Annotated in this window: 111 protein-coding genes and 5 tRNA genes (1 of these 116 running past the window's edge); 73 read left to right on the top strand and 43 right to left on the bottom strand. The window is 39.7% G+C overall.

The genetic code is table 11. The features are described from left to right. The 11 genes from AC1M89_RS06650 to AC1M89_RS06700 form a co-directional block, all read left to right on the top strand. Nucleotides 1-836 (top strand): elongation factor Tu (locus AC1M89_RS06650; protein WP_481611912.1); only part of this gene is annotated, 836 nt, incomplete at its 5' end. A gap of 47 nt (nt 837-883) precedes the next feature. Further along, nucleotides 884-959: transfer RNA gene (locus tag AC1M89_RS06655), tRNA-Trp, on the top strand. Nucleotides 960-1,036: 77 nt separating this feature from the next. Next, the gene (gene secE, locus AC1M89_RS06660; protein WP_035265936.1) at nt 1,037-1,477 is read left to right on the top strand and encodes a preprotein translocase subunit SecE; all 441 of its coding nucleotides are present in this window, start codon (nt 1,037-1,039) and stop codon (nt 1,475-1,477) included. A 7-nt stretch (nt 1,478-1,484) separates the two neighbouring features. Beyond that, nucleotides 1,485-2,018 carry a transcription termination/antitermination protein NusG gene (gene nusG / locus AC1M89_RS06665; RefSeq protein ID WP_035265938.1) on the top strand — a complete coding sequence of 178 codons (534 nt, stop codon included), beginning with the start codon at nt 1,485-1,487 and terminating at the stop codon, nt 2,016-2,018. A 115-nt stretch (nt 2,019-2,133) separates the two neighbouring features. Further along, complete coding sequence (rplK, locus tag AC1M89_RS06670; protein WP_004813566.1) at nt 2,134-2,562, top strand: 50S ribosomal protein L11; 429 nt, start codon at nt 2,134-2,136, stop codon at nt 2,560-2,562. Between the two features lie 3 nt (nt 2,563-2,565). Continuing rightward, nucleotides 2,566-3,261, top strand: a complete 696-nt coding sequence (gene rplA / locus AC1M89_RS06675) for a 50S ribosomal protein L1 (protein ID WP_035265940.1) — start codon at nt 2,566-2,568, stop codon at nt 3,259-3,261. Between the two features lie 301 nt (nt 3,262-3,562). Continuing rightward, on the top strand, nt 3,563-4,069 hold the full coding sequence (gene rplJ, locus AC1M89_RS06680) for a 50S ribosomal protein L10 (protein ID WP_035265941.1): 507 nt from the start codon (nt 3,563-3,565) through the stop codon (nt 4,067-4,069). A gap of 51 nt (nt 4,070-4,120) precedes the next feature. Beyond that, nucleotides 4,121-4,492, top strand: a complete 372-nt coding sequence (gene rplL / locus AC1M89_RS06685; protein WP_035265942.1) for a 50S ribosomal protein L7/L12 — start codon at nt 4,121-4,123, stop codon at nt 4,490-4,492. A gap of 305 nt (nt 4,493-4,797) precedes the next feature. Next, nucleotides 4,798-8,886, top strand: coding sequence for a DNA-directed RNA polymerase subunit beta (gene rpoB / locus AC1M89_RS06690; RefSeq protein WP_481590119.1), 4,089 nt, complete (start codon nt 4,798-4,800; stop codon nt 8,884-8,886). Between the two features lie 144 nt (nt 8,887-9,030). Beyond that, entirely contained in the window at nt 9,031-13,224 is a 4,194-nt protein-coding gene (gene rpoC / locus AC1M89_RS06695; protein WP_035265945.1) for a DNA-directed RNA polymerase subunit beta', read from the top strand. Nucleotides 13,225-13,421: 197 nt separating this feature from the next. Next, nucleotides 13,422-13,778, top strand: coding sequence for a DNA transfer protein p32 (locus AC1M89_RS06700; protein ID WP_481592362.1), 357 nt, complete (start codon nt 13,422-13,424; stop codon nt 13,776-13,778). 62 nt (nt 13,779-13,840) lie between these two features. Here the strand turns inward: AC1M89_RS06700 and AC1M89_RS06705 are convergent, their stop codons facing one another. Then, on the bottom strand, nt 13,841-14,329 hold the full coding sequence (locus AC1M89_RS06705) for a DUF4442 domain-containing protein (RefSeq protein WP_481592361.1): 489 nt from the start codon (nt 14,327-14,329) through the stop codon (nt 13,841-13,843). Between the two features lie 124 nt (nt 14,330-14,453). Here AC1M89_RS06705 and AC1M89_RS06710 point away from each other — a divergent pair, with 124 nt between their 5' ends. From AC1M89_RS06710 to AC1M89_RS06735, 6 genes are all read left to right on the top strand, one after another. Continuing rightward, nucleotides 14,454-15,332: an alpha/beta fold hydrolase gene (locus AC1M89_RS06710; RefSeq protein WP_481592360.1), complete on the top strand. Its 879-nt coding sequence runs from the start codon at nt 14,454-14,456 to the stop codon at nt 15,330-15,332. Nucleotides 15,333-15,424: 92 nt separating this feature from the next. Further along, nucleotides 15,425-16,795 (top strand): Na+/H+ antiporter family protein, encoded by a 1,371-nt coding sequence (locus AC1M89_RS06715; protein ID WP_179998816.1) that lies wholly within the window; start codon nt 15,425-15,427, stop codon nt 16,793-16,795. 309 nt (nt 16,796-17,104) lie between these two features. Further along, complete coding sequence (locus tag AC1M89_RS06720) at nt 17,105-17,689, top strand: OmpW/AlkL family protein (protein ID WP_481597494.1); 585 nt, start codon at nt 17,105-17,107, stop codon at nt 17,687-17,689. 131 nt (nt 17,690-17,820) lie between these two features. Further along, nucleotides 17,821-18,168, top strand: a complete 348-nt coding sequence (locus AC1M89_RS06725) for a lysozyme inhibitor LprI family protein (protein ID WP_481587405.1) — start codon at nt 17,821-17,823, stop codon at nt 18,166-18,168. 92 nt (nt 18,169-18,260) lie between these two features. Further along, nucleotides 18,261-20,180 carry a molecular chaperone HtpG gene (gene htpG / locus AC1M89_RS06730; RefSeq protein WP_180028982.1) on the top strand — a complete coding sequence of 640 codons (1,920 nt, stop codon included), beginning with the start codon at nt 18,261-18,263 and terminating at the stop codon, nt 20,178-20,180. A 220-nt stretch (nt 20,181-20,400) separates the two neighbouring features. Further along, a complete protein-coding gene (locus tag AC1M89_RS06735; RefSeq protein ID WP_481614053.1) occupies nt 20,401-20,682 on the top strand; it encodes a hypothetical protein in 282 nt (93 codons plus the stop codon). 61 nt (nt 20,683-20,743) lie between these two features. Here AC1M89_RS06735 and AC1M89_RS06740 read toward each other — a convergent pair whose 3' ends face one another. Both AC1M89_RS06740 and AC1M89_RS06745 read right to left on the bottom strand, forming a co-directional pair. Further along, nucleotides 20,744-21,940: a hypothetical protein gene (locus AC1M89_RS06740; RefSeq protein WP_481592357.1), complete on the bottom strand. Its 1,197-nt coding sequence runs from the start codon at nt 21,938-21,940 to the stop codon at nt 20,744-20,746. A 428-nt stretch (nt 21,941-22,368) separates the two neighbouring features. Then, on the bottom strand, nt 22,369-23,082 hold the full coding sequence (locus AC1M89_RS06745; protein WP_035265969.1) for a DsbA family oxidoreductase: 714 nt from the start codon (nt 23,080-23,082) through the stop codon (nt 22,369-22,371). 299 nt (nt 23,083-23,381) lie between these two features. Here AC1M89_RS06745 and AC1M89_RS06750 point away from each other — a divergent pair, with 299 nt between their 5' ends. Further along, nucleotides 23,382-24,176, top strand: a complete 795-nt coding sequence (locus AC1M89_RS06750) for a hypothetical protein (RefSeq protein ID WP_481592356.1) — start codon at nt 23,382-23,384, stop codon at nt 24,174-24,176. Nucleotides 24,177-24,230: 54 nt separating this feature from the next. Here the strand turns inward: AC1M89_RS06750 and AC1M89_RS06755 are convergent, their stop codons facing one another. After that, on the bottom strand, nt 24,231-25,226 hold the full coding sequence (locus tag AC1M89_RS06755) for an Lnb N-terminal periplasmic domain-containing protein (RefSeq protein WP_481614054.1): 996 nt from the start codon (nt 25,224-25,226) through the stop codon (nt 24,231-24,233). A 256-nt stretch (nt 25,227-25,482) separates the two neighbouring features. Between AC1M89_RS06755 and AC1M89_RS06760 the strand changes: the two genes are divergently transcribed. Further along, a complete protein-coding gene (locus tag AC1M89_RS06760) occupies nt 25,483-25,992 on the top strand; it encodes a hypothetical protein (RefSeq protein ID WP_481614055.1) in 510 nt (169 codons plus the stop codon). 95 nt (nt 25,993-26,087) lie between these two features. Here AC1M89_RS06760 and AC1M89_RS06765 read toward each other — a convergent pair whose 3' ends face one another. The 3 genes from AC1M89_RS06765 to fadB form a co-directional block, all read right to left on the bottom strand. Next, on the bottom strand, nt 26,088-26,831 hold the full coding sequence (locus AC1M89_RS06765) for a hypothetical protein (RefSeq protein WP_481607249.1): 744 nt from the start codon (nt 26,829-26,831) through the stop codon (nt 26,088-26,090). An 83-nt stretch (nt 26,832-26,914) separates the two neighbouring features. Next, nucleotides 26,915-28,087, bottom strand: a complete 1,173-nt coding sequence (fadA, locus tag AC1M89_RS06770) for an acetyl-CoA C-acyltransferase FadA (RefSeq protein ID WP_035265978.1) — start codon at nt 28,085-28,087, stop codon at nt 26,915-26,917. A 12-nt stretch (nt 28,088-28,099) separates the two neighbouring features. Next, on the bottom strand, nt 28,100-30,253 hold the full coding sequence (gene fadB, locus AC1M89_RS06775) for a fatty acid oxidation complex subunit alpha FadB (RefSeq protein ID WP_092766638.1): 2,154 nt from the start codon (nt 30,251-30,253) through the stop codon (nt 28,100-28,102). 505 nt (nt 30,254-30,758) lie between these two features. On the opposite strand from fadB, the gene lpxO reads away from it, so the two are divergent. Continuing rightward, a complete protein-coding gene (gene lpxO / locus AC1M89_RS06780; protein ID WP_035265982.1) occupies nt 30,759-31,673 on the top strand; it encodes a lipid A hydroxylase LpxO in 915 nt (304 codons plus the stop codon). A gap of 129 nt (nt 31,674-31,802) precedes the next feature. After that, on the top strand, nt 31,803-32,756 hold the full coding sequence (locus AC1M89_RS06785) for a hypothetical protein (RefSeq protein ID WP_035265985.1): 954 nt from the start codon (nt 31,803-31,805) through the stop codon (nt 32,754-32,756). A 32-nt stretch (nt 32,757-32,788) separates the two neighbouring features. Here AC1M89_RS06785 and AC1M89_RS06790 read toward each other — a convergent pair whose 3' ends face one another. Continuing rightward, nucleotides 32,789-33,838 (bottom strand): AAA family ATPase, encoded by a 1,050-nt coding sequence (locus tag AC1M89_RS06790; protein ID WP_481592351.1) that lies wholly within the window; start codon nt 33,836-33,838, stop codon nt 32,789-32,791. 228 nt (nt 33,839-34,066) lie between these two features. Between AC1M89_RS06790 and uvrC the strand changes: the two genes are divergently transcribed. The 5 genes from uvrC (at nt 34,067) to AC1M89_RS06815 (ending at nt 38,523) form a co-directional block, all read left to right on the top strand. Further along, the gene (gene uvrC / locus AC1M89_RS06795) at nt 34,067-35,866 is read left to right on the top strand and encodes an excinuclease ABC subunit UvrC (protein WP_180028652.1); all 1,800 of its coding nucleotides are present in this window, start codon (nt 34,067-34,069) and stop codon (nt 35,864-35,866) included. Between the two features lie 115 nt (nt 35,867-35,981). Then, nucleotides 35,982-36,776: a thioesterase family protein gene (locus AC1M89_RS06800; protein ID WP_481590109.1), complete on the top strand. Its 795-nt coding sequence runs from the start codon at nt 35,982-35,984 to the stop codon at nt 36,774-36,776. A 103-nt stretch (nt 36,777-36,879) separates the two neighbouring features. Continuing rightward, a complete protein-coding gene (pgsA, locus tag AC1M89_RS06805; protein ID WP_035265993.1) occupies nt 36,880-37,467 on the top strand; it encodes a CDP-diacylglycerol--glycerol-3-phosphate 3-phosphatidyltransferase in 588 nt (195 codons plus the stop codon). Nucleotides 37,468-37,522: 55 nt separating this feature from the next. Then, nucleotides 37,523-37,891 (top strand): hypothetical protein, encoded by a 369-nt coding sequence (locus AC1M89_RS06810; protein ID WP_481590108.1) that lies wholly within the window; start codon nt 37,523-37,525, stop codon nt 37,889-37,891. A gap of 98 nt (nt 37,892-37,989) precedes the next feature. Next, the gene (locus AC1M89_RS06815; RefSeq protein ID WP_481592350.1) at nt 37,990-38,523 is read left to right on the top strand and encodes a DUF4269 domain-containing protein; all 534 of its coding nucleotides are present in this window, start codon (nt 37,990-37,992) and stop codon (nt 38,521-38,523) included. A gap of 3 nt (nt 38,524-38,526) precedes the next feature. Here AC1M89_RS06815 and AC1M89_RS06820 read toward each other — a convergent pair whose 3' ends face one another. Further along, entirely contained in the window at nt 38,527-40,329 is a 1,803-nt protein-coding gene (locus AC1M89_RS06820; protein ID WP_481588591.1) for an ABC transporter ATP-binding protein, read from the bottom strand. A gap of 135 nt (nt 40,330-40,464) precedes the next feature. Here AC1M89_RS06820 and AC1M89_RS06825 point away from each other — a divergent pair, with 135 nt between their 5' ends. After that, complete coding sequence (locus tag AC1M89_RS06825; RefSeq protein WP_481592349.1) at nt 40,465-41,088, top strand: alpha-ketoglutarate-dependent dioxygenase AlkB family protein; 624 nt, start codon at nt 40,465-40,467, stop codon at nt 41,086-41,088. A 16-nt stretch (nt 41,089-41,104) separates the two neighbouring features. On the opposite strand, the gene ruvX is transcribed toward AC1M89_RS06825, so the two are convergent. The 3 genes from ruvX to recN form a co-directional block, all read right to left on the bottom strand. Further along, nucleotides 41,105-41,548 (bottom strand): Holliday junction resolvase RuvX, encoded by a 444-nt coding sequence (gene ruvX / locus AC1M89_RS06830; protein ID WP_035266001.1) that lies wholly within the window; start codon nt 41,546-41,548, stop codon nt 41,105-41,107. Continuing rightward, the gene (locus tag AC1M89_RS06835) at nt 41,541-42,095 is read right to left on the bottom strand and encodes a YqgE/AlgH family protein (protein ID WP_035266003.1); all 555 of its coding nucleotides are present in this window, start codon (nt 42,093-42,095) and stop codon (nt 41,541-41,543) included. Before AC1M89_RS06835 ends, ruvX begins: the two co-directional genes overlap by 8 nt. A gap of 81 nt (nt 42,096-42,176) precedes the next feature. Beyond that, entirely contained in the window at nt 42,177-43,844 is a 1,668-nt protein-coding gene (gene recN / locus AC1M89_RS06840) for a DNA repair protein RecN (protein ID WP_035266004.1), read from the bottom strand. 316 nt (nt 43,845-44,160) lie between these two features. On the opposite strand from recN, the gene ppnP reads away from it, so the two are divergent. The 3 genes from ppnP to AC1M89_RS06855 all read left to right on the top strand — a co-directional run bounded on the left by ppnP (nt 44,161) and on the right by AC1M89_RS06855 (nt 46,300). Then, a complete protein-coding gene (ppnP, locus tag AC1M89_RS06845) occupies nt 44,161-44,484 on the top strand; it encodes a pyrimidine/purine nucleoside phosphorylase (RefSeq protein ID WP_035266006.1) in 324 nt (107 codons plus the stop codon). A 136-nt stretch (nt 44,485-44,620) separates the two neighbouring features. Further along, nucleotides 44,621-45,367 (top strand): 23S rRNA (guanosine(2251)-2'-O)-methyltransferase RlmB, encoded by a 747-nt coding sequence (gene rlmB, locus AC1M89_RS06850; protein WP_035266007.1) that lies wholly within the window; start codon nt 44,621-44,623, stop codon nt 45,365-45,367. Between the two features lie 6 nt (nt 45,368-45,373). After that, nucleotides 45,374-46,300 carry a DMT family transporter gene (locus tag AC1M89_RS06855; protein WP_092766655.1) on the top strand — a complete coding sequence of 309 codons (927 nt, stop codon included), beginning with the start codon at nt 45,374-45,376 and terminating at the stop codon, nt 46,298-46,300. A gap of 16 nt (nt 46,301-46,316) precedes the next feature. Here the strand turns inward: AC1M89_RS06855 and coaE are convergent, their stop codons facing one another. The 4 genes from coaE to pilB are packed head-to-tail and all read right to left on the bottom strand — an operon-like array spanning nt 46,317 to nt 50,777. After that, nucleotides 46,317-46,919, bottom strand: coding sequence for a dephospho-CoA kinase (coaE, locus tag AC1M89_RS06860; protein WP_092766656.1), 603 nt, complete (start codon nt 46,917-46,919; stop codon nt 46,317-46,319). Nucleotides 46,920-46,960: 41 nt separating this feature from the next. Next, nucleotides 46,961-47,821 carry a prepilin peptidase gene (locus AC1M89_RS06865; RefSeq protein WP_035266012.1) on the bottom strand — a complete coding sequence of 287 codons (861 nt, stop codon included), beginning with the start codon at nt 47,819-47,821 and terminating at the stop codon, nt 46,961-46,963. Then, nucleotides 47,821-49,047 (bottom strand): type II secretion system F family protein, encoded by a 1,227-nt coding sequence (locus tag AC1M89_RS06870; protein ID WP_481614056.1) that lies wholly within the window; start codon nt 49,045-49,047, stop codon nt 47,821-47,823. Before AC1M89_RS06870 ends, AC1M89_RS06865 begins: the two co-directional genes overlap by 1 nt. Before the next feature lie 20 nt (nt 49,048-49,067). Continuing rightward, nucleotides 49,068-50,777, bottom strand: a complete 1,710-nt coding sequence (gene pilB / locus AC1M89_RS06875) for a type IV-A pilus assembly ATPase PilB (RefSeq protein WP_092766658.1) — start codon at nt 50,775-50,777, stop codon at nt 49,068-49,070. Nucleotides 50,778-51,038: 261 nt separating this feature from the next. On the opposite strand from pilB, the gene tpiA reads away from it, so the two are divergent. The 16 genes from tpiA (at nt 51,039) to AC1M89_RS06955 (ending at nt 64,208) form a co-directional block, all read left to right on the top strand. Then, the gene (tpiA, locus tag AC1M89_RS06880) at nt 51,039-51,830 is read left to right on the top strand and encodes a triose-phosphate isomerase (RefSeq protein ID WP_035266016.1); all 792 of its coding nucleotides are present in this window, start codon (nt 51,039-51,041) and stop codon (nt 51,828-51,830) included. Nucleotides 51,831-51,843: 13 nt separating this feature from the next. After that, a complete protein-coding gene (secG, locus tag AC1M89_RS06885) occupies nt 51,844-52,173 on the top strand; it encodes a preprotein translocase subunit SecG (protein ID WP_035266018.1) in 330 nt (109 codons plus the stop codon). Nucleotides 52,174-52,226: 53 nt separating this feature from the next. Continuing rightward, nucleotides 52,227-52,311: transfer RNA gene (locus AC1M89_RS06890), tRNA-Leu, on the top strand. A 48-nt stretch (nt 52,312-52,359) separates the two neighbouring features. After that, a tRNA-Met gene (locus AC1M89_RS06895) sits at nt 52,360-52,436 on the top strand. Between the two features lie 81 nt (nt 52,437-52,517). After that, a tRNA-Met gene (locus AC1M89_RS06900) sits at nt 52,518-52,594 on the top strand. 91 nt (nt 52,595-52,685) lie between these two features. Continuing rightward, a tRNA-Met gene (locus AC1M89_RS06905) sits at nt 52,686-52,762 on the top strand. A gap of 202 nt (nt 52,763-52,964) precedes the next feature. Continuing rightward, nucleotides 52,965-53,489 (top strand): ribosome maturation factor RimP, encoded by a 525-nt coding sequence (gene rimP / locus AC1M89_RS06910; RefSeq protein WP_035266019.1) that lies wholly within the window; start codon nt 52,965-52,967, stop codon nt 53,487-53,489. A 39-nt stretch (nt 53,490-53,528) separates the two neighbouring features. Then, nucleotides 53,529-55,013: a transcription termination factor NusA gene (gene nusA / locus AC1M89_RS06915; RefSeq protein WP_481614057.1), complete on the top strand. Its 1,485-nt coding sequence runs from the start codon at nt 53,529-53,531 to the stop codon at nt 55,011-55,013. A gap of 14 nt (nt 55,014-55,027) precedes the next feature. After that, complete coding sequence (gene infB / locus AC1M89_RS06920) at nt 55,028-57,742, top strand: translation initiation factor IF-2 (RefSeq protein ID WP_035266024.1); 2,715 nt, start codon at nt 55,028-55,030, stop codon at nt 57,740-57,742. Beyond that, nucleotides 57,742-58,146 carry a ribosome-binding factor A gene (locus AC1M89_RS06925; protein WP_035266025.1) on the top strand — a complete coding sequence of 135 codons (405 nt, stop codon included), beginning with the start codon at nt 57,742-57,744 and terminating at the stop codon, nt 58,144-58,146. The genes infB and AC1M89_RS06925 overlap by 1 nt, the downstream gene beginning before the upstream one ends. Nucleotides 58,147-58,297: 151 nt before the next feature. Further along, nucleotides 58,298-58,888 carry a LemA family protein gene (locus AC1M89_RS06930; protein ID WP_092766659.1) on the top strand — a complete coding sequence of 197 codons (591 nt, stop codon included), beginning with the start codon at nt 58,298-58,300 and terminating at the stop codon, nt 58,886-58,888. Between the two features lie 24 nt (nt 58,889-58,912). Continuing rightward, nucleotides 58,913-59,983 carry a TPM domain-containing protein gene (locus tag AC1M89_RS06935; protein WP_481614058.1) on the top strand — a complete coding sequence of 357 codons (1,071 nt, stop codon included), beginning with the start codon at nt 58,913-58,915 and terminating at the stop codon, nt 59,981-59,983. Continuing rightward, nucleotides 59,977-60,537, top strand: a complete 561-nt coding sequence (locus tag AC1M89_RS06940) for a TPM domain-containing protein (protein ID WP_481614059.1) — start codon at nt 59,977-59,979, stop codon at nt 60,535-60,537. The genes AC1M89_RS06935 and AC1M89_RS06940 overlap by 7 nt, the downstream gene beginning before the upstream one ends. A gap of 181 nt (nt 60,538-60,718) precedes the next feature. Continuing rightward, a complete protein-coding gene (locus AC1M89_RS06945) occupies nt 60,719-61,171 on the top strand; it encodes a pilin (RefSeq protein ID WP_481596165.1) in 453 nt (150 codons plus the stop codon). Between the two features lie 60 nt (nt 61,172-61,231). After that, nucleotides 61,232-62,524, top strand: a complete 1,293-nt coding sequence (locus AC1M89_RS06950) for an O-antigen ligase family protein (RefSeq protein ID WP_481614060.1) — start codon at nt 61,232-61,234, stop codon at nt 62,522-62,524. A gap of 61 nt (nt 62,525-62,585) precedes the next feature. Continuing rightward, the gene (locus tag AC1M89_RS06955) at nt 62,586-64,208 is read left to right on the top strand and encodes a PglL family O-oligosaccharyltransferase (RefSeq protein ID WP_481614061.1); all 1,623 of its coding nucleotides are present in this window, start codon (nt 62,586-62,588) and stop codon (nt 64,206-64,208) included. Nucleotides 64,209-64,245: 37 nt separating this feature from the next. On the opposite strand, the gene bfr is transcribed toward AC1M89_RS06955, so the two are convergent. The 6 genes from bfr to gmk form a co-directional block, all read right to left on the bottom strand. Further along, nucleotides 64,246-64,710: a heteropolymeric bacterioferritin subunit Bfr gene (gene bfr, locus AC1M89_RS06960; RefSeq protein ID WP_035264352.1), complete on the bottom strand. Its 465-nt coding sequence runs from the start codon at nt 64,708-64,710 to the stop codon at nt 64,246-64,248. A gap of 229 nt (nt 64,711-64,939) precedes the next feature. Beyond that, entirely contained in the window at nt 64,940-65,134 is a 195-nt protein-coding gene (locus AC1M89_RS06965) for a bacterioferritin-associated ferredoxin (protein WP_035264349.1), read from the bottom strand. A 153-nt stretch (nt 65,135-65,287) separates the two neighbouring features. Further along, the gene (locus AC1M89_RS06970) at nt 65,288-65,671 is read right to left on the bottom strand and encodes a RidA family protein (RefSeq protein ID WP_035264336.1); all 384 of its coding nucleotides are present in this window, start codon (nt 65,669-65,671) and stop codon (nt 65,288-65,290) included. A gap of 76 nt (nt 65,672-65,747) precedes the next feature. After that, nucleotides 65,748-67,850, bottom strand: a complete 2,103-nt coding sequence (locus AC1M89_RS06975) for a RelA/SpoT family protein (RefSeq protein ID WP_481614062.1) — start codon at nt 67,848-67,850, stop codon at nt 65,748-65,750. 204 nt (nt 67,851-68,054) lie between these two features. Continuing rightward, the gene (gene rpoZ / locus AC1M89_RS06980; protein ID WP_035264331.1) at nt 68,055-68,336 is read right to left on the bottom strand and encodes a DNA-directed RNA polymerase subunit omega; all 282 of its coding nucleotides are present in this window, start codon (nt 68,334-68,336) and stop codon (nt 68,055-68,057) included. A 75-nt stretch (nt 68,337-68,411) separates the two neighbouring features. Further along, complete coding sequence (gmk, locus tag AC1M89_RS06985; protein ID WP_035264330.1) at nt 68,412-69,032, bottom strand: guanylate kinase; 621 nt, start codon at nt 69,030-69,032, stop codon at nt 68,412-68,414. A 134-nt stretch (nt 69,033-69,166) separates the two neighbouring features. Between gmk and ispH the strand changes: the two genes are divergently transcribed. The 12 genes from ispH to rplS all read left to right on the top strand — a co-directional run bounded on the left by ispH (nt 69,167) and on the right by rplS (nt 79,923). Next, nucleotides 69,167-70,117: a 4-hydroxy-3-methylbut-2-enyl diphosphate reductase gene (gene ispH, locus AC1M89_RS06990; protein WP_092766665.1), complete on the top strand. Its 951-nt coding sequence runs from the start codon at nt 69,167-69,169 to the stop codon at nt 70,115-70,117. 153 nt (nt 70,118-70,270) lie between these two features. Further along, the gene (locus AC1M89_RS06995; RefSeq protein ID WP_481587375.1) at nt 70,271-70,702 is read left to right on the top strand and encodes a pilus assembly FimT family protein; all 432 of its coding nucleotides are present in this window, start codon (nt 70,271-70,273) and stop codon (nt 70,700-70,702) included. Further along, complete coding sequence (pilV, locus tag AC1M89_RS07000; RefSeq protein WP_481614063.1) at nt 70,702-71,220, top strand: type IV pilus modification protein PilV; 519 nt, start codon at nt 70,702-70,704, stop codon at nt 71,218-71,220. Before AC1M89_RS06995 ends, pilV begins: the two co-directional genes overlap by 1 nt. After that, nucleotides 71,220-72,257 (top strand): PilW family protein, encoded by a 1,038-nt coding sequence (locus AC1M89_RS07005; protein WP_035264319.1) that lies wholly within the window; start codon nt 71,220-71,222, stop codon nt 72,255-72,257. Before pilV ends, AC1M89_RS07005 begins: the two co-directional genes overlap by 1 nt. Then, complete coding sequence (locus tag AC1M89_RS07010; protein WP_081403224.1) at nt 72,254-72,997, top strand: pilus assembly PilX family protein; 744 nt, start codon at nt 72,254-72,256, stop codon at nt 72,995-72,997. Before AC1M89_RS07005 ends, AC1M89_RS07010 begins: the two co-directional genes overlap by 4 nt. Before the next feature lie 12 nt (nt 72,998-73,009). Further along, a complete protein-coding gene (locus tag AC1M89_RS07015; protein ID WP_481614064.1) occupies nt 73,010-76,681 on the top strand; it encodes a PilC/PilY family type IV pilus protein in 3,672 nt (1,223 codons plus the stop codon). A 9-nt stretch (nt 76,682-76,690) separates the two neighbouring features. Beyond that, nucleotides 76,691-77,188 (top strand): type IV pilin protein, encoded by a 498-nt coding sequence (locus tag AC1M89_RS07020; RefSeq protein ID WP_180028919.1) that lies wholly within the window; start codon nt 76,691-76,693, stop codon nt 77,186-77,188. Further along, entirely contained in the window at nt 77,172-77,636 is a 465-nt protein-coding gene (locus AC1M89_RS07025) for a type IV pilin protein (protein WP_171260680.1), read from the top strand. The genes AC1M89_RS07020 and AC1M89_RS07025 overlap by 17 nt, the downstream gene beginning before the upstream one ends. 144 nt (nt 77,637-77,780) lie before the next feature. Then, entirely contained in the window at nt 77,781-78,038 is a 258-nt protein-coding gene (rpsP, locus tag AC1M89_RS07030; RefSeq protein ID WP_035264308.1) for a 30S ribosomal protein S16, read from the top strand. Between the two features lie 18 nt (nt 78,039-78,056). Beyond that, the gene (gene rimM, locus AC1M89_RS07035) at nt 78,057-78,605 is read left to right on the top strand and encodes a ribosome maturation factor RimM (RefSeq protein WP_035264305.1); all 549 of its coding nucleotides are present in this window, start codon (nt 78,057-78,059) and stop codon (nt 78,603-78,605) included. 26 nt (nt 78,606-78,631) lie between these two features. Continuing rightward, entirely contained in the window at nt 78,632-79,372 is a 741-nt protein-coding gene (trmD, locus tag AC1M89_RS07040) for a tRNA (guanosine(37)-N1)-methyltransferase TrmD (RefSeq protein ID WP_092766672.1), read from the top strand. A gap of 179 nt (nt 79,373-79,551) precedes the next feature. Beyond that, complete coding sequence (gene rplS, locus AC1M89_RS07045; protein WP_004787066.1) at nt 79,552-79,923, top strand: 50S ribosomal protein L19; 372 nt, start codon at nt 79,552-79,554, stop codon at nt 79,921-79,923. Between the two features lie 61 nt (nt 79,924-79,984). Here rplS and AC1M89_RS07050 read toward each other — a convergent pair whose 3' ends face one another. The 7 genes from AC1M89_RS07050 to AC1M89_RS07080 all read right to left on the bottom strand — a co-directional run bounded on the left by AC1M89_RS07050 (nt 79,985) and on the right by AC1M89_RS07080 (nt 87,988). Next, entirely contained in the window at nt 79,985-80,965 is a 981-nt protein-coding gene (locus AC1M89_RS07050) for a lipase family alpha/beta hydrolase (protein ID WP_481597521.1), read from the bottom strand. Nucleotides 80,966-81,107: 142 nt separating this feature from the next. Beyond that, on the bottom strand, nt 81,108-82,085 hold the full coding sequence (locus AC1M89_RS07055) for a lipase family alpha/beta hydrolase (protein WP_481590092.1): 978 nt from the start codon (nt 82,083-82,085) through the stop codon (nt 81,108-81,110). 228 nt (nt 82,086-82,313) lie between these two features. Then, nucleotides 82,314-83,288 carry an esterase/lipase family protein gene (locus AC1M89_RS07060; protein WP_481592260.1) on the bottom strand — a complete coding sequence of 325 codons (975 nt, stop codon included), beginning with the start codon at nt 83,286-83,288 and terminating at the stop codon, nt 82,314-82,316. Between the two features lie 158 nt (nt 83,289-83,446). Further along, nucleotides 83,447-84,436, bottom strand: coding sequence for a lipase family alpha/beta hydrolase (locus AC1M89_RS07065; RefSeq protein WP_081403225.1), 990 nt, complete (start codon nt 84,434-84,436; stop codon nt 83,447-83,449). A gap of 221 nt (nt 84,437-84,657) precedes the next feature. Continuing rightward, nucleotides 84,658-85,641: an esterase/lipase family protein gene (locus tag AC1M89_RS07070; protein ID WP_092766675.1), complete on the bottom strand. Its 984-nt coding sequence runs from the start codon at nt 85,639-85,641 to the stop codon at nt 84,658-84,660. 282 nt (nt 85,642-85,923) lie between these two features. Beyond that, nucleotides 85,924-86,910, bottom strand: a complete 987-nt coding sequence (locus AC1M89_RS07075) for a lipase family alpha/beta hydrolase (RefSeq protein WP_481592259.1) — start codon at nt 86,908-86,910, stop codon at nt 85,924-85,926. Nucleotides 86,911-86,947: 37 nt separating this feature from the next. Beyond that, nucleotides 86,948-87,988 (bottom strand): lipase secretion chaperone, encoded by a 1,041-nt coding sequence (locus AC1M89_RS07080; protein WP_481614065.1) that lies wholly within the window; start codon nt 87,986-87,988, stop codon nt 86,948-86,950. A gap of 146 nt (nt 87,989-88,134) precedes the next feature. On the opposite strand from AC1M89_RS07080, the gene truB reads away from it, so the two are divergent. The 3 genes from truB (at nt 88,135) to AC1M89_RS07095 (ending at nt 90,427) form a co-directional block, all read left to right on the top strand. Then, nucleotides 88,135-89,040, top strand: coding sequence for a tRNA pseudouridine(55) synthase TruB (gene truB, locus AC1M89_RS07085; RefSeq protein ID WP_035264283.1), 906 nt, complete (start codon nt 88,135-88,137; stop codon nt 89,038-89,040). Nucleotides 89,041-89,052: 12 nt separating this feature from the next. After that, on the top strand, nt 89,053-89,820 hold the full coding sequence (locus AC1M89_RS07090; RefSeq protein WP_035264281.1) for a sulfite exporter TauE/SafE family protein: 768 nt from the start codon (nt 89,053-89,055) through the stop codon (nt 89,818-89,820). Nucleotides 89,821-89,968: 148 nt separating this feature from the next. After that, nucleotides 89,969-90,427, top strand: coding sequence for a hemerythrin domain-containing protein (locus AC1M89_RS07095; protein WP_035264279.1), 459 nt, complete (start codon nt 89,969-89,971; stop codon nt 90,425-90,427). A 37-nt stretch (nt 90,428-90,464) separates the two neighbouring features. Here AC1M89_RS07095 and AC1M89_RS07100 read toward each other — a convergent pair whose 3' ends face one another. From AC1M89_RS07100 to serA, 3 genes are all read right to left on the bottom strand, one after another. Continuing rightward, complete coding sequence (locus AC1M89_RS07100) at nt 90,465-91,343, bottom strand: EamA family transporter (protein ID WP_035264278.1); 879 nt, start codon at nt 91,341-91,343, stop codon at nt 90,465-90,467. A gap of 113 nt (nt 91,344-91,456) precedes the next feature. Further along, nucleotides 91,457-92,326, bottom strand: coding sequence for an EamA family transporter (locus AC1M89_RS07105; protein WP_481592257.1), 870 nt, complete (start codon nt 92,324-92,326; stop codon nt 91,457-91,459). Nucleotides 92,327-92,461: 135 nt separating this feature from the next. Further along, a complete protein-coding gene (gene serA / locus AC1M89_RS07110) occupies nt 92,462-93,694 on the bottom strand; it encodes a phosphoglycerate dehydrogenase (protein WP_035264273.1) in 1,233 nt (410 codons plus the stop codon). A gap of 352 nt (nt 93,695-94,046) precedes the next feature. Here serA and AC1M89_RS07115 point away from each other — a divergent pair, with 352 nt between their 5' ends. The 3 genes from AC1M89_RS07115 to AC1M89_RS07125 all read left to right on the top strand — a co-directional run bounded on the left by AC1M89_RS07115 (nt 94,047) and on the right by AC1M89_RS07125 (nt 96,558). Then, nucleotides 94,047-95,456 carry an FAD-binding oxidoreductase gene (locus tag AC1M89_RS07115; RefSeq protein WP_180028909.1) on the top strand — a complete coding sequence of 470 codons (1,410 nt, stop codon included), beginning with the start codon at nt 94,047-94,049 and terminating at the stop codon, nt 95,454-95,456. 77 nt (nt 95,457-95,533) lie between these two features. Next, nucleotides 95,534-95,962, top strand: coding sequence for a hypothetical protein (locus tag AC1M89_RS07120; RefSeq protein ID WP_481592256.1), 429 nt, complete (start codon nt 95,534-95,536; stop codon nt 95,960-95,962). 236 nt (nt 95,963-96,198) lie between these two features. Further along, a complete protein-coding gene (locus AC1M89_RS07125) occupies nt 96,199-96,558 on the top strand; it encodes a hypothetical protein (RefSeq protein WP_228133217.1) in 360 nt (119 codons plus the stop codon). A 61-nt stretch (nt 96,559-96,619) separates the two neighbouring features. On the opposite strand, the gene AC1M89_RS07130 is transcribed toward AC1M89_RS07125, so the two are convergent. Next, complete coding sequence (locus tag AC1M89_RS07130; protein WP_051586500.1) at nt 96,620-97,348, bottom strand: YoaK family protein; 729 nt, start codon at nt 97,346-97,348, stop codon at nt 96,620-96,622. Between the two features lie 305 nt (nt 97,349-97,653). Here AC1M89_RS07130 and AC1M89_RS07135 point away from each other — a divergent pair, with 305 nt between their 5' ends. Together AC1M89_RS07135 and craA are read left to right on the top strand one after the other, a co-directional pair. Next, nucleotides 97,654-98,535: a pirin family protein gene (locus tag AC1M89_RS07135; protein ID WP_481592255.1), complete on the top strand. Its 882-nt coding sequence runs from the start codon at nt 97,654-97,656 to the stop codon at nt 98,533-98,535. Between the two features lie 170 nt (nt 98,536-98,705). Next, nucleotides 98,706-99,929 (top strand): chloramphenicol efflux MFS transporter CraA, encoded by a 1,224-nt coding sequence (gene craA, locus AC1M89_RS07140; RefSeq protein WP_035264265.1) that lies wholly within the window; start codon nt 98,706-98,708, stop codon nt 99,927-99,929. 28 nt (nt 99,930-99,957) lie between these two features. Here the strand turns inward: craA and AC1M89_RS07145 are convergent, their stop codons facing one another. The 4 genes from AC1M89_RS07145 to AC1M89_RS07160 form a co-directional block, all read right to left on the bottom strand. Further along, nucleotides 99,958-100,248, bottom strand: coding sequence for a DUF3817 domain-containing protein (locus tag AC1M89_RS07145; RefSeq protein WP_179998758.1), 291 nt, complete (start codon nt 100,246-100,248; stop codon nt 99,958-99,960). Between the two features lie 267 nt (nt 100,249-100,515). After that, on the bottom strand, nt 100,516-101,094 hold the full coding sequence (sodC, locus tag AC1M89_RS07150; RefSeq protein WP_373687194.1) for a superoxide dismutase [Cu-Zn] SodC: 579 nt from the start codon (nt 101,092-101,094) through the stop codon (nt 100,516-100,518). Between the two features lie 120 nt (nt 101,095-101,214). Continuing rightward, nucleotides 101,215-102,324, bottom strand: coding sequence for an AI-2E family transporter (locus AC1M89_RS07155; protein ID WP_035264258.1), 1,110 nt, complete (start codon nt 102,322-102,324; stop codon nt 101,215-101,217). A gap of 126 nt (nt 102,325-102,450) precedes the next feature. Then, complete coding sequence (locus tag AC1M89_RS07160) at nt 102,451-103,095, bottom strand: ParA family protein (protein ID WP_092766778.1); 645 nt, start codon at nt 103,093-103,095, stop codon at nt 102,451-102,453. Nucleotides 103,096-103,227: 132 nt separating this feature from the next. On the opposite strand from AC1M89_RS07160, the gene AC1M89_RS07165 reads away from it, so the two are divergent. Next, nucleotides 103,228-103,695, top strand: coding sequence for a Holliday junction resolvase-like protein (locus AC1M89_RS07165; RefSeq protein WP_092766687.1), 468 nt, complete (start codon nt 103,228-103,230; stop codon nt 103,693-103,695). Between the two features lie 31 nt (nt 103,696-103,726). On the opposite strand, the gene AC1M89_RS07170 is transcribed toward AC1M89_RS07165, so the two are convergent. Continuing rightward, nucleotides 103,727-104,359, bottom strand: coding sequence for a class I SAM-dependent methyltransferase (locus tag AC1M89_RS07170; RefSeq protein ID WP_035264378.1), 633 nt, complete (start codon nt 104,357-104,359; stop codon nt 103,727-103,729). 241 nt (nt 104,360-104,600) lie between these two features. Between AC1M89_RS07170 and AC1M89_RS07175 the strand changes: the two genes are divergently transcribed. Both AC1M89_RS07175 and AC1M89_RS07180 read left to right on the top strand, forming a co-directional pair. After that, nucleotides 104,601-105,170, top strand: a complete 570-nt coding sequence (locus AC1M89_RS07175; protein ID WP_481593415.1) for a hypothetical protein — start codon at nt 104,601-104,603, stop codon at nt 105,168-105,170. 78 nt (nt 105,171-105,248) lie between these two features. Continuing rightward, nucleotides 105,249-105,686 (top strand): protease inhibitor I42 family protein, encoded by a 438-nt coding sequence (locus tag AC1M89_RS07180; protein WP_481614066.1) that lies wholly within the window; start codon nt 105,249-105,251, stop codon nt 105,684-105,686. Nucleotides 105,687-105,735: 49 nt separating this feature from the next. On the opposite strand, the gene AC1M89_RS07185 is transcribed toward AC1M89_RS07180, so the two are convergent. Both AC1M89_RS07185 and AC1M89_RS07190 read right to left on the bottom strand, forming a co-directional pair. After that, a complete protein-coding gene (locus tag AC1M89_RS07185; protein ID WP_481614067.1) occupies nt 105,736-106,311 on the bottom strand; it encodes a hypothetical protein in 576 nt (191 codons plus the stop codon). 53 nt (nt 106,312-106,364) lie between these two features. Then, nucleotides 106,365-107,138 (bottom strand): class I SAM-dependent methyltransferase, encoded by a 774-nt coding sequence (locus AC1M89_RS07190; protein ID WP_481614068.1) that lies wholly within the window; start codon nt 107,136-107,138, stop codon nt 106,365-106,367. A gap of 121 nt (nt 107,139-107,259) precedes the next feature. On the opposite strand from AC1M89_RS07190, the gene AC1M89_RS07195 reads away from it, so the two are divergent. The 3 genes from AC1M89_RS07195 (at nt 107,260) to AC1M89_RS07205 (ending at nt 110,592) form a co-directional block, all read left to right on the top strand. Beyond that, complete coding sequence (locus tag AC1M89_RS07195) at nt 107,260-108,522, top strand: hypothetical protein (protein ID WP_481614069.1); 1,263 nt, start codon at nt 107,260-107,262, stop codon at nt 108,520-108,522. 305 nt (nt 108,523-108,827) lie between these two features. Further along, nucleotides 108,828-109,568 (top strand): TetR/AcrR family transcriptional regulator, encoded by a 741-nt coding sequence (locus AC1M89_RS07200; protein ID WP_481614070.1) that lies wholly within the window; start codon nt 108,828-108,830, stop codon nt 109,566-109,568. A gap of 70 nt (nt 109,569-109,638) precedes the next feature. Further along, the gene (locus AC1M89_RS07205; RefSeq protein WP_481614071.1) at nt 109,639-110,592 is read left to right on the top strand and encodes a 2-hydroxyacid dehydrogenase; all 954 of its coding nucleotides are present in this window, start codon (nt 109,639-109,641) and stop codon (nt 110,590-110,592) included. A 110-nt stretch (nt 110,593-110,702) separates the two neighbouring features. On the opposite strand, the gene AC1M89_RS07210 is transcribed toward AC1M89_RS07205, so the two are convergent. The 3 genes from AC1M89_RS07210 to AC1M89_RS07220 form a co-directional block, all read right to left on the bottom strand. Beyond that, the gene (locus AC1M89_RS07210; RefSeq protein ID WP_481613174.1) at nt 110,703-111,335 is read right to left on the bottom strand and encodes a hypothetical protein; all 633 of its coding nucleotides are present in this window, start codon (nt 111,333-111,335) and stop codon (nt 110,703-110,705) included. A 374-nt stretch (nt 111,336-111,709) separates the two neighbouring features. After that, a complete protein-coding gene (locus AC1M89_RS07215) occupies nt 111,710-113,728 on the bottom strand; it encodes a CocE/NonD family hydrolase (protein WP_481608883.1) in 2,019 nt (672 codons plus the stop codon). A gap of 500 nt (nt 113,729-114,228) precedes the next feature. After that, nucleotides 114,229-114,768, bottom strand: a complete 540-nt coding sequence (locus tag AC1M89_RS07220) for a TetR/AcrR family transcriptional regulator (protein ID WP_481614072.1) — start codon at nt 114,766-114,768, stop codon at nt 114,229-114,231. 96 nt (nt 114,769-114,864) lie between these two features. Here AC1M89_RS07220 and AC1M89_RS07225 point away from each other — a divergent pair, with 96 nt between their 5' ends. After that, nucleotides 114,865-115,343: the 5' portion of an HPP family protein gene (locus AC1M89_RS07225; protein ID WP_481614073.1), read on the top strand. 55 nt of this gene lie beyond the right edge of the window; the window shows 479 of its 534 coding nt (coding positions 1-479); its start codon is at nt 114,865-114,867; its stop codon lies off the right edge, out of view.

A 115,343-nucleotide genomic window follows, 5' to 3' on the forward strand; every position in this document is an offset into this window, starting at 1 on the left:
ACATCCTTCTTTCTCGCCAAGTAGGTGTTCCATACATCGTTGTATTCTTAAACAAATGTGACCTTGTAGACGACGAAGAGCTTCTTGAGCTAGTTGAAATGGAAGTTCGTGAACTTCTTTCTACTTATGACTTCCCAGGTGATGACACTCCAGTTATCCGTGGTTCTGCTCTTGCTGCACTTAACGGTGAAGCTGGTCAGTTCGGTGAAGATGCAGTTGTTGCTCTTGTTGAAGCGCTTGACACTTACATCCCAGAGCCAGAGCGTGCTATTGATAAAGCATTCTTAATGCCAATCGAAGACGTATTCTCTATTTCTGGTCGTGGTACAGTGGTAACTGGCCGTGTAGAAGCTGGTATCGTGAAAGTAGGCGAAGAAGTTGAAATCGTAGGTATCAAAGACACAGTTAAAACTACAGTAACTGGCGTTGAAATGTTCCGTAAACTTCTAGACGAAGGTCGTGCGGGCGAGAACTGTGGTATCTTATTACGCGGTACTAAGCGTGAAGACGTACAACGTGGTCAAGTACTTTCTAAACCAGGTGCGATCAAGCCACACACTAAATTCGATGCAGAAGTATACGTACTTTCTAAAGAAGAAGGTGGTCGTCACACTCCATTCCTTAACGGTTACCGTCCACAGTTCTACTTCCGTACAACTGACGTAACTGGCGCGATTCAATTGCAAGAAGGCGTTGAAATGGTTATGCCTGGTGACAACGTAGAAATGTCAGTAGAATTAATCCACCCAATCGCAATGGACCCAGGTCTACGTTTTGCGATCCGTGAAGGTGGTCGTACAGTTGGTGCTGGTGTTGTTGCTAAAGTAACTGCATAATAGAAGTACAAACGAAAACCGAGAGTTTCGATTCTCGGTTTTGTTATAGGTCAGTAGTTCAATTGGTAGAGCGTCGGTCTCCAAAACCGAATGTTGGGGGTTCGAGTCCCTCCTGGCCTGCCAAATTATTTTTGATAAAAAGCTTGATGCTGGCTAAACTGGTCATATAATAAGTCGCGAATTCAACGACGAGTACAAAAATGTCGAATGATAAATCGCGTGACGCATTAAGCGACGCGCCAATTCCTCAAAGAAACAATTCCGCTGAAGTCGTTAAATCTGGTTCACCAGTTGACGTGATTTTATGGATTATTGCATTGGCATTACTTGCTGGTGCACTTATGGTAAATCAACATCTTCCAGCATATTGGGTTCCCGCAAACAATATTTGGGTGCGTGTTGGGGTAATTTTGGCTTGTATCGTTGTGGCTTTAGGTTTATTATACGCCACCCATCAAGGCAAAGGCTTTGTTCGTTTGTTGAAAGACTCACGCATTGAACTGCGTCGAGTGATTTGGCCAACAAAGCAAGAAACAGTAACTGCATCATGGCAAGTGTTACTTGTTGTTGTAATCACCGCTATTGGTTTATGGTGTTTTGATTACATTATTAGTTGGTTGATGAAGTTTATTATCGGGTAAAAGAGCTATGAAACGTTGGTACATTATTCATGCCTATTCAGGTTATGAAAAACAAGTGATGCGTTCGCTTAATGATCGAATCCAGCGTAGCGCTGTTGCCGATAGCTTTGGTGAAGTCCTTGTTCCTACCGAAGAAGTGGTAGAGATGAAGGATGGTAAGAAACGTAAGTCAGAGCGTAAATTCTTTCCAGGCTATGTGTTAGTTGAAATGGAAATGAATGACGATACTTGGCACATTGTTAAAGAATGTCCAAAAGTGCTCGGATTTATTGGTGGTACGGCAGAAAAGCCTGCTCCAATTACGCAAAAAGAAGCTGACGCGATTCTTGCACGTGTACGCAATACTGGCGAAGCACCTCGTCCTAAGACAATGTTCGAGCCAGGCGAAGAATTATTGGTTACTGATGGTCCATTCACAGACTTTAAAGGTGTGGTGGAAGAAGTTCAGTACGAAAAGTCACGCTTAACGTTGACGATTAATGTATTCAATCGACCAACTCAAGTTGAATTGGAATTTCGACAAGTCGAAAAAACAATTTAATCTGAATTGGTTGAAAACGCCCGATTTTATTAATCGGGCATTGTTGTTGTAACGGTATCGTTACTTGTAAATATTGGGGAGCCTTAATCGGCGTTTGTACCCAGAGGTAATTGAAATGGCTAAGAAGATTGACGGCTATATCAAGCTGCAAGTTCCAGCTGGTAAAGCGAATCCATCTCCACCAATCGGTCCTGCACTAGGTCAACGTGGTGTAAACATCATGGCATTCTGTAAAGAATTCAATGCTGCTACACAAAAACTTGAAGCTGGTCTTCCGATTCCTGTAGTGATCACTGTGTACAACGACAAGTCGTTCACATTTATCATGAAAACTCCGCCTGCTGCTATTCTTCTTAAGAAAGCTGCTGGTATCCAAAAGGGTTCAGCTGTACCTAACAAAACTAAAGTTGGTAAGTTGACTCGTGCTCAATTAGAAGAGATCGCGACTACTAAAGAACCAGATTTAACTGGTGCTGACTTAGACGCGCGTGTACGTACCATTGCTGGTTCTGCACGTTCTATGGGCTTGGAAGTGGAGCTTTAAGACATGGCTAAATTAACTAAACGTCAAAAAGCGATTGCAGCTGCTGTAGAAGCGAACAAAGTTTATACTTTGGAAGAAGCTGTAGCAGTACTTTCTAGCCTTCCAGCTGCTAAATTCAAAGAATCTTTGGATGTAGCTGTAAATCTAGGTGTTGATCCTCGTAAATCTGACCAAGTTGTTCGTGGCGCGACTACACTTCCTGCAGGTACTGGTAAAACTGTACGTGTAGCTGTGTTTGCTCAAGGCGCTGCTGCTGAAGCTGCTAAAGCTGAAGGCGCGGACGTAGTTGGTTTTGATGACCTTGCTGAAAGCATTCAAGCGGGTAACCTTGACTTTGACGTAGTGATTGCTGCTCCAGATGCAATGCGCGTTGTAGGTAAGTTAGGTACAATCCTTGGTCCACGTGGCTTAATGCCAAACCCTAAAGTGGGTACTGTAACTCCTGACGTAGCAACTGCAGTTAAAAATGCAAAAGCTGGTCAAGCACGTTACCGTGTAGACAAAGCGGGTATCATCCATGCTGCGATCGGTCAAGTAGGTTTCACTGCTGAAGCTGTTCGTCAAAACGTTGAAGCTCTTGTAGCTGACCTTAAGAAAGCAAAACCTGCAACTTCTAAAGGTGTTTATATCAAAAAGATCACTTTAAGCTCAACTATGGGTCCTGGTCTTACTATTGATGTAACTAACGTTTCTAACTAAGTTTAACTTAGACAGAATTTTAAAGCCCTGAGTAAGATTTGAAGCGCTGCTTCAAATCTTACGCAAGATACCGGTTTTGGATTTCTTGCGAACTTAGGCAAACTTTGAATTGGTAAATGAGAATTTATCAGCGTCAAAGACCTCAGGCGAGGGGAGTTTTATGCTTCGCTCTTAATATTCCAGCCTGCGTAGACGCGGTGGTGTGATTTAGTTCATCCTCCGCGTGTTGACTCAGTGATGAGTTAACGAACTGGGAGTGTACTTCGCGTGAGTACATAAATCACCGTTAGGAGGTTTTACAATGGCTCTTCTTATCGAAGACAAAAAACAGATCGTAGCTGAAGTTAACGCTGTTGCTTCTACTGCTTTCACTGCTGTTGTTGCTGACTACCAAGGTTTAACTGTTGAGCAATTAACTGCTCTTCGTGTTGAAGCGCGTAAACTAGGTGTTACTACACGTATCGTGCGTAATACTTTAGCTAAACGTGCTCTTCAAGATACTCAGTTCGATATCTTGAACGACAACCTTGTTGGCCCAACAATTTTAGCTTTCTCGACTTCTGAAGACGACATGGGCGCAGCTGCTCGTTTGTTTGAAGAATTTGCTAAAACTAATAAAGCATTTGAACTTAAAGCTGCTGCATTCGATGGCAAGGTTTATCAAGGTGCTGAAGTTAGCGTAATCGCGAACCTTCCGAACCAAGAAAAAGCGCTTACTATGCTTGCAAATGTTCTTCAAGCTCCTATTTCGAAATTGGGTCGCCTTATTACTGCGCTCAAAGAGAAAAACGAGTCAGAAGCTGCTTAAGCTTAATAAATCAATTTCCACACCATTCAATATCCATTTGGAGTTATTCTCATGGCTTTAACTAACGAAGAAATCTTAAACGCAGTTGCTGAAAAAACTGTTCTTGAACTTGTTGAACTTATCTCTGCTTTTGAAGAGAAATTCAATGTATCTGCTGCTGCTGTAGCTGTAGCTGCTGCTCCAGGTGCTGGCGCTGCTGCTGCTGAAGAACAAACTGAATTCAATGTAGAGTTGACTTCTTTCGGTGCTAACAAAGTTGCTGTAATTAAAGCAGTTCGTGAAGCTACTGGTCTTGGTCTTAAAGAAGCTAAAGATTTAGTTGAAGGCGCTCCAGCTCTTCTTAAAGAAGGTGTTTCTAAAGAAGAAGCTGAAGAACTTAAGAAGAAACTTGAAGAAGCTGGTGCTCAAGTTACTGTTAAGTAATTTCGCCATGGGGTCATTATTAATTTGACCCCAAAAATTGGCTGATGGCTCTTGGGTCATCAGCCTTTTTGCGTTACAATTATCGGCTCGATTTTTGTTAACTTGATGTAAAAATCATCAATACTAACTATAATTGAATAAAATCAAACGCTTACCAATATTTTTCCATGTTTAAAAATATTGTTAAGCGTTTTAATACCACTGAACATTGCAGCATTTGAACAAAGTGGTGGTCATATCGACCTGCGTAATTCCTTCTAGACCCGTTCTGCAGGCGGGTTTAGTTTACTTTCCGAGGACTCCAGATGGCATACTCATATACCGAAAAGAAACGGATCCGTAAGAATTTTGGTAAATTGCCCCAAGTGATGGATGCTCCGTACCTGCTCGCGATTCAAGTCGACTCGTACAGAACGTTCCTTCAAGATGGCAAAACACCAAAAAACCGCGAAGATATCGGTCTCCAAGCCGCATTTCGTTCAGTTTTTCCAATTGAAAGTTATTCTGGGAATGCTGCTTTAGAATTCGTTGAGTATAGCCTTGGTAAACCAGAGTTTGACGTTCGCGAATGTATTCTTCGTGGCTCAACTTATGCGGCACCAATGCGCGTAAAAATTCGTTTGATCATTAAGGATCGCGAAACGAAATCAATTAAAGACGTACGTGAACAAGAAGTGTACATGGGTGAAATGCCACTTATGACACAGAATGGTACGTTCGTGATCAATGGTACTGAGCGTGTAATCGTATCTCAATTACATCGTTCACCTGGTGTGTTCTTTGATCATGACAAGGGTAAGACGCATTCAAGTGGTAAGGTGCTTTATTCAGCACGTATCATTCCTTACCGTGGTTCATGGTTAGACTTTGAGTTTGATGCTAAAGATTTAGTATACGTTCGTATTGACCGTCGTCGTAAGTTACTTGCGACTGTGATTCTTCGTGCCTTGAACTATACAAACGAACAAATTCTAGACATGTTCTATGAAAAGGTTCCTGTATATCTAGACATGGGCAGCTATCAAATTGACTTGGTTCCAGAGCGTCTGCGTGGCGAAATGGCACAATTTGATATCACAGACAATGACGGTAAGACAATCGTTGAGCAAGGTAAACGTATTAATGCGCGTCATGTTCGTCAAATGGAAGCTGCAGGCTTAACTAAACTTCCAGTACCTGATGAATATTTATATGAGCGTATTACTGCTGAAGATATTACATTACACAATGGTGATGTGATTGCTGCAAACACGGTTCTTAGCCATGAAGTTATGGTTAAAATCGCTGAAGGTGGCGTTAAGCAATTTAACGTACTTTATACCAACGATATCGATCGCGGTTCATTCGTAGCTGATTCATTACGTGCTGATACGACTTCTGGTCGTGAAGAAGCACTTGTAGAAATTTACAAGGTAATGCGTCCAGGTGAGCCACCAACGAAAGAAGCTGCAGAAAACTTATTCAATAACTTGTTCTTCTCTTCTGAACGTTATGATTTATCACCAGTCGGTCGTATGAAGTTCAACCGTCGTTTAGGTCGTCCTTACGAAGTGGGTACAGATCAGAAGTCACGTGAAGTTGAAGGTATTCTTTCAAACGATGACATCATTGACGTATTAAAAACACTGGTTGAAATCCGTAACGGTAAAGGTGAAGTCGATGATATCGACCACCTAGGTAACCGTCGCGTACGTTCTGTTGGCGAAATGACAGAAAATCAATTCCGTGTTGGTCTAGTTCGTGTTGAACGTGCTGTGAAAGAGCGTTTATCACAAGCAGAGACAGATAACTTGTCTCCACAAGACTTGATCAATGCAAAACCAGTAGCGGCTGCAATCAAAGAATTCTTTGGTTCAAGCCAGTTATCTCAGTTCATGGATCAAAACAACCCATTGTCTGAAATTACACACAAACGTCGTGTATCAGCATTAGGTCCAGGTGGTTTAACACGTGAACGTGCGGGCTTCGAAGTACGTGACGTACATCAAACTCACTACGGTCGTGTTTGTCCAATTGAAACGCCTGAAGGTCCAAACATTGGTTTGATCAACTCATTATCTGTATATGCGAAAGCGAATAGCTTTGGTTTCTTAGAAACTCCATATCGTAAAGTTGTTGATGGCCGTGTAACGGATGAAGTTGAATATTTATCAGCAATTGAAGAAGTAGGTACTGTGATTGCACAGGCCGATTCTCAATTGGATAAAGATGGCAACTTAACAGAAGAGTTCGTATCTGTTCGTCACCAAGGTGACTTCGTACGTATGCCGCCAGAAAAAGTAACGCACATGGACGTATCTGCTCAGCAGGTTGTTTCTGTGGCTGCGTCACTGATTCCATTCCTTGAACACGATGATGCGAACCGTGCATTAATGGGTTCAAACATGCAACGTCAGGCTGTTCCTACGCTGATTGCTGACAAGCCTCTTGTTGGTACAGGTATGGAAGCGAACGTGGCGCATGACTCAGGCGTGTGTGTGATCGCGAAACGTGGTGGACGTATTGAATACGTAGATGCATCTCGTGTCGTTATTCGTGTGAATGAAGATGAAATGGTTGCGGGTGAAGCAGGTGTAGATATCTACAACTTGATCAAGTACACACGTTCGAACCAAAACACATGTATCAACCAAAAAGTGCTTGTGAACCTAGGCGACAAAGTTGGTCGTGGTGATGTACTTGCTGATGGTCCATCAACTGATGGCGGTGAATTGGCACTTGGTCAAAACATGCGTGTCGCGTTCATGACTTGGAACGGTTATAACTACGAAGACTCGATCTTATTATCTGAGCGTGTTCTTCAAGAAGATCGTTTGACGTCTATTCACATTCAAGAACTCTCTTGTGTCGCGCGTGATACTAAACTTGGTTCAGAAGAAATTACTGCTGATATCCCGAACGTAGGTGAGGCTGCACTTTCTAAGCTTGATGAATCAGGTATTGTCTATATCGGTGCTGAAGTAACTGCTGGCGACATCTTAGTTGGTAAAGTAACACCTAAGGGCGAAACGCAGTTGACTCCTGAAGAAAAATTGCTTCGTGCAATCTTTGGTGAAAAAGCAGCTGATGTGAAAGACTCTTCACTTCGTGTTCCATCTGGTACGAAGGGTACAGTTATCGACGTTCAAGTGTTTACTCGTGATGGTATCGAGAAAGACGAACGTGCTCAAGCGATTGAAAAAGCTCAACTTGATGCATACCGTAAAGATTTGAAAGAAGAATACAAAATCTTCGAAGAAGCTGCACGTGAGCGCGTTGTACGTTTGTTGAATGGTCAAGAGTCTAATGGCGGCGGTACAACAAAACGTGGCGATAAGTTAACTGATGAAGTTCTTTCAAATCTAGAACTTGTTGATCTACTTGATATCCAACCAGTAGATGAAGGCATCGCGGAGCGTTTAACTCAAATTCAAGTATTCTTGAAAGAGAAGAGTCTTGAAATTGATGAGAAATTCGCTGAGAAAAAACGCAAGCTTTCTACAGGTGATGAGTTAACAACTGGCGTATTGAAAGTTGTTAAAGTTTACCTAGCAGTAAAACGTCGTATTCAGCCTGGTGATAAGATGGCGGGTCGTCATGGTAACAAAGGTGTTGTATCAAACATCTTGCCAGTTGAAGACATGCCACATGATGCGAATGGTGTTCCAGTAGATATCGTATTGAACCCACTAGGTGTACCTTCACGTATGAACGTGGGTCAGATTCTTGAAACTCACTTGGGTATGGCTGCGAAAGGTCTTGGTGACAAGATCGATCAAATGTTGAAAGAACAACGTACTGTACTTGAACTTCGTGAATTCTTAGACAAGATTTACAACAAAGTTGGTGGCGAGCAAGAAGATCTTGATAGCTTAACTGATGATGAAATCTTGGCACTTTCAGGCAACCTCCGTAAAGGTGTTCCACTTGCAACACCAGTATTTGACGGTGCCGAAGAAGGTCAAATCAAAGAGTTATTAGAACTATCTGGTCTTTCACGTACTGGTCAGACAGTACTGTATGATGGCCGTACTGGTGAACGTTTTGACCGTCCTGTAACTGTAGGTTACATGTACATGTTGAAATTGAACCACTTGGTTGATGACAAGATGCATGCGCGTTCTACAGGTTCTTACTCGCTTGTAACGCAACAGCCGCTTGGTGGTAAAGCACAATTCGGTGGTCAGCGTTTCGGTGAGATGGAGGTCTGGGCACTCGAAGCATATGGCGCAGCTTATACGCTTCAAGAAATGCTGACTGTGAAGTCGGATGACGTTGAGGGTCGTACCCGTATCTATAAGAACATTGTAGATGGTAACCATTATATGGACCCAGGTATGCCTGAATCGTTCAACGTATTGACCAAAGAGATCCGTTCTTTAGGTATCAACATTGAACTGAAAAATGGTGACTAAATCCCCCTCAATCCCCCTTTGATAAGGGGGAGACTAACCCCTCTTTAAAAAAGAGGGGTTAGGGGAGATTACCAATTCAGTTAAAAAACAATATTTGTGACCCAGTTGTGAAGTGAAAATCTCCACAACACACGGAGAAAAAAATTGAAAGACTTGCTCGATATCATGCGCAAAAAGACGGATTCAGACGGTCATGCTCCTGTAGAGTTTGATCGCATCCGTATTGGTCTTGCGTCACCAGAAATGATTAAGTCATGGTCTCATGGTGAAGTTAAAAAGCCAGAGACAATTAACTATCGTACGTTCAAACCTGAACGTGATGGTTTATTCTGTGCCAAAATTTTTGGTCCAGTAAAAGATTACGAATGCTTGTGTGGTAAATACAAGCGTATGAAATACAAAGGTGTCATTTGTGAAAAATGTGGCGTTGAAGTAACAACTGCGAAAGTTCGTCGTGAGCGTATGGGTCACATTGAGCTTGCTTCACCAGTTGCACACATTTGGTTCTTAAAATCACTGCCTAGCCGTATCGGTCTTCTTTTAGACATGACGCTACGTGATATCGAACGTGTATTGTATTTCGAATCTTACGTTGTAACAGATCCTGGTATGACGCCATTTGAGAAATACCAACTTCTGAATGACGAAGAATACTTCACAGCATTAGAAGAGCACGGTGATGAATTCACTGCGAAAATGGGTGCTGAAGCAGTTCAAGATTTGTTGAAAGACATCGATCTTGAAGCTGAGATTTCTCGTTTACGTGAAGAAATTCCAAATACAACTTCTGAAACGAAGCTTAAGAAAGCATCTAAGCGTTTGAAGTTAATGGAAGCGTTCAAAGAGTCGAATAACAAACCAGAATGGATGGTGTTGACTGTACTTCCAGTACTTCCACCAGATCTTCGTCCGCTTGTACCACTTGAAGGTGGTCGTTTCGCGACATCTGATTTGAACGATCTTTATCGTCGTGTGATTAACCGTAACAACCGTTTAAAGCGTCTTCTTGATCTAGCTGCTCCAGATATCATCGTACGTAACGAAAAACGTATGTTACAAGAGTCTGTAGATGCATTGTTAGATAACGGTCGTCGTGGTCGTGCAATTACTGGTTCGAACAAACGTCCTCTTAAATCTTTGGCAGACATGATCAAAGGTAAACAAGGTCGTTTCCGTCAGAACTTACTTGGTAAGCGTGTTGACTATTCTGGTCGTTCGGTAATTACTGTAGGTCCTACTTTACGTCTTCACCAATGTGGTCTTCCTAAGAAAATGGCACTTGAGTTATTCAAGCCGTTTATTTTCGCGAAATTACAAGCGTCTGGCCAAGCAACTACCATTAAAGCTGCGAAGAAAATGGTTGAGCGTGAGACTCCAGAAGTTTGGGACGTTCTTGCATCTGTGATTCGTCAACATCCAGTGATGTTGAACCGTGCGCCAACACTTCACCGTTTAGGTCTTCAAGCATTTGAACCTGTATTGATCGAAGGTAAAGCGATCCGTCTACACCCACTCGTATGTGCTGCGTTCAACGCCGACTTCGATGGTGACCAAATGGCGGTACACGTTCCATTAACACTTGAAGCTCAATTAGAAGCTCGTGCGTTAATGATGTCAACGAACAACATCTTGTCTCCAGCAAACGGTGAACCAATCATCGTTCCATCGCAAGACGTTGTCTTAGGCTTGTATTACATCACGCGTGATGCAATCAATGCCAAAGGTGAAGGCATGGTGTTCGCGGATACTCACGAAGTAAACCGTGCGCTTGCAACAGGTCAAGTTGATTTACATGCTCGCGTTAAAGCTCGTGTACATCAAACTGTGATCAATGAAAATGGTGAGCGTGAGCAACAAACGATTATCGTTGATACAACGCCAGGCCGTTGTTTACTTTGGGAAGTTGTGCCAGAAGGTTTAAGCTTCGAGCAAATCAACGTTGAGATGACCAAAAAGAACATCTCTAAATTGATCAACTCTTGCTACCGTAAGCTTGGTTTGAAAGATACTGTTATTTTTGCTGACCAATTGATGTACCTCGGTTTCCGTCAAGCAACACGTTCAGGCGTGTCTGTTGGTATGGAAGACATGGTGATTCCACCTGCGAAGTATTCAATCATCGAGAAAGCTGAAGTTGAAGTTCGTGAAATTGAGCAACAGTTCGAACAAGGTTTCGTAACTGCCGGTGAACGTTATAACAAAGTTGTCGATATTTGGGCACGTACAAATGACCAAGTAGCGAAAGCGATGATGGATAACTTGTCTTACACGACTGTTAAGAACAAACAGGGCGAAGATGAGAAACAAAAATCATTCAACTCCATCTACATGATGTCTGATTCTGGTGCCCGTGGTAGTGCAGCACAGATTCGTCAGCTTGCAGGTATGCGTGGTTTGATGGCAAAACCGGATGGCTCGATTATTGAGACACCAATTAAAGCGAACTTCCGTGAAGGTTTGACCGTACTTCAGTACTTCATTTCAACACACGGTGCACGTAAAGGTTTGGCCGATACAGCATTGAAGACAGCGAACTCGGGTTACTTGACACGTCGTCTTGTAGACGTAGCGCAAGACTTAGTGATTACTGAGCCAGATTGCGGTACTTTTGACGGTCTCGTAATGACGCCATTCATTCAAGGTGGTGATGTTATCGAGAACTTAGGTACTCGTGTGCTTGGTCGTGTATTAGCTGAAGATGCGAAGCGACCAGGTTCTGATGAAGTAGTACTGCCACGTAATACACTCATCGATGAGAAACTTGCAAACTACCTAGAAGAGCAAGGTGTCGATGAAGTTAAAGTGCGTTCAGTAGTAAACTGTGCATCTACTTTTGGTGTATGTGCGAAATGTTATGGTCGTGACCTTGCACGTGGTCACTTGGTGAATCCAGGTGAATCAGTGGGTGTAATGGCTGCTCAATCCATTGGTGAGCCAGGTACACAGTTAACGATGCGTACATTCCACGTGGGTGGTGCTGCGAGCCGAACTTCTGCTGCGAACAGTGTTCAAGTACGTAATGCAGGCTTTGTCCGTTTCCATAATGTGAAGACAGTTCAACACGCTAAAGGTCACTTAGTGTCTGTTTCTCGTTCTGGTGAGATTGGTATCACTGATGACATCGGTCGTGAGCGTGAGCGTTATAAACTTCCTTACGGTGCCTCAATCTTGATTAAAGATGGTGGTGCGGTAGAAGCTGGCGGTATTGTAGCGACTTGGGATCCGCATACGCATCCATTGGTAACAGAAGTTGCTGGTAAAGCACGTTTCAGCCAAATCGCTGATGGTGTAACTGCAACCTCGAAAACAGATGATGCAACTGGTATGACGACAGTTGAAATTTTACCTGTAACGTCTCGTCCAGCTTCTGGTAAAGACTTACGTCCAGCGATTGTATTAGATACAGTTGATGGTGGTGAACAGTTCTACTTCTTACCACAAAATACAATTGTGACTGTCCGAGATGGCGAAACAATTGGTGTGGGTGATGTAATTGGTCGTGTACCTCAAGAAACTTCACGTACTCGTGATATTACCGGTGGTCTTCCACGTGTAGCTGACTTGTTTGAAGCACGTAAGCCGAAAGAACATGCGATCCTTGCAGAAGTTTCAGGTGTTGTAAGCTTTGGTAAAGAAACTAAAGGTAAGAATCGTTTGGTGATCACACCGGATGATGGCTCAGAGATTTACGAAGAGTTAATTCCTAAGTGGCGTACGATTAACGTGTTCGAAGGTGAGCATGTGAACCGTGGTGAAACGATTTCTGATGGTCCGCAAAACCCACATGACATCTTACGTTTGAAAGGCGAAGTTGCACTTACGAACTACATCGTGAATGAAGTTCAAGACGTATATCGTCTCCAAGGTGTAAAAATCAACGATAAGCACATTGAAGTCATCGTACGTCAAATGTTGCGTAAAGTTGAGATCATCGATGGTGGTGATACAAGCTTCATCAAAGGCGAGCAAGTGGATTACATCCGTGTTGTCCAAGAAAACCAAGCAGTACTTGCTCAGAACAAGTTCCCTGCGAAGTTTGAACGTCAATTGATGGGTATCACGAAAGCTTCACTTTCTACTGACTCGTTCATTTCTGCTGCATCGTTCCAGGAAACAACACGTGTGTTAACTGAAGCTGCTGTAACAGGTAAAGAAGATGATTTACGCGGTCTAAAAGAAAACGTGGTTGTTGGTCGCTTGATCCCAGCGGGTACAGGCTTGGCTTACCACTTAGAGCGTCGTCGTCAAGAAGCAGAAGCTGCTGAGCACGAATTGGTTAATGACTTCTCTGAAGTTGACCAAGCGTTCTCACAAGCATTAAATGAAGATCAGTTTTAATCTAAACTGAATTAAGAAGGCACCTACGGGTGCCTTTTTTTATTGAGTTTGATAATGTGAATTTGAGGCTAAATATCTATTTTGAAAAAAACTCTTTACAAATAGCATCATTTTCGCGTTGTCTTGTAACAGAAATTGAAAATTTTATTCTCTAGATCGCGATATGCTTATATAAATAGACAAAGAGGGACATCAAGATGAAAAAGTTAACAGCTGTCATGGCGATGGCAACCGTATCTACAATGCTACTTGCAGGTTGTGAAAGCATGACGCCGAATCAACAGCGTATTGGTGCAGCTGCTGCAGGTGGCGCACTTGGTGGTGGTGTTGGTAATAATGTTGGTGGTGGTGTTGGTGCAACGCTTGGTGGTGGTGCAGGTGCCGCTATAGGTAGTAAAGCTCAAGGGGGCTCAGATCGTAATGCCACTTATAGTGGTGTAGGCGGTGCAATCGGGTCTGCAGTCGGTAAAAGTATTTTTGGTGGTAACTCTGGCGCTGCAATTGGTGGTGCAATTGGCGGCGGTGCAGGAGCAGCGATAGAGCAAAAGCGATAGAACAAAATAATCGTTAATTTGCTAAAGTGATAAAAAAAAGCGCTCATAGAGCGCTTTTTTTATTAACGGAAACGTGTGGCTTTTGCCTTCTTGCGACGGATATACACAGTTTTGTGAACTTCTGCGATCCGTAAGCCTGATTCATCCATAATATTCACAGTATAGCTACGGTAAACAGGAGCATGATTGCTAGCGAGCTCTTTGATGAGTTGTATTTCACTGGAATCAATGCGGATATCTGCATAAACAGTGCTACGACCAGGAGTTAAAAAATCGATGCTTGCAGCCTTATCCCAAACAATATATTTATCACCTAAGTGATACATGAGTAATGTCATATAGAATGGGTCAACCATAGAATAAAGGCTACCGCCAAAGTGGACACCCACAATATTTTTATTTTTTCGTGTAAGTGGCATTTTTACACGAATATGATGATTTTTTAAGTCGATTTTATCGATAGTAATGCCTGCGCCTTGAAAGGGTGCAAAGCTATTAAACATATACTTGGAGATTAACGGAATTGTCGTTAGCTTTTTCAAAATACTCATTTAGGTCAATTATTTTTATTTCATTAGTTAGCATACTAAAGTACAAAAAATATTCTGGCATTGATCGAAAATCATCGTAGACCAAGAAAACGGTCAATCAATAACAAAAAAGGTTGAGCATATTATGCAATTTGAATCGCATTGGATTAACACGACAGATCAACAAAAACTCTATGCTAAAACATGGGGAGATCGGAATAAGCCGGCATTGGTGCTTGTGCATGGTTATCCAGACAATCAAGAAGTATGGGAACCAATCATTTCGAATTTAATCGAAGATTATTTTGTTGTAACTTATGATGTGCGTGGCGCTGGTCAATCGAGCTTACCGAAAAAGATTCGCGCTTATGCATTAGCTCAACTGTCTTTGGATTTGGAGAGTGTGGTAAATCGTCTGTTGCCAAATCGAAACTTTCATGTGGCAGCACACGATTGGGGCTCAATTCAAACATGGGAATCCGTAACAGAATCTAAATTTAAAGGTCGTATTCTTTCATATACCACTATATCTGGACCATGCTTGGACCATGCTGCTTATTGGATGCGTGAACAATTCAAACATCAAAAACCAAAGTTCTTTAAGCAATTGATTAAGTCTTGGTACATCGTACTATTTCAGCTACCCGTAGTTGCACCGACGATGTGGAATTTTCTCAATCCAGATCGCTGGGGCAAAATATTTGAAATTCTTGAAGATACAAAAGGCTTACCTGTAAACCAAAATATCTCTAAGGATGGTGAGTATGGTGTGGCACTGTATCGGGCAAACTTTATTCCACGTCTAATGATGCCTCGTCAACGTCATGCGATTTGCCCCGTTCAAGCGGTAGTCTTAAAACGCGATAAATATGTAAGTCCAGAGTTGATTGACGAAATTCCAAAATGGGCGACAGGTTTTGAACGTGTTGAGGTAGATGCGAATCACTGGGCAGTTTTAAGTCGTGCACAAGAGATCGCATCGTATATTAAACAATTTGCAAAAAAAAATGCGCAAGGCGAATAGAATCTGACGAGTGAAGGTTTCAACCCCTGATGAGCAGATTTATTACAAACAAATTCTGATAAAATAGTTTTTTTGTCTGATTCCTATTTCTTATGTTTGCAATTCTTGCTGCCATTGGGGTCATGTTTGGCCTCTCTTTGGCTCGTGTGCCTGTGGTATTTGCACTGATCATTGGTGCTGTAACAGGAGGCCTATTGGCTGGTCTTGGTTTACAAGGCACTATGGAAGCGTTTAATGGTGGTTTGGGCAAGGGTGCCCAGATTGCTTTAGCTTATGGTGTACTTGGTGCATTTGCCTTAACTTTGGCTCGTTCAGGTTTGCCAGATCTTCTAGCATATAAAATGATTAATTCACTTAAAGGTGAGGCTAATCTTAAAATACAAAATCGTGTCAAATATGCCATCTTTGCAACGGTTGCAATAGCGGCTGTTTGTTCTCAAAACGTAATTCCCGTGCATATTGCTTTTATTCCTGTATTGATTCCACCATTATTGATGGTATTCAACCATTTAAAGCTTGATCGACGATTGGTTGCATGTCTACTCACATTTGGTTTATGTGCAACTTATATGTTGATCCCAGTCGGTTTTGGTGCAATTTTCCTAAATGATATTTTAGGTCAAAACATCAATACTTTTGGTGAACCACTTGGCTTCCAAATTGATTATGATCAAATCCCTTCTGCGATGGCGATTCCTGTGTTTGGGATGTTCGTAGGTTTATTAATCGCAGTGTTTTATAGCTATCGTAAACCACGAGAATATCGTGACATTCATGTCGAAGAACAACCACAAAGCATTTCGGGTGAAATGGGTGTTCAAGAAGGTTCTGCGAGACCGGAGGTTTCTAAATTCACGATTTATATGGCGGGGGGTGCTGTTTTAGCAACGCTTGCAGTGCAATTGTATTCTGATTCGATGATTTTAGCTGGTTTAGTCGGTGTGGCGATCCTAAGCTGTGCAGGTATTTTCAAGTGGAGAGAAGCTGACGATGTCATCATTACTGGTATGCGTATGATGGCACTCGTGGGTTTTATTATGATCGCAGCACAAGGTTTTGCAGCCGTGATCGGCGCTACTGGTCAGGTTCCGACTCTAGTGGAAGCTTCAGTCGCATGGATTGGTGATAGTCAAGGTTGGGCAGCATTCTGGATGTTACTCATCGGGTTGTTAATTACACTAGGTATAGGATCATCATTCTCCACAGTGCCAATTCTTGCAATCATTTATGTCCCATTATGTATTCAGTTTGGTTTTAGTCCAGCAGCAACAATTGCGCTCATAGGTACTGCTGCAGCTCTAGGTGATGCAGGCTCTCCAGCTTCAGACTCGACTTTAGGTCCAACATCAGGTTTGAATATGGATGGTCAACATGACCATATGAAAGACAGTGTGATTCCGACATTTATTCATTTCAATATTCCATTGATGATTTTTGGTTGGATCGCGGCAATGGTGCTATAACTATATTTAAAAAATGATTGAATAAAAGGCGATTAATATAATCGCCTTTTTTATTTTAAATCAGATTAAAGTAGTGGGTTTAAATAAAAAAATCCCGAGTAAAATAATATGATTAATAATTTATTTAAAATAATTGATGATTTTATAATTGACTAAATTAGTATGATTTAAAATAAATTATCATTGTAATCAATTGTTTATAAATACAATGTATTTTATTTAAATTTTAAGAGTTGCATATTAATTTTTGACATGTTTATTATATTTAAATAGTGGTTTATTTAGATCAATCTTCCAGAGGTTATAATAATGTTAAATAAAATTGCACTGATTGTTTTGCTTGGAATGTCTGCAAATGCACTGGCAGGAGAATGGCAACTTAAGTTAGGTGCATCTGCAATTTCTCCAACGCAAGATACCGCTGTGGCCTCTCTAGGAGGAGCTAAAGTGGAAGCCGATGATGAATTTGCTTTTACCCCTTCGGTGGAATATTTCTTTAATGATCAAATTTCTGCTGAATTATTATTAGCCACACCAGTTCGCCATGATGTTTTGATTAATGGCGCTGATGCAGTGACGATTAAACATTTACCACCAACACTGACTGCGAAATATCATTTTAAAAATAACTCGGGATTTACACCTTATGTTGGTCTTGGTGCAACAGCATTTATTGCTTGGGATGAGCAAGGCGTTCAAAGTGTAAAAGAAGATTTTGGTTATGCAGCGCAGTTAGGTTTCAATTTCCAACCAGCTGATGCAAAAAACTGGGGTGTATTCGCTGACGTACGTTATGCAGATTTGAACCCTGAAGTGAATGTAGATGGAACAACAAAGTTCAAGCTAGATATAGATCCAGTCATCTATAGCATTGGTTACAGCTACAAATTCTAAAAATAAAGTTGCGCCTAGCCCTATTATTCAATAGGGCTTTTTTTATGTGTTGTACTATAACAGGTAGAAAATACCATATAAAAAAACAATTTTTTTCAATAATCTAGAAAGCTCATAACCGAGTAGTATGCATGAAGAACCAATTCATAAAACTCATCATTGTACTGGCTGCATGTGGAAGTGTTCCAGTATTTGCAGCGAGTTTTGATTGCAAAAAGGCGCAGTCCGAAACTGAGAAAGCTGTTTGTGAACATCGTATCCTGAATGATGCAGATGTTAAAATGGCTACGACTTATCAAATTCTACGTCGTTTAGTACCGATGGGAATGCGATCAATCATTCAGAATGAACAAGTCAAATGGCTGGAATTACGTGATCAATGCCAAGCAAATTTGCAATGCTTAAATCATGTCTATCAAATGCGTCAGCAAAAACTAGAAATACATCTTGATCGAATTTACAAACAAGGTCCTTTTTAAAAAAATTTAATTTTGACCATTGAAAAAATTAGAAGCTACACCATTCATTAAGCATTCAAAAAAATTGTTTTGATGTGTTTAAGGAGTAGTTTATGAGCGAGCAGAATACACAAAAACATAGTTTCCAAGCGGAAGTTGCTCAGCTTTTACATTTAGTAACGCATTCACTTTATTCAAATCCAGAAATTTTCCTTCGTGAGCTAATTTCAAACGCTTCAGACGCATGTGATAAATTACGTTTTGAAGGGATTAATCATCCTGAATACTATGAAAATGATCCAGATTTACGTGTACGCGTACAATTGGATAAAGATAATAAAACCATCACCATTTCAGACAACGGTATTGGTTTAAGCCAACAAGAAGCTATTGATAATTTGGGTACGATTGCTAAATCTGGTACTAAAGACTTTATGTCTAAATTAACCGGTGATCAAAAGTCAGATGCACAGTTAATTGGTCAGTTTGGTGTCGGTTTTTATTCTGGCTTTATTGTCGCTGATAAAATCACAGTTGAATCACGTCGTGCAGGGGCTGAAGCTTCAGAAGGTGTACGTTGGATCAGTGGTGGTACAGGCGAATTTGAAGTTGAGCAAATTACGAAAGAAGGTCGCGGTACAGATATTATTCTACACTTGCGTGAAGACGCATTAGATTATTTGCAAAGTTATAAAGTAAAGCAAATTATCAATAAATATTCAGACCATATCAGTTTACCAATTCAAATGGAAAAAGAGGTATGGCAACAAGAAGAAGCAGCTGAGGGCGAAGAAGCGAAACCAGGCCAGTATGTCAAAACGGGTGAATGGGAGGCGATCAATTCTGCCAGCGCATTGTGGACACGTAGTAAGAATGACATTACTGAAGAACAGTATATTGAGTTTTATAAAAACTTAAGTCACGACTTTGAAGCACCGATTACTTGGGCGCATAACCGTGTAGAAGGGAGCACTGAATATACGCAATTACTGTATATCCCAAGTAAAGCACCGCACAACATTTTCTCACGTGAAGCGAAAGCAGGTATCAAGCTCTATGTGAAACGTGTCTTCATCATGGATGATGCAGATAATCTCATCCCGAACTATTTACGATTCGTTCAAGGTGTTGTGGATAGCGCAGACTTACCGTTGAATGTGAGTCGTGAATTACTTCAAGAAAGTCGAGATGTTAAAACCATCCGTGAAGGTAACACACGTCGAATCTTAACAACTTTAGATACTTTAGCTAAATCTGAAGATGAAGCAGATCAAGAGAAATTTAAGAAGTTTTATGCTGAGTTTGGTTCTGTCTTAAAAGAAGGTTTGGGTGAAGATTTCACCAATCGTGACCGAATTTTGAAGCTTCTACGCTTTGCAACTTCAAACAATGATGAGGTCACCACTTCATTGGCTGACTACAAAGCAGCAATGAAAGAAGGTCAAAAGGCGATTTATTATGTAACGGCGGAAAGCTTAGCTGCTGCTAAAAACTCGCCACAACTTGAGTTATTCAAGAAAAAAGGCATCGATGTTCTGCTAATGACTGAACGTGTAGATGAATGGGCAATGGAATTTGTTCATGAGTTTGACGGGACACCAATGCAGAATGTCGCAAAAGGTGCTGTCGATTTAGGTGATTTACAAGATGCTGAAGAGAAAAAAGCATTAGAAGCGGCGGCTGAGCAGTTTAAACCTGTGGTTGAAAAGCTGTCTGAGTCATTAAAAGACAAAACCAAAGAAGTGCGCGTAACCACTCGTTTGGTTGATTCTCCAGCGTGTCTGGTGACGGGTGAAGGCGAGTTGTCTCCACAGTTGATTCGCATGTTAAAACAGGCAGGTCAAGCAGTCCCAGAAAGCAAGCCAATTTTAGAGATTAACCCTGAGCATCCATTGGTGAAAAAGTTGGATGGTTCAGCACAATTTGATGATCTTGCAAATGTGATTTTTGATCAAGCGATGATTGCGGAAGGTGGTTTACCAGAAGATCCAGCTGCATATTTAAAACGCATTAACAGCTTATTATTGAAATAAGCGCATATTTTAAATTGTGATCGAAAGCCTATCTTCGGATAGGCTTTTTTTATGCAGCGCCGTCGTAGGATGTAAAAGGAACTATTTAAGCTTTGGGTTAAACTAGATAAATTTTTTCGATGTTGATGATAAAAAAATACGTCCAAGTTTCGATTTGCAAAACATATTAAATAATAATAATTAATCTATAATAGCGATCATTAAATATTGGGAATATTCTATGAAAACTTCAATGATGCTCGCATTTAGCATGTTTTGTCTGAGCTTAACCAATGTCACTTATGCAGAACAAGATGTGAAGAAAATTGTTCGAAATGATCGTGTAACCGTAGTGAAGCACCAAATTCCACAATTTGATATTAATCCTTTTGTGGATAGTAAACGTATCGCACGCACAGATCGCGTCGGTTATGTTTTACCTAAAACTGAAGCTGAAGCGTCTCCTAAAAAAACACGTATTACACGTAATAATCGTATCGTGATTCAAAAGCCTGTCATTTGAGAATCTAAGATCCAAAAAAAGCCCATCAGTGATGGGCTTTTTTTATGACTATTATCGAGCGCTAAAATCTAGCTTCAAGACGAACTAAAGCACGAGGATAGTGTGATCGATCTTCACGCTTGTCATTAAAATAGTTAAGATCACCTTGAACAAAGAACCATTCGCGGAATAAGGGTTGGCGCCACGAAACAAAAGGTCCCCAACTGTTCATACGTAAATCATCGTTGTTGTAATAACCACCCACATACATACCGTAGTTAAAGCGGTTATCATGGAAAAACTGATGTTGGCGATAGGTACGATTATCCCAAGTCCAATCATCATCTTGCTCATCCGCATAAGTTAGATAAAGCTGATTTGAAATAAACGCTTCATTTGGACGTGCATGCGTGAGTTCCAAATTGGTTCTTAGATAATTTTCGCTATCTATACCATAACGATAGATTTGTTCAGCATGAAAGGAAAAATCATTCCCGAGAGTCCAATCTTTTTTTGCCTTCAAGCGGGCATAAATGTCATCTCCAGATCGAATACCTAAGTCAGCATCTAAATCGAAAGGTAACTTATCAGATAGTTGTGACCAACGTAATGCGATCGAACTGTTATCTTCACGGATTCGCTTAGTGTCGACATTTTTGTCGGGATCAGCAGCGGGATTTTCATTGGTAATGGCAATATTGTTGTCAATTTCATTATCCAGTGAATCATCACCAAAGACTAAACTTAATTTACGCTCTAAGGTTGGTAAGTCGATTTTACCGCGTATACGTGGCTTGAATTCGTAATCATCATACTTATTCCATTTATTATCAAAGATTACACGTAGCGTTGCTTTGGCGGTTTCATCTTCATAACCTTCACCAAACCAACCATCGATTCGCTGAGCGGTTCGGTCTGCCCAGTGGCGAATCGATTTTTGACGTCGGTCAATCCATGATAAATCTTCAGTCGCTTGGGTCGGGGCGTATATTCTTTTATTGGATTGTTCAGGGAATAGTGTGGGGGTTGAATCTACCATGCGAGGAACGTAGTTAATCCAACCTAAGCTATTTTCATCCGATGTTGGCCAATCTTTTTTTTGAAATTCTAAAGGATAGTCTAAAGTAGGGAATTCGCTACTGACACTGATTTCATCTGTTTGATAAGGATCAGTCAAGTGATCTATCTGATCTTGGCTATACACGAAAGTACTTAAAAAGCTACAACTTAAGACAAGACTTAAGGTTGACGGTTTGAACTGCTGCATGATTCTTTTCATATTCGCTCTAAGTCATTTTCATTGTTAAGCCGCTGAATTTATTTATAAAATTAAAAATGGGCTTAAGCATCGTGATATTATTAAAAATCAATGTTTGATCTATTCTAATGAATTGTTCAACAAAATTCACAATAAACAACAATGAATTTAAAGTGATTTAAAATTGGAACAGATAATGAGAAGACTTGAAACTGAAATAATTTTATTAAATGATTGTTTTATAGATAAAAAAAGACCTCCTTGGGGAAAGAGGTCTATAAAAATTTACCATGTATAGAGTCATGCAGTGAATCTATACATGAAGTATATTCAGTTCCGATTCACTTGAATAGGCTTGTTTATGCAACGCTGAATTCTATTTTTATAACAGTCTAAATATGGCTTAAGTCATGCAACCTTAAGCCAGTATTTAGGTTCTCGAAGATGTTTTATGATTTACTTGGTGGCACGTCACAATGTTCATCAGTACAAGTTTCTGCATCTTCAACAGTGGGTTGATCTGTTTGTTCATTGGCAGTCGTTAATACTTTGTTGATCACATCTTGGAAGACTTGAGTCGGTTGAGCACCAGCCAAAGCCACACGCTGATCGAATACAAAAAATGGTACGCCAGTCACTTTTAATTGATCACGTGCAAGTTCTTCATCAAATTGGACAAAATCGGCATATTGATCAGAATCCAAAATATCATCCACTTCAACTGGATTTAAACCAATGCGCGAAGCAACATCTTCGAGGGTTTCACGCTCGCCAATGGCTAAACCTTGGGTCATATAGCTATAAAAAAAGGCTTCTTTTGCTTCCGAACCCAATCCTAAGCTTTGTGCATGATGAATAATTCGATGGGCGTTGAATGTATTTCCTGAGTTGGCATTTTCCCAATTGAACTCGATGCCTTCTGCTTTTGCCATTTCCGCAATATTGCGTTGCATTTCTTCAACTTCAGCGACAGTACGCCCATATTTTAATGCTAAACGTTCGCTATTTGAGACTTCTTGACGTGGCGGTGCATCAGGATCTAGCTGAAAACTGTGCCAATGGACTTCAAGTTCTACACCAGTTGCAGCTGCTGCTGCTTCTAAACGTTTTTTTCCGATATAGCAAAAAGGGCATACTACATCTGACCACACATCTACACGCATAAAAAATCTCTAATCATCATTTATGAATCTATAGTGTGGGCAATGACAACAAAATTAAAGGTCTAAATCTGAAACGCAGAGTTTCAATCCGATATATTTCTGTCGAAAATATGAATTTTGCGTAATAAATTATTGAAACTTGATCACAGAATCACGAATAAATCGACAAAATCACAGCAATATCCACTAAATTCATTCCTATTTCTGCTTAAAAAATATGCTATACAATACACATCATGTGCTTGTCATTGTTCGCAAGTGATTCATTACTCAAACAAAAAAAAGGATAGGAGTTTGAGATGCGCGGAATTTTAGCGGTGGTTATCGTCATAGTGACCTTATTATTTGGTTATTGTGCCTACGCCCAAAATGAGAAAAATGATGAAGTGCAACGTCAACAATTTGATTTGGTGATGACGGAAAAAATTGAGCAGCTTTATGTTCAAGCGAAGGATTGGAAAACCCCTCTGAATTTTAAAGTTGAAGATGAGCGTTTGGATGGTGACTATAAAGTACTTTCTGAATTTATTTTGAAGTATTGGGTAGACAATATTGAATCACGAAATATGTATTTACGTGAGTTAGATCAAGCCAAGTGGGATGAGTTTCTGAACGTTCGTCGCCTAGAATTAGATAAAAAGAATAAATATCAAAACACCGAAAAGATGTTTGTCCAAGTGAAGAAAATTCAATCTGAATATCAAATGCGTGACCAACAAATTTATGCGACAGCTTTACAAGCGCTTGATGCTTTGGAGATGAAATCAGACTTGCGTGAGCCAATGAAAGAAAAGTTAAAATTCAGCCGACAGCATAATAATGATCAAGCTTTGTTTGCTTTAGAACTTAAGATCACAAAAAAAGCTGAAGAAATGTTTGAGTTTTTGAAGAATCATGACTGGCAACGCCGTAACGAAATGATCCTATTTAAAAGTGATCTCAGTGTGAATCGCTTTAACGAGTTATATCGCGAATTAAATCAATTACAACGCGAAATTGATCAGTTAAAAAATCAAAATGCCGAAGTGATTGAAGCACAAACAGTGAATCAAAGTCCAAGTTCAGAGCCTGCTGTTCAGGAAGAAACGCAATAAACAAACTTTCTTGGTTGTTTCTTTCAGCGTGGTTATAAACAATGGACGCATGCTTTACTCACGGAGTAAGGCAGAAAAGGCTTTACTTGAAAGTAAATGTACATCATGAACATGCTCAATTTTAGGATTAATATGTGCTTTTTCTTTCCATTGATTTAAAGTAATACCATTATCGAGGACTTTTTTGTCATATAAATAGTTTGGAATTAAACCTGGCAATGTCACGCGATAATCTCGTGGAATTTGTCCTACTGCATGTTCTAATAAATCAAACAAGATGGTCGTACAATTACTAATATAGGTGTTATACCAAACTGGGGTATGATTTAGCCGATTGGCTTTGTTCAGGAATTCTAAAAAAAACATCTGAATTTCGGTTTGATTCATTTGAATTGGATAAATATAGACATCTTCTTCGCGAATATTTGAGCGGGTATAAATCAAATCATTTTCATCACCTACGACCAGTGCTAATTCATACTGCCGAAAAAAACCGCCAATGGTGGAGAAACCTTCATCCTTTTCCTGACGAACTTCTAAAGAAAATGCGAGATGTTCGCCATCATCAAAACCAAATGTAATAAAAACATGCGCAATAGGACCTTGCATAAAATGAGATACCACTAAATCTATACGATCTAACTTTTCTAAATCGTATTGTCGTGTTTCCCATCGCGTCACGTAGTCTTTATCACTGTGCCAAATAAAATTTCTGACATTCTGTAATTCCACTTTGCCATCTTTGAATTGGAATTGAATAATTTTGTCGGTTTCATCCTGCCAAACGCGATCATTGCGTGGTTCTAAGGAAAAAAAGCTAATAATAGTAATCAAAAAAATAATCAAATACGCCCATGTGAAATAGGGCTTATAGCTTTGTTGCTTGAAATGGAATATCCCTGTAATGATGGCAAGTCCAACCCAAAACAAGATCAGTACATAAGTGAAAATGGCATTAACAGGCTGATGTGTCCAGATGAATAAGATTGCCCAGAGTGATGTGAGACATAAAAATATAACGAGTAGGCTGTTTTTTATTTTAGTTTTCATGGCTGATGGATATGTATGAGTTTTCTATTTTTATAATGAATTGAAGTTAAGCTTTGAAGTCCATATTTGTAAAATCAGTCCGAGTCTTGAAATTCAGTTACTTAGCAAAACTTTTAAAAAACACTTGAAACCATTTATCTGAGTACTGATGAATACGTAAATAAATTGGTGTAGTTTAATTAAAGAATAGCTCTATTTGTTTAGTTATTCTTGTTCCTGATGCTCAATTTGAACGATGCATGTCAGAGTCTTACTTATGACTAATTCTAAATTATGTTTGATGTTCGGTGTGATCTCAGCTTTGCTGATGAGTTTGACTCATGCTGAAGATGTTGCAAGCCTGCCTTCAATTCAATTGATGGCGGACGATGACTTACGTGATGAAGTTGTGACGACTGTTACACCTTTTCAAGAGGATCAAAAGGTGCGTCAATCTTTGCAGCATCAAGTGATCAAAAAAGAGCAGAATATTCAAAATGCTGCTTTAGAGCAAAGTTCACCTGCACTGAATATTCAACCGAAAACTCCAGTGCCTGATATGAGTCATCTATCACCTTTACAGCAGCAGTATGTTTTGTCTGTTGCAGCAGGTTTACAGTCGAATGATCCGAGTTCAGGCATTTTTAGAATGTTGGAGCCTTTAGGGATTGATCGGGACAAAGCATTGACTCATATCCAACAGGGTGGAGGCGCGATTCCAATGACCTTTGATGAGCAACGTTTAAATCAGTTGTTGGGTGATGGATGGCGGAGTAATCTAAAATAAAATTTGATTTCTAAAGTATAAAAATCCCGCAAACAGCGGGATTTCTTCTAGTCACGTATCTAAACTTAAACACGTTTGATAATTTGCAAATTATCTTAAAGCCTAGGTAAATTATAGTAGATTAATTCACATGAATTTAAAGTGTTAAGATCTAAATTGATATTTTGTTGAGCAGATACATGGTTGCTCAAGTGTTGATTTTGTTGAGCACTAAAGCCCAAAAAAGAATTATAACCTTCAATTTGAATTTTATATTTCTGAATATTAAGGTTCAAATTTTGAGTTAAGCAATACTGCTTTAATGAGTATTCTCTCTTATTATCAGATAGCGTAAAATTTATCTTGTGAGTAACAGTATCAATAACATAAATAGAATGTTTGTGTGAGCCAATATTAATTTTTTGTTGATGAGTTGGATTAGCTTGTACCGTACCGTTAAATAGAAATTCTTTGATAACTGGCTTGCCAATGACTTCATTTATTTTGATCAGAGCGAAGTTTGTAAGCGTGATAAATTGCGGGGAAAATAACCTCCAAACAAAAAATAACACAAACCCTGTAAGAAGTATAAATATAAAATAATTCATGAATTTATTAATTTTTTTATAACGGAATTTTTTGCGATTCTCCTCAATTTCTCGGACATAAAACTGATTGATAACAACAAGAAAAATGGGAGTTAAAAAAGTAATAGCCAGTCCATAAGCAATACTAGAAACTAATAGAGGATTAAAGAAAGGCAATTCATATTGATTTTCTAACTTCCATCCAAAATAGAAAATTATAAGACTGAGAACGATATAAAATACTGGATAGAAATATGTCTTTTTTTTCTTCATATTTATAAATTTTTTAACAAGATTTTTTTTTAGAGAAAAAACCCCGCATTAAGCGGGGTTTCTTTTGGTCACGTATTTAAAACTTAAACACGTTCGATCACAGTTGCGATACCTTGACCTAAACCAATACACATCGTCGCAAGACCGATTTGAGTATCTTGCTGTTCCATCACGTTCAACAAAGTCGTCGTAATACGAGCACCAGAACAACCCAATGGGTGACCAAGCGCAATCGCACCACCGTTTAAGTTCACGATGTCTTGTTTGTCATGTAAACCTAGACCTTTTAATACTGAAAGACCTTGAGCGGCAAATGCTTCGTTTAACTCAACAGTTTGAATATCACCAATGCTCAAGCCAGCACGTTTAAGCGCTTTTTGCGTTGCAGGAACAGGACCGTAACCCATGATCGCAGCATCACAACCTGCAACCGCCATAGAACGGATAACAGCACGTGGCTTCAGACCTAATGCTTGTGCACGCTCAGCAGACATCAATAACATTGCAGATGCACCGTCAGACAACGCTGATGATGTAGCAGCAGTCACTGTACCGCCTTTAGGGTCAAACACAGGACGTAACGCTTTAAATGCTTCAAGGTTCGCATCTGGACGAATCACTTCATCAACATCGCATAGGATTTTGAAGCCATTTGCATCATGACCTTCAACACCAATGATTTCGTTTTTGAAACGACCTTCTTGAGTAGCAGCCCAAGCACGACGGTGAGATTCAACACCAAAAGCGTCTTGCTCTTCACGGCTAATGCCATTCATACGACCTAACATTTCAGCTGTTAAGCCCATCATGTTAGATGCTTTCGCATAATGTTTAGATGCTTGTGGGTTCAAGTCGATGCCATGCATCATGCCAACGTGGCCCATGTGCTCTACACCACCAATGATGAAGATATCACCTTGGTTAGTCGCAATTTGAGCAGCTGCGGTATGAATTGCTTGCATTGAAGAACCGCAAAGACGGTTAACAGTTTGACCTGCAACAGTTTTTGGTAAGTCTGCCAATAACACGATGTTACGACCGATGTTCATGCCTTGCTCTAGAGTTTGGTTCACACAACCCCAGATCACATCTTCAACTTCGTTCACATCAAACTGGTTACGAGCAACCAATGCACGAACTAATTCAGCAGATAAGTTATCGGCACGTACATTGCGGAACATACCATTTTTGGTTTTACCCATTGCTGAACGTACGCCATCAACGATGACAACGTCACGTGGATTTAAAGTAGCCATTCACGTTGCTCCTTAACCGTAGAATTTTTTATTGTTAGCAGCCATGTCACGCAACATTTGTGGCGCTTCATAAGCCTTACCTAAATGCGCATACTTGTCGCAAAGCGCAACATACTCAGCTACACCAGTTTGATCGATGTAACGGCATGGACCACCACGGAATGGAGGGAAGCCTACACCCATGATCATTGCCATATCTGCTTCGTTAGGTGTTGCAACGATGTTGTCTTCTAAGCAACGAACAGTTTCGTTACAGAAAGCAATCATCATACGGTCAATGATCTCTTGAGAATCAAATTCACGTTTTTCACCAGTCACGACAGAAGCAATCACGTCATACGCTGTTGGATCAACAGTTTTTGCTTTCTTGCCTTTCTTGTCCAATTCATATTTGTAGAAACCAACATCGTTCTTTTGACCAAGACGTTGTGCTTCATACATTGTTTGGATTGAACCTTTGAAATCAGGCTTCATACGGTCAGGGAAACCTTCAGCCATCACTTCTGCACCGTGAACGCCAGTATCAATACCGACAACGTCCATTAAGTATGCAGGACCCATTGGCCAGCCAAATTTTTCCATCACTTTGTCGACTTGTTGGAAGTCAGCGCCGTCTTTAAGAAGAAGGTCAAACGCACCAAAGTAAGGGAACAATACGCGGTTTACAAGGAAGCCCGGGCAGTCATTGACAACGATCGGGGTTTTACCCATTTTTTGAGCGAGTACGACAGTCGTTGCAATCGCTTCAGGTGAAGTTTTTTCACCGCGGATCACTTCAACCAAAGGCATCATATGCACTGGGTTGAAGAAGTGCATCCCTACAAAGTTCTCAGGACGTTCAAGGTTTTCAGCCAAACGCGTGATTGAGATCGTAGAGGTATTTGATGCAATGATCGTGTTTTCACGTACTTTAGATTCAGTTTCTTTGAGTACGATTCCTTTCACTTTCGGGTTTTCAGTTACCGCTTCGATCACGATATCGACTTCTTTAAACTCATCATAGCTTAATGTCGGACGGATACGTGCAAGCGTTTCACCCATTTGAGCAGGCTTGATTTTCTTACGTTCAACTTGTTTAGTTAGGAGACCGTTTGCTTCTTTCATTCCTAAAGCAAGTTGTGGGTTACCAATATCTTTCATGATAATTGGTGTGCCTTTGCTTGCCGCTTGATAAGCAATACCACCACCCATGATACCTGCACCAAGTACTGCAGCTTGATTTACAGGGTGAGCGCCTTGTTCATATTTTTTCGAAGTTTTCTTCACAACTTGGTCGTTGATGAATAAACCAATCAACGCGCCTGCTTGTGGCGTTACCGCTGCTTTTGCAAAGTGTTCAGCTTCTTGGCGAAGTGCACCAGCACGATCTAAGCTCGAACCCGCTTGCATAGAATCAAGCAATAATTTTGGCGCAGGGTATTGTGCAGGATTAGCTTTCGCAAGCACCACACCTTTAGATGAGTTGAAAGCCATCATTTGTTCTAATGGATTCAACTTAATTGGATCTAATTTTTCTTGACGCTTCGCTTTCCAGTCTAAACGACCTTCGATTGCTTGTTTAACGATAGAGATCGCAGCATCTTGTAATTTATCAGCAGCAACCACCGCATCGACCGCACCATCTTTAAGTGCAGCAGGTGCTTTTTTCGGGTTCGCCATTGCCATCCATTCAACAGCGTTATCGATACCGATTACACGGCTTAGACGAACAGTACCACCGAAACCAGGAATGATCCCAAGTTTAATTTCTGGAAGACCAACTTGTGCTGATTCTGACATCACGCGATAGTCACACACCAAGCACATTTCGAAACCGCCGCCCAATGCCATACCATTGATTGCAGCAACTTTAGGAATATTTAAATCTTCGAATGAGTTGAAGATTTCATGAACAGGCATCGCCCAATCTACAATGACTTGTTCGCCTTGCGCAAAGTTTTCACCAAACTCAGTGATGTCTGCACCAACGATAAATGTAGATTTACCAGATGTAACGATAAGACCTTTAATCTCAGCGTTTGATTGAACAGCAGCAATTGCAGCTTTAAAGTCGTCAATTGTTGCGCGGTTGAATTTATTAACCGACTCACCTTGTAAGTCAAAGCGGAATTCTGCAATTCCGTCCGAAAGCATTTGGACGGTAATGGCATTGCCAGCGTGGATCATGCCCTGATCTCCTTTTTTTTGGAGGACTTCTAAGTTGATGTTGTGAAGCAAGTGCGTATTTCCTGCGCACATTAAAGCTTCGCTAATCTTACGATAACTATATCGAAAAAGAACATAACAAGTTGTATCAAGCCGTGACGCAATGGTCATCTATTTATTGCACCAGCATGCGTTATAAAACAGCAGATGCGAATGTAGAGTTTGTTCTTCTTACAATAAAGCGATTGTTTCAATTGGCATTTTATTTAAAAACACTTCAACTTATATCTGGGGTAGGTAGGTAATTTCAAGTTATTTTGCACTTTAAATTTCGTCATAAAAGTCAATAAACTGAAATATAAAGCCATCAAAAGTCTATTTGTAGAACACAATGTTTCGTTGTTTGGGGTAGTCGTTATACAATTTACGTGATTATCTATACATCTAAATTGGAACAATTCATTTCCAATTTAGGTGCAGCATCTCCTCATTTAACCCGCTAACCAAAGATAAACCGAGTCAATCAATGATCAAGTGGATTATTCTCGCGATATTCATCATATCGGCACTGTATATTCAACGTCGTGGAAAAGTACGACATTCGTTCTATCGTCAATTCTTTGATCATTCGACCATTTTGGCACCTATTAATTTTTTGATGTATATGTTCTCTAAGGTGCCAAACCAGCCTTATATCGACACACAGCATTTTAAAGATTTAAAAGTGTTAGATGAAAATTGGGAAATGATTCGTGATGAAGCCAAAGCTTTATATGAGCAGGGTGGGATCAAAGCCTCTGAAAAATATGATGACCTAGGCTTTAACTCATTTTTTAAAACTGGTTGGAAGCGTTTTTATTTAAAATGGTATGACTCTGCACATCCTTCAGCAGCAGAACTGTGCCCTAAAACGACAGCATTGCTTAAAACATTGCCAACCATTAAAGCGGCGATGTTTACTGAGCTTGCTCCTGATAGTCGCTTGGTTCGTCATCGTGATCCTTATGCGGGATCTTTACGCTATCATTTAGGGTTGTTGACGCCAAATGATGATCGTTGCTTTATTGATGTAGATGGTCAGCGGTATTCATGGAGAGATGGTGAAAGCGTTGTGTTTGATGAAACCTACATTCATTATGCAGAAAACACGACGGATCAAAATCGTATTATTTTCTTTGCTGATGTAGAGCGCCCTTTAAAGACACGTTGGATGGAACGGTTTAATCATTGGTTTGGTAAAAATGTAATGACTGCGGCAAGTTCACCGAATGAAGCAGGGGATCAAACGGGTGGTCTGAACAAAGCATTTGGTTATATTTATCGCTTGCGTGTGAAAGCAAAAGCACTGAAGGCGAAGAACCGTCAGTTATATTACTTTTTAAAATGGTTCTTGATGTTAGGGATATTCTTCCTGATTTTCATTCGACCTTATGTGTTTTAAGAGCATTCAGATCAAAATGCGCCTCAGGGCGCATTTTTTAATTTTACTTAAAATGATGTAAATTAAAATTGAGAAGTAGTTCAATAAAAGCTATGCTTTTGTCTGTAAAATATACAAAAGAAAATTCAAATGAATCTCAAAAAAACAATATTAGTACTAAGTGTTTTACCGTTTTTTTTAAGTGCCTGTGGCGGCGGTGGGTCGGGAGATTCGTATGAATCATCACCGAGTACACAATTTCGAAACGGTGATCAACTCTATTCAATTTACTATAATTCCAATGATCGATTCGGCTTAAATTATATTGAATTTCAAAATGGACAATTTACTTATACGGATAGTTTTAAACCGTTGAATAGTGTGATTGTGACGCGAAATCGTATCTATCAAACCTATGATCAAGCCCAAAATACGCTCAGTGTGAATAGTCCTAGTCATTGGACGATGAATATCATTGGTGACATCCAAACGGATATCGAAATGGAGCGTGTAAACCTATCGGGTAAAAATGTTTTTGATACAGTTTTACCAGGTTATCGCAACATTGATCGAAATGATTTGAGCCCTAATGTGAGATTGTTTATCGCCAAAGATGGTCTTAAAAATTTTTCTTCAGGTAGCTATTGTTATAGAAAGAAAGCAGAACAAAACAGAGTAGATTATTTACAACTCTATCCAAACACGAGTGAACCATTGGAAGAGAGTTTTAACCAATTTTATGAAGATAACTTGCTGTATCTTGATCTTTTAAATGACAAAAATCCAATTGTTAAATTTCAACTCGCTAAAGATCGTTGGATGGGTATGAATTTTAGCAGTATTTTTGACACCAGTATGAAGATTAGTTTAGATGATTCAACAGCCATTGAATTTGAAAGCAAACTATACCCTGCTGAATATCATCAAACTTTGAAGCGTACGACTGATGATGAATATAAACTCTATGAAAAATTGTTAATGAACGATGATGTTGCAGAAAATAGACAGCGTTATCAGTTATTAATGGCAAATATTGAAAAAGGGTGTACGTATTATAATAAAACGGCAGCAGAATCCTTTGTCACGATTCCTGGTTTAAGATGATTTGTTTAAAAAAAGCCCATAATGGGCTTTTTTTATTGATTGATGATCGAGAGCTGACCGTCTTTGCAATCCAGCTTGAGATGAAGTTGATCTGGATGCTTTAGAAAGTAGATCGCAATAATGGGTTCTAGTTCAGTTCTCATTTTCCGTGCTAAATGACGTGCCCCAAAGCGGATATCATGACCCTGATAGAAATATGCTTTGGCAAGGTCTGATAAGTGAACCTGACGTTTTTGATGTTGCAAACGAATGTTGAGTTTTTCCAGTTCAATATCTACCAATTTAGGGAGTGCATCATTTTGAACAGGCTGATAATGAAGGACACGATCAATTCGATTCAGAAACTCCGGATCAAAACTGCGATGCAGTATTTTTTCAATAATGGCTTTCGTGGGTAGGCGTTTTAAACATAGATTTTGAAGTTTTTGCGGTAAAACATTTAATTTATCTAAATATTGTTGTGCTGCGCGTGCTCCTGCATTACTGGTCATAAAGATCATACAATTACGAAAATCAATCGTTTTTGTTCCAGCAGTAAGGGTTAGGCGACCTGTATCCAACACATTCATTAAGCCACGAATCACTTCGGGAGAGGCTTTTTCAAGTTCATCAAACAGCATAATGCCAGGACGGGTATGAGAGCCATTAATCGCAGTTTCATCGAACAAACTGTGACCTTCTTTCGAACCGACATATCCAGGCGGAGCGCCTGTTAAAGCGGCTGCATAATGTTCTTGAGCCAGTGTATTCATATCGATACGACAAAACGCATCAGGACGACCATAAATCGCTTCAGCAATCAAACGAACAGTCTCTGTTTTACCAACACCTGTTGGTCCAAGCATTAAGGTGACGGACAAGGGGCGTTCAGGACTTGAAAAGTCAGCTTTGACCACGTGAAGCATTTTTTCGATTTCATCTAAGGCTGGATTTTGCCCAATGATACGATCACGCAATAACTGCATCACTTTGGCTGGTTCAAAATGAAAGCGAGACTTTCCAATGAGTCGATCTTTTTCTGAAGGACTATGGGATGAGAGTGCAGGTTGTATGGCGTGAAAAGCACGATCGTTCGCAGTCATGTTGGCGCATCCATGAATGAATCAGTTGAAAAGCATATCAAACTTGAATTTAACAACTCAGACTTTTTAACAATCAGCTGATTATAAAATTTGCGATCATTGCTCTGAACTGTTGGATCAACAAGGTTTTAAAATCGTCTACCGAAATGCACTTGAAATAGAGCGCGTTACCATCACAATAAGCTCATGCTGTTGCATGAATGACTGACTCTACATTAAAGGCTGCTTGTGAACGAAAACGCACGTGAACACATTGAAAAAATCTTAGCCAATCTTACGACTTTGCCTGGTGTCTATCGCATGTTAGGTAAAGATGGAGAGTTGTTGTATGTGGGAAAAGCGAAGAATTTAAAAAATCGTGTTTCTAGCTATTTTGTTAAAACCATTGAGCATCCCAAAACACAGGCTTTAGTTGCCCGCATTCATGATATTGAAACCATGGTGGTCCGCTCAGAAACGGAAGCATTACTTCTTGAACAAAACTTAATTAAGCTTCATCGACCGCCGTATAACATCATGCTGCGAGATGATAAATCTTACGTCTATATTTTTGTGTCCAGTGATAAGCCTTATCCACGTATTGCAGCAGGTCGTGGTAAGGGGAAACATCAAGCAGGTAAATTTTTTGGACCTTATCCAAGTGCTTATAATGCACGTGATACATTGGTGGTCTTACAAAAATTATTCAATGTCCGCCAATGTGAAAATAGTTATTTTGCGCAACGTAAAAGACCGTGTTTGCAGTATCAAATTAAACGTTGCTCAGCTCCATGTGTGGGCATGATATCACCTGAAGATTATAAAGATGATGTCGATAACTCAATTCGCTTTTTACAAGGGGATACACGTGAGCTTAATCAAGAATTAATTGCCAAAATGGAAGCGGCAGCAGAAGCTCTCGAATTTGAAAAAGCCGTTTTTTATCGTGATCGGATGGCATTATTGCGTGATGTACAAACGCAACAAGCGATTTATAAAGTCAAAGGTGAAGCAGATATATTGGCGATCGCATACCAAGCGGGGGTAACGTGCGTTCAGATTATGCATGTGCGTAATGGCAAGATGTTGGGAGGAAAAAGTTATTTCCCAGATATGTTGGGCGATGATTTGGGACAAATGCTGGCAGATTTTATCGCGAACTTTTATTTCCAAGTTGCCGATGAGATTCCAACAGAATTAATCGTCAACGTGGAGCTGCCAGACAAGAAAGACATAGAAGAGGCACTACAACAAAATTTTGGCAAAAAAATTCTGATTAAATCAAAAGTTCGAGAAACCCGTGCAGAATGGCTCGAGCTTGCGACCATGAATGTACAGCATGCCATTAAAGGACAACTTGCTAATCATTATGAATTGAATGAACGTTTTCATCAGTTAGAAGAGGTGGTCGGACGTCCAATTGATCGTATCGAATGTTTTGATATATCCCATACGATGGGCGAAGCAACGATCGCTTCTTGTGTTGTCTTTGATAGTGGAGGGGCTCGCAAGCGCGATTACCGTCAGTTTGCTATCGAAGATATCACTGGCGGTGATGATTATGCTGCCATGCGTCAGGCTTTGACACGACGGTATAAGAAGGCGATGCTGCCAGATTTGCTTCTCATCGATGGTGGTAAAGGGCAATTACATATGGCAATGCAGGTCATGCAAGATCTTGGATTGGATGCATTCATGGTGGGGGTTTCAAAAGGGGAAGGACGTAAGCCTGGTTTGGAAACCTTACATTTCACTGATGGCACAAAGATTCAACTGCCTGAAGACCATAAAGCGCTACATTTAATTCAACAGGTTCGTGATGAGGCGCATCGATTTGCCATTACTAAACATCGTGCCAAGCGCGATAAACGTCGTGGACAGTCAGTTTTAGAAGCCATTCCAGGGCTAGGACCAAAACGCCGCCGTGATTTATTAACACATTTTGGTGGGATTCAAGGGGTATTAAAAGCCTCTGAAAAGGATCTGAATTTAGTCCCAGGTTTTGGTGCAAATCTCGCTCGGACTGTGTACAAAATCTTGCATGAGTAATCATGCATATCAATTTGCCAAAATGATCATTGACCTGCGAGTCATTGATCATTTACCTCAATCTGAAAATTCAGCATGCTAGCGCGATAAGAAATTTAAAATAAAAGGGTTGCGCATGTCATTTGGACAGGTATTTCAAGAAATTGATCAACAAGAATGGGTGGAGATCCCTGAGGGTTGGTTGCAAGGTCGTACCATTTTTGGTGGTTTAACCACGGCGATGATGCTACACAAAGCAACACAAATGATTCATGACCCTCAAAAAAGATTATTGAGCACCAGTGTGGTATTTGTGGGTCCTGTTCAGGAAAAGCCAGTCAAAGTGACAGTGGAAATTTTAAGGCAAGGTAAATCTGTGACTAATATTGAAGCTCGGATTTGGCAGGATGATGCTGTACAGGGAATTCTGCTGGCAAGTTTTGGTTCAGACCGTGAATCAGTCGTGAATATGGATCAAACTCGCTCAGCACCACAGTATGATTCACCTGAAAGTTTAGTTAAGTTGCCTTATCATCCTCTTATGCCGCAATGCTATCAGAACTATGATCTGATTTGGGCTGAAGGGAAATACCCTTGTACGGCTGCTGAAAAGCCAGATTTTGGCGGGTGGTTTCGATATGCAGAATCTAAATTTGAAGCAGGTCCGCTGAGCATGCCTGAATTTATAGCAATGTTAGATATTTGGCCTGCAGGAATTTTTCCTATATTAAAAAAACCAGCACCGGGCAGTTCAATTTCTTGGTATGTGACGCTGGTAGAGCCTATTCTAGCTGACCGACGAGATTGGTTTAAATATAAAGTATTTACAGATCATTCTGCGCATGGTTATTCTACTGAATATGCCCATATTTGGGACCATAATGACCGTCTCGTTGCAATTTGTAGACAGACTGTCGCGATTTTTGCCTAGTCGACAGCGGGTAGTGAATCGTTTAAAGTAAGCGGATTAAAGAATCAAAGCTCAAGTTTTTATTGCAAATTTTAGCTGTAATTGGGGCAAACTGGCGGTGTCTATGTCTACAGGTCGCATCCTGAATATACCAAATATCTTGACGCTAGCACGTATTGCGTTAATACCTGTTTTTTTAATTATTGCCTATTGGCCTCCTGCGATTGGTGTGGGTGGGCATGAAGGGGGTATGACTCGTCATATCATTCTGACTGCAATTTTTGTGATTGCTGCTGTCACAGATTGGTTTGATGGTTACTTAGCAAGAACATTGAATCAGACTTCTGCATTCGGACGTTTTTTAGATCCTGTTGCGGATAAATTAATGGTCGCAGCAGCATTGATTGTTTTGGTGCAATGGCAACCTACAATTTCGATGGCTTTTGCTGCGATTGTGATTATTTCACGCGAGATTACCGTTTCTGCTTTACGTGAGTGGATGGCTGAGCTCGGTGCACGTACCAATGTAGCTGTATCAACGGTTGGCAAATATAAAACAGCTTTTCAGATGATTGCTATTTCCGTGTTCTTACTCAATTGGAAACCACTTGAATTAGTAGCATATGGTTTATTGTATACCGCTGTAATTTTAACACTGTGGTCCATGTTTATTTATTTAAGAGCGGCATGGCCATATCTAAAACAACCCTAATGTATTTAAAGCGCCAAAAGGCGCTTTTTTATTGTCTTGAGAAAGTGATTTAAAAATGAGAATTAAATTTGCTATTGGTTTAAGTATCTTGTTGAGTTCAAGCATTTATGCGGATGATTTATCACGGGCACAAGAGTATTTGCATAATGATGGGATCGCGTATTGTCTATCTCATTCTGAGATTTATGCAGCTGAAGCAAATATTGCGAGAGGTGGATATTTTCAACTCGGTGAGCATAGCCATGAGGCGGCAAAACAAGTGCAAAATTATATTGATCAAGCGCTCAAAGAAGCGTTAGGCAGCTATCAATATTCAAAAGAGAAAGCATACCTTATGCGTTGTTTGGAAATCTCTTATTCAACGCAGTATCGAAATTATATTAAAACTGTTTATGCGTTAGATGTTATTGAAAATCAAAAATAACCTTAATTGCTTAAGCTTTTCTGGTGATGGTTAAAGTAATTCATATTGGAGTGTTCAACCGCTTTAAAGTTGAATTATCTTAGAGATTAAAAATAACAATGAAAAAAATACACTTTCAAAAAGTTATTGATGACTTAAACCTTTTGGAAATACTCAAGCGGTATCAAGTTACAGTGGTCGGTACGCCACCTTTAGGAATTGCAACAGCACAAAGTGATATCGACCTCATTTGTAGTTATCCGATTGAGCAAGAGAATCATTTGATTGAAATACTAAAATTATTTCAAACCTATAAGGCATGGTGCATTGAGCGAAGTTATTTTGAACGTGATACTTGGATTTGCCGATTTGAATATTGTGCTTGGTCAATTGAGATATTTTGTTCTACAACACCAGTTCATCAGCAGGCGGGATTCCAGCACTTCTACGTTGAACATAGAATATTAGATTTGGCAAATGACCAATTTAAACAGGAAATCATTCGCCTTAAGCGAAAAGGTATAAAAACTGAACCTGCATTTGCACAAATATTAGCGCTCGATGGTGATCCTTACACGAAGTTAAGTCAGCTCTATGAAGCAGATGACTGTGTGTTGATTCAACTGCTTCAATGTCAAGGTTACCTAGATTAAACTTTAACTATGGGTTTCCTCATCCCCATCGTCTTCAAAAGTTTTTGCAATTTTTTCGATATTCAAACTTTTAGCCATCGCATCAAAAATTTGTTTATATACACCGTCTTGATGGTAAAGAGCATCATGTTCTCCATGCTCGGCAATTTCGCCTTCTTTCATGACATAGGTGTAATCCGCATCAATAATTTGCGACAGGCTGTGCGAGATAATAATGACAGTACGTCCTTGTTTAATCTCATCAAGGCTTTGTTTAATTTGTTCCGAAGCAATGGCATCCAAACTCGCTGTCGGTTCATCTAAAAAGATAATCGGTGGATTTTTCAAGAACATACGAGCAATCGCAATACGCTGTTGTTGTCCTCCAGAGAGTTGCAATGCATCGGAATGATAGCCATCAGGAAGTTGTAAAATTTGCTCATGAATGGATGCTTTTTTAGCAGCAATGATCACGTCTTCTTCAGTAGCATCTGTTTTACCATAGCGAATATTTTCAAGAATAGTCCCTTGGAAAATATGATTTTTTTGTAGGACTAATCCAATATGATCTCTCAAATATTGTGTATCAATTTGATTGAGATCGATGCCATCGAGTTCGATACACCCCTGATTAGGTTCATAAAATTTATCTAAAAGACTGATTAAGGTTGATTTTCCCGCGCCTGATAAGCCAACTAATGCAGTAATTTTATTGGGTCGAATCTCCATATTGATATTCTTTAGTGCGTGGTGACCGTTTGGATAAAAGAATTCAACATTTTTCAGCGTAAATTTTCCTTGAATTTGCGGTTTGAGTTGACCTGTAGGTTCAATTTGATCATCTGCTTCTAAAATTTTAAAGAAGCTTTCTGAATAGATCATGGCATCATTCACTTCATCATATATACGATGTAAGGAGCGAATTGGCGCGGATACATTATTGAACAACAGTACATGAAACATGATCATACCGATGCTCATCTGACCATCAAGCACAAAATACGCAGTTAGGATGATGATTAAAACAATACCTATTTGTTCAATAAAGGTTTTTAACCCATCAAATAAAAAGCTGACCTGACGGGTTTGCATTTGATTATCTGTGAGTTCTTTTTGTAGTTTGAGTTGTTTGGTTGATTCTATTGACTCGCGGTTGAAAGATTTGATAACCGTAATTGAATTAATAATTCCGAGGATACCTTGGCTTTTCTTTTCTCGACCATCACGTAAATTCCGACGCCAGCCTCCGAGTTTTTGTGCTTGTTTATAAGTTAACCAGAAGTAGATTGGAACGATAGTGGTCGCCACTAAGCCAACATAAAAGTTGGCGTAGTACATTAATCCTAAAGCCACGATCGCACTGGTAAATAACGGCAAAATGTCAATAAAGAATATTTGAACTAGACGAGTCAGAGAGCCAATACCACGATCGATTCGTGTTTGTAATTTGCCCGCCTGATTATTCTCTTCGTTGAAAAAAGCTAATCTATAGGTCAGAAATTTTTCAATGATGCCTTGTGCTAGATCTTGTGAAATAAAAATTCTAAGTTTTTCACCATAAAACTTTTGTCCGAATTGCACAAAAGCATTAATTACTTCTTTACCCAATAATATCGCTGTAATGGTAATCAGGATATTCCAGCCTTCAGCTAAGCCAAAACCATTCTCAACCAGCGCATTAATTTCATCAACTGCATACTGCAAAGTGAGTGCATTCACTTGAGCTGTGAAAGAGCCGATGAGCGTAAGAAAGAGAGTGGCAATCACTAAAAAGCGATAAGGTCGAACGAAAGGTTTAAGTTTTAGAAAAAGTTGCCATAAATTCATAAGCGATTGTTTTTATTGTCTAGATTTATGCCAGTCTAAGCTTGATTGTCCAGTGTCACAAGCGTTCACAATGTTTCAATTTGTCAGTTGAAATATTCAGCTAATATAAGGTTATATTTTCATGGCAAATTGGTTATGAACTTCGAGCTGTTTGCACCCGAACCCAATTCAAATCTCCTACCTTGTGATGGGATTGTAGAAGATTACGGCCTTATACTTACTCATGCTGAATCACAGGATTATTTCGATTATTTTTCAGAAGCTTTGGCTTGGAAACAGGATGAAGTGATTTTATACGGCCAATATTTTAAGACGGGTCGTAAAGTCGTATGGTATGGTGACCAAAACTATCAATATCACTATTCAGGGATGGATAAACAAGCACAGATTTGGGATTTGAAATTATTAGCACTCAAGCAAAAAATTGAACTTATAACAGGAGTTCAATTTAATTCTTGTTTGGCTAATTTGTATGAAGATGGAACTCAAGGTGTAGGATGGCATAGTGATGATGAGGCTGCATTAAGAGATCCTGAACATGGCGAGACCGTCATTGCTTCACTGAGTCTCGGCGCAACCCGAAAATTTAGATTTAAACATCGTGATAAAACTCATACTGCTGAAATGTATCTACAATCAGGACAGTTGATTGTGATGAAAGGTCAAACACAGCGTTTTTGGAAACACACTTTAGCGAAATCAACCAAAGTATTAGAGCCTAGAATCAATTTAACCTTTCGCTATTTTTATCCTAGATGAAGTGGCAAATATTCTATTAAGGTTGAATACCTTGAGGATTACGATACCAACTTTCAATAAATAAAGCGGCTGCCAAGCTGTCTGCGGACAACTTTTTTCCACGCCCTTGCGCCTGATAATGATCGAGTTCATCACGCGCTTCGCGAGTTGTTAATCGCTCATCCACCATCCATGTTTCTATATTGGTTTGGTGTCTTAAACGACGAGCAAATTTACGTGCTCGTGTTGATAGTTCCGATTCGCTATCATCCATATTCAGTGGTAGCCCGACTAAAAACAGATTTGGAGAATGCTGTTTTACAATTTTGAGTAGATCATCCCAATTGGGAATGCCATCTTTCATCGGTAAAAGTGAAAGTGGCGTAGCACTTTCAATAATGGACGATCCTACAGCCATTCCTGTTTTTTGTGTGCCAAAGTCAAAGGCCATAATGAGTTGAGCGGTAGTTGAATCAGGCATGTCCAATCTCAGATGAAAGCCATGTACGATCGACCCCCATTTTTCTATAGGCAGCGTCCCAGCGATCGTCATAGGGTAAGTTAAAAATCAAATCCATATCAGAGTCACAAATGAGCCAGTCACCTCGAGCGATTTCTTGCTCCAACTGGTTTTTACTCCAACTTGCATAGCCTAAAGCAATTTGATAGCGACCAACACCTTCATTGTGTGCGATTGCATCAAGAATATCCTTTGAAGTTGTTAAACAGAGATTTTCACCTACAGCGATGGACGCATGCCAAGTAGGTTGACCCGTATGAAGTACAAAACCCGCTTCTGGTCGTAAAGGACCACCTTGTAAGACATCATGTGGGTGAACATGATCTGCAACGATATCAAGATCTGTTAAGAGTTCTTTAACCTGAATCCCAGCTGGACGATTGATCATAATTCCCTGCGCACCTTCATGATCATGACGAGCAATATAGACCACACTATTTGCGAAGAAATCATCTGCTAAATCAGGTGGGGCAATCAGGCAACGGTGCGTTAGAAATTGTTTACTCACCTAATGGCTTCTCCTATGTTTGAGTATCACTTTACTTCAACATACTAGACTTATGGGTTTTCAACAATCCTTTTAAAATAATCAAGATGTGCTGGTCTGAAACTTTAATTGCCTTAATTGTTTTGCATGTTGAAGGGTGGTCTCGCTAATTTCGACACCACCAGTCATGCGAGCAAGCTCTAATATCCGTTGATCTTCATCAAGCTCAACGATAGTGCTGCTAGCAGGGTCTGTTTGCAGTTTTTTCACTAACAAATGTTGGTCCGATTGCGCTGCAACTTGGGCTTGATGTGTAATACATAGAATTTGAACATGTTGACCTAATCCAGCCAATAAGCGACCGACAATCTCAGCTGTTCCACCGCTGATGCCCACATCAATTTCGTCAAAAACGAGTACTTCAGCTTCAGTTTTTTCTGCATTCATGACTTGCATGACCAATGCAATACGTGACAATTCACCACCAGACGCAACCTTCGCAAGTGGTTGAGGTGGAATCCCTTTGTTTGCTGTGAACAATAATTGAATAAAACTAAACCCTTCAGATGAAGGTTGCTCCAGAGGATCAAAACGGAATTCAAAATGAGCTTCTGGTAAAGCCAGTTGCTTGACTTGTTCTGTTAAGAGTTTGGCTAAGGGTTCTGCTGCTTTACGACGGATATCATCCAGATATTGAGCTTTCTCTATAAACTGTTGATGTGAAATTTCAACTTGTTCAGCCAAAGTCTCTGGATCTTCAAGCTGATGTAATTGTTCTAGCTCTGCCTGCCAATGTTCGTATTCTGATTTTAAATCTTCGGGTTGTACTCGATATTTGCGCGCTAAACGATGGAATATTTCCAGTTGTGTGTTTAACTCTTCCATTCGTTCAGGATCAAAACTCTGACGGTCAATGAATTGTTTTAAATTCGCACTGGCATCATCGAGTTCACTTTGCGCATTTAATAATGAGTTATAAATTTCAGAGAGTAAATCACTACGACCTGCATGAGATTCAAGCTTGCGAATAATACTTGAAATTTCCTGAGTGATATTTTGATCAGACTCATCTAAAACGTTGATTGCATAACTACAATCTTGCATGATGTGTTCATGATGACTTAAGCGATCGAACTCTTGTTCAATTTCTTTATAGTCAAGTCGAACCACTTCTTCTAATTCTTCTAATTGAAGATTAAGTGTCTCAATGCGTTGAAGGCGGGTGGTCTGTGCATCAAGCGCAGCTTGATGCTGTCGGATATTTTTTTGCCATGTGTTATAACTGTCTTTGACAGCAAGCGTATGTTGACCAAAGTTGCTGTAACGATCTAACCAATGTTTTGGATAGGGCGGTTCTAACAGTTGTTGCTGACTATGCTGGCTGTAAAGTTGGACTAAGAGTCTGCCTATTTCCTTTAATTCTGACAGACTACTTGGACGTCCATTGATCCAAGCTTTACTACGACCTGTAGCAAATATTACCCGTCTTAGATGAATTTCACCCGATTCATCTGCCAGCTCATGAGTGCTTAACCATTCAGCTTCAGGACTTTGATCTTGATAACTAAATACGGCTGTAACATCAGCCTTATCTGAACCATAACGAACGTAATTCGTATCAGTACGCTCGCCTAAACACGCTGATAATGCATCGAGTAATAAAGATTTACCTGCACCAGTTTCACCCGTAAGAACATTGAAACCTTGATCAATATCAATGGCTAAGTTATCGGCTAAAGCAAAGTTGATCAGATTAAGGTGTGTCAGCATAAACGCATCCGAGCTGCGAAAGTGTGGATTCTAAGATAGAGAAATTTTGTTTTAGTCTCAAGTCACGACATTTGAATATGAGAACTTTTAGTTTGCATTTTAACTGAAATTAGGTTGATTACTAGTGACTGAATATATTCTTTTACCTGTGTACAAAAGATATATAGAAGAAATCAAAAAAATCTTTAAATTTCATCATTAGGGAACAAAAGTTGCTTATAAAAACCATTGCAAAACACTGATTGATTAGTTGCTCGAGCGCAATTAAACTACGGCAATTAAAATTTATAAAATGCGCATTATTTGGAGAATACGCATGTCATCACAATTTGATCATGTATCTGTTGTAAAAAAATCAAATGTTTATTTTGGCGGGACGTGTATTAGCCACACTGTTCAATTTGAAGACGGTACGAAAAAAACACTTGGGGTTATTCTACCGACGGAACAACCGCTTATTTTTGAAACACATGTACCAGAGCGTATGGAAATTATTTCTGGTGAATGTCGTGTCACAATTGCAGACAATGAAGAACATGAGCTTTTCCGTGCAGGGCAGTCGTTTTACGTGCCTGGTGAGAGCCGTTTCAAAATCGAAACAGATGACGTATTAGACTACGTTTGTCATTTCGAAGGCTAATTACCCAAAAAAAATTTGACCAACATTCAATGGTCAAATCGGTTAAACTATTCGCTATATAAAATCCTGTAAAGTTGGCTTTGCGGGATTTTTCTTTTCTATATTATTGTATTGTCTTAGTGAGTTGAGGTCGTTCATGGCTAAACCCGAATATTATTATGGCGTTCATTCTGTGGAGTCATTGTTGGAGTTAGAACCTGAACGCGTTTTGACTCTATTTGCACTAAAAGGTCGTGAAGATCAACGTTTAAAACGTATTTTTGAGTTGGCTGAACCTTTCGGAATTAGTATTCAAAAAGCGAGCCGAGACAGCCTTGAAAAACTGGCTGGACAACCTTTTCATCAAGGTGTCGTTGCTGCAGTTCGTCCTCATCCAACGCTGAATGAAAATGATCTTGAGCAATTAATCAAAAGTACAGACAATGTTTTTTTACTGGCGCTTGACCAAGTGACGGACCCGCATAATTTGGGTGCGTGTATTCGAACTGCGGCAGCCATGGGCGTACACGCGGTTGTTGTTCCTCGTGATCGTTCTGCGAGCTTAACACCAACGGCTCGTAAGGTTGCTGCTGGTGGTGCAGAGAAAGTTAAATTTATCCAAGTGACGAATTTGGCTCGTACTTTAGCTAAAATCAAAGATGATTTTAATGTTCGAGTGATTGGCACGATGTTAGATGAGCATGCTCTACCTATTCACGAATGTGATTTGACTGGTCCTGTCGCAGTGATTATGGGTGCTGAAGATACTGGTTTAAGACCGATTACTCAGGCGCAATGCGATCACAAAGTTTATATTCCAATGAGTGGCAATTTACAAAGTTTGAATGTGAGTGTGGCGACAGGCATGGCACTTTACGAAGCGTGTAGACAACGTCAAGCCTAATTTGAGATGGCACTTTCAGATCGAGCCCAAGGCTATTTTTTTCTTATTACTACCATGTGCATCTGGGGGGGATTTACCCTCACTGCACGATTAAATGCGCTATGGCACATCAATACGTGGGACATTGTGGCACTGCGTTTTTCACTGGCTTTTTTGATCTTAATGCCGATTTTACTTTATCGTAGAGAAGCCTCTTTTTTACTTAAAAAAGAACCATTTATTTTGGCAATGATTGGTGGTGTGATCTATTGTTTGTTGGCTTATAGCGCATTTCACTATGCACCGACTGCGCATGCTGCAATTTTTCTCAATGGTTGTATTCCTATTTGTACTGCCATCGTGGCTTTTATATTGATGAAGCAGGCTTTTGATCGTCATACATGGGCAAGTTTGCTCATTATGATCACCGTGCTCGGTATTATGAGTCTCCTGATGTATCGTGAATCAGGCATTCCTTTTGGTGCTGGTGATGGATTATTCTTCTTGAGCGCCATTTTTTGGGCAATATTTACCGTATTACTGCGTAAATTCCAACTGAGTGCATGGCAGGCGATGTGTGGAGTTGCCATCTGGTCAGCCGTGATTTATGTACCCATTTACGTGTTATTTTTGCCCAAAGATCTTAGTACTCCTGAGCCTCAGCATTTACTGTTTCAGACAATATTTCATGGCATATTCGTGGTCATTATTGCAACTTTAACTTATGTGGAAGCGATTAAAAGACTCGGGGCTTTTAAAGCAGGGAGCATTACCAATTTAGCGCCTTTTTTAGCTGCAATTTTGGCAGTGCCTTTGTTAAATGAACCTTTAAGTATTGCGATGTTATTTGGGTTGTTGGGTATGGCGATAGGCGCATTACAACCATGGCGATGGCTGGGTCGCCAAGATGCACTAAGCCAAAAACTTGAGCAACAAAAAAAGCAGTCTTCTTAGACTGCTTTTTTAAAATCTAAGCTTGTTGTGTAATATCGAGATAATATTGGTGTTTTACTGCGAGTTGTTGATAGAGATGATCAAGTTCACCATCATTAATAACAACATCGTCTGCACGTTTTAATTTTTCTTCACGAGACATTTGCGCACTCATTATTTTTTTAATTTGCTCAATGTCTTGATGATCACGTTGCGAAGCACGCAAGATTTGTAATTCTGTGGATGCATCGATCAGTAAAGTACGTTGAGTAAGTTGGTGTTGATTGGTTTCAAATAAGAGTGGGGAAACTAAAATGGCATAAGGACTGGTCGCCCGTTGTAGTTGTTCAATAATCGATAGGCGAATTGCAGGATGCGTAATATTTTCTAATATCTTTCTAGCTTCAGGATGTTTGAAAATATGGTCTCTTAACGCTCTGCGGTCGAGTGCGCCATCTTCCAATAGCACCCAATCCCCAAAATGATCTTTAATTTTTTGTAGTGCAGGTTTTCCAATTTCAACCACTTCACGTGCTACGATATCTGCATCAACAACAGTAATACCTTGTGTTTCAAACCACTGACTTGCAGCAGTTTTTCCACTTCCAATACCACCTGTTAAGCCCAAAATAAAGCGCATGTAAAAAACCTTGTAATTATCATAATGGGGCTTATTTTAGCTTAACCCCCTAAATAAACCTTCATAATTTCGTTACCCCATAAGAATGCAATCCATCCAGCAATCGCAATATAAGGTCCAAAAGCAAAGGGCTGATTTTCTTTTTTGACTTTCATCAAAATGATGCCGATGATTGCACCGACTAAGGATGAAAGTAGGACAATGAGCGGTAATAAAAATGGACCCATCCATGCACCAAGCGCGGCCAGTAATTTGAAGTCGCCATATCCCATTCCTTCTTTGCCTGTCACGATTTTAAATAGATAGTACACCACCCATAAACAGAGGAAACCAATCAAATATCCCCAAATTGCGGAGGTAGGTGAGGTGTAGAGTGCATAGCTATTTACCGCTAAACCAAGTGCAGCCAAGGGGAGAGTATATCGATCGGGTAAAAGTTGTGTATCGAAGTCGATGAATGTGAGTGCGATCAGTGTCCACGTTAAAATTAAGCCAAAAAGCATTTGTAGGCTTGGACCAAATACCGCGACGACCACTAATGAGCAAACAGCAGTCAAAACTTCTACCAGTGGATAACGAATACCAATCGGATTTTCACATTCACCACATTTTCCACGTAAAAATAACCAACTTATCACGGGGATATTTTGATACCAACGAATAGGTGTTTTACATTTTGGGCAGGTCGATGCAGGTTTACTTAGCGTGAGCTTATCTTCATCAATTATGGCTTGGTCGGGATGTAAAAACATCTGACAGTCTTGACGCCATTCTTGCTCCATCATTTTAGGTGTGCGGTAAATGACAACATTTAAAAAACTGCCGACACATAAGCTGATGATTCCCACAGTTAAATAGAGTGCTGTAGGCGATTGAATTAAATACGCAATTATTTCGTTCATTACACCACAGAACCCATTTGGAAGATTGGAAGATACATTGCGATGACTAAGCCGCCGACCAAGACACCTAGAATGGCCATAATCAAAGGCTCCATCATGGAGGTTAAGCCATCGACAGCATTGTCGACTTCACTTTCATAATGGGTTGCAACCTTATCTAGCATAGCATCGAGTGAACCCGATTCTTCACCAATTGCTACCATTTGCACAGCCATAGATGGGAATAAATTGGTCGAGCGCATAGCGAAATGAAGTTGTTGACCAGTCGCAACGTCGTCACGAATACGCATAACTGCTTGCTCATATACCATGTTATTCGTTGCACCAGCTGTTGATTGGAGTGCATCGATTAAAGGGACGCCGGCAGCAAATGTGGTTGAAAGTGTACGGCTATAACGTGCGATAATTGCTTTATAAACCAAATCACCAAAAATAGGCAGCCTTAAAGCCGTGCGATCTAATGCATCCGCAAATTTTTGACTACGTTTTTTGGCTTCAATAAAGCCGATAATGGTCAGCGCGATACCAATAATTAAAATAAACCAATATTTTTGCACCCACTCAGACATTGCCACTACGAGTTGCGTGAACGCAGGTAAGTCTGCGCCAAATGAGCTAAACATCTCAGAGAAGACAGGAACCACTTTGACCATCAAAATAATGGTCACAATAATTGCAACCACAATGACAGCAATTGGATACTTCATCGCTTTTTTAATTTTTTGTTTGAGAACTTCACTTTTTTCTTTATAAATCGCAACTCGATCGAGCATGGTTTCAAGCGCACCTGATTGCTCACCTGATTCTACCAATGAGCAGAATAACTGATCAAAATGCTGAGGATATTTGCGTAGTGCACCTGCAAAAGTATTACCACCTTCGACCTCAGTTTTAATACCCAAAACCACTTCACGCATTGCAGGATTATCTAAGCCTTCTGCAACAATTTCAAAGCTTTGAACAAGTGGTACACCTGCTTTCATCATGGTGGCAAGCTGACGCGTAAAGATGGTGATGTCCAAAGTAGACACTTTCTTCTTCATTAAGCCTTCAAGAATATTCTTGCGCTTCTCGCGGATACTACGCACCGTAATGCCTTGTTTGCGGAGCATGACTTTTGCAAGTTGAATATTACGCGCAGGCATTTCACCTTTAACTTTGGTTCCCTTGCGATCCACGCCGTCATATACAAACGTTGGCATCATCTGTGCTTTTTTCACCGCCATAATGATTTCCTTATTTTTAATTATTCACTGGTCACACGATTCACTTCTTGTAAAGAAGTGAGTCCGTTCATGACCTTAATTAAGCCCGAACGTCGAAGATTCTTAAACCCCAGTCTTTCAGATGCAGCTGCAATCTCTAATGCATTGCCATCATCCATAATAATCTTCGAAATTTCAGGTGTCACTTTCATGACTTCATAAATACCGACACGTCCTTTATAACCATCACGGCACTCAGGACAACCGACAGGTTGATAAATTTTAAAATCTGGATCTGCTAAATCCTGTTCTGTGAATCCCATTTCTAACAAACTTGGTTTAGGAATATCAGCAGGTACTTTACAGTGTACACACAGTCGTCTAGCAAGTCGTTGAGCAATGACGAGATTCACCGAAGTTGCAATATTAAAAGAGGGAACCCCCATATTGCGCAACCGGGTTAAGGTTTCAGGAGCACTATTGGTATGAAGTGTAGACATCACCATGTGGCCTGTTTGTGCTGCCTTAATTGCAATTTCAGCTGTTTCGAGATCTCGAATCTCCCCGACCATAATAATATCAGGATCTTGACGCAGGAATGATTTCAATGCGACTGAGAAGCTTAAGCCCACTTTATAGTTGACGTTGACCTGATTAATGCCTTCTAAGTTAATTTCTACGGGATCTTCTGCTGTAGAGATGTTGGCATTTTCAGTATTTAAAATATTCAATCCTGTATAAAGCGATACTGTTTTACCAGAACCTGTTGGACCCGTAATCAGTAACATGCCTTGAGGCTTCTCAAGTGCCTCAAGGAATAAAGCTTTCTGATCTTCTTCATAACCTAATGCATCAATACCGAGCATTGCACTAGACGGATCCAAAATACGTAATACGATTTTTTCGCCAAATAGGGTTGGTAATGAGTTAACACGAAAATCAATCGCTTTAGTACGAGATAATTTAAGCTTAATACGGCCATCTTGCGGAATACGCTTTTCTGAAATATCCATTTGAGACATAACTTTCAAGCGTGAAGCTAATCGATTCGCGAGTTGCAATGGTGGATTTGCAATAGTTCTTAAAACACCATCAACGCGGTATCGAACTCGGTACGTTTTTTCATAAGGTTCGAAGTGTAAATCTGATGCACCCATGCGAATGGCGTCAACCAAAAGCTTGTTGATGTACTTAACAATCGGGGAATCATCACCTGAAGGACCATCATCGTTATTATTTTGCGGTGTATCGTTCTCGACCACGTTAACGTCAAGATCTTCATCGCCGAAATTGAAATTCTCATTTTCAGAAAAATGCTTTTCGATCAGTTTTTCAAGTTTATTATGTTCTACAGTAATAGGAACGACGTTTAATTTACTATTAAATCGAATTGCTTCCAATGCTTCGATATCTGTAGGATCACTCGTCGCTACAAATAAAGATATACCTCGTTGATATAAAGGTAAGATTACATGTTTTGTAACAAGATTTTCTGCAACGATATCTTTGGGTAGTAACTCAACATTATATGCATCTAAATCGAACAATGGCTCCCCAAACTCTTGAGCAACCATTTCAGCAATCGTATTTGCTCGTATTTTGAGATGTTCAACGAGGTAAGGTACTAATTTTTGATGAGATTTTTTTGAATTAATAATAGCATTTTGCATTTGCTGGGAGGTCAAAATGCCTTCATCAACCAAACGACGACTTAACCCAGAAAATTTTGGCCCACTTTGATCTAAAGTCATCCCCAATACGCCTTAAATTCATTTTATAATTCGAATATTAAAATTATACGGTTATAAGTAGAAAATTCTATACTTAAAATCATTAATATTATCCGAAAACTATGAAAAAATTGAATTTTTTCACTTATTCTATTGGGTATTGTGTCTTATGTTGTCTTTTTTTAAAGAATTCTAGGTGCTGAATCTGTATCCATTGAATTTTTACGTTAATTTTTTAAAATCCGTGTAGAATGTGCGCATTTTTGATAGAAGGTTAGATCTATGTCGGGTTCGACAATTACTCCGTGGGTTGTAGGCAATTGGAAAATGAACCCAATGCAGGCTAACACGCAACAGCTTTTAGCTGATTTGAAACAACAGCTTGAGCAAGCTTCAATCGCTCATGATGTTTGTAAAATTGGTGTTGCGCCAACTTTATTGGCTTTACTCCAAGTAAAAAATGAACTTGCAACAGATGCTCATGAAGTGTTTGTGGTCGCTCAAGATGTATCACGTATTGCGGGTACTGGTGCATTTACAGGTGAAGTTAGCGCAGATCTTTTAAAGGATAGCCAAGTCGATTATGTATTAATTGGGCATTCTGAACGTCGTGAAATATTTAATGACACGCCTGCGATTCTTAATGAAAAAATAAAAAATGCTTTAGCTGCTAACTTACATATCATCTATTGTGTGGGTGAAAGCCTTGAACAGCGTGAAAGTGGGCAAGCTGAGCAAGTGGTGTTACAACAAATTTGTGACATTGCAGGTGTTGTGAATCCAGAGCAATGGGTGCATATTACCGTCGCCTACGAGCCAATTTGGGCAATTGGAACTGGTAAAACAGCTTCCCCGGATGATGCACAAGCAATGCATGCTAAAATTCGTGAAGGATTGAGTCAAATTACACCTGAAGGTCAAAACATAGCAATTCTTTATGGTGGTAGTGTAAAACCTGAGAATGCTGTTGAATTGGCAGCATGCCCTGATATCAATGGTGCCCTCGTAGGCGGTGCATCACTCAATGCAGAATCATTTGTTCAAATTGCGCAAGCATTTGCCCAATCAAAATAATTAGGAGTTCATCATGCAATCTTTTGTACTGGTGCTACACATCATTTTAGCGTTATTGATGATTATTTTAATTCTAGTACAGCATGGTAAAGGTGCAGATGCAGGTGCGTCTTTTGGCGGTGGCGGTGCAGCGACTGTATTCGGCGCTTCTGGTTCTGGTAACTTCTTAACTCGTTTAACCGGGATACTTACTGCTTTATTCTTTATCACAAGTATTAGCTTGGCTTACTTTGCGAAGCAGCAAACGACAGATGCTTATGGTTTGAAAACGATTAACACAACTGAGCAAGTTGATCAAAAATCGCCTGAAACTTCATCAACTGCACCAAAACCAGCTGAATAATTGAATATTTCGCTTTCAATTTTTCATTGAAACCACTAGAATGCGTCACAGCTGCGGTGGTGGTGGAATTGGTAGACACGCTACCTTGAGGTGGTAGTGCTTTCGGGCGTGGGGGTTCAAGTCCCCCCTTCCGCACCAACTTATAATCCAGAAGTTTAAGTTGGTGTTTGCAGCAAAATCTGTTGATGCGGGATGGAGCAGTCTGGTAGCTCGTCGGGCTCATAACCCGAAGGTCGTTGGTTCAAATCCAGCTCCCGCTACCAATCAATCCTATAATTAAGATGCAAACTTAAAATAGGCAACTTAAACAAAGTTTGAGTTGAGATATACTTTTTGCACGTTGATGCGGGATGGAGCAGTCTGGTAGCTCGTCGGGCTCATAACCCGAAGGTCGTTGGTTCAAATCCAGCTCCCGCTACCACTTTTGATTAAGGTGCAACTTAATCAAGTCTAATTAGAAAGTTTTTCTGATTGAAAAATGATTCAAATTTAGATATAATTTTGCACGTTGATGCGGGATGGAGCAGTCTGGTAGCTCGTCGGGCTCATAACCCGAAGGTCGTTGGTTCAAATCCAGCTCCCGCTACCAAGTTTCTAAAGAGGCTCACAACTAGGTGGGCCTTTTTGCACAGTGGGCATTGCTTTTCTGTGCAATAATGGGGGCGAATGCGCCCTTTTTTGTTATCTATCGTGTAGTGTGGACATCAATTGGTCAAATAATCATGCTATCACTATAGTTAGTCTGTGTCGGTCTGTTGGCCGATTGAATCGCACATAAATGACGAGAGTAAATGAAGTTATCAAATAAAACCCAAGCATTGTATGAACTGATCGCACCCGCTGTTGAGGCGTGCGATGTTGAACTATGGGGTTTAGAATTTACACCTCAGGGTAAGCGTTCGCTAGTACGTATCTACATTGACAAGCCTGAAGATCCAAACAAAGAACCTGTTATTTCCGAAGACGGTGAAATTGATCTTGGTCGTGGTGTGGGTGTGCAAGATTGTGTACGTGTTACCCAACAAGTTGGTGCAATCCTCGATGTTCATGATCCAATTTCTGGTGAATATGCATTAGAAGTTTCATCACCAGGTTGGGATCGCACTTTCTTTAAACTTGAACAGATGCAAGCATATATTGGTCAACAAGTTGCTTTACGTTTGATTTCTGCAGTGGATAACCGCCGTAAATTCCAAGCGAAACTGGTTGCTGTAGATGTAGAAAATGAAATGATCCAAGTTGAAGTTGAAAAGCAACAAGTGCTCGAGATCGATAGTCACAATATCGATAAGGCCAACTTGATCTACCAAGACTAAATTAATCTTAACTAAAAGAATTTGAATAGTAGGTGACTTATGGGCCGTGAAATTCTTACCGTTGCTGAGACGGTTAGTAATGAAAAAGGTGTTAGTCGTGAAGCGATTTTCGAAGCGCTCGAGCAAGCTCTAGTTGCTGCAACGAAGAAAAAATTCTACGAAGGCACAAATTCTGAAGAAGCACAGTTGCGCGTTGAAATCGATCGTAAGACTGGTGAATACCGTACTTTCCGTCAATGGACTGTAGTAGCAGATGAAGATCATGAAATGCCTGCATGCCAAGACGCGATTTCTGATGTGGACCCAGCGAAATGGTCAATCGGTGATGTGCGTGAGCTTGAAGTAGAATCAATTGAATTTGGTCGTATTGCAGCTCAAATCGCGAAGCAAGTTATTGTTCAGAAAATTCGTGAAGCTGAACGTGCGCTTATTGCAGATGCATATGAATCTAAAGTTGGTGAGTTAATTTACGGTGAAGTAAAGAAACAAACTAAAGATGGTTTCATTATTGACCTCGGTGAGAATGCGGAAGCATATCTTGCACGTGAAGAAATGATCGCAAAAGAAATTTTACGTCCTAAACAGCGTGTAAATGCGATTTTATTTAACGTAAACCGTGAAGGTCGTGGTGCGCAGCTACAACTTTCTCGTGCTAAGCCAGAAATGTTAATGGCATTGATGAAAAAAGAAATTCCAGAAATTTCTGAAGAAATCATCGAAATTAAAGCTGCTGCACGTCAACCGGGTGTTCGTGCTAAAATTGCAGTGAAAACGAACGATCATCGTATTGATCCAGTTGGTGCATGTATTGGTATGCGTGGAACACGTATCCAAGCTGTACAGCAAGAATTGAACGGTGAACGTATTGATGTTGTAGTTTGGTCAGATGATCCAGCTCAATATATCGCAAGTGCTTTAGAGCCAGCAGATGTATCGGGTATTGTGATTGATGAAGAAGAACGCACAGCAGATATTATTTTTGCTACAAGCGATCAATTGGCGCGTGCAATTGGTTCTCAAGGTCAAAACGTACGTTTAGCTTCTGAGTTAACTGGTTACAAGCTCAATATGATGCTTGAAGAAGAGTACCGTGCTCGTCAACAAAATGAAGCACAGCAATATCTCGATATGTTTGTAGGTCGTCTTGATATTGAAGAAGACCTTGCGATGGCATTGGTAGAAATGGGCTTTACTTCACTTGAAGAGATTGCTTACGTTCCAGCTGAAACATTTGATGAAATCGAATTAGATGCAGAAACGGTTGAGCTTTTACAAAGCCGTGCGAAAGAAGTTGCATTAGCAGATGCACTGAAAGAGCAAGAAAATATTCAAGAACCGAGCGAAGAGCTTCTAGCGATGGAAGGAATGAGTTCAGAGCTTGCTTATGCATTAGCGGCTCGCGGTGTAATCACAGTAGATGATTTAGCAGATCAGGCAACTGATGATATCTCTGATATCGAAGGTTTAGGTGCTGAGAAAGCAGGTCAATTGATCATGAAAGCACGTGAATCATGGTTTAAGTAACGAGGAGGTCATACATGACGGATAAGTCAATTAAAGAGTTAGCAGTCAGCGTAGGTCTTCCAGTTGAAAAACTATTAGATCAGGTGCGAGATGCTGGGTTGCCTCAATCTAAGGCAGAAGACACAATCTCAGTAGAACAGCAAGACCGTTTAGTCGCTCATTTGAAAAAAGCGCATGGGCAAGACAGCGGCAGCGCAGGAAAAATCACGTTGAAACGTAAAACTACGAGTACTGCAAAAGTAGCAAGTACATCAGGTAAAGCTAAAACTATTAACGTAGAAGTTCGTAAGAAGCATACGTTTACTAAGCCAGATCCTGAACAAATTAAAGCTGAAGCATTGGCAAAAGCAAAAGCTGAAACTGAAGCAAAAGCACAGCAAAAAGTTGAAGTTAAACCAGCTCAAGCTGAAGAGAAGGCGCAACCTGCAGTAAGTAAAGCGAAAGCGAACTTAGATGCAATGCGTGCTGCAGCGAAACAATCGAGTGAGAAGCAAGAAGTTGCTAAAGCTGCGGTTGTGGTTAAGCGCAAGTCAACAAATAAACCGATTGTTAAACAAGCAACTAAGCCAACTGAAACTGCGGAACAGAAAAAAGCACGTGAAGCTGAAGCTGCTAAATTAAAAGCAGTTGAAGAAGCAGCACGTCGTAAAGCAGCTGAAGAAGCACAACAACGTACGCTTGAACAAATGCGTCAGATGGCTTCTAAGTACTCTAATGAAGATGCAACTGCAACGATTCGTGTGGTCGATGATTCTCCATTGGCTGCTGGTCTTGTTGGTCAAGCATACGAAGATTCATTCGCGAAAGAAGACCGTGACATTAAGCGTGGTAATAACACACCAGGTGCACGTTCTCCTAAGAAAGGTGGTCGTCGTGGTCAAGAAGAGCAATCTTTCCGTGACAACTCTCATAAACGTGGTTTGAAATCAAGCCAAGCTAATAAACATGGTTTCGAGAAGCCAGTTAAAAAGCAAGTTTATGATGTTGAAATCGGTGCAACTATTGTTGTTGCTGACCTTGCTGCAAAAATGGCGATTAAGGTTCGTGAAGTAATTAAAACACTCATGAAAATGGGTGAGCTTGTCACTCAAAACCAATCAATCGACCAAGATACAGCAGTTCTAGTGGTTGAAGAAATGGGTCATAACCCAGTTCTAGTATCAGATACTCAAGCGGAAGATAACTTGCTTGAGGCGGCTGAAGAAGCACGTGGTGCACAAACAACGCGTCCACCAGTGGTTACTATCATGGGTCACGTTGACCATGGTAAGACATCGCTTCTTGATCGTATTCGTCGTGCGAAAGTAGCGCAAGGTGAAGCGGGCGGTATTACACAGCATATCGGTGCTTATCACGTTACAACGGATAAAGGTATTATCACGTTCTTGGATACTCCGGGACACGCAGCATTTACTGCGATGCGTTCACGTGGTGCGAAAGCAACTGATATCGTTGTATTGGTGGTCGCAGCTGATGATGGTGTTATGCCACAAACAGCGGAAGCGATTGACCATGCTCGTGCAGCAGGTACGCCAATCATTGTTGCAATCAACAAGATGGATAAAGAATCTGCTGATCCAGATCGCGTATTGAATGAATTGACAACTAAAGAAATCGTGCCTGAGCAATGGGGTGGTGATGTCCCTGTAGCGATGGTTTCTGCGCACACCGGTGCAGGTATTGATGAACTTCTTGACTTGATCTTGATCCAATCTGAACTTCTAGAGCTTAAAGCTTCTGAAGAAGGTGCGGCACAAGGTGTTGTAATCGAAGCACGTGTTGATAAAGGCCGTGGTGCGGTTACTTCGATTCTTGTTCAAAATGGTACATTAAAAGTAGGTGACCTTGTTCTAGCTGGTGCATCTTATGGTCGTGTACGTGCGATGACTGATGAAAATGGTCAACGTATTAAGTCTGCAGGTCCATCGATTCCAGTTGAAATCTTAGGTCTTCCAGAAGCGCCAATGGCAGGTGACGAAGTTCTTGTTGTAAATGATGAGAAGAAAGCACGTGAAGTGGCTGATGCGCGTATGGATCGTGAACGTCAAAAACGTTTAGAGCGTCAATCTGCAATGCGTCTTGAAAACTTAATGGCTTCAATGGGCAAAAAAGACGTGCCGATTGTGAATGTTGTTCTGAAGACAGATGTTCGCGGTACATTGGAAGCGCTTCATGTTGCATTGGCTGAACTTTCAACTGATGAAGTGAAAGTGCGTGTCATTGGTTCAGGTGTTGGTGCGATCACTGAGTCTGATGTGACACTTGCAGAATCTTCAGAAGCATTCTTATTAGGCTTTAACGTTCGTGCAGACAATACAGCGCGCCAAAAAGCCGACGCAGATGGTATCGACATTCGTTACTACTCAATCATTTACCAATTGATTGATGATGTGAAAGATGCAATGAGTGGTAAGCTTGCACCAGAACATCGTGAAACAATTCTTGGTGTGGCTGAAGTACGTGAAGTATTCCACTCGAGCAAGTTTGGTGCTGCAGCAGGTTGTATGGTTCTTGAGGGCTTATTACACCGTAATAAACCAATTCGTGTCTTACGTGATGACGTGGTTGTGTTCCAAGGTGAACTTGAATCACTTCGCCGTTATAAAGAAGTGGTTGAAGAGGTTCGTGCTGGCATGGAATGTGGTCTTGCGGTCAAAGGCTATAAAGACATCAAAGTGCTCGATAAAATCGAAGTCTATGATGTTCAATTAATTAAACGGAGTCTTTAATGGCGGGTAGTCAACGTCTTAAGCGTATGGCGGACACGGTTCAGCGAGAATTGTCTGAACTCATTCGTCAGGAGCTGAAAGATCCACGCTTAGGTGGTCTTGTGACCATCTCAGCGGTGAAAGTGAGCCCAGATTTAGGCTATGCTGAAGTTTATGTTACTGTCATGGGACGTGAACTTGGTGATGAGCAAAGTGAAGCAGCAAATAAAGATACTCTAGATGTTTTAAATAAAGCATCAGGTTTTCTGCGTCATGAGCTGAGTCGTCGTATTAAGACACGTATCACACCTCGTTTACGTTTCCATTATGATAAAACTAATGCATACGGAAACTACATGTTTGGTCTAATTGCTGAAGCTGTGAAGGACTTACCTCCAGCTGACGATAAAAAAGACGAAGAGTAATTTCAAACAAAAAGCCACCTTAGGGTGGCTTTTTTTATCTTAATGTTTTTATATAAATTAAAGCCATAAAATAAATGCTACATTCAATTTTGAATTTGCGTATACAATATTTTTAATTAAACAAATACAAATAAATAATGAGGTTGATGTCATGCAAATTTTAAAAAAATCAGCTGTTGTGCTCGCATTATCAAGTTCCTTGCTTTTCACAGGTTGTGGGTACAATACACTTCAAGCGAAAGATGAAGCGGTGACTGCATCATGGTCTGAGGTACAAAACCAATACCAGCGTCGAGCAGACCTTGTTCCGAATTTGGTGAATGTAGTTAAAGGATATGCAAAACATGAAGAACAAGTTTTAACTGAAGTCACAGAGGCACGTGCAAATGTTGCAGGGCTCAAAGTTGATAAAGAGGTTCTTGAAAATCCTGAACTATTCAAGCGTTATCAAGAAGCGCAATCGCAAATGACAAGTGCATTATCACGTTTGCTGGCAGTGACTGAAAACTATCCAGATCTTAAAGCGAATGAGCAATTCCGTGATTTGCAGGTACAATTAGAGGGTACAGAAAACCGTATAGCAGTTGCGCGTAATCGCTATATTTCTACCGTCCAAGATTACAACACCTATGTTCGTCAATTCCCACAAGTCGTAACTGCGAAAGTCATTGGCATGGATGCAAAAGAAAACTTTAGTGCTGAAGCGAGTGCACAGAAGGCACCTAATGTTTCTTTTGATTAAATCAATGATTAGAAGTTGATGAATATGAGCATGAGAACTCAGCATCTTAGACACAATAGTATGAAATTGCTTTCATGGCTATTTGTCTTTGTGATGACCTGTACATTGCAAATGGTTCATGCAGAAACTACAACAGCAGTAGATCATGAGTCTGACGCGATTGTGCTGGGAAAAGTGATTCTACCCAATTCAGCAAATCCATCATCAAGTGCTCAGCAAAATAAACCAACTCCAGTACCTCCTGTTACTGTTTCAAATGATATGCAGGAAGGAGACACACAACGTCAACTCCCTACATTAAATGAACCTGTGATAGATCAGGCGAATATACTTTCTCCTCAAGAAAAGTCAGAACTCGATACAATAATTCGTGGTCTGTATAATGAGGGTAAGGCTCAAATTGGGATTGTCATCGTTCCGACAACTGGTCAGGAAAGTATCTTTGATTTTGCAATGCGTACAGCACAGACTTGGGGGTTAGGTTCTGCTCAACAAGATAATGGTTTATTAATCGCAGTGGCGATTAATGATCGAAGATTACATATCGCAACAGGTTATGGATTGGAAGGTGTGATTCCAGATATCGTTGCGAGTCGAATCATTCGCGAACAAATCACCCCTTATTTTAAAGTCAATCAATTTGGACAGGGTTTAATTGCAGGGGTCAGAGAAATTGAACGAATCGTTAACCTTGATCCGGAAATTGCCCAGCAAGCTGCTGAAGAACTGAAACTTAGACAAGAACAAGCCTTAAAAGCGCAATATGCAAAGGAAAAGACATTTAACACGGTATTATTTATTTTAATCGCTGGTGTGATTGGTTCTTTTATTATTGGTAATCGTTTAAGTGCTTCGGTCGCGGGTGTTACTGCTTTTGCTGCGAGTATGATTTATGGTTCAGGGATTTTAATCAGCTTAATTGTGGGTATTGGAATTTTCTTTTTATTATTTACATCAATCGCACAGTTGATTTTCCAAGCATTTTTATCTGGCGGAGGACGCGGCGGCGGTGGCGGTCGAGGCGGATTTGGCGGTGGTGGATTTAGTGGTGGTGGTGGTGGCTTTGGTGGGGGAGGTGCGTCAGGCTCATGGTAACAAAAACTGAAACGACAGAAATTATCACTGAACCTAAGTTGCAACAAGCATCTCAACCGAGCTTCAAGCGCTGGATTAGGCACTTTTGTTATTTGCCTGCGTCTAAACGTTATTTTTCCAAAATGGATCAAAATGCGATTGCAGAGGCAGTGAAACAAGCGGAGCAAGGTCATGTTGGAGAGATCCAAGTGGTCATAGAGGGATATATTCCATGTGCCTTGGCTTATTCAATGAATACTCGTCAGCGCGCCGAACAACTTTTTGCTGAATTAGGTGTATGGGATACAGAATTTAATAGTGGTGTACTGATATATTTAAATCTATGTGAGCAGAAAGTTGAAATTGTGATTGATCGTGGAATTCAAAAGGCAACAACGCAACAAGATTGGCAAGCAATCTGTGATCACATGATTAATGAGCTAAAAAATAAAAATTATAAACAGGGTGTTATTGTTGGCGTGATGGAAGTCGGGGAAATTTTGAATCGTTTTTATGATGATAAAGTGCAAGATTTAGAAAATGAGCTCAGTAATCAGCCAATTATTTTAAATTGAGTTAAGAAAAGTGACAAAAAATGTCACTTTTTTACATAAATTAACATTAAAAATAAATTTGAAAATTATTTATTGGCAATCTTGAAGCGTTATACGAAAATAGCATCAGTTAGTTAGCAACAACAAAATCTATTTTGGGGATAGGTTGTTAACTTTGAACTTAAAAATTAGGAGAGATGTTATGAACGCTCAAAAAGGTTTTACTTTAATCGAGTTAATGATCGTTGTTGCAATTATCGGTATTCTTGCTGCGATTGCGATTCCTGCTTACCAGAATTATATTGCACGTTCACAAGTTACAGATGCAATTAGTTTAGCTTCAGGTTTAAAAACTCCTATCGTTGAGGTTATGAGCCAAACAGCTGTATGTCCAGATAATAGTGATGAGACAAAAGCTGCTGGTCTAGCTTTAGAAAACACAATCTCTAGTAAATATGTAGCGAAAGTTACAACTGGTGGTACTGCACCTGCTTGTACTATTACAGCTAAATTCAAAAAAGATGGTGTCAATGCTGGTTTATCTGAAGGATCTATTACACTTACAGCTGTAGACAATGGTGGTTCTACAGATTGGAAATGTACTACAACTGATATTGATCAAAAATTCTTACCATCATCGTGTGTAAAATCTTAATTAGTACATGTCAAAAGAGCATCGTTTGATGCTCTTTTTTTTATGACTAAATTGTTGGTTATGAGTATTATTGTATTTTTATATTTAGTGGTAGTGCTATTAGGATTTCATTTGGGTTGGGTCGCGAATCCATATGATGAGTCTAGGGTGCTACAAATCATCTTAATTGTAGTTTTAAGTTTTTGTTATCTTGTTAAAAAAGATAAAAAAGAAGTCACTTTAGATAAAACATTGCTATTTTTTTTTATTCTCATAGCTTTATGGTTGGCGGTTGGAAACTGGTTTCGAGTTGTAGATTTAATTCTATGGTTAAATTTAGGCTTATTATTTTTTATTTTTAAAAAATTTGATTTTCATTCAAAAGTAACTAGAAATTCACTCATTTTATTAATTATTTTCGCTTTATTTATTCATTTTTTTATACCATTAGTGTTTTATGACTTTATAGTGAATGGGAAACTTTATAGTTGGCAAATGAATTCAAGTTCAATTCGTATATTGAATAGTGTGATCGTTCCGTTTTTTTGGTTAAGTTTCTTTCTTAAAAGAAAAAATAAATATATCAATGTTCTCTATCCATTCATTTGCTACTTTTTTGGATTAGGCTTGTTCGTTGATGGAGCTAGATCAGCTTTATTGAGTCTAATCATACCTCTAGTTTTGTTGTTAATTTTAAATCAAGAATATAGAAAAGAAGCCTCTAAAACTTTTATCTGGTTATTCTTTGCATTTATGACCTACCAAAGTGTCTATTACATTTATAATTTCCTTCATGAAGTTGATCGGTCATTGAATATAGCAAGGTACTCAAGTTCACACCGTTCTGAAATGTGGACTTTTATGTTTGAGCAATGGAAGAAAAATCCTTTATTAGGAACAGGTGGGGGCTATTTAGCACAAATTCAGTATCAATATGGTCATCATATCCATAATGTTTATTTGAGATTAGTTTTTGAATGGGGGATATTGGGCATTATCGCGCTGGTATGGTTAGGGTATCATTTTATGCGATTATTGAAATCTAGCGTTGATGTTGTGCTCAAAATGGGTGTTTTATCAATTGCAATTGATGCGATGTTCTCAGGCAATTTTATTTATCCGGTTTCTCAAGTGATCTGCGTACTTTTTATTGCATTAACTTTTAGTCACATGAAGACACAAGTAGTGACTAATTCGAAATATGTAATTAAAGAAAAATACCTTTTTTTGCCAATTTTTATTCTCTATTGCCTACTGATTATGACACATCTTGGTTCGGATATTATTTGTGTGGGGTGTGGAAGTGCTGAAGGTCGAGCAGCCCCATTTTTTTGGGAACATGGCGGTAGTACAAAATTGGAAAGAGTCGAATAAATTTGACGCTTTCAATTTAATAAATGATTTAAGATAGCTCAAACATTTTTTAAACCTTGTTATGAAATACTTTGTTCTTGCGATTTTTTCGTTAGTGATGGCTTGGCTCCTCCCATACCATCGCTCGCCTTGGCCAACTTTTGGCTCAGAAATACTAACTTTTATTGCAGCATCATTTTTATTGTTAGGCTTAGCAAAGTTTAAACTAAACATACCAAAACCACAGCTCCTGTTGCTGCCTTTCTTAAGTATTCCACTTATTCAATTTATTTTCGGACAGAACATCTATTTCAGCAATGCTTTATTTAGTTTTGCTTATATTCTGTTCTTTATGTTGATGGTGATTGCTGGATATCAACTTTGCCTCGAGCAGAAAAAGAGAGAACAAGTATTTAAAATTACCTGTTTAACATTTGTTTCAGTCGGAGTTATCTCAGCTATATTTGCTGTGCTACAGTGGTTGGATATGCATACCTTCTTTTCAGGTATTATTTATTCATTTAACGGCAATCGCCCGTATGCGAATTTAGCTCAGCCGAATAATTTAGCGACATTACTCATTCTAAGTTTATTAAGTAGTATTTATCTATTTGAAAAGAAAATAATTTCTAGTTTTTTTCTTGTGCCAATGTCTTTAATCACACTGTTTGGTGTGGTGTTAGCACAATCTCGAACAAGTATTATCGTTTGCGCTTTTATTGTTATCTATTGGTTAATCAAACAAGTCAAAAAACAGAATCGATTTTCTCATATCCATCTCGCATTATGGGTTGGCTTATTTATATTACTTTCATCCAATTTAGCATCTCTTAATCAATGGCTTTTTGCTGTTACAGATACTCAAACTGCTGTTCAAGGCTCAGCAATAGTGGCAAAAGGTGCAGGTGATATTCGTCTAGATATGTGGCAACAAATGTTAGCTGCGATTCTGCATCAACCATGGTGGGGGTATGGATGGAATCAAACAGGCTTAGCGCAATACTATATTACCGATACTTTCCAAGTTTCACTTTGGTATAAAAGTGCACACAACATGATTCTAGACTTATTAGTCTGGAATGGATTGATTCTAGGTGGGCTTATTCTTCTGTACTTTACAGCTTGGCTACTGTGGCTCAATAAAGGAGTGAAGGATAATATCTCGATCATTGCAACATTGATGGTATGTGCAATCCTCATTCATGGCATGTTAGAGTTTCCTTTGCATTATGCTTATTTTCTACTTCCAGCAGGTTTCTTAGTGGGCATCATTCAGGCGCAATATAAAAATTTGCCTTCAGTAAAAATGAATGGTCGAGTGTTCGCAGTGATTGCTCTTATCACGATTGTGGGGGCTTTAGTTACGACACGGGATTATTTTTTATATAAAGAGCAAAGTGTACTCGCATCAAAGACTGAAGCTTTAACAGTAGATCAACAACACACCATGCAAAAGCAAATTTGGTTGATTACCCAATTTAAAGAGCGCGTGTGGTGGATCGGATTAGATCCTAAAACTGAAATGACAGAACAACAACTTGCTGATCTAGAGCGAATGGTTGCAAACTTGGCATCAAAATATGATTTACATAAGTATGCACAAGTGTTGGCTTTTAATGGGAAGGAGCAAGAAGCGAAGCATCAGTTATGGATTTTAGAAATATTGCATAAGCAGCATATTGAGTATGATGAGTTATTGAAATAAAAAAAATCCCCAAAAGGGGATTTTTTTATTTCAATCATTAAATTTGGCTTTGAATATAATTCTCTACACCAACTTGATCGACAAGATCGAGTTGAGTGGTCGCCCAATCTAAATACTCTTCTTCTTTTTCTAAAATCTCTTGTACTAAATCACGTGTAACATAATCGAGTTGTTCTTCTGCTAATTTCACAGCAGTTTGAATCGTTTCAATATTTTCTTTGACTTTCCGAACATCGCATTGCAGCACTTCAATGGTGTGTTGACCAATATAGAGCTTACCCAGATGTTGCAGATTTGGAAGACCTTCTAAAAATAAAATGCGCTCAATGATTTTATCTGCATGCTTCATTTGACGGATAGATTCTTTATATTCCGCTGAACCGAGTTGTTCGATACCCCAATCATTAAACATACGTGAATGTAAGAAATATTGGTTGATGGCTGTAAGATGGTGGTAAAGCACCTGATTTAACTGATGAATAACGTCACGGTTGCCTTTCATGATCTTAGCTCCAAACTCAAAATTCAGCCTATCATAGAAGGCTATCGATAGAGATTATCTTAACCCAACTTGCTAAAGCCTGACGAGTAATTTATTGAACAGCAAATGAAAATCGCAATCAAATACGCTTGTGCAAAAAATAACCCCGCTGAGTCAAAGCGGGGGGAGAAATTGGAAATCTGAATTATAGTTATAGAATGAGTTGTTATTATTTTTAGCACATTCTGAATTAAGCGGCGATTGAAATTCTGGCAGCTATTTCAGCAAGTTCTTCATTAATAATACTGCGTGCTTCAGGAACACAGCGTCCGCAACAAGTGCCTAGATCAAGCAAGTCACGAATTTCACGATAAGATTCAGCGCCATTTGCCATAGCATCTTTAATATCTTGATCTGTAATTCCACGACATAAACAAACGTACATTTCTGCTCAACCACAAGGATAAATGCGATAGTTGATATTATTGATAATTATTATCGTTTGTCAATGAAATTCATTTAAAAATGCTGTTTAATTCATCGATTTTCTAGATAAAAAAATACCACCTCATAGGTGGTATTTTTTAAGATATTGAAATTATTTAGAAATAATCACAACACCATCCATTTCAACCAGTGCGCCTTTAGGTAAACTTGCAACGCCTAATGCCGCTCGTGCAGGGTAAGGCTGAGCGAAATATTCCCCCATAATTTGGTTTACCAGTTGAAAGTGAGATAAATCAGTGAGGAAAATATTCAGTTTGGCAATATCAGCTAAAGAACCACCAGCAGCTTCACAAACTGCTTTTAGATTATCAAATACACGACGAATTTGAGCTTCAATGCCCTCAACCAATTCCATGCTATATGGATCTAATCCAATTTGTCCTGAAAGATAAAGTGTATCGCCGACAAGAATGGCTTGAGAGTAAGTACCAATTGCAGCAGGTGCATTTTCAGTATGAATGACTTGGCGGGACATCTATTTCTCCATTATTCAAATCTAGCTTCATCATAAAGGATGAACACTATAGGTGAAAGCTCTAATCTGTATTTGTTTAGCAGGCTTGTGAGACTTCTTCAACGGCAAGAGGAGCTGACATGCGTGAAATACGCGGAAAACCAAATTGCATGCGGAGTTCACGAATGATTTGCGCAATTTGTTGACGACTATGAACAACAATACTCAGATAGGTTTTTGATTCATATTGTCGAACGGACTCGATTCCGATTTTTGATTTACGACAGATATAAATCAGTTGTGAAATTTGCTCATCACTTAATAATAGATCGATACACAAGTAAGCATTGAAGTTGATTTCAGATTCACCTTCATCTTTCCAGTGCAACGGCATAATATTTTCAGGGTGTAACTGTTGTTCGTGTAGAAGGTTCTTACAGCGAGCACGGTGAACAATAAGACCGCGGCGAGATAAATGTCCCTGAATAGGATCGCCTAGCACTGCATTACAACAATGGGCATATTTTACATCTACACCATCAGTACCTAAGATCAGGCGACTTGATGCTTGATCTTGATGATGATCTTGAGCAAAGAGATGGTTCGCCACAAGTTGTGGGAGCAAATCACCTACAGCAATTTGTTCAAAAAGTTGATTCTTGCTTGGAATATGGCGCCATTGTAATAGTTCAGTCCAATTTTGATCGGTTAGATCATGAATAGAGGTATTAAATAACTTTAATGCACGATTTAAGGCTTGTTGACCGACAAGGCGCTGTTCATCAATATCTTGATCTCGCAAAATATTTTGAATAGAGCGTCTGGCTTTTTGAGTGTTGATAAAGCTCAGCCAATCCGGGTTGGGTGAAGCGAGAACATCGGTAATCACCTCAATGACTTGACCACTTGAGAGTGGTGTAGAAAGCGGTTTGATTTCACCATCAATTTTACAACCGACTGCATGGTTACCTAGGAATAAGCTCGCAGAGTAAGCGAAATCTACTGCTGTCGCTCCTTGTGGTAACTCATGTAAGTGACCTTGAGGAGTATAGACCCATATTTTTTCTTGATGTAGATAATCTAATAGATCATTAAACGTGGTCTTAGCACAATCGCCACCGACTAAGGTATGCAAATTCTGCATAGATGCTTGAATAGCAGATCGGCATGTTTGAGGAGCATTTTCACCTAATACTACCCCAAATCGCGCAGCCTTACGCATAAGTTCAGTTTGTATGGTGAGCGAAAGCGTTGTTTTCTCGCCTTTCAAACGCAGCATCAAGGATTGATTGCCACCAGGGAGAGGGCGGCGGATATGATCTTGGTAATTTAAAACTTGGAAGTTATCTTTTAACAACTCAACTAAACGATCGCAATCGGCAATGGTCTGGAGAACGATTTCAAACGCATGACTATGTGTGAGTTCTTGAAGGTTAATTTCGTTTTTAACAAAGTGGCGTAGCAATTCAATGTTATTGTTTTTCTTTTTGATCCGCCCGGGAATATTGAAGTTTTCCAAGAGATCGCTCAAATGTTTTTCCCAAATGGCTTGGTACTTACAGCGTTGAGGTTTGGTTTGCGCCAAAGCATTTTGAACATCATTGAACATATCTAGATCAAGATTTTGATAACAGAGGTGTTCAAGATTGTCAGCCATTTCATTCATGCCGACCAAACGTGCCATTGGCACGAATATATCAAAAGTTTCTTGTGCAATACGGGCACGTTTATCTGGTCTTAAAGCTTCCAAAGTCGTCATATTGTGGTAACGGTCTGAAAGTTTAATGATGATCACACGAGGATCTTGCAATGTGGCTTGTAGGATTTTTCGGAATGAGGCTGCTTTATTATATTCTTTGTCACTAGAGTGGCTTAATTTCGTAACACCATCGACCAGCTCAGCCACTGTTTTGCCAAATTTTTCAGTAATGTCTTCTTTGCTAAAGTCGGTATCTTCAATGACATCGTGCAGTAGTGCTGCCATCAACGTTTCTGGGTCTAGGCGCATATGCGCCAGAATACAACTTACGGCTATCGGATGCAGAATATAGGGTTCACCGCTTTTGCGTGTAATACCATCATGTGCCATGTCAGCATAATCGCAGGCCACAAGCACTCTGTCGACGTCCTTTTCAGATAAATACGCGTCGATGATGACTTTTAGCTGTTGCTTAGCTTGGCTGACCAATGGGCCTGGCATACTACACCTTTGAATCCGTGGAAGAGAGTAAAAAGTAAAAGACTTTACTAAAAATTCATATTGCTACAATGCTCTATTTTTAAATAGAGAATAGCTCTAATTTTTTTAACAAATTTTTTCAATTTTGTCGAATCATTCTCTAAAAAAATTCAATAAAAAAGCCTAGTCACTGGACTAGGCTCTTTTAAATGCAGGTCTTAAAGCTTATTGGAAAGAAAAACCATCTAAGTTTAAGTTATTTGCAGAAAGTGCTAAATCTAAGCTAGACGTTTGATAATCTTGCTCACGTTGTTTCAAGATATCTTTAGTGACATGACCTTCAGCGATTTCACGTAAAGCAACCACTGTTGGTTTGTCATTGTCCCATTCTACAGTTGGCTCGATACCTTGACGAGCAAGTTGACGCGCGCGTTTGCTTGCCACTAGTACAAGCTCAAAGCGGTTGTCTACATGGTCTAAACAATCTTCAACGGTTACGCGTGCCATAAGAGTTCTCGTATGTATGAAATTTTTTAACAGACTGCGCAGTATAAAATGCTTTGTCTATAGACTCAAGTTTAATCACGAATTCGGTGTGATTAATTTTTGAATTAAATCTTTATGTCGGTGAGCCTGTTGTGATAATGAAAGACGGTTCGCATTAATAACAGACTCAAGATCATGTAAAGCTTTATTAAAATCATCATTCAAGATGATGTAATCGAAGTTTACGTACTGTTGCATATCTTCTACCGCACAACTTAAGCGATGTTCAATCACTTCAACAGAATCTGTACCGCGGTTTGATAGGCGTTGGCGAAGATCAAATTGAGTAGGTGGAAGAATGAAAATTTGTTTTGATTCAGGAAAAAGTTTGCGAACCTGTTCTGCACCTTGCCAATCAATTTCAAGTAAAACATCATGACCTTTTGCAAGTTGTTCTTTTACAGTCGCTTGTGAAGTGCCGTAGTAGTTACCGAAAACTTCTGCGTATTCGATGAAACCACCTTGATTCACTTGCTCAATGAAAGATTCTTTGCTGGTAAAGTGATAATGCACACCATCTAATTCACCAGGACGTTGACCTCGAGTAGTGTGTGAAACAGAAACGTGTAAATTGCTTACGCGCTCAAGTAGGGCTTTAACTAATGATGTTTTGCCAGTTCCAGAAGCAGCTGAAACGACAAACAAGAGACCCGACATGATATTTTTCCTGATATGATAAAATATCTTCTCTATTTTAGAGCAGAGTGCTTTTAAACTAAATAGCAATTCGCATTTGTTTTAAAAAATATTCTGATTCATTGACCAAATTTTAGCGATCGTTTGAGGGTCTTATGGAAATTGTTTTAGCTAATCCACGTGGTTTCTGTGCTGGTGTAGACCGCGCTATTGCGATCGTTAATCGTGCACTTGAAAGCTTTAATCCTCCGATTTACGTTCGTCATGAAGTGGTACATAACAAATTTGTTGTGGACGATTTACGCCAACGTGGTGCAATTTTTGTAGATGAATTAGATGAAGTTCCTGATGACAATATCGTGATTTTTAGTGCACATGGTGTATCAAAAGCTGTACAACAAGAAGCTGAGCGCCGTGGATTAAAAGTATTTGATGCCACATGTCCTCTCGTGACAAAAGTGCATATCGAAGTCACAAAATATGCGCGTGAAGGGATTGAAGCCATTCTGATTGGTCATGAAGGGCATCCAGAAGTTGAAGGCACCATGGGTCAATATGATCTGAAAAATGGTGGTGCAATTTATCTGGTTGAAGATGAAGATGATGTTGCTGCTTTACAGGTGAATAATCCTAATAAGTTAGCATTTGTCACTCAAACGACACTTTCCATTGATGATACTGCAAAGGTCATTGATGCTTTACGTGCTAAATTTCCAGCCATCCAAGGGCCACGTAAAGATGATATCTGTTATGCAACTCAAAACCGTCAAGATGCGGTCCGTGATTTAGCGACTCAATGTGATGTCGTTTTAGTGGTTGGTTCTCCAAACTCCTCGAACTCTAATCGTCTTCGAGAATTGGCAGAGCGAATGGGTAAGCATGCTTATCTTGTAGATAATGCGGATGAGCTAAAAAAAGAATGGTTTGCTGAAACCACTAAAATCGGTGTTACTGCAGGTGCTTCAGCACCTGAAATTTTGATCAAACAAGTGATTCAGCGTCTACAAGATTGGGGCGCTACGTCACCACAGGAATTAAATGGGCGAGAAGAGAACATAACCTTTAGCTTGCCTAAAGAATTGAGAATTCAAGTTACTCAAGCTTAATAATGAATTATCAATGACATAGCAGGATAAGTGAGCAGATTGCAAAAGCGTGATCTTATCCTCATTTTAATACCATTTGTCATAACTGTGTTGGTTTTATAATTATAAAATATTACTTTTGTAACATTAATAAATAAATACAAAAGTTTGAATATGAAAGACTTACAACGGGGCTTTACCATTATCGAGCTGTTGATTACCACAATTGTGCTATCAATCACAGCAACCATGGCTATTCCATCTTTTAAAAATCTTGTTGCGCAATATCGCCTAAATTCAGATGTGCGTGAATTATCAAGCGTGCTGATGATGGCGCGTAATCAAGCAACATTGTTAAGAAAAGATGTGACTGTAGATCTTAAGTCGAATCAATCAGATAGCAGTACAATCTTTCATTGGACACCCAAAGCGCAAAATAAATTGACTTCATCACAAGAAAAAGTCACATTCTGGATGGATGGGGGAATTTCTGACTTTACATCTGACATAAATTTTTCTATTTGTAATAAGGTGTTAGGTGTTTCTAAAACGATAGCAATAACAAGAATGGGAACACAATATTTAAAAGCAGAGGGGACATGCTAATGCGTGCTGCGCAACAGGGGGTAGGAATGATCGAAATTCTAGTTGCCTTATTGGTTTTGGCCATTGGGGTATTGGGGTTTTCATTTTTACAAATGCGCGCAATTGATGCTTCACATGAAGCAATGTCTAAATTACAAGCCATGAATTTAGCGCGTGACTTATCTGAGAAGATACGTGCGAACTCAAATGCTTATACTCATTATCAAGCTAGAATAAATGCAGAAACACAAACAACTACAGCCAAATCATGTGTACAAAAAGGAACGACGAATCCATGTGTTCAAGCAGCCGATTTTGCCCATTATGATGCTGCCCAGATAATAAAAAATGCCAATGGTCTTGGTATGAGTATCAAAATGCCGAATTGCCAAGTCAGTAATAATTTGCAATCTCGCCGATGCATTTACGTAGCCTGGGGAAAAACAAAACCTATCGATGATGCTTCTGCAAAAGATGCATGTACCCATGGTGGAAGTTATTTACCAAAAGCGCAATGCATCGTCATGGAGCTTTATTGATGCAGCATCGTAGGTATACACAAAAAGGTTTGACGCTAGTCGAGCTTATGATCGCTTTGGTGCTTGGATTATTGATTACCGCTGCTGCGGTACATCTGTTTTTTACAGGGCAGATGGGATTCACGATGCAGAAAGGGATGTCGGAGGTTCAAGATAACGGCAACTTCGGTCTGCGCTTTCTTACTTATGAAATTCGTAAAGCAAATTATGGTCAAGTAAATATCATAAATGATCGTTTGACGCATGGTGGCATTGTTATCACTTCAGCTCAGTCTCCAGTGGTGCCTACATCTGGTGATTTGGCATTTAATGCGACCAATATTCCCGTCAATATTTCACGAAATATTCCAAATACGGAGGTTGTGCCTGTATCGCAATCTGGTATGCCGAGTAATATAGAGTTGGTTTCCGCTGAATCTTCACAACCTGCTCAAGCGGGAATGAGCGACCAATTGGTCATGCAGTTTTATGCTGATACACAAGGTGTGGATTGTGAAGGTAATAATTACGATGCTGGACGATATATTGTTCAACGTTTTTTTCTACGTAAAGATGCAAATGCAAATATTCAAAAAGAACCACACGATGCATTGGTCTTGGCCTGTGAAGCAGGGTGGTACACGCGTAACAGCACTCAAATTTTAAAAAATTTTAATAATAAACAGACTGTCTTTGGAACAACGAATGGTGAAATTTTGATGCATCGTGTTGATCACTTTCACTATCTGTTGGGGATTTCTAATGACGATAATACGGCACAGCAAAGATATATAAGTATTGAAGATTATAAAAAGCTCAATGTTTATCCACGTCCACGCATCAATTCAATACAGGTCGGTTTATTAGTAAGGTCATCTGAAAATGTAGGTCAAAATCAAGCAATTTCTCCTCATCAAGAATTTGAAGTTCTTGATCAAAAAGTAAAATTAAAAAAAGCACAAAAAACCGTCGCGACTAAATTTATTCGACAAGTCATTACACAAACGATCGCGATTCGAAATGGTATGAGTGTGATGGATTCAGCGGAGGGCTTATGATTCAACATCAACGTGGTGCAACGCTGATTGTGGTACTGATTATGTTAGTTCTGCTCACCATTATTGGTACTTGGGCGATTCGACAAAGTATGGTGAGTTTGAATATCACCACCAACAGCCAAGCGCAACAATTGTTAATGCAATCTTCCGATACTGTTTTTTATCGATTGGGGCATGGCGGCTATGCTGCCTCCAGTGGTAACCCTCTGAGCTTAATTGGTTACTCGATTCAGAATGAAGGTGACGAAGTCGTATTCTGTTTTAGAAACCAATCCAATAGTGCGATGTTTAATGTTTCCAACAGTAGTGTATTGCGTTGGAATGAAGCAATGAGTGATGTCTCAGTCGATGGTGTTTCTGGGTTTTGTTCCTTATCAAACGATGGGGATTATGCCAGTGCTCGTAAGGCGCAATTAACTCAGGTGTCTGTAATCGTAAGCCCTCCATCAGACAGTGATCATGATATCCCACTTTCAAACGCAAACGTTGGAACTGACACTGAAAGTATAGGACAACCTTCTGATACTAAAAAAATAACAGTCTATTCAACATCGCTCTTACCCGCATTGTCTTCGACAGATTTAACGGATGAAATCCATCTTTGTTTGCGCCGACCACATACAGCACCATTGGTGGGTAATGCACAAACCATTTCATCTTGTTTAAAGGATATTGGTGTGCCGTATAACACCCAAATTCAAAGTTACATTTTTGATGCTTATCAGCGCGCTGAATCTTAATGGGGATGTGTTGTGAATAAAAAGATAAAGAATCATTTTACAAAAAAGATGATTGCGCAAAGTATTGCAGTCGTGATGGCATTGGGTGCGATCCCAATGCAATTGAGTGCCAGTGATCTACAAATTTATCAAAATCCTGTAGCAACAAATAATCCGATTATCATGTTGGCGATTGATAACTCGATGAGTATGAGTGCAGTAGATGCAACTTATAAAGGTCAAAGTGTTAGCCGTTTAAATGCCTTAAAAAACTCATTGGTAGATGCCTTAAATGCAAAGGACTTATCAGGAAATTATCGTATTCCAGATAATGTTTATATTGGGGTGTCGGTGTTTACGTCAACGGGTGAAATAGGGACAACAGAAGATTGGTTAAGCTATGGTGAAAATGCTCGTTCATCTAAAATCTTACTAGAAGCAAAACAACTTACACCTGCTCACCGTACGGATTTAATCAATAAAATTAATAGTATTGGAGCCGTAGGTAGTACGCCCACACCACTATTACTCTCAGAAACTTATGCATATTTACTAGGAAATCGTACCTTTGGGGCTAACCTAAAAGGCATCGATTTACTTCCTTCATCTAAATATTCTAATTATAGCCGTGGTTTATCTGGAGCATCATTTGCGCCAGCGGACATTCGCAAAGCGGATGGTAGTTATAGAGCGCCACTCAACAAGTTGAATAACAGTGATGCCCAATGTAGTACGCAAGGTGTTTTTTTCTTAACAGATGGGGCGCCAGTTGGTTTGAGACCAAAGACGGTACTCCCTGTCATGCAAAATGCGTTGGCAGATGACAGCTTTACTTGTGAAGGCTCGCCCTTAAAAGATGTCTATTACAATTACGGTAATGCCAAAGGTGCCAGTGGTGCCGCGACCTTCAATGGCGAGTTTAAGGAAATGGCGACGCAGCCATATCGTTTTTATGAAGATGATATTGGTAATGCTGTGTCAGCCAATCAAACCACCTGGCAAAACCGTAGTTCATGGGCTTGTGTGGGTAAGATGGTTCAGCGTTTGGCAAATCAAACACAGATGACCAGCGATGTGAATCAGAAGCGTGTTTATACATCTACTGTAGGTTTTGGTCCCTTATTCCAAAAGCATCCACGAGAAACCTGTCGTGATTATGACAATGACGGTCTATACGATCATTGTACTTTTGATAGTAGCTATACAGGTTCTGGAAATGACATTTCCAATAGTATGAATGCTCAAGCATTAAAACAGTTGGGGAATGTGATTGGTAAAGGGGATACCTACGGGACTCGCCAAGAAATTGGGGGGTATACCCAAGCGACTTCTGGTGAAGATATTCAGAATGCATTGAATACCTTCTTGGTTGCCGTCTCTCACGGTAACTTTGAGGCTGCTAGTTTTGGTACTTATGTGGTGCCATTTGACCGTTTATCAACAAGTTCAGCATATCCTTATGTGTTCGCACCGCAGTTTCAACCACAGGTGAGCACAGCAAATTCGGTATTGGCTTCCACACATCAATTATGGTTAGGGAACTTAAAGAAATACAGTATTAACGCTCAAGCTGTGATGATTGATCGTGCGGGGAAAGAGGTACTTGATCGATCAGGTGCAATACGAACCAATACGCAGGATTTTTGGAACAATACTGGAATCGATGATGGTTTGAGTGCAATTCAAGGGGGCGTGTTCTCTCGGATTGCCACACCTTCACCACTAGCAGGTGTTACTGCTACAGACAAAATAAAAACGCGCCCGTTATTCACCAATGCAACGATTGCCACAACGGGTGATCAAGCAAAACGATTGGTAGGTTCTGAGAATGGACAACTGACGAAATTAACGACACAGAATGTGCTGGCCGCGACCTATATTGATTCAACCAAGTCGGGGTGGCGACAAAATGTATATCAACCCTATTTACTGTCGGCTTTGGGTTATCGACTTGATAAAAACTACTTAAGTAGCTTACCTGCTGGATACATTTGGAATGATCTAAATAAGGTTAAAGATCTTAAGGTGATGCAGCAAATGGGAGGCGTTGTTCACTCGGAACCACTATTGGTCACGCTCGAAGCAAAATATAACGCGGGGTCTGGTACCATTTTAGCGAATACCCGTAATGCGACTCATCGAAAAGATTACGTGGTATTTGGGACGATGCAAGGATTATTGCATGTTGTGGATCAAGAAACTGGTGAAGAGGCATTTAGTTTCTTAGCTCATGAAATGGTTCAAGATCCAAGTCGACGAGACGCGTTACTTGAACAGTCCAATACATTATTGTCATCTGCGCATCCTATTTATGGCATGGATGGATCATGGACTTCAGATGTTCAATATAAGATTGATCAGAACAACAATAAGTTTATTGCTGCGAAAGCCAACATTTATGGTGGTATGCGCATGGGTGGGCGTAGTTATTATGCCTTGGATATGAAAAATCCGAACCAACCTGAATTACTTTTCCATGTTGATCCAAGTTCTGGAACGATAAAGAGTAAATCAACATCAGTGAGTGGCACAAATCAATCAGATGCCTTAAAAGCTATGGGATATAGTTGGTCTAAACCTACCATTGCTAAAATTCGTTTTGACGGCAAAGTTAAAACGGTCATGATTGTGGGTGGTGGCTATGATATGGCCTATGAAACGGATGGTTATCAGCCTCAATCTGCATTAACTGGTCAACGAGCTAATCAAGGGGCGGGCGTCTATATTTTTGATGCTGAAACGGGCGAATTATTGTGGAATGCACGCTATGGCAACCAATCGAATCAAACCAGTGTTGATGTTAAGCATGCTGAGATGAAATATAGTGTGGTCAGTCAAATTAAAGCATTTGACCGCAATACGGATGGTTTGATCGATCACCTATATTTTGGTGATTTAGGTGGGCAAGTGTGGCGCGTCGATCTCAATAATCGTCTTGGAACGAATACAACCGCGTTTGGACGAGTGACACGTCTTGCTGATTTTAGTGCGTATCACCAACGTTTTTATGAAATGCCTGCTTTGACCATCCATGATCTGAATGGTGAGCGATTTGGTGCGGTGAGTATTGCGTCAGGAAATCGCAGCTTTCCATTAAATACCAGCAATATTTATGACAATCGAGTCTATGTGTTACATGATTATGACTTGGCACAACCGAATTTGTTTCAAGCGAATTTTGCTAAAACACAAAACCTTACCGAAGCTCATTTAACTGCATGGTCTAATTTATCAGGTACAACAGTGCCACATCTGATGAACCGTAATAAGCGTGGTTGGTTCTATGTGCTGCAACGAACAACGGCTAAAAACGAAACAGCGAATACTGGTACAGTTAAAGCATTAAATGGTTATATTGCGATCGCAAATAGTCCAAGTCATTCAGATTTATATGTGTCTTTATACAATCCAAATGATGCATCGTCACAACAACCGAACCAATGTACTGGGGGCATTAAAGGAGCAAGTCGTACCTTAAAGCTTTGCTTGCCGTATGGTGTTTGTGGAGATGCTGGATCAACGTCTAATCTTCAAAATAAAATTGTGGCAGAAATCTCAGACACTAAGTCTGATGGGATTAGTAAGCTAAACAGCGTACCTATTGTCCAGAATGGTAAAAAGAAAACGACTTTGCTGGGCGGTGGTTATACCAACTACATCACAACCAAAGTGCTGAAAGCTTATAACTGGTTTGAGCGTCAGTAGGTGGTTACCATGAATCAAAAAGGTTTTACGCTGATTGAGTTGATGGTTGTTGTAGTGATAATTGCCATATTGATGACAATCGCAGTGCCATCATACCAAAGTTATTTAAAACGTAATGCTGCTGCACAGGCTCAGCAAGAAGTATCCAAAATTATTGAACAACTAGAACGCTATAAAAGTCGCAGTTTTTCCTATCGAGGTTTTGATGCGAAGTATATTTACGATCAAGATACTTCAATGACGAGTATTTCCCTGCCTGATGCGAAGAAACCAAAATATGTGATTAGTATTGCCGATATCAGTGAAAAAACACCTAAAACCTTATTAAGTTCAGATCAGGGCTTGGGACGGGCATGGGGGATTCGAGCTGTACCAACGCAGACAGGCTATGATGCGTTTTTGGCGACGAGTCAGGGTATTCGTTGTAAAACAGAATATTTGGTGGAAAATGACTTAAAAGAAGTCAATGCATATACAGGATGTGGTGCAAATGCAAAACAATGGTAATTCAGGATTTACTTTAGTAGAGATTATGATTGCAGTGGTCATCATTGGAATTTTAGCCATGATTGCCTATCCGTCCTACCAAGAATATGTTCGTAAAACTAAACGTGTCGAAGTAAAAACCACATTGGCAGATATTGCAGCTCGACTTCAGCACTATCAGGTTGCGAATTACAGTTATATTAAATCGGATGGCAAAGCAGTCACGTTAGCTGAATTGGGATTTCAGACCAATGCGCAAAATCGAGTTGAAGTTCCGCATTATGATCCTGTCTATACGGTTGGTATATCAGATGTAACCAACAACAGTTGGGTGTTGAGTGCAGTGCCTGTGAGTGGAAAATTGATGCAAACAGATGGTCACTTTGTCATAAATGAAGCCAATGAAAAATGTTGGGTGAAAGCAGCTTCTTGTACGCCTTCTTCAAGTACAAACTGGGATGGAAAATAAAATTAAATTCAAAAATGTGGATAAATAATTTTTGAGCTTTCAATCGGATCAAAGTTCACGTAAAATACTGCCCTCTATGAAAGGGGTTTGAAATGTATCGATGGTCGGTGCAGGGATAATCCGTAAAAACTATAAGGTTCTATCATGGTTGTTATTCGTCTTGCACGCGGTGGTGCTAAAAAACGTCCGTTCTATCAAATCATCGTGACTGATAGCCGTAATGCACGTGACGGTCGTTTCATCGAACGTATCGGTTTCTTCAACCCTACAGCTCAAGGTAAAGCAGAAAAACTTCGTTTAGATGCTGATCGTTTCGCTCACTGGGTTGCTCAAGGTGCTCAACCTTCTGAACGTGTTGCTTCATTAGCTGCTCAAGCTAAAAAAGCTGCAGCTGCTGTTTAATACGGTAGAAGCTAGCCCATGACACCAACACAGAATGTTCCCGAAGATCGTATTCAGATTGGACAGCTACGTTCAGCTTATGGATTAAATGGGTGGCTCTGGGTCTATTCCAACACAGAACCTATGAGCAACATATTTGACTATCTGCCTTGGTACATCGAGACCAAAGCAGGTTGGCAAATTGTAGATGTGAAACGTTGGAAGCCACATGGTAAAGGCTTAGTTGTTTCGCTGAAAGGTGTGAGTGATCGTACTGCAGCAGACAATTTAGTTGGCGCAAATATCTGGATTTCTAAATCGCAACTGCCTCAACCAGGCGTGGACGAGTATTATTGGTCTGATCTAAAGGGTCTAACAGTGTTAGGTCTGGATGATGAAGAGCAAGAAGTCAATCTTGGTCAAATCCACGAATTGTTTGAAACAGGTGCTAACGATGTGATGGTAGTTCGCGCAACTGCTGACAGTGTCGATGGCGAAGAGCGAATGATTCCATGGCATAAAGATGTGGTGCAACGCGTTGATCTCGAAACTGGTCGTATCTATGTCAATTGGGGCGTAGATTACTAATATTTTCGGAAATACGGGAGTCTGCGATGTTTTTTGCAGTCATTACGCTTTTTCCTGAAATGTTTGAAGCGATTACAAGTTTTGGTATTAGCGGTCGCGCAGCGAAACGCGATTTAATGCAAATTCATTGTATTAATCCTCGTGATTTTGCAACAGGGAACTACAAACGAGTGGATGAGCGTCCATTTGGTGGTGGTCCTGGTATGGTGATGATGGCTGAGCCATTGGCAAAAGCAATTCATCGTGCCAAAGAGCTTGCAACGCAAGCAGGTGCTGTTCATGTACCTGTGGTGTATATGTCGCCACAAGGTAAAACCTTAAATGAACCTTCAGTACAAGATTTCGTGCAATATGACGGATTAATTGTATTGTGTGGTCGTTATGAAGGTGTTGATGAGCGTTTGATCCAAAAATATGTTGATCAGGAATGGTCCATAGGGGATTACGTTTTATCTGGGGGAGAACTGCCTGCGATGGTTTTATTGGACAGTATTATTCGGAGACTTCCGGGTGCAATGTCTGATGAACAATCACACGTTCAAGACTCATTTGTAGATGGTTTACTCGACTGTCCGCAATATACAAAGCCTGATCATTTTGAAGGTTTGGATGTGCCTGAGGTACTAAAATCAGGTCATCATGCAAATATTGAAAAATGGCGTTTTTTGCAGCGCTATCAACGAACGCTTGAACGTCGACCTGAATTGGTTGAAAAAGTTGAGTTGACTAAGCAGCAAAAGAAATGGCTCAAAGATTCGCAAAAATAAATCTTTTAGATTTATTTAAGCAAATATGACCTCAAGCATATTGCTTGAAGTATTAAATAGGCTCTTTATGCATTGAAGCGGTCAAGCATAAAGGGAAAGTCAATCGGGTCTATGCGCCTTAGCCTCTAGCCCCAGTGGATATCAGACCTCTTCTGACCCACACATATTGGAGATACCCCATGAGCGGTAAGCATCCTTTAGTACAAGCTGTAGAAAATGCTCAGCTTAAACAAGACATCCCAGCTTTTGCACCAGGTGACACAGTAGTTGTCCAAGTAAAAGTAAAAGAAGGCGACCGTGAACGTTTACAAGCGTTCGAAGGCGTTGTAATCGCTAAGAAAAACCGTGGTTTGAACTCTGCGTTCACAGTACGTAAAATTTCTAGCGGTGTTGGTGTTGAGCGTGTTTTCCAAACTCATTCACCAATCGTAGCTAAAATCGAAGTTAAACGTCGTGGTGACGTTCGTCGTGCTAAACTTTATTACCTACGTGAACTTTCTGGTAAAGCTGCACGTATTCGTGAAAAGTTACCAGCTCGTAAACAAGGTTAATTTTAGCCTTGCTTCGAAGCAAAAAAATGCGCCTTTTGGCGCATTTTTTTATGATCAAAACTTACAAACCTTGAATCTTCAAACGATTGGCATGTTGTCTAAAGATTGATACTGGATCAGGAGCAAAGAAGCCTTTAAGCCCAAGTATTTGATTGACTTCATCAAAATGATTTAAGTTGTAATTATCACGAATTACTTTGCCGTATTTAGCACTACAAATAGGCACGAGACCATCGTGATTGCGTTCATTAGGCATAATCGCTGTCCCTAAGACAACAATTGCGGTATCTAAAATATCGAGAACATTGGTCACCTTTGAAGAACCAATCCAAGAATAATGATATACGCCGTTAGCCGTTTGTGATGAACCGTTAGAATTACAGTCTTTCGGGATCGCAGCAGAAGGGAACTTTTGATTAAATTCTAAAGAACCTTTTACAGAAAGATCATACATGGATTGTTCGTAATTAACGCTAAGACTTGGATTACCTTCCATAATTGAAATTGCAGGTGCCAAAATATCACCAATAACTAATTTTGCTACACTATTAAGCACTTTACTATTTACGAAAGTATCTCCTAGGGGAGAGCCCTTAATACTGCCTGCAACAGCAGTTAGAGAAGCAACTTTCTCAGGAGCAATGGCTTCAACGTACCGTACAGTAGGTCCTCCATGACTATGGCCGATCAAATTGACCTTGTCTTTACCCGTAATAGCTAAAGCTGTTTCTACTTGTTGTAACAGTTGCTCACCACGAACCACAGTTGATTCGACAGGAGACATTTGAGCGACAAAAACACGTGCACCATTTCGTGCGAGGTCAGGGGTAATTTGATAGAACTGATCTAAACCGAAATGTTCTGTACCAATGCGGCTAAAACCTAATGCAAAGCCATGGGCCATAACAATAGGGTACTTAGTTTGCGCATAATTGGTATTTACGTATTTAGCTTCGACATCGATCAGGCCGGAAGCATATGTAAGTTGAGATAATCCTACCAGACTTAGCAGAAGTACTGGGATCATTTTTTTTGTTTTCATGTTTTCTTCCTTAAAAAGACAATATTTATTGTCAAAAAATATTGTAAAGAAAAACTAAACAAAAATAAGATAAATCCGACTAAATGTTAATCATTATTAAACTGAAAGAAAGGGTGAAAAGCTCACCCTTTGTGTTTAGGTTTTATAGCCCTTGGAGTTTAAGTCGATTTGCATGCTGACGATAAACATCTACAGCGCTTGGTGCAAAAATGCTTTTTAAACCGAGTAGATGGTTAATTTCATCTAAATGATTCCATTTATAATTATCACGAATGACCTTGCCAAATCGAGCGGAGCAACGTCCTACAATTCCATCTCCATCTTTTTCAGCCAAAAGAGAAGAAGCTAACATGCCATAATCAGATGGATCTAAAGCGGTATTAAATGGAGAGTTACCCATAAATGAATAATAATGAGTATTGTTGACACGATAAGCCCCTTCACCACATTGGGTTGTAGGTACACCATTTGGAAAATTCTGACTAAATTTGAGTGATTCTTTCGTTCCTAAACTTTGTAGGGCTGCTTTAGCATCATAAGGAAAGACTTTTGGATCAAGACCAGATGCGAATGTAATCACTGGCGATACCAGATTGTCAAAAATCGCGCGAGCAGGTGCTTCTAAAATATTACCTACCAGAACACCTTCTAGTATATCAGCCATTCTTGCTCCTTGATTTCCAGAAGCAATTGTCGTAACAGATGCGACATGATCAGGTATAACACCTGCAATATATCGAACAGTCTGACCACCATGACTATGTCCGATTAAATTCACTTTTTGCTTGCCGGTAATGGCAAGTATCTCTTCAACTTGACTCAGTGCTTGTTCGCCTCGCACTTCACTTGAGTTCATCGTTGAAACACGTGTTTGCCAGATGTTTGCACCATTTCGAGCAAGATCAGGAGTGATCTGATAAAAGTAGTCAACACCGACCATACTACCAAAGCCAAATAAGCCATGGGCAAGCACAATAGGGTATTGGGTTTGTGCATAATTTGATTTAGGTGTTTTGACGGTATGGTTAACGGCTAAATCTTTAATTTGCGTTGAGGCTTGTGCAACAGGAAGAAAACATGAACCTATGCATAGGCTCATGACTATTTTTTTTAGTTTCATTTTCGATACTCATTCAGTGATTCGTTTATTTTTATGATTCAGGCGATATCCATCGCCATAATTTAAGATACTAAAATTGTGACCTAAGTCTATAAAAAAGAGATAAAGTGCAAATTTATTGATATAAATTGGATGGGTGACTCATTTATAGGATAGATATGTCATGCTAATGAGGGCTATTTAAACAGTCTGGACCCATCTAGAGATGAGTGCAGACAAAAAAATATATTAGAGACCTTGTTGTTTAAGGCGATTTGCATGTTGACGATACATCGAGACTGGATCTGGCGCAAAGACACTTTTTAAACCAAGCACTTGATTGACTTCATCTAGATGATTCCAATTGAGATCATCACGGATGGTTTTACCGAATTTCGCACTACAGCGTGAAACTAGTCCATCATTCTCTTGACCACCGTCAATTAATAGACTGGTAATTTTTAAAGCTGAGTCTAGATCAAGTGGGTTTGTGGCCGTTCCGATACCCGTAAAGGAATAGTTATATATTCCTTGTTCACGATATAAACCTTCAGAGCATGAGTTTTGAGGAACGCCTATAGGATATTTTTGATTAAATATTGCTGATCCTGCTAAGCTCAAACTATTGGCTCCCGCAAGTGAGTCATGAGGGAAGGATGCTGGATCAAGTCCCTGTGCCCAAATAATAGCTTTAGACAGTAGATTGACTACAGCCACAATAGGTGTTTCAAGGATTGGTGCTGTATCACGAATTTTTAATATAAAATCAGACACTGGTGAGCCTTGATGTGGCGCCCCAATCGCTGTCATTGATGCGACTAATTCAGGTCTTACACCTGCGACATATCGAATTGTGGGCCCGCCGTGAGAGTGACCGATTAGATTGACCTTAGGCGATCCAGTGAGTGCAATGACTTCTTCAACTTGATGTAAAAGTTGCTCACCCCGAATTTCTGATGAGTTAAATGGCGATACACGGGAAGCCCATACATTTGCACCGTTACGGGCGAGATCAGGTAAAATTTGATACCAATAATCTACACCGAGTGGATCAGTGCCAATACGGATAAAACCAGACATTCCGTGACTAAATACGATTGGATACTGGGTTTTTGCATAAGTAGTTTGAAATTTTGAAGTCACTTGTTCAGGTGCTGTAGCAGCGTAACTCGTGCCAATTAAACATGCGAAAGAGAGGCATGTCCCCAAAATAAATTTTCTCATCTCTATTCCTTAGATGGATTGAAATACTCGACAATTTCCGTTGTCACAATAAGAGTATAGCGAAGCAAAAGGAAAGAAAAGTGGATTTAAACTTTAGGGAACAATTTTTAAGATAAGCCTCCATAATTTCGTGATGAGCGTATGGAGGCTTGAGAAGATTATAGTCCTTGAAGTTTCAAACGATTTGCGTGTTGTCGATAAACCGATACTGGATCTGCTGCAAAAATGCTAGTCATCCCCATCATTTGATTGACCTCATCTAAATGATTCCAACGGTAATCATCCCGAATCGTTTGTCCGAAGCGAGCACTGCAAACTGGGACTAAACCATCATTTGCACCTTCCTTAGATACAATGAAAGATGCCGCTTGCATTGCATAATCCGATGGATCAAGGGCATTGGTAAACGGTGTATTACCAGTAAATGAATACATACGCATGCCATTGACTTGATATGCACCCTCACCACATTTTGTGGTTGGTACACCCGCAGGGAAACGTTCTGTAAATGCTAATGAGCCTGCTGTAGATAAACTTTTAGCCGAGGCAAGCGAATCATGTGGCAGGCTTTTCGCATTTAATCCTTGTGCCCAAACAATTGCTCCCGAGACAAAATTCATCGCTGTCGCAAGCACAGTATCAAGTCCTGTTCCTTCTGAACGCAAGATAAAGTCTGCCATAGGTGATCCTTTATTCACACCAGCGACAGTGGTCATGGATGCCACATGTTCAGGAATTGTTCCACCAATATAACGTATTGATGGTCCACCTTGACTATGCCCAATTAAGTTCACTTTTTGTGCACCAGTAATGGCTAAAATATCTTCAACTTGTTGAAGCAATTGCTCTCCACGAATTTCGTTGGAGTTGAATGGAGATACTCGTGTAGGCCAGACATTAGCACCATTACGCGCTAGATCTGGCAGGATTTGGTGCCAATAATCTAAACCAAAGCTCTCTGTACCAAGACGGACAAATCCTGTTAGTCCGTGTGCAAATACGATTGGGTATTTAGTTTTTGCGTAGGTATTGTATTTGCCAAGTGTCGAGGTTACAGGTTTCACTTCTAATGCAGAAGCATTAGATAATTGAGTCGTTAAGCAAGCTGCAGACGTAAGTAGGCACGCCATAATTTTGTTGTATTTCATCATCATCCTCAACTTTTTATTATCAAACCCTAATCCTAGAGTTAAATTGATTATAGTGATGTAAATCACATTTTAAATATCGAATAGATGAATGGTAAATTTTTAAGGTTAAAAAAGAGAGGTAGATTTGATCAATGAACTATCTTGATGAAGATTTGAATCTGCTTTCAAATCCAGCCTAATGAATTTGAAAGCAATTAATTAATTAAAGAGCTAGAGATTTAAAGTCCTTGTAATTTAAGGCGGTTGGCGTGCTGTCTATAAACTGCAACTGGGTCAGGAGCAAAAAATCCTTTAATTCCGAACAGCAAGTTCACCTCATCTAAATGATTCCACGGAAAGTCATCACGAATAGTTTTACCAAAATGGGCACTACAAACTGGAACGATGCCATCATTTTTTCCTGCTTTATGAACCGACAAACGGTCAAGTAGAACCATGACAGGGTCACCTAGATCCAAGGCATTCGTAAAAGGCTTGTTTCCTGTCATTGAATATAAATGAATTCCTTTTTCTTGATAAGCACCTTCGCCACAGTGGGTTAATGGTAAACCGAGAGGGAATTTTTGATTAAACAAGGCAGTTCCTTCAACAGATGTACTCACACCAGCGGCCATCGCATCATGTGGGAACGTATCAGCAGGAAGACCTTGCGCCCACATAATGACTTTACCAAAAGTGCTGATGAGAACATTCAGTAGCTCTGATGTTCCTGTTTTATCTGCGATTTTTAATACATCTGACGCGATGATTGTACCTTTGTTGGCACCGGCTACAGTCATCACCGATGCAACATGTTCAGGCATTACACCTGCGGCATAACGAACAGAGTTTGCACCATGACTATGACCAATCAGATTGAGTTTGTCAGCACCAGTAATCGCCATGACTTCTTCAAGTTGTTGAACATATTGTTCACCTCGGACTTCAGAAGAATTGAAAGGAGACATTCTAGCCGCCCATGTGTTTGCACCGTTTCTCGCTAGATCAGGTAAAATTTGATACCAGTAATCCATGCCTAGACTTTCAGTGCCCAAACGTATAAATCCAACCATTCCATGAGCGAATACAATAGGATATTTCGTTTTGGCATAGTCAGATTTGACACTTGAGACTTTGATCTGTTGAGCTTGAGTAGCATAAGTTGTCGTAGATGTTAGACATAGCGCTGTCACCAGCGAGCCTAGAATGTGTTTTATTTTCATTATTATTCCTAGTTTTTAGTGAATCTATGATGTTCTTCCAGATGAACATACAGAAGACCTTAAAAGATGTTATTGAATGCAACAAGATACAAAAAATGCCAATTTAGCTTGCCGAATTAACATATAAAAAGCAAAAAAGAATCAAAAGTTGAAATAATTAAAGGATTTAATCATTAGCAAATGTGTTCAAAAAGCATTATTTAAATTTTGTCGAGAGTCGCTGATGGTCGGAAAAGCTATTCTGATGAATAGCTTTCCATTTGACTGCGCTATTTTGTGCGTCTAGAGTCCTGTCAGTTTCAAACGATTGGCATGCTGGCGATAAAGTGAAATAGGATCTGGGGCAAATAAACCTCTGAGACCGAACATCATATTAGCTAAATCGGTATGATTTAGTTTGTAATCATCACGAATCACACGTCCAATATGCGTGCTACAGCGCCCAACCATGCCATCATTATCTTTATTGCCATACGCTAAAGGCCCGAGCTGCATTAAAATGGTATCGATATCTAAGAGGTTGGTGGTTTGTGCAACACCAGTCCAAGAATAATAAAAGATTCCGTTGTCTATTGGGCTGCCTAAACGAGTACAACTTGACGCGAGAGCTTTTGTTGGAAAACGTTCATTAAATGCAGCAGAGCCTGTTTCAGTTAATGATTTCATCGAAGCATCAAAGCTGATCGGCATATCAGGACGACCTTGTGCATAAGCAATTAATGGGGGAATGATGTAATCCCCTAAAATATTAAATATTGTTCGAGTTGCTTCATTATTTTGAATTTTATCTGCGACCATAGAACCTCTGAAAGTCCCTCCTACACCAGTAACAGAAGCAACATAGTCGGGTTTTACTGCTGCAACATAACGCACAGTCGGTCCGCCGTGCGAATGACCAATCAGATTGACCTTTTTCTGCCCAGTGATCGCAATTACTTCTTCAACCTGAGAAATTAATTGTTCTCCTCGAAATTCAGTCGTATGAGCAGGTGAGAGTTGTGCTGCAAAAACGCGTGCACCATTGCGCGATAGATCAGGTAAGATTTGATACCAATAGTCAATATTGAATGTTTCATTGCCTATGCGAGACCAGCCTAACCAACCGTGTGTCATCACAATAGGATATTTGGTTTTTGCGTAACTACCGATCTTTGTCTCATTTACTTCGAGTAATCCCGGACCTGCGTGGGCAGTTAATGAGCTTGATAAGCATAGCGTTGTGACGAATGCTAACGTCGTAGGTATCAATTTAAGTTTTAAGTTTTTCATCGTTCTTCCCTGTGAATGAATGTGTTCCTTGAAAAGATTAATCGGCAAAAGGAAGTTGACCGCCTTGATCATGAACTTGCTCGAATGTTTCTACCCGAAGTTGCTCTTGCGAATTATTAAAATGTTGGGAACGGAGGCGTTGTACAGCTTCCTGCTTTGCACTAGGGCTCATATTACTTTTGACAATGCTGTCACGTTCAGATAAATATTGATTGACCTTGCTTTTCCAATTTGAGCGCTGTCCATCAAGATTTTCTAGACGTTGTGTTGCTTCAGGACCCACTAAGCTGAGACGCATTTGACGAATTTCTTCTGCACTACCACCACGAGCTTTAATTTCTGCAGTTAATTGACGAAGATCTTCGAGTTGAGAAAGTTGTTTTAAATTTTCTTTCCAATCTTCAGGTAGATCATTGAACAGTTCTTTTAATTTATCGGCTTTTTGTTTTTCCGATAAATTTTTATCTTCCATGACACTCATGCGAGCCAAGGTATAATCATGATATTCATCTTCGATACCAAATAAACCTTCAATTTCATAGTCTGAAAAAAATTGTTTACGCAATGATTTCATCTGATTAAAAATAGCTTTGTAATACTGCGCACTTTCTTTGTCATGGTTTGGTGGTGTTAGGTCACCCATTTTTTCACGATATTGAACATAGCGTGACCATAAATCTGTCAGTTGACCTAGTAATGGTTCTTGATAGCTGCTTTGAGCAAATTTAATAAAATCAGCCTTGATTTGCGGAATCTCTTTTTCGCCGTATTGGGTAATAAAAAACTCAAAACAGTTCTTAGTATTTTCATTCACAATCAAACGGTTGGCGTTATCGGTTTGGATTTGACAATTGATTTGAATATCTTGCTGACTTTTACTTGCAAAGCTAGAACCATTCACGGTTGTACTTTGTTGTAGCGCCATATTTTCTGATTGAATTTCGGCATCTTGTGCTGCTCGTTGTGAGTTTTCAGCAGATTCAGCTGAGTCAGGTTTCAACCATTGAAAGAGAAGGAATAAAACGATCAGACACGCCACAATCAGCAGTGTAATTTTCAATTTAGCTTTTGAATTCATTTCACATCCTATGAAATCATTTAGTTATTATTAATGGTGTAGAATAATTTGCCACAAATGTCACATTTTATGCATAAAAATTTAATCAATATTCGATAAATGGATTTGATAAAATAGCAGTATTTTACTGATCTGAATATTATCTAATGTCTGCTAAATCTCCAAAAATTACTCGACGTCATATAAGTGGTGTATTTCTACTCAACAAACCTTTGGGGATTAGCTCAAATGCAGCATTGCAAAAAGTGCGTTGGCTCTATCGTGCTGAAAAAGGTGGTCATACTGGCGCTTTAGATCCATTAGCATCAGGCTTACTCCCGATTTGCTTAGGTGAAGCGACCAAGTTTTCACACTTTTTACTGGAATCTACTAAACGTTATCAAACGACGATTCAATTGGGAAATAGTACAACTACAGGTGATGTCGAGGGTGAAGTTTTGCTCGAGGCACAACCGATTGAACTTAACGAAGATAAAATTCAAAGCGTGATTCAGCAATTCGTTGGAGACATTCAACAAGTTCCTCCAATGTATTCTGCTTTAAAGAAAGAAGGTCGTCCTTTGTATGAGCTGGCGCGTAAAGGAATTGAAATCGAACGTGAGGCTCGTCCAATTCATATTTTCGCGATTGAACTGATGTCTTTCACTCAAGATTCAATTACTTTGGATGTGACATGCTCAAAAGGAACGTATATCCGAGTATTGGGAGAGGATATTGCTCAAGCTTTAGGAAGTTATGGGCACTTAACATATTTACATCGTATTCAAACTGGACATTTTGGTATTGTGCCAGAGTACACCATTGAATACTTAGAAAGTCTAACTGAACAACAACGTGAAGCATTGTTGTTACCTGCTTATGCGCCTGTGGATCATTTTCCAAAAGTTCAAGTACCAGAAGGTCGTGCAGAATATTTCTGTCGTGGGATGGAAAGTAATATTGATCATCCTGCCGAATCTCAAGTCCTCGTATTTGATGAAAAAAAGTGTTTAGGTTTAGCTGAAATTACTGATAAAAAACGTCTAGTTCCTAAACGTGTATTAAATTTATAAGCGAACTCAATTATGGAATTAGACATCATCCTCAGCCTGATTTTTTTTGCATTTTGCGCAGGCGCGATTGATGCAGCAGTCGGTGGTGGTGGTCTCATTCAGATTCCAGCATTGATGAGTGCTTTTCCTCATATGGCGCCAGCAACATTATTTGGCACCAATAAGCTAGCTGCGGTTGTTGGAACAGCAACATCCGCGTGGACTTTCGCTAAAAAAGTTAAGTTTGAATGGAAGTTATTACTGGTGGTGGCGATATGTGCTGCCATCAGTTCTTTTGCGGGAGCTGCCAGTGTTTCTATGATTCCGAAATCAATCTTGCAGCCCTTTGTCTTGGTGATGCTGATTGTGATGGCAATTTACACATTGTCAAAGAAGGAGTTTGGACAGGTTCAGATTGCACAAACGGTAAACACTAAAATTCTGATCTTGGCTGGAATAGGAAGTTTGGCGATTGGGTTTTATGACGGATTATTCGGTCCGGGAACGGGAAGTTTTTTTATTTTTTATTTTATTCGATATTTACAAGTCGATTTTTTGCATGCAGCAGCTTTGGCCAAGATTGGTAATGTGATGACCAATTTAGCCGCTCTTACATTCTTTATTCCTGCAGGCCACATTTTATTTGCAGTAGGTGCCATGATGGCTGTCGCTAATATGATCGGCTCGATTGTCGGGGTGAAGTTGGCGCTTAAATACGGTAGCGGTTTTATTCGTATTCTGTTTTTAATTCTACTATCTATTTTAATTGTTCGATTAAGTTATCAGATGTTCTTAATGTAAACCATTCTCAACATTAAACTTTTTTATACAAATCGCTTCTTAAACCTATCTCTAAGTTATCGCCTAAGCTCTTATAGTAAGTTGAGTGTTTTGAAGATCATTCAAGTTTTTCTTTTTTCAAATCATATTTATAAGACAGGATAACAAGATGAATATTTTTGAAGCTTTACGTGAAAGTCATGATGTTCAACGTGAACTTGCTGAGAAGCTGGTTCAAACTTCAGGGGACACGCCAGAACGCCGAACATTATTTGAGCAGCTAAAAAATGAATTGTTTGCTCATGCAGTGGCAGAAGATCGATACTTCTATATTCCACTGATGATGACCGATTCAGGTTTGAATATTACGCGTCATGCATTAGCTGAACATCATGAAATGGACGAATTACTTGAGCAACTCACCGAAACTGAATTCAGTAATCCAGGATGGTTAGCCATCGCGAAAAAATTGTCAGAAACCGTGCATCATCATCTTGAAGAAGAAGAGCATGGCTTTTTTCAGCAAGCAGGAAAAATTCTAGAGGATAAACAAAAGGAGAGTTTGGCTAAAAAATATCAAACTGAATATAAGAAATATAAGAAATTAGATAAAGACAGCTTGGTTTAACCCCATGATAAAAAAAGATGGCATGTGCCATCTTTTTTTATGTTTCTATGCCATGTGATTTCATTCTAGCAGCGCGATAAGTAACACCAATTGATGCAATCATAATACAACCCAAAGCAACGGCTTGTAATAAGGTAATGTGTTCATTCAACAGTAACCAACCTGTCAATGCACCTAATGCTGGTGACAAACTTGATAGCGTTCCATAAGACATTTTACTTAAATTCTTTAATGCCAATAAATCCAATGCATAGGGAATAGCAGTAGCCAAAAGCGCAATGACGATGGCTTGTGGCCAATATTCAAATTGAACTAATGCGGATGGATTATAAACCATACTGATCGGCAATAAGGTCAATGCTGAGAGGACGATTGCAATACTGAGAGCATGCATGCCGATATTCTGCCGAACGACTTTCTGTCCAAAATAAATATAGAATGCCCAACAAATGCCTGCACCAATGGCCATAGCAGCCCCAAGATATGAAAAGTTAGTCGCATTGGCATCTTGCCAAGGCACCATCAGTGCTACACCGAAAATTGCCAGGATGACCCAAATGTAATCACTTCGATGTTGGATTGACAGTAAAGCCAACGTGAGTGGGCCTAAGAACTCAAGTCCTACTGCAATCCCTTGTGGTAGTTTTCCTAATGATGCATAAAACAAGACATTCATCAAAGCGACTGAACCACTATAAAAGAGAAGATCTTTCCATTTTAAGTAAGGAAGGCGACGAAGAATTTTCCATGAACGGAACATCAATACAACCATAATTGATGCAAAGCATAGACGTAAAGTGACCACAGTAAATGGATCTAAAACTTCAAAAAGCTGCTTTGCGAAGGATGCACTAATTTGATAGGCGATCATGGATAAGACCATGAACAGCACGGCAGTGAGTTGAGCATTTGGCATTGGGAAAACGAAGCCGAATTAAAAAGAGTGAGACTGCTCAAATTTTAACATTATTATGATGACCACAGTGCTTAAATCCATCATGGAAAATGTAGTTTAAATTAAGTATGAGATCATTCTTGTTTGGCGTGTTGAGTGGTATAGGTGCAGCCAATTGAGGCACAAATGATGGTAAACAATGCTAGCCATTGATTCCATAACAATTGCTCACCCAAAAATACAAACCCAGATAATGCGGCAACAGCTGGTTCAATACTCATCAGGGTACCGAAACTTAATGCTGTTAGATTTCGTAGTGCAATCATTTCTAAAGTAAAGGGTAAAGCACTGGCGAGTATCGCTAAAGTGATGAATAACATTAGATGATTAATTTCAAATACGCTTGCTGGCAAGCCGATACTGAGGGCGATCGGCATGAGAATGATACTTCCAACAAACATGCCTAAACATACGGTGTGATTACCTGAAACTCCCGAAGGCCGCTGACCAGCAATAATATAAAGTGCCCAACATGCGCCAGCTGCCAACGCAAAAAATACACCAAGTAAATCCAAAGGTTGTTTGGCTTTGTCAAAGGGAAATAAAAGGATCAGTCCAATAATGGCCAAACTAACCCAAATAAAATCAAACTTTTGACGCGCATAATATAAGGCCACACTGAGTGGACCAATAAATTCAAATGAAACTGCTAAACCGAGTGGAAGACGATCAATGGCAAGATAGAACAACATATTCATGCCAGCTAATGCGACACCATAACTGACAATGGCTGTCCATTTAATTTGTTTAAATTGAATTTTCCAAACTTGAAAAATAAGCGCCAAAATCACAGCACTAAATGTCAGACGTAGAGCTGACACAGTAATGATCGGGAATTGTTCAAATAAAACTTTTGCTAATGAACCACTACTTTGTAGACTGATCATGGCGATCAATAACAAACCGAGTGCTTGTAACTGCGGGTTTATTTTTAACAAAGACATGGTTTTAAACGTATGGTGGTTAGATTAGAAAGGGATATCTTTCATCTAAGTTGGCGGAGCCTACGTCAACTCAGATGAAACACCATAAAAAAACCACAGCTCGAAAAAGCTGTGGTTTTCCAAACGTATTAGAGATTAGAACAATACGCGAGCGCGGATTGTACCTTCTACGTTATGAAGTGTATCAAGTGCTTCAGCAGAAGCTGTAGCATCAACGTCCATGACTAAATAACCCACATCACCTTTGGTCATAAGAGACTGACCTGAGATGTTAATGCCGTGTTCAGCAAACAGGTTGTTAATTTTAGACAACACGCCTGGAATGTTTTTGTGAATGTGAAGTAAACGGTGTTTACCTTCAGTCAATGGAAGCGCAATTTCAGGGAAGTTAACTGCTGACAATGTCATACCTTTGTCAGAGTAAGCAACGAATTTCTCTGCAACTTCTAGACCGATGTTTGCTTGAGCTTCCATCGTAGAACCACCCACGTGCGGTGTTAAAATCACGTTCGGGATATTACGTAGTGGAGAGATAAACTCTTCACCGTTCGCTTTAGGCTCTTTCGGGAATACGTCAACAGCAGCACCAGCCAAATGACCTGATTTCAGAGCATCAGCTAAATCTTCAATTACTACACATGTACCACGTGCAGCATTGATGAAGATTGAACCTTGTTTCATCTGAGCAAATTGCTCTTTGGTCATGAAATTACGTGTAGAAGGAACATCTGGCACGTGTAGTGATACAACATCAGCATTTGCAAGAAGTTCGCCCATTGAGCCAACTTGGCGAGCATTACCTAAAGGTAATTTTGTTACTGTATCAAAGTAAATCACTTTCATACCCATGCTTTCAGCAAGTACAGAAAGTTGTGAACCAATTGAACCGTAACCCACAATACCTAAAGTTTTACCACGTGTTTCAAATGAACCTACTGCAGATTTGTTCCAACCACCTGCATGTGTATCTGTAGATTTTTCAGGTACACGACGAAGGAGAAGAATAGCTTCAGCTAATACAAGTTCAGCAACAGAACGAGTATTTGAGTATGGTGCGTTGAACACTGGAATACCACGGCTCATCGCAGCATTCAAGTTCACTTGGTTTGTACCAATACAGAAACAACCGACCGCGATCAATTTATTCGCAGCTTCAAAAACTTCTTCAGTTAATTGTGTGCGCGAACGAATACCGATGAAGTGAGCATCTTTAATCGCTTCTTTCAGCGCTTCACCTTCAAGCGCAGTTTTACGATAGTCGATGTTGGTGTATCCAGCAGCATTCAAAGTGTCGATTGCGTTTTGGTGAACGCCTTCTAACAATAGGAAACGAATTTTATCTTTAGGCAAAGAGAGATGTTGGCTCATTACGGCTCCGCTACAAAGGCCAAATTTAGTGGCAGTATGATAGCATACGTGAGCGTGCTATATACATTTCCTTTATGACTTGAGCTATGGATATTTTTGCAAGATATAGTCCTTATCAGACAAACTGCGGTTGAATTAACTGCATCATATCTAAGTAACATTCGCAAAATGTCTGATTTTATCGGGGTTTCATGGGAAAATGCTTTATAATGCACAATCGTGAAATTGACTCATCTAGTCGTGGTGATATTTTCTTCACATTCGCTTAACAAATACGCTTTTAAAATCTTGATTAAAGGTTTGTTTTTTAAGCAATCTACAACTTGTATCTTTCTTGCTAGGTCTGCAAACGATGAATGCTCCAGTTGCTTTAACCCCAGAGTTATTGACTCAATTAACGTCAATTGTTGGTGAAAACCGTATCAAAACTGATGCGGACAGCCTACAAAATTGGGGACGCGATCACACTAAACATTTTGATCCAAACCCATCAGTCATCGTTTTTCCTTCGACGACTGAACAAGTTCAGGCAATTGTGAAACTAGCAAACCAATTTAATGTTGCTGTGACACCATCAGGTGGTCGTACTGGTCTTTCTGCAGGTGCTGTCGCTGCCAACGGTGAAATCGTGGTCAGCATGGATAAGATGAACCAAATTTTGGAATTCTTCCCAGCAGACCGTATGGTACGTGTACAAGCAGGTGTGGTCACTGAACAACTTCAGAACTATGCTGAAGAACAAGGTATGTATTATCCAGTTGATTTCGCTTCAGCTGGTTCATCACAAATCGGCGGTAACATCGGTACTAATGCAGGTGGTATTAAAGTCATTAAATACGGTATGACACGTAACTGGGTACTCGGTCTGACTGTGGTCACTGGTAAAGGTGATGTGCTGCGTTTAAACAAAGGCATGATCAAGAATGCGACAGGTTATGCGTTGCAACACTTATTTATTGGTGGTGAAGGTACTTTAGGTTTAGTGACTGAAGCGGAAATTAAACTTGAGCGTCAACCACAAGATCTGCAAGTGATGGTGCTCGGTGTACCTGACTTTGATGCAGTGATGCCAGTTCTTCACGCGTTCCAAGCGAAAATTGATTTAACTGCGTTCGAGTTCTTCGGTGAACTTGCGATGCAAAAAGTATTGGCAAATGGTCACGTGCAACGTCCATTTGAAACCGAATGCCCATTTTATGTATTGCTTGAGTTTGAAGCGCCATTTGAGCCAATTATGGACAAGGCAATGGAAATCTTTGAGCATTGTATGGAACAAGGTTGGGTACTTGATGGCGTGCTTAGTCAAAGCTTAGACCAAGTAGAAAGCTTATGGCGTCTGCGTGAAGATATTTCTGAGTCAATCGCACCATTTATCCCATACAAAAATGATATTTCAGTGCTCATCACACACGTACCTGCATTCATTAAAGAAATTGATGCAATTGTTGCTGACAATTATCCTGACTTTGAAATCTGCTGGTTTGGTCATATTGGCGATGGTAACTTGCACTTAAATATCTTAAAGCCTGAAAATTTAACCAAAGATGAATTCTTTGCGAAATGTCAGGTGGTGAACAAGTATGTATTTGATACTGTGAAAAAGTATGATGGTTCAATTTCTGCGGAACATGGTGTAGGTATGACGAAGAAGCCATATCTTGAGTACACACGTTCAGCTGAAGAAATTGAATATATGAAAGCGCTCAAACAAGTATTTGATCCAAATGGGATTATGAATCCAGGTAAATTATTTGATTTGTGAAACAAAATCTATCTATAAATAAGGTCTAAAAAACAGCATGCTTGTCATGCTGTTTTTTTATTTCATGAGAAATTTTAATGTTAAAAAGAATAATTTTTCTAAGTGCAATTGCACTTTCACTTAATGGATGTATAGGTCAAAAACAGTCGAATGAGATCAATACTAAAAATCATAATTCTGAAGCTGGTCAAGTAGAAACGTCGAAACAAAATGCCAATTCTGTTCAAAACTCTCCTTTAGATCAAGTGTATCGGAAAATTCAAAGCTTTGAAGATATGAGAACAGTAGATTTACAACAGGAATTCGATACACCTGAATCTGGAAAATCTCATGCAAAAGTAACTGTCACCTATGGTGGACTAGCGGATGACTCTGTTTCTGCACAACGTGAAACTTACCAATTTGAATACATCAATAGTGAGTGGAAAGAAATATCAAAAGATGAAACTTGGAAATGTGGTCGTGGACCAGATACTACAAACTTTCATAATAAATTATGCCCTTAAAAATTTACTTTCGAAATTTTCCATAAAATTGTTACGAGCGTCATTTGAACTGTTTAAATTCAAAAATGTAGCATCAATATGCTGCATTTTTTATTCGTATTTCTCGTTCTATTAATCATTTTTAATGAGCTTTAGAAAAAATAACATACATATCTGTTCTTTTTTGTCACAACAGTTCAGAACATCATATGTAAAAGATCAATGGCGAACTGAGTAAAACAATGATGATGAAAATAATGACCACAGTTGGTCTAGTTAGTATGATGCTCACGGGGTGTGCTACTACGAAAAATGTTATTTCTAAAGTACATGGGAATGACACTCCTTTAGAGCAAGTCTTGAAGCTACATCCTGAATTACGCAATGAGCTTGCGACTGTTGAATTACGTCAGTATTTTAATCGTGCCGAAGCACCGACCGTAGCCGAAGTCAAAGTGACACAAACAGGCTTGATGGATGACTCAATTGCTGCCGAGCGCTTTATCTATAGTTTTAAATTGAACGATGGTAAATGGCAGCAAGTTAATAAGAAAACGGAATACAAATGTGTGCGAGGAAAAAATACAAAATCTTTCCAAACTGCGCTTTGTCCATGACATCAGACCAGAAATTCGGTTTAAAAAGGCATAGTGAGTTATGCCTTTTTTATTGCATGCACTATTGAGTCGAATAAGGATGAGTAGACGAGAAGCGCCACTCACGATAGCAAATATAGCCCATCGCTAAAATGGGAAAAATCATACATAAGAAGCCAAACAACATATAAGTAATCGCACCTAATATTGCACCTGAACTGAAGGATAAAATAGTCGGTAAGATTTTTAGAATATTTTGTTTGGCAACTTGTTTGCGTTCTTCTGATACATGAGGCGCCCCATAAGCAATAGTAAAATCAATGGTTAGTTGAGCAAGATTGCCCGTCATTAAGGTTGAGGTAGCCATTGTAGATAGTAATGTTCGGATAATGGCATTTCGAATTCCCATTGCAGCAATGCCCAATGTTGCGGTAAGTATTGCGCCAAATTCAGCCAAAGTATAAAAGGGGCTGAAATTAAGTCCCGCCAGCATGAAGAGCGTTAACAGTATTGTCTCTGCAATAAAGAACCCCAGTAAGATGTTCGGATACTTGTCTTTCCAACGTTGTTCACACCACGCAGTAATACCAATCGTAACTACGAAAATGCCAATAAAAAGAGCCCACAGTCCTAATCCTCCCAAGATCGTTTCTTTGCCTGCAGTCACGATATAGCCAGTAACATGATTGGTATAAATGCCAAATAATGAAATAAATCCAACGGTATTTAGCCAACCACCGACGAGCGATAGAATCGAAGCTTCATGATGATGTCGCCAGCGATTTTTAATTGGTATGTAGCATTTTGACATAGTTCTAAAAGCTCAAGGTGTACTGAGAGATTACATCGACAAAACAAGTGTTTTATCGAGTCTGCAGATCCTTTGCTTTGTGGAATTAATCCACATGAACATTAAGTAATTAAAAGTTTCATATTGATCAGTGGTGAATGTTCAGATTAGATGATTTCTAACATTTTATATGTTTCAAATTGCATCAAATTTTGATGACAAAAATATTTCAATTGATAAAACACAACTGAAAGCATCATAAAATTAACGTAGAGGGAAATCTAAAACCGCATTAAACTAAAGTCATTCAATAAATAAGATAAAAAATGAAAACACTCGCTTTTATCCATCGTAACGACAGTCATTTTTCAGTTGGAGACTTTAATCCGGTCGTGTCTGTTTTTTCACACTATGAACTCGGAAATACAGTATCCCCATTTTTACTTCTCGATCATATTGGTCCCGGTATATTGAAACCCTCTCAACTGCGTAAAGGTGTTGAAGAGCATCCGCACCGTGGTTTTGAGACAGTCACATTCGTGTATGAAGGTGAGTTAGAGCATTGGGATTCGCAAGGTGGTGGAGGTGTTATTCAGAAAGGTGATGTACAGTGGATGACTGCTGCATCAGGCATTATTCATAAAGAAAAATTTAGTGAGTCATTTTCCCGAGAAGGTGGACGATTTGAAATGATTCAGCTGTGGGTGAATTTGCCAGCAATTGCAAAAAAATCGAATCCGCGTTATCAAAGCTTACTCAAATCTAATATCCCGGTTGTAGAGTTAGCTCATGATGCGGGTACTGCGCGTGTCATTGCTGGAGCCTTTATGCAAGTGAAAGGACCAGCATTAGTCCATAGTCCTTTGCTGGTTTTGGATTTGGATTTAAAAGGAGGTCACACACTCACATTACCAGCAGGACATTTGGATACCACACTGATGTATATGCGCCGTGGTAAAGTTGAATTTGGTACAGATGATGAATTACTGACTGATCAGGGAATGGCGGTGTTTTCAAGTCATGGTGAAAATGTTGAATTCACCACATTGTCTGATAGCAAAATTTTATATCTCATGGGGCAGCCGCTGAACGAGCCTTTAGTCGGGCGTGGTTTTTATGTCATGAATACGCAAGATGAGATTGTTGAAGCGATTGAGGAAATGAAGCATGGTACTTTTTTGAAAAGTCATGCAATTGATGCCAAATGATGTCAATGTTTGGGTGAGAAATTGATTTACGATAAAGGCTAAATTTTCGTTTAATTTTCAGACTTTGTTTCGTAGTTCAGGGTTACAAAAACGCAAAACTTTGTCATGGCATTGTGATGCATTTCACGTAAACTACGCTTCCAAAAAATATTCAAACATGTGAAAAAAACATGCAAAAGGTGAGTAAAGCAACCTTAAGTCGGGCAACAATTATGTTTCCTTTGGCATTGGTGCTCTTCGAATTTTCAGTCTATATCTGTAATGATCTTGTACAACCTGCGATGCTTACGATTACACGTGAGTTTGGTGTAGGCAGTGAGTGGGCGCCATCATCCATGTCTTTCTTTTTATTGGGTGGAGCATCTTTGGCGTGGTTTTTAGGACCGTTATCAGATCGCTTAGGTCGTAAAAAAGTACTCCTTGGAGGTGTTTTCTTTTTTGTAGTCTGCTGTTTGCTCATTTTATTCACCCAGTCTATAGAGCAATTTCTTGCATTTCGTTTTTTACAAGGGATTGGGCTGACCATTATTTCAGCTGTGGGTTATGCTGCCATCCAAGAAATTTTTGAAGAAAGAGATGCGATTAAAGTCATGGCTTTAATGGCGAATATTTCATTGATCGCACCATTGCTTGGTCCTGTGCTCGGCGCATTTATGATAGACCATGTGTCTTGGCATTGGGGTTTCATTGGGATTGCCTTTTTAGCAGCCTTAAGTTGGTTTGGTCTTAAAGCAAAAATGCCTGAGCAGCATTTGAGTATTCCAAAGCAACCATTAAGTTATGTATGGGATGATTTCAAAGCCATTTTTAAAAATAAAAAATTTATGGGCTTGGCTTTGTCAGTACCCATGGTCTCAATTCCACTAATTTTGTGGATCGCTATGTCACCTGTAATTTTGGTCGAACAGCTCGGTCTGACCAATATGCAATATGGCTATGCACAGGTGCCTGTATTGGGTGGTTTAATTATTGGAAATATTGTCCTGATTCGTGTTATTGATCGCTATGCAGTAGGAAAGACCGTGGTAGTTGCATTGCCGTTGATGTTGGTTGGAACGCTTATTGTTTTGGCTGGTGCGATTTGGCAGGATTATTTATTATGGTGCTTAATTATCGGTATGACCTTAATCAGTTTTGGTGAGGGCTGCAGTTTTTCTGTGCTTTATCGTTTTAGTTTAGATGCTTCTGAGGTATCTAAAGGAACTGTTGCTGCCGCAGTAGGCATGATTATGATGATTGCATTCTTTGTTGTGATCGAAATTGTACGCATTATGTATGAATCCTATGGCACGATGGCATATGCATTGGCTTGTTTTATCCTTATTGCACTATGGTTTAGTGCTCCAAGAAAAATTGTTCATCAGATCATGCAAGAAAGAGCCACTTCAGCATAAAAAATCCTCCTTGTGGAGGATTTTTTAATCATTGTATTTGTTCGAGATGTTTGAGTTTACGATCAAAAATAAAAGGGGCAAAGGGTAGAACGGAAGCTATCAGCCCAAGAATAAATACATTGATAGACCACTTTTGCTTCTCGCATACCACAAATAATACGACTAAAAACAGCACAAATAGAACGCCATGTCCCATGCCAATATATTTCACATAAATAGGCTGATCCAACATATATTTCATTGGCATGGCAAAAAAGAGCAGTAGTAGGAATGAAATCCCTTCAAGTAAACCAATAATACGTAAGGACTTAATATTCATTCTCAAACCCCACAAAAGAAGACATCCTATTTTACCTAATCGTTGTTGTAGCAAAGTTAGAATCTATGTGGACTAGATCGCATTGTTTAAGGGAAATATAATTTATAATAATCGTTTTTTATGATAGTAGATTTAAAAATAAGCTAATATGTCAATCATGTCTATAAAGATGGATATGAAGTGATACTCACAACATTTTATAGATCATCAGCGAAATAAAAAAGGACTAAGCTAGAGCTTAATCCTTTGATGAGTCTTGGGTGTAGTTTAGCGTATAACACCACATGCTACACGATCACCCCCACCACCTAGTGGTTTAGGTTGGTCTGAATAATTGTCACCACCTGCATGTACCATGATGGATAGACCTTGAATGTCTGCAAGTGTGAGACGTGGTGCAATCACTTGTGTTTTTGCATTACCTGACGCGTCAACATTTAACACTGGTAAGTCACCTAGATGACCATCGTTTGGCGTACCATGCCCAGGCGCTTGATTTGGATTGTAATGTCCACCAGCGGCAAGCGCAGCACCCATTTTGCCATCTTTTTCAGCAGGTTCACATGAGCCTTTTTCATGGATATGGAACCCGTGATATCCAGGTGATAATTTAGTTAAGTCCGTTGTGATCACAAGACCTTTGTCACTATCTTGGAAGCTAATCGTTCCAATTTGATCATGAACTCCTTGAGCACTCACCGCATTTACAGGAATGGTTTGGATTTTAGTGTTGGATTCTTTGGATGCAGATGTATTTTGCGTTGCTGCACATCCCACAAAGCCTAAACTCAGCAATGCACTGAGCATAGAAATTTTGAATGCTGAAACTTTCGATTGCATTTGCATGCTGTTCTATCCTTGTTCCATGTAAGTGATAACGCATTGAAACAAATTTGGCATTTAGCAACAAGAACGATTTAAGTATTTGATTGTATAGATTTCTTATCAGTAAAAATAAAACACCACTTATGAGAGTGGTGTTTCATTGTCTTGATCGTAGGCCATCGTGGCTTTAGGCACGGGTTCTGGTTCCAGTGTTTCATGTAACCATTCACGCCAAATGGCTAAAAGAATGGCGAGAATTACAGGACCAATAAAGAGTCCAACTAAACCAAAGCTCGCTAAACCACCCAATACACCAAACATGATCAATAAGAACGGAATTTGAGTAGCACCTGAAATGACCAAAGGACGAATGACATTGTCGGCTGTACTCACCACACAAACGCCCCAAGCCATTACGCCAATCGCCTCAACGGTCTGACCTTGTGAAAATAACCACAGTGAAACAGCACCATATGCCACTGGAGGGCCAAAAGGAATCAGCGCCATGATAAAGGTCATAATGGTTAAAAGCATTGGATTTGGAACACCAGCAACGTAATAACTGATTCCTGCCAATATCGACTGTGCAACGGCAGTCAAACCAACACCATATACTACTGCACGCGTTGTTTCAGAGATCGTGTCGATATAATGTTGGATACGTGGACCAATGACTTTCTCCATCGCTTTACTGACCTGTTGAACAATCGTTTGTCCATCACGGTAAAAGAAAAATAGAGAGAGCATGGCAAAACCAAGTTTGACTAAATTTTTGGTAATTTCGCTAATCACGAATTTACCGTAATTTAGATGTCCTTGAATCCATACACTAATATTACTGAAAAGTGCATTTGGGTCGGCATTGATGTCACGTACAATTCGAGAAACTTCTTTACCTACAATGGGTAACTCACGTATCACGTCAGGAACGGTGATATGACCAGAAGCCAGTTGGCGCTGTAAATCAAAGAATAAGTTTCGGCCTTCATGTTGAAGTAAGAAGATAGCAAAGGTGAACGGTAAACCGACAACGAGTGCCAATAAGAACGTCATAACAGACGCACCCAATGTAGGTCGATTACCACACCAAGCGAGAATACGTTTGTATAAAGGCCAAGTCATATAGGCGATAATACAAGCCCATAACACAGGTACGATAAAGTATTTGACAATGTCATATCCCAAATAAAGCAGAATAAAAAACAAGCCAAATAAAAGTACACGCTGTAAAGTTGGATTAAAATCTTGCACTAAAGTCTCTGATCTATATTCTTGATTTTCAAACTTATCTGCCGCACATCTGATTCATTTCGAGTATGCATTTAACATCATATATGAAAATGAAAAAAAAGTGCGATGACAATCTGTATTCTTTATTTAGAACCAATCACTTGGATCATCAATTAAAACATCTAACAAGGGTTGCCATTGTTGTTGTATTGATAAATAAGTTTTTTGATTTTTATCAAAAATGTTGAGACCCTGCATCGCCAATTGACCATAAGCTGTTCTTTCAGAAATCCAAGCAACAGGTTGTTGATCAATCTTGGCAAAGAACTGTTGAATCTCTTTAGCACTCTGACTATTTGGTTTGACACGATTTGCCACCAAATGAACTTGAACTTTACCTTTCCGAATACGTTTAATGTCATGGATGTGTTTTAAGAAGCGACGCGTGCTGTCGATATCAAAAAAAGAAGGTTGCAGAGGTGTGACCACTGCATGACATTCTGCAATTAATTGTTCAGCGTGTTCACCTGTTAATGCGCCTGGAGCATCAATAATCAGATAATCAAGATTCTTCGGTGCATCACCAATCGATTTTTCATGGCGCCAATCTAAACTTTGAATGTGTGTTGCTGATTCTGGGCGCTGTTTTAACCATTGCAATGCAGATTTTTGATTGTCCGCATCCGCCAATGCGACTTTATAACCTTTCTGTGCGAGTGCTGTCGCCAGCGTAATCGCAGAAATTGTTTTTCCACAGCCACCTTTTTGGTTGGCAATCAGTATCGTTTTCATGAGTTTAAAATTATACATGCTTCAAATAAGGTCTAATCTTAGCTTAGCATTAAAATCAGCCAAAACGCGCATACATGACAAAAGTTTAGTTCTTGTTTAAATTGTCCGCATAACAAGTCATAGAGAACGTCAATGTCCATTTGGATGGCAATATTAATAGGCGCCTGTATTGGCGTGGTAATCACCACAATGATGTTGAGCTCAACCCGCAATGGCCGTATCAAAGCAGAATATGAACAATATATTGCAGAGCTTGAACTTGAGCATCAACACGCATTAGCTGCTGCTCAAAAACGCAGTGTAAATACCAGTCGTGCGGTGTTGAAAGGTAAAATGGCTGAACAATTAGCACCGATTATGCCAGAATTTCAATATTTACCCAGTGATGCTAAATTCTTAGGTGATCCTGTCGACTATGTGGTATTTGATGGATATACAGATTTCCGTGATGGTGATGGCGCAGCAGAAGATATTGAAGTTGTATTGATTGATATTAAAAGTGGTGGAGCACGGCTCACCAAAGGTCAGATGGCAATTGCGAATGCAATTGCCGAAGGGCGTGTGCGTTTTGAGACGATCCGTATCGACTTTCAAGACTAGCTTGGATCAATAATCCACTACTTAGAAGTGATCAGTTGGTTTTAGTCGCGCGAGCAAGCATCATGCGACGGCCTACTTTGGGCACTTCTTCTGCTTCGAAATAATCGAGTTCAGAAATCTCAAAGCCAGCATCAAGCAGTGCTTGCTCGATATTTCTGTTCAAATGACAACCATCAGCAATCACTTTCTGTACTGGCGTTAAAAGATCTTGAAGACGCTTTAAACTCTTTTGCTGTTGTGCATCGTAAGCGACATGTTCAACCAAATGCAAAGTGCCACCGATGCGTAATACACGTTTAATTTCATGTAGAACTTGTTGAACATGACTCACACTACACAATGTCCATGTACTGACGACATGTTGAATAGATTGATCTTCAAAAGGTAAATTTTCCGCTTTAGCATGAACATGTTCCACATGGAACGGTGCATCTTGAATACGCTGTTCAGCTAATTTGTATACATCTAAACTCGGTTCAAGCGCATAGAGACTGTCCACAGCTTGATAAAATGGCAGGTTAATTCCTGTACCAAAACCAATTTCTAATACCTCACCTTGAATCGGAAGCAGAAGACGGCGTCTGCTATCCATCATACTTGGTAACTGCATGACTTGATTCAGAATATGAGGGAATACTCGTTGCTGATAAAATTTGTAGATCATTTTTGTTCTTAACATCTTCCATTATTTGATTATTTTACACGTTGAATACACTTTTAACAGTAGACAAAATTGTGACTAAATCACGATAGATTGTTACTGTTCATCAATTTCCTTTTCAGAATGAAGTTCTAAGATAGATCATATAGATTTAGGTTAAATACAATTCAGTCGGATGTTGTCCATAGTAGATGTATGTGCTGCGGTTGGGTTGTTTTTGACACTTAGCAAGAAGGATGGATGTCTGTTGAAAAAGTTAGTTCTCGCATTATGTATCGCCCTTGGTGGTGTTTCGGCTTATAGCTCTGCCAGTGTGAAGTCGAGCGACTTTAATATTGCCAATGGTTTGCCGCCAGCTTCGGCAGATCAAAAAATTTCGGTATTGGAACCTTTTGAAGGGGAATTTCGTATTCTTGGTTCGAAAGAATATACCGATGATCCGCAAGCCCAATTTTCACCCATCGACTATGCAGTGACCCGCGGTATTTTCACAGAACCTGGAATTGCACGACAAATTTCGATTAATCAGTATGACCGCTACTTAAATTGGAAAATGGCAAAACCACCGATTCACCCACGCTTAGCAACACAGTTGGTGAGTAACATGCACATTATCCCGGCTAATCCACAAATTGCGAAAGAAATTAAGAAAGTTCAACGTGGTGATCTGGTGCGCTTAGAAGGGGAATTGGTTCAAATCAATGCCAAAGATTTGGTGTGGAAGTCAGCTTTGGATTGGAATGGTATCGGTGATGGTGCATGCAAATTAATTCGCGTCGAATCAATTGAATGGTTAGAAAAGCGAAATATTTAAATATGATTTGAGATTGATGAGTTTGAAATGATTTTCAGCTCAAAGTTTTGATCATTAGATAAATGAGAGAGTGGGATCATGAGCGTTGGCAAGACATCCTTATGGATAAGTTTATGTATTGGCATACTCGGGAGTAGTCTTGCCGCATGTCAAAATCCAGTCTCTGAAGTGCAAGCGGAGTCCCATCACTATACTGATCAGCAAAATTGTCCTGCACTATTGGTGATGAAAGTGGGTGAAACCTTAGAATTTAATGCAGCAGAAAATCCAAGTACGGGTTATCAATGGCAAATTATGCAACCGCTTCATCTCTTTAAAGTTGAAGAACAATATTTGGCGACTGAAAAATCAAAAGCGATGGTAGGCGTTGGAGGTGAAAAGACAGTGACGCTGACTGCGCTAAAGCCTGGTCAGGAACTCATTGAATTGGCGTATGTGCGACCTTGGGAAGTTGCTCAAGACCGTACTCAAACAGATGCCCCAACATCGTGGCAATGTCGAGTACGTATTTCTTAAGCAGGCAGAACACCGTTTCTAAAATTGTGCTGTACTTTTACTATGTACGCTATTGTTCTTTCGTGACACTAGTATTTTGACTCCAATGTTGGAGTTGGGCTTTCGCAGTATAATAATCACTCATATTTCGAATTGCATCTTTAGGATTTCGAAGCTCATCTTCAGGAGACTGTTCGAGCTCTTGATAGACCTCAATCTGATTTTCCCAGTATTGATAAAATAAGCCTTGAATATATCTACCTTGTTCCGTCTTAAGATCTAATTCTTTCAACATATTGAGGGAGGACTGAATGAGATCTCGTTTACGCTGAAACTCCATATCCGCATTTAAATTGCCATCTGCTTTTAATTGCTGAAGTTCTGCGTCTAGCTCATCACTTAATTGCTCAAAACTTTGCTCATATTGATTCAGCAAAGCAACGTCATGTGCGTCATTTGGAGTGGATTCAAACGATTTGATCGGCTGTGCTTCAATTTGTGTTTTCAATTCAACAGATGGATCAACGGATTCTTTTTGTTCGGTCTGAGGGTTTTGTTCTGTTTTTTGGCATCCAATGAGCATGAAAGGCATACTCAAGCAGAGTGCAAATATCGAAAGTTTAATAGGGTGAAGATTTGCCGTCATGAGAGTCAATCCTCTGTTGGTTTTTTTAATGAATGATCGAGATTAAGTTTAGTTTATCGCGCACGATAGTGATAGGCATAAGTGATATAAGGAAAGGAAACTTCATCATGGGGCATGAGTCCCGTATGTTCAAATACGATCGATTCAAATGCTGTTTTCATTTTTGCTTGGTCTGCCGCTGACATTACCGCAATAAAACTGGTAGATAGGAGTCGTTTGCTGACGACCTGTTCAACACTGCCGACTTGATACTGAGTGAAGGTACTTAAACTTTGGTATTCAAATAATTCTTGCTGCTGAAATACATTTTGCCATTGGTTGCTGTGAAAGCGTGGCGTATCGGACTCAAAAGGTGCGATGTAATCCGCCAATGCTTTGACCCAATCCACTGAGATATCTCGTTGGTTCCAGACTAGACCTAAATGCCCTTGGGGTTTAAGAAGGCGATGCATTTCTTGCAATGTTTGGCGTTCAGCAAACCAATGAAATGACTGTGCGCATAAAATAGCATCAACACTATGCATTAATTGCGCAATTTGATAGCTTGATGCTTGTAGTGTCTTCACCTCAGGATGTACTATTTTCAATTGTTCGAGCATTGCTGGAATCGGTTCAACGGCGATTATGTTCGAGGTGACTTGTTTTAGATAGTGCAGGAATTTTCCTGTCCCTGAACCTAAGTCAATCGCAACTGCATCAGGATGAATATTCAACTCATCTTTCAACCACGTGACGATAGCCTGTGGATAATTTGGTCGGACTTGTTGATAAAGTTCAGCCGCAGAACTAAACCCATTTTCAGCAGCAGGATGAAGTGAATGTGTCATATTTTGCGCTTTTTAATCTGAACAGTATCTATAAAATATGACACCGACAATGTGATGTAAGCAAGTGAACGATTGATTCATTTTGCAAACCAGATGATGAGAACCCTTTTTCGGAATTGCAATGGATAAGCAAATAGTATTTGAAGACGAACACATCAGAGCAATTTATTTAAAAGGAACAACAGAAACATTGGTTCTCTCTTTTGGTGACTTGATCAGTCGTGCCAAAGGCAATGCCATTAATGCTGAAAAATCCTTAGCCAAATATGACTACAATGTCATTGGTATCATGCCAAAACAAAAGTCATGGTTCCCATCACTGAGCATGCACGCTTTAATCGAGCAAATATCACCTTTGTTGAATCAATTTCAGCGTGTCGTGGCTTATGGTGGTTCTATGGGCGGCTACGCAGCGATTAAGTACAGTAAGCTATTGGGCGCAGCACGTGTGGTCTCTATGGTGCCACAATATTCAATTAATCCTGCTGAAATCGAAGACCGCCGTTATACTGATTTTTACGATCCTAAGGTCAATGCTGACATGCAAATTGACGCGACAGATATTGCGTGCGATGCAGAATATATCGTGGTTTATGATCCTTACTTTGATCTGGATCGCGAGCACTATGAAAAGATTAAGCCACTTATTCCTCAACTCAATACACTTCATTTACCTTATACGGGTCATGATGCGGTTGCTGTATTAGCAAATTCTGCGTTATTGCATGATTTTATTGAACATGAATTTGATGCAACTTACTTTTATCGCCAGATTCGAGCAGTTAAAAAGAACAGTAAATTTTACTATCGAAGCGTGATCGCACATCTGCTTGGCACCCACAATGAAGCATTAGGTAATATTTTAAAAACCATCGATCTACAACTAGACAGTAGCTTTTTTGATGCCAGTCTTAAACAGACGATTACCCGTATTTTACTGACCAACAAACGAGTAGATGAACAAGATCTACAAAAGCTCGGTATTTCGATTCATTTGCCGTTTGAAAATAAAACACAACTTCATGACAGCTTTGGCAAAGTGTTGGTCTTTAACGTGATCACCCAAAAACTAGAAAGCTATGAACAACATGTGATTGATATTAATGGTAAATATATTATTCCATTACATGTGGAAAGTACTGGATTGGCCCAGATTGAAATTAAAAAACAGCACTATCTCATTTGTATGAATGATCGCCGTGTCACCAAATTGATCAAAATGGATGATGCGCTCAGTGCGGATATGAGCCCTTTGATTGTGAAAAAGGGCGAAGGTTTCTTTAGCATCAGTTATAAGCATCTCTATATGCACTGCGATGAGTTAGGAAACTGTATTTTTGAATCAGATACTGTTGGTGAAGCAGAAAAATTTTCAGTGGAGTAAGGCTGAATTTTTCATAGTTATTGATCAAAGCGCTTCGGCGCTTTTTTTATCTTTAAGTAAAAAAGATAGAGTGTGTGATAGGTCTCAATCTGTCATAAAAAGTGATATTGTTTAAAATTTACCCGTGTTTATTTTGTAACGAAAGCGACGGAATGACTCTGTTTCGTTGCTAAGATCAGGCAATATATAACGAATTTGAATGATTCAAATGATGATGTATTCATGAATATCAGAATATTCATGCATCTTTCACGTGTCTACTTGAGCACAAAAAAACCCATATAAATGGAATTTAGGTGGGACAAATGAATAAAAAGAAAATTGCAAAAACTGAAACAGGAATGAATCCTCCAAAACAATCGCGTACACATCGTCGTGTTATGCAGGTGATTCAAACCGCTGAAAAACTTTTAGTTAAAATGGGCTTAGAGTCAATTTCAATTCCTGAAATTGCCAATGCTTCAAACATTCCAAGAGCGAGTATTTATCAGTTCTTTCCGACAAAATATGATTTGTTGCATCATATGGCACAGTTGCATTTGCAGAAACTAGTAAGCTTGCTCAAGGACGCTGGTTTAAACGTCATACGCGAACATCCGCACGAAAGTATGGCGGCTTATGGTCGAATGGTGGCTGCAGCTGTGATTGAAACCACTGCCAAGTTTTATAATGAATCTGCTGTGGCACGATTATTAATATTGTCAGGTCCACTGAACCGACAAGTGTATTTACGTCATCAAATGGAACTCAAACAGTTCAGTCAAGATTTAAGAGATGCACTTAAAGCAATTCGGGTAGATGATTATTTACCGCAACAACCTGACAGTATGTTGATCATTATTGAAATGATCTTTACTTGTATGAAACATGGTTATTACACAGAAGATCGGATTTCTGAACGTATTTGTGAAGAGGCGTATCGTTTGGCAACGGCATATTTAAATGCACTAAAAGAAGATCAATTTTCCCTAAAAGCACAGCGTGCAGCAACGACGCAATCTGAGACAAAAAACCAGTCAAATCAACTATTGTTGACTTACAATTAAGCTTACAATCAGTTGAATTATCATGAAAATCTTGCAGTCGAAATGCAGATAAATATTGCTGAGGTTCAACGTGAAAGCTGTTTTTTTGGATCAATTCTCTCTCGATCAGAATGATTTAGATTTTTCGGGGTGGTATCAAGTCTTTGATGAGGTAACATTCTTTGAGCGCACTGATCCAGATCAAGTGCTTGAACGCATTGCGGATGTAGATGTGGTGGTGACCAATAAAGTGGTGATTACGGCAGACATGATGCAAAAACGACCGCAGCTTAAATTAATTTTAATTTCGGCCACAGGCACCAATAATGTCGATTTAATCCAAGCAAAAGCGCAAAACATTGTGGTATGTAACTGTCAGGCATATGGTACTGCCGCTGTAGCTCAACATACCATGATGTTGATGCTCAACTTGGCAACGTCTTTTATTCAATATGATCGTGCAGTTCGTGCGGGTGAATGGAATAAAGCATCACAATTCTGTTTATTAGATTTCCCCATTGCTGAATTGAATGGTAAGACCTTAGGGATTTTGGGCTATGGTGAACTTGGTCAAGCAGTAGCGAAATTGGCTGAAGCCTTTGGTATGAAGGTGATTGTGGCTCATTTACCAGGACGACCTGCAGCCGCTGATCGTGTCAGTTTAGAAAGCTTGCTGCTTCAATCAGACTTTATTAGCTTACATTGTCCATTAACTGAAACAACACGCGACTTAATTGATGCAGAAGCATTCAGTCTAATGAAAGAAAGTGCATATTTAATTAATTGTGCCCGTGGTGGCATTGTGAATGAACAAGCATTGGCGGAAGCACTAATCAATCGGAGAATCGCAGGGGCAGCGACTGATGTATTGAGTATAGAACCGCCTCAGCAAGGCAATGTGTTATTGAATTCGGATATCCCTAATCTCATTATTACACCACACAGTGCATGGGGAAGCGTTGAAGCACGTCAACGCATTGTGCAACAAGTACAGGAAAACGCAGCTGCATTTAAAGCGGGTCAACCGATCCGTCACGTCAACTGAAGTTAAGCAATAAAAAAGGTGCTTCTCACAGCACCTTTTTTATTGAAGAGATATAAATAAACTCAACCTAATAAATAAACTCCACTTAGGTTTGAATAAAACGACAGGGTTTAACGTGGGACACCTGCATCACTGTCATCTACAGCTGGACTAGAGGTGGTAGCTCCACTATTAGGTAAAGCAACACTTTGACGCTGAATGGTCGGTTCTGCTTCAGGTGCTTGATTTTGACTTGCTAGCGTGGTGTTGGCTGATTGCGCAGTTTCAAGGTTGACTGAATTTTCTTGAACGGGTAAAGCGACCGATGCAGTAGTTGGAGCCGGGGAGGCTGTGACAGCAGGTGCTGTCGTTGGGTTGGGTTGACTCAAACTGCCTCTTTCGATGGGAACACCACCTGCACCGACGAGGTTCTGTTTAGCATGCTGCACAGATTTAACAGTTGTATCCACGCCTTGACGAGCACCGTCACGTAATGCAATCGCTTTTTCATTGGTGAATTCTTTGGTGTTTTGCCAAGCTGAATCGACGGATGGTTTGATTTTAGCAATACCACGCTTGGTCGCATCATCAACGGTGTTGGCTGTATTTTGCAAAGTCTCTTGTGCTTTGACTGCAAGTACTTTGGCTAAATTTGGATTGTCACCGTAAGCAGGATTGTTGCCTGTTAAAGTAGAGTCTTGAGCAAATGTAGTTGCTGAGCATAGCGTAATGCAACTTACCAGCATCGTTTTCATTATGTTCATGAAGGATCCTCTTCTCAGTTCTGTATGGGTGGCGCTGTGACTCAATCGCCTCATCTGTACAAAACGTTTGAATTTTTTATCAGTTTCCAAGCAAACTACATGAGCGATGGGGCTGTTTCAATGTTGAAATGTATCTGTAACGTTGTGCCTCGGCAGTTTTAATGATTAACGCTACAATTTTTATTCATCTTGCATCGCTTAAAGGCTTTTAGGATACAACACTACATTGTGTGCATTCGATCGTGGACAGTAAAATTAAAAGTAAAGTTTATCCTCCGATTCTAAGACAAGTGTTGATCAAACCAATATATTCAACATAAAAAAAGTCTGAGCATGGATTCATGCTCAGACGCTGTTTATAAGAAATCTAAAAATTAATGCTTCAGATATTGAGTCGGGACTTTTGGTAAAACCACGCTTGATGGGTATTGTGAATTCGAATAGATCGAAATCGATCCCAAAAGCGATGAAGTTAAACTTGGTAATGGGGCAACGCCTTTCCATACATCACTGGAAACCACCGAAATTTGAATACGATGTCCTTTAGGAATAAGCGCAGCAGTTGCTGGAATCTCAACATTGACCAAGACTGGCTTGTTTTTGTCTAAAGGTTGAATATCCGATGCTTTAAATGTATGCCAAGGTTGAATCATTTGTCCTTTGATATAACGAGAACGTGATTCGTCAACTTTACGCATGGACGCTGTGATAATACCCGTGCTTAATGTTTTAGCATTGCCCGTTCTTGGGTCCACATCGGATACACGTACGACTAAACCACTGTCTTTAGAGCTGGATGAAATCCACAAGTCAGCTTGTATCGGCCCATTTAAATAATAGTCTTCAGTTAATGGTACTGAGTTAAAGACCGAAGCAGGAATATTCGCCAAGTTGCTATTTTCTAGACATGGGAACGGTAGGATAGACGTTGCACCAATGAGAACTTGTTCAACGGTACTTGAGCATAAACCGAAAGTTGGCGCTTGTAATAAGTAATTTTCACCAGAGCTTGACGTTGGTCGATCTTTTGCAAGATTTCCACGTGTATTTAAGAATAAACGATCAGGTTCTAATGCTACATGCGGCCAATCCGTACTGACGACATAATCTTCATAACCGTGCACCCATTGTGTGACATTAGGTAGAGTTTCAGCGCCAGTGTTGATGCCTTTTAAATATTGATCAAACCATTGAAGTTGCATTTTGTCTAAACGCGGTACATTACCTTTAGGCAAACTTGGGAAAAGTTGTGCGGCTTGAATGTGTGCCCAAGGGCCAATAAAGGTTTTTACTGTGGTATGACCTTTTAATGCTTCATGCCAAAGCGGTTCACTGCGTTGGAACAAATCACGTGTTCCCCCGACAATAAAAGTCGGAACTTTAATATTATTGGCTTGTTCTAACAGCGATCTTTCTTGCCAAAAGTCATTATCAAAGGCATCAGCTTTGCCTTTTAGAGCATTGGCAAAAAGCGGTATTTGGAATTCTGTACTGTTAATAATTTTATCGAGTGCGGTCAGTTTTCCAGTAATCGGATCTTGCACCAAGGTATCAATCGGTAAAGTACCCAACAGTGTAATTAAACTCATCCAAAGTGGAATGAAGTTAGTATTTAGCTGCCCGCCATTGAAAAGAATATCGCGGTACGCATCACCCATAGGTACGATTGGGAACGCTGCCTTGATTGCTGGATGTTGTGTCGCTGCACCCAGCATCGCCGTGATTCCTAAATAAGAAACGCCATATAAGCCGACATTTCCATCAGAGAAGCTTTGTTTACTTGACCAGTCAATAATTTCATAAGCATCTTGTTGTTCGACTTTACCAAAAGCTTCCCACTTACCTGTAGAGTTGCCTGTTCCACGAACATCTGCAACGACTGTTGCGTAGCCACGTTTCACCATTTCCGGGTCTGCACCACCTGCTATTGCTGAAACCTTACCTGCAACCCCTGCGCTATAGGCCGTTTGAATAACAATCACAGGGAATTTTGCATTGATAGGACGACCTGACTCATCCGCAGGGAGCGTGACATAAGTGGCGATTCGCGTTCCATCACGCATGGTAATCCACTGTGCTGGCAAGGTCACCGACTTGGGATATTCAGCAGGTCGATCATACAATTGCCATTGAGCATTGGCATTGGAAAGTAATGGGACTTGAGGTTGACTCGGAGATTGTCTAGTTCCGAGTCGGGTGTTTTTTAATGCAACGGGAGTACCTGGGAGCGTGACATCTGGGGAGGTCACGGGGTCGGGTTGAGGACTTAAATAGCTTAAGTCTGGTGTCACATTTGGTGTTGGATTAATTGTTTTATTTGCTATGCCGATGGTGGTCGCAAGTATCGTGACACCGATCCCAACAGCAGCATAGAAAGAATTTAGCAATTTCATTACATAATTCCTTTTTGTTTTTCATTTTTGTAGTCGTGCTTGAGTGAAGAATGAAATATGCATAAAGCCAAATCGTTCCATTCATTTTATTGTTATGTCTCCTAATCTGATCAAAAAAGATAATTCAGATTAGGCTTCAATGTTGTATCACTGTTTAGTTTAACTAACAAGTTTAGGGCTTGCTATTTGTCGGGTTGGCAATGATGTTTTAATTAAGTATTTTATTTTTAATATAAAAAAATATTGATTGGGTCAGTTTAAAAAATACAACTGTATATAAATTAATCATAATTTAGAAGATATTTCTTCTATCTGATTTCTAAAGAAAATTATAAATTGTGAGCATTTATGCCAATCAGGAGCTTTTATTGAAACTGTAGAAACTCAGCGCTATGTGAGACTTTCACCTTTATGAAAAAATCGTGATTAATCAAATTTTTTTACTTTGATATCTGAAGCAAAACTGATTTAGGCAAAATATGCGTAGCTTTAAATCAAAGTCATTCCTCTAATAGATGATTTATATTTTTCTTAATCAGAGCACCAAGTTGAGGATCAAATCCATCTACCAAGAATCGGCTAATTAATCCTTCTATTAGTGTGTAAATTAATTCGGATAAGTCTTGTCGGCCCATATTCAAGCAATGTGTTGATATTAATTCTTTTATCCATTGCTTATGATTTTGAGCAACTGAGATTATAGATTTATCATCTTGGTTCGATTCAGCAACAGCTCTAACGAATAAGCATCCTTTAAAGGAGTCTTGTTGAAACCACTGCATATGCCAATCAAAAATTTTGTTTATTGCAGCAAGACCTTCTGATTTGCCGATATATTGAAACAAACTCGCTTTAAATTTTTCATCACGAGCTTTGAGAACGGATTCAACCAACTGCATCTTATTTTTGTAGTACGTGTACATCGTGGTTTTCGAACACCCTGATTGATCTCGAATTAAGTCTACACCAACGCCAACAAAGCTATTTTGGTTAAATAGTTTTTCTGCTGTATCAAGAATTTTTAATGCTGATTTTGACATCCTTGCAATCCTGAAAATAAAAATAGTACAGATCTGTACTATTTTTATTTTATCTGTATTATGCTTTTAAAACAATATTAAAAAGGCGATATCAGTATGCTTTCAATTTTTGAAGGAAAAGAAAAACTTACTGCTTTTCCTAAACCGCACGAAATGATTCGGAGCTTTATTGGAGGAACAATTAGTATTTTTTTGCTACTTTTGTTGAGTAAATTAACGGGAAATATTTATATCATGGCGCCTTTTGGCGCAACTTGTGTAATTCTTTATGCAGTATCACAGTCGCCATTAGCTCAACCTAGAAATGTGATTTTCGGTCATTTTATTTCTGCTTTTATCGGTCTATTTTTTCTTAAGTTCTTTCCTGATTCGATTTTGACTGTAGCTTTATCAGTCGGTTGTGCGATTGCCTTAATGCAATTTTTTAGATGTGTGCATCCTCCAGCAGGAGCAAATCCATTGGTCATTTTATTGACAGCAGATTCAATCAGCTATGGATGGAATTTCCTCATTTTTCCTGTGCTTTTAGGATCTGTGGCTTTAGTATTGATTGCGATGATTGTGAATAATATTAA

It is taken from the genome of Acinetobacter sp. ANC_7635 (assembly GCF_056779945.1).

Bases quoted from the DNA above. Each gene is read 5' to 3' on its own strand.
- AC1M89_RS06940 (WP_481614059.1), top strand. From the start codon at position 59,977: ATGGTAACAAAAACTGAAACGACAGAAATTATCACTGAACCTAAGTTG.
- rplK (WP_004813566.1), top strand. From the start codon at position 2,134: ATGGCTAAGAAGATTGACGGCTATATCAAGCTGCAAGTTCCAGCTGGT.
- nusG (WP_035265938.1), top strand. From the start codon at position 1,485: ATGAAACGTTGGTACATTATTCATGCCTATTCAGGTTATGAAAAACAA.
- AC1M89_RS06745 (WP_035265969.1), bottom strand. From the start codon at position 23,082: ATGCGTGTAGATGTGTGGTCAGATGTAGTATGCCCTTTTTGCTATATC.
- pilV (WP_481614063.1), top strand. From the start codon at position 70,702: ATGCGTGCTGCGCAACAGGGGGTAGGAATGATCGAAATTCTAGTTGCC.
- AC1M89_RS06710 (WP_481592360.1), top strand. From the start codon at position 14,454: ATGCAATTTGAATCGCATTGGATTAACACGACAGATCAACAAAAACTC.
- serA (WP_035264273.1), bottom strand. From the start codon at position 93,694: ATGAGCCAACATCTCTCTTTGCCTAAAGATAAAATTCGTTTCCTATTG.
- AC1M89_RS06965 (WP_035264349.1), bottom strand. From the start codon at position 65,134: ATGTACGTTTGTTTATGTCGTGGAATTACAGATCAAGATATTAAAGAT.
- craA (WP_035264265.1), top strand. From the start codon at position 98,706: ATGCAAAAGGTGAGTAAAGCAACCTTAAGTCGGGCAACAATTATGTTT.
- AC1M89_RS06925 (WP_035266025.1), top strand. From the start codon at position 57,742: ATGGCGGGTAGTCAACGTCTTAAGCGTATGGCGGACACGGTTCAGCGA.
- AC1M89_RS06970 (WP_035264336.1), bottom strand. From the start codon at position 65,671: ATGTCCCGCCAAGTCATTCATACTGAAAATGCACCTGCTGCAATTGGT.
- AC1M89_RS07190 (WP_481614068.1), bottom strand. From the start codon at position 107,138: ATGACACATTCACTTCATCCTGCTGCTGAAAATGGGTTTAGTTCTGCG.
- AC1M89_RS07145 (WP_179998758.1), bottom strand. From the start codon at position 100,248: ATGAATATTAAGTCCTTACGTATTATTGGTTTACTTGAAGGGATTTCA.
- AC1M89_RS07060 (WP_481592260.1), bottom strand. From the start codon at position 83,288: ATGAGAAAATTTATTTTGGGGACATGCCTCTCTTTCGCATGTTTAATT.
- rlmB (WP_035266007.1), top strand. From the start codon at position 44,621: ATGGCTAAACCCGAATATTATTATGGCGTTCATTCTGTGGAGTCATTG.
- sodC (WP_373687194.1), bottom strand. From the start codon at position 101,094: ATGCAAATGCAATCGAAAGTTTCAGCATTCAAAATTTCTATGCTCAGT.
- AC1M89_RS07050 (WP_481597521.1), bottom strand. From the start codon at position 80,965: ATGAAAACAAAAAAAATGATCCCAGTACTTCTGCTAAGTCTGGTAGGA.
- AC1M89_RS07215 (WP_481608883.1), bottom strand. From the start codon at position 113,728: ATGAAATTGCTAAATTCTTTCTATGCTGCTGTTGGGATCGGTGTCACG.
- AC1M89_RS07005 (WP_035264319.1), top strand. From the start codon at position 71,220: ATGCAGCATCGTAGGTATACACAAAAAGGTTTGACGCTAGTCGAGCTT.
- AC1M89_RS07135 (WP_481592255.1), top strand. From the start codon at position 97,654: ATGAAAACACTCGCTTTTATCCATCGTAACGACAGTCATTTTTCAGTT.
- rpsP (WP_035264308.1), top strand. From the start codon at position 77,781: ATGGTTGTTATTCGTCTTGCACGCGGTGGTGCTAAAAAACGTCCGTTC.
- AC1M89_RS07170 (WP_035264378.1), bottom strand. From the start codon at position 104,359: ATGATCTACAAATTTTATCAGCAACGAGTATTCCCTCATATTCTGAAT.
- AC1M89_RS06950 (WP_481614060.1), top strand. From the start codon at position 61,232: ATGAGTATTATTGTATTTTTATATTTAGTGGTAGTGCTATTAGGATTT.
- secG (WP_035266018.1), top strand. From the start codon at position 51,844: ATGCAATCTTTTGTACTGGTGCTACACATCATTTTAGCGTTATTGATG.
- AC1M89_RS06825 (WP_481592349.1), top strand. From the start codon at position 40,465: ATGAACTTCGAGCTGTTTGCACCCGAACCCAATTCAAATCTCCTACCT.
- bfr (WP_035264352.1), bottom strand. From the start codon at position 64,710: ATGAAAGGCAACCGTGACGTTATTCATCAGTTAAATCAGGTGCTTTAC.
- AC1M89_RS07195 (WP_481614069.1), top strand. From the start codon at position 107,260: ATGGATAAGCAAATAGTATTTGAAGACGAACACATCAGAGCAATTTAT.
- AC1M89_RS06715 (WP_179998816.1), top strand. From the start codon at position 15,425: ATGTTTGCAATTCTTGCTGCCATTGGGGTCATGTTTGGCCTCTCTTTG.
- truB (WP_035264283.1), top strand. From the start codon at position 88,135: ATGTCTGCTAAATCTCCAAAAATTACTCGACGTCATATAAGTGGTGTA.
- AC1M89_RS07065 (WP_081403225.1), bottom strand. From the start codon at position 84,436: ATGAAATACAACAAAATTATGGCGTGCCTACTTACGTCTGCAGCTTGC.
- AC1M89_RS06800 (WP_481590109.1), top strand. From the start codon at position 35,982: ATGTCATTTGGACAGGTATTTCAAGAAATTGATCAACAAGAATGGGTG.
- AC1M89_RS07125 (WP_228133217.1), top strand. From the start codon at position 96,199: ATGACCACAGTTGGTCTAGTTAGTATGATGCTCACGGGGTGTGCTACT.
- secE (WP_035265936.1), top strand. From the start codon at position 1,037: ATGTCGAATGATAAATCGCGTGACGCATTAAGCGACGCGCCAATTCCT.
- AC1M89_RS07020 (WP_180028919.1), top strand. From the start codon at position 76,691: ATGAATCAAAAAGGTTTTACGCTGATTGAGTTGATGGTTGTTGTAGTG.
- AC1M89_RS07080 (WP_481614065.1), bottom strand. From the start codon at position 87,988: ATGAATTCAAAAGCTAAATTGAAAATTACACTGCTGATTGTGGCGTGT.
- AC1M89_RS06815 (WP_481592350.1), top strand. From the start codon at position 37,990: ATGAAAAAAATACACTTTCAAAAAGTTATTGATGACTTAAACCTTTTG.
- AC1M89_RS07095 (WP_035264279.1), top strand. From the start codon at position 89,969: ATGAATATTTTTGAAGCTTTACGTGAAAGTCATGATGTTCAACGTGAA.
- fadA (WP_035265978.1), bottom strand. From the start codon at position 28,087: ATGGCTACTTTAAATCCACGTGACGTTGTCATCGTTGATGGCGTACGT.
- infB (WP_035266024.1), top strand. From the start codon at position 55,028: ATGACGGATAAGTCAATTAAAGAGTTAGCAGTCAGCGTAGGTCTTCCA.
- ruvX (WP_035266001.1), bottom strand. From the start codon at position 41,548: ATGCCTGATTCAACTACCGCTCAACTCATTATGGCCTTTGACTTTGGC.
- AC1M89_RS07105 (WP_481592257.1), bottom strand. From the start codon at position 92,326: ATGTCTTTGTTAAAAATAAACCCGCAGTTACAAGCACTCGGTTTGTTA.
- AC1M89_RS06755 (WP_481614054.1), bottom strand. From the start codon at position 25,226: ATGAAAACTAAAATAAAAAACAGCCTACTCGTTATATTTTTATGTCTC.
- AC1M89_RS06810 (WP_481590108.1), top strand. From the start codon at position 37,523: ATGAGAATTAAATTTGCTATTGGTTTAAGTATCTTGTTGAGTTCAAGC.
- ispH (WP_092766665.1), top strand. From the start codon at position 69,167: ATGGAAATTGTTTTAGCTAATCCACGTGGTTTCTGTGCTGGTGTAGAC.
- AC1M89_RS06855 (WP_092766655.1), top strand. From the start codon at position 45,374: ATGGCACTTTCAGATCGAGCCCAAGGCTATTTTTTTCTTATTACTACC.
- AC1M89_RS07100 (WP_035264278.1), bottom strand. From the start codon at position 91,343: ATGCCAAATGCTCAACTCACTGCCGTGCTGTTCATGGTCTTATCCATG.
- AC1M89_RS06740 (WP_481592357.1), bottom strand. From the start codon at position 21,940: ATGAAAAGAATCATGCAGCAGTTCAAACCGTCAACCTTAAGTCTTGTC.
- fadB (WP_092766638.1), bottom strand. From the start codon at position 30,253: ATGATCCACGCTGGCAATGCCATTACCGTCCAAATGCTTTCGGACGGA.
- ppnP (WP_035266006.1), top strand. From the start codon at position 44,161: ATGTCATCACAATTTGATCATGTATCTGTTGTAAAAAAATCAAATGTT.
- recN (WP_035266004.1), bottom strand. From the start codon at position 43,844: ATGCTGACACACCTTAATCTGATCAACTTTGCTTTAGCCGATAACTTA.
- AC1M89_RS06785 (WP_035265985.1), top strand. From the start codon at position 31,803: ATGAATCTCAAAAAAACAATATTAGTACTAAGTGTTTTACCGTTTTTT.
- pilB (WP_092766658.1), bottom strand. From the start codon at position 50,777: ATGACTTTAGATCAAAGTGGGCCAAAATTTTCTGGGTTAAGTCGTCGT.
- AC1M89_RS07210 (WP_481613174.1), bottom strand. From the start codon at position 111,335: ATGAACATAATGAAAACGATGCTGGTAAGTTGCATTACGCTATGCTCA.
- rplS (WP_004787066.1), top strand. From the start codon at position 79,552: ATGAGCGGTAAGCATCCTTTAGTACAAGCTGTAGAAAATGCTCAGCTT.
- htpG (WP_180028982.1), top strand. From the start codon at position 18,261: ATGAGCGAGCAGAATACACAAAAACATAGTTTCCAAGCGGAAGTTGCT.
- AC1M89_RS06935 (WP_481614058.1), top strand. From the start codon at position 58,913: ATGAGCATGAGAACTCAGCATCTTAGACACAATAGTATGAAATTGCTT.
- AC1M89_RS06865 (WP_035266012.1), bottom strand. From the start codon at position 47,821: ATGAACGAAATAATTGCGTATTTAATTCAATCGCCTACAGCACTCTAT.
- AC1M89_RS07185 (WP_481614067.1), bottom strand. From the start codon at position 106,311: ATGACGGCAAATCTTCACCCTATTAAACTTTCGATATTTGCACTCTGC.
- rimM (WP_035264305.1), top strand. From the start codon at position 78,057: ATGACACCAACACAGAATGTTCCCGAAGATCGTATTCAGATTGGACAG.
- AC1M89_RS06790 (WP_481592351.1), bottom strand. From the start codon at position 33,838: ATGACTGCGAACGATCGTGCTTTTCACGCCATACAACCTGCACTCTCA.
- AC1M89_RS07130 (WP_051586500.1), bottom strand. From the start codon at position 97,348: ATGTCAAAATGCTACATACCAATTAAAAATCGCTGGCGACATCATCAT.
- AC1M89_RS06700 (WP_481592362.1), top strand. From the start codon at position 13,422: ATGAAAAAGTTAACAGCTGTCATGGCGATGGCAACCGTATCTACAATG.
- AC1M89_RS06945 (WP_481596165.1), top strand. From the start codon at position 60,719: ATGAACGCTCAAAAAGGTTTTACTTTAATCGAGTTAATGATCGTTGTT.
- AC1M89_RS07010 (WP_081403224.1), top strand. From the start codon at position 72,254: ATGATTCAACATCAACGTGGTGCAACGCTGATTGTGGTACTGATTATG.
- gmk (WP_035264330.1), bottom strand. From the start codon at position 69,032: ATGTCGGGTCTCTTGTTTGTCGTTTCAGCTGCTTCTGGAACTGGCAAA.
- AC1M89_RS06735 (WP_481614053.1), top strand. From the start codon at position 20,401: ATGAAAACTTCAATGATGCTCGCATTTAGCATGTTTTGTCTGAGCTTA.
- AC1M89_RS07025 (WP_171260680.1), top strand. From the start codon at position 77,172: ATGCAAAACAATGGTAATTCAGGATTTACTTTAGTAGAGATTATGATT.
- AC1M89_RS06930 (WP_092766659.1), top strand. From the start codon at position 58,298: ATGCAAATTTTAAAAAAATCAGCTGTTGTGCTCGCATTATCAAGTTCC.
- rimP (WP_035266019.1), top strand. From the start codon at position 52,965: ATGAAGTTATCAAATAAAACCCAAGCATTGTATGAACTGATCGCACCC.
- AC1M89_RS07220 (WP_481614072.1), bottom strand. From the start codon at position 114,768: ATGTCAAAATCAGCATTAAAAATTCTTGATACAGCAGAAAAACTATTT.
- AC1M89_RS06995 (WP_481587375.1), top strand. From the start codon at position 70,271: ATGAAAGACTTACAACGGGGCTTTACCATTATCGAGCTGTTGATTACC.
- AC1M89_RS07055 (WP_481590092.1), bottom strand. From the start codon at position 82,085: ATGAAACTAAAAAAAATAGTCATGAGCCTATGCATAGGTTCATGTTTT.
- AC1M89_RS06750 (WP_481592356.1), top strand. From the start codon at position 23,382: ATGCGCGGAATTTTAGCGGTGGTTATCGTCATAGTGACCTTATTATTT.
- AC1M89_RS07180 (WP_481614066.1), top strand. From the start codon at position 105,249: ATGAGCGTTGGCAAGACATCCTTATGGATAAGTTTATGTATTGGCATA.
- pgsA (WP_035265993.1), top strand. From the start codon at position 36,880: ATGTCTACAGGTCGCATCCTGAATATACCAAATATCTTGACGCTAGCA.
- trmD (WP_092766672.1), top strand. From the start codon at position 78,632: ATGTTTTTTGCAGTCATTACGCTTTTTCCTGAAATGTTTGAAGCGATT.
- coaE (WP_092766656.1), bottom strand. From the start codon at position 46,919: ATGCGCTTTATTTTGGGCTTAACAGGTGGTATTGGAAGTGGAAAAACT.
- rpoB (WP_481590119.1), top strand. From the start codon at position 4,798: ATGGCATACTCATATACCGAAAAGAAACGGATCCGTAAGAATTTTGGT.
- AC1M89_RS07075 (WP_481592259.1), bottom strand. From the start codon at position 86,910: ATGAAAAACTTAAAACTTAAATTGATACCTACGACGTTAGCATTCGTC.
- AC1M89_RS07115 (WP_180028909.1), top strand. From the start codon at position 94,047: ATGAATGCTCCAGTTGCTTTAACCCCAGAGTTATTGACTCAATTAACG.
- rplA (WP_035265940.1), top strand. From the start codon at position 2,566: ATGGCTAAATTAACTAAACGTCAAAAAGCGATTGCAGCTGCTGTAGAA.
- AC1M89_RS07200 (WP_481614070.1), top strand. From the start codon at position 108,828: ATGAATAAAAAGAAAATTGCAAAAACTGAAACAGGAATGAATCCTCCA.
- rplL (WP_035265942.1), top strand. From the start codon at position 4,121: ATGGCTTTAACTAACGAAGAAATCTTAAACGCAGTTGCTGAAAAAACT.
- AC1M89_RS06720 (WP_481597494.1), top strand. From the start codon at position 17,105: ATGTTAAATAAAATTGCACTGATTGTTTTGCTTGGAATGTCTGCAAAT.
- AC1M89_RS07070 (WP_092766675.1), bottom strand. From the start codon at position 85,641: ATGAAAATAAAACACATTCTAGGCTCGCTGGTGACAGCGCTATGTCTA.
- AC1M89_RS07160 (WP_092766778.1), bottom strand. From the start codon at position 103,095: ATGAAAACGATACTGATTGCCAACCAAAAAGGTGGCTGTGGAAAAACA.
- AC1M89_RS07165 (WP_092766687.1), top strand. From the start codon at position 103,228: ATGTCCATTTGGATGGCAATATTAATAGGCGCCTGTATTGGCGTGGTA.
- tpiA (WP_035266016.1), top strand. From the start codon at position 51,039: ATGTCGGGTTCGACAATTACTCCGTGGGTTGTAGGCAATTGGAAAATG.
- AC1M89_RS07120 (WP_481592256.1), top strand. From the start codon at position 95,534: ATGTTAAAAAGAATAATTTTTCTAAGTGCAATTGCACTTTCACTTAAT.
- AC1M89_RS06955 (WP_481614061.1), top strand. From the start codon at position 62,586: ATGAAATACTTTGTTCTTGCGATTTTTTCGTTAGTGATGGCTTGGCTC.
- lpxO (WP_035265982.1), top strand. From the start codon at position 30,759: ATGATCAAGTGGATTATTCTCGCGATATTCATCATATCGGCACTGTAT.
- AC1M89_RS06725 (WP_481587405.1), top strand. From the start codon at position 17,821: ATGAAGAACCAATTCATAAAACTCATCATTGTACTGGCTGCATGTGGA.
- nusA (WP_481614057.1), top strand. From the start codon at position 53,529: ATGGGCCGTGAAATTCTTACCGTTGCTGAGACGGTTAGTAATGAAAAA.
- rpoZ (WP_035264331.1), bottom strand. From the start codon at position 68,336: ATGGCACGCGTAACCGTTGAAGATTGTTTAGACCATGTAGACAACCGC.
- AC1M89_RS06870 (WP_481614056.1), bottom strand. From the start codon at position 49,047: ATGGCGGTGAAAAAAGCACAGATGATGCCAACGTTTGTATATGACGGC.
- AC1M89_RS06820 (WP_481588591.1), bottom strand. From the start codon at position 40,329: ATGAATTTATGGCAACTTTTTCTAAAACTTAAACCTTTCGTTCGACCT.
- AC1M89_RS06975 (WP_481614062.1), bottom strand. From the start codon at position 67,850: ATGCCAGGCCCATTGGTCAGCCAAGCTAAGCAACAGCTAAAAGTCATC.
- rplJ (WP_035265941.1), top strand. From the start codon at position 3,563: ATGGCTCTTCTTATCGAAGACAAAAAACAGATCGTAGCTGAAGTTAAC.
- AC1M89_RS06765 (WP_481607249.1), bottom strand. From the start codon at position 26,831: ATGAAGAAAAAAAAGACATATTTCTATCCAGTATTTTATATCGTTCTC.
- AC1M89_RS06705 (WP_481592361.1), bottom strand. From the start codon at position 14,329: ATGAGTATTTTGAAAAAGCTAACGACAATTCCGTTAATCTCCAAGTAT.
- AC1M89_RS06760 (WP_481614055.1), top strand. From the start codon at position 25,483: ATGACTAATTCTAAATTATGTTTGATGTTCGGTGTGATCTCAGCTTTG.
- AC1M89_RS07090 (WP_035264281.1), top strand. From the start codon at position 89,053: ATGGAATTAGACATCATCCTCAGCCTGATTTTTTTTGCATTTTGCGCA.